This window comes from Xanthomonas sp. DAR 80977 (assembly GCF_041240605.1).
GTDB lineage: Bacteria > Pseudomonadota > Gammaproteobacteria > Xanthomonadales > Xanthomonadaceae > Xanthomonas_A > Xanthomonas_A bundabergensis.
This window is the reverse complement of sequence record NZ_CP162487.1, coordinates 1,310,192-1,424,914: the sequence shown is the minus strand read 5'-3', so window position 1 is coordinate 1,424,914 and position 114,723 is coordinate 1,310,192. Positions and strand designations below refer to the sequence as shown.

The following is a 114,723-nucleotide window of genomic DNA, read 5'->3' as shown; positions in this document are numbered from 1 at the left end:
ATGGCGGCGCCGGCAGGTGCCGTCATGGGCTTTCAACCGGCTCGCCAGCTCCCACTCGATCTCGTCCAGGCGCTTGCCTGCTGCGCTCCTGGCGACCAGCAGCGCCGGATCGGCGGCGATCGTCACCACCAGGCCACGCCGGCCGCGCGCTTTCCACACGCGCGCCGTGATGCGATGGCGGCTGCCGCTGGGCAGCACCTCCATCGCGTTGAGCACGCAGCGGTACGCCGCCAGCTGCAGGCCGATCGACAGCTGCCGGGATTCGCCGCGCAGCCGCGTCTCCACCTCGGTGTCGCAGGCATTGGCGAAGGCGATCGAGTTCAGCGCGCCGTACAGGCCGTGGGTCTCGATGTCCAGCGGGTACAGCGCGGCGACGTAGTCGTCCAGCAGCTGCGCCTGGATCACCCCGGTACGGTTCATCTCCATGGCCGCTGCGTAGTGGCCGCGCTCCTTCAGCGAGGAGGCGATGTCGCGGCGCAGCTTGTTGAGATGGGTATGGATGTCGGTGTATTCGATCACCCGGTTGCGCAGCGTGCGCTCGGCGGACATGTAGCTGGCCTGCGCGACCTGCAGCGCCTGCTGCTCGGCATAGCCGAAGTGCCGCGCCTGGCGGAACGCGCTGGAAATCTTCACGCCGAGCACGAACAGCAGGGTCGCCGCGAACGCGACCAGCATCTGCACGTCGAACGTCTGCTGGTCGTAGGCGCCCGCATAGTTCGAGCGCGGCAGCGACATCGCGACCGCCAGGTTGGCCAGGACCACACCAACCGCCGAGCCGCGCCAGCCGTACGACAGCGTGAGCCAGGCGCCCGGCACCAGCAACATCAGCAGGACGAACTGGTGCAGCAAGCCCGGCGTGCGCATCGCCAGGGCGAAGATCCCGGCCACTGCCAGGACCGCGATCGCCGAGTCGCGCAGCAATTTCCTGGGCAAGAATTTGTCGGCCTTGCGATGCAGCCATAGCAAGGTCGGCAGGAAGAACATCAGGATGCCCAGGTAGCTACCGATCCAGTACCTGACGCTGGTTTCCAGGGTGATGAAGGCGGCAGGCCCGTCCAACATCGCGTTGACCGCTTTGTTGACCAGCAAACCCCACAGCGCCAAGGCCAAGGTGAGCAACGGCAACCAGCGCTGCACCACCGACGAACCGGGAAAGCGGCTGCGGAAAGCCCACGGCAGCAACGCGAACAGGGGCGCCACCACGAACGGGCTCAAGTAGGCCCACACCTCGCTGACCCCGTCGTGGTTGGCCATCGGCACGCGCATCGTCAGCAACGCGGCGGCATCGCCCAGCAACACATAGGGCCAGAGCCGGTACGGCAGGAACAGCAACGCCGCCGCGCGCACGCCGGCGGGCAGGAACCATTGGTCCATCGACCAGTGCCAGACGAACACGTAGAGCGCGCAATACGCCGCACTCAGGAGGATGCCGCCAGCGAATTTTTTCAGTGTAGCCATGCCACCTTGATCCTTGGCAGGACGCCTAATTGGCGCAAACATACATCACGGCGCGAACCCGCACAGTAGACAGTTTGCGGCGCGCAAGAAGGCGGCAACGCCTTGCGCGGCGCGGGTTTGCGGGGATCGCAGGGATGCTGGGACAGGCTTCTCATTCGGCATGGTCCTGGACCCGCCGCATTTTGACGGTTTCGCGTATCACGCACCCGTGAGAGTGGCGCCGATATTGGGCTGGCGGCGTGCCACACCATCTCTCCACGCCCGCGCGGCACCGCATGTCGGCGTTTTGTCGGGGTGGCGCGGCTTTACCGCAATCGGACGGCACCGCCGTCGCTCGGCGGAGTGCGCCAGCGCGGGGCGATGGGAACGCGACGCATGTCCTGCCGCAGCGCCTCCGTTTCGGGTCTGGCACCGCGTCGCCGTGCGGACCGCAGGCGCCCGTTGCGGCGCAGACAGCTGCCGCTTGGCGAGGCCATAGGCCGGCGGCCGCTATGCGACACGCACCGACGCGTCGACGCGCCGTCCGCGACACCTGCTATCCGATACCACGGCCGACGCGCCGGATTTGCCGATAAAAGCCGCATCGGCCACACTCCAGGCATTCTTGTTCTGCGAATCTGCATGCATCACGACACCAGTCTCATCGACATCATCGCGGTCGGGCTCGCCCTCGCCTTCGTCCTCGGCACCCTCGCCCATCGCGTCAAGCTCTCGCCGCTGGTCGGCTATCTGGTGGCCGGCATCTGCGTCGGCCCGTTCACGCCCGGCTTCGTCGCCGACCAGGCGCTGGCCAACCAGCTGTCGGAACTGGGGGTGATGCTGCTGATGTTCGGCGTAGGCCTGCATTTCTCGCTCGAAGACCTGATGGAAGTGAAGTGGATCGCGATCCCCGGCGCACTGGCGCAGATCGCGGTGGCCACCCTGCTCGGCTGGGGCCTGGCCTGGAGCATGGGCTGGCCGACCCTGCACGGGCTGGTGTTCGGCCTGGCGCTGTCGGTGGCCAGCACCGTGGTGCTGCTGCGCGCGATGGAGGAACGGCGGCTGCTGGAAACGCTGCGCGGGCGCATCGCGGTGGGCTGGCTGATCGTCGAGGACCTGGTGATGGTGCTGGCGCTGGTGCTGCTGCCGGCGCTGGCCGACGCGCTCGGCGGGAAGGGCGCCGACACCGGTTCGATCCTCGGCGCGCTGGGCATCACCCTGCTGAAGATGGCCGCGTTCGTGGTGGTGATGCTGGTGGTCGGGCGCCGCGCGATCCCGTGGGCGCTGGAGAAGGTCGCCGCGACCGGCTCGCGCGAGCTGTTCACCCTGTCGGTGCTGGCGATCGCGCTGGGCGTGGCGTTCGGCTCGGCCACCCTGTTCGGGGTGTCGTTCGCGCTGGGCGCGTTCTTCGCCGGCATGCTGCTGAAGGAATCGGAGCTCAGCCACAAGGCCGCCAGCGATTCGCTGCCGTTGCGCGACGCGTTCGCGGTGCTGTTCTTCGTCTCGGTCGGCATGCTGTTCGACCCGCACATCCTGCTCGAGCATCCGTGGCAGGTGCTGGCCACGTTCCTGACCATCACCGTGGGCAAGTCGCTGGCCGCGTTCGTGATCGTGCGCGCGTTCGGCCACCCCACCGGCATCGCCCTGACCATCTCCACCAGCCTGGCGCAGATCGGCGAGTTCTCCTTCATCCTGGCCGGGCTCGGGGTGAGCCTGGCGATCCTGCCCGAGACCGGGCGCGACCTGATCCTGGCCGGCGCGCTGCTGTCGATCATCGCCAACCCGCTGCTGTTCACCTGGCTGGACCGCTGGCAGGCCAGGCAGGCGGTGGAGGCGCCGGTGACGGTGGAGGCGGAACTGCCGCCGGGGCCGTCGCTTGACCTGGTCGACCACGCCATCGTGATCGGCTACGGCCGGGTCGGCAGCACCCTGGCCGCGGTGCTGCGCGAGCGCGGGGTGCCGGTGCTGGTGATCGACGACAACCGCGAGCACGTGGAGCGCGCGCACGCCGACGGCATTCCCGGCATCCGCGGCAGCGCCGCCGCCGACCGGGTGCTGGCCGAGGCGCATCCGGAAAAGGCCAAGATCGCGATCCTGGCGATCCCGCAGCCGCTGGAGGCCGGCGAGGCCCTGGCCAAGCTGCGCGCGCTGAATCCCGGACTGACCCTGCTGGCCCGCGCGCACAGCGATGCCGAGGTCAAGCACCTGCTCGAGCACGGCGCCGACGGCACGGTGATGGCCGAACGCGAGCTGGCCTATTCGCTGGCCGAGATGGTGATGGCGACGCCGCCGTACCGCGCCATGCGCATCGCGCCGGGCTGAAGCGGACTCCGCGACCATTCTCGGAAGGGCCTGCACGGCAGGCCCGGGGCGCTGCACGCCCGCATAGGTGCCGCCGCGCACAAAAAGCGTCTACACGAATGCAGCGGCCGCCGCCGAAACCTACTTGATAATCATTATCGTTAGGGCCAGGATTGCAGCCCCTACCCCAGCCACGCTCGCCCCTCCCCCATGGCTTGCAAGATCGGGTTGCTCAATTCGGTACCCAGCCCGTTGCTGTGCGAGATGTTCGGCCATCTCGGCTACGACTTCGCGGTGCTCGACCTGGAGCACGTGCTGCGCTCGCCGGCCGAACTGGAACACGCGATCCGCGCCTGCGAGCTCGGCGGCTGCGAAGCCTGGGTACGCGTGCCCGAGGTCGATGCCAAGCTGATCGGCCGGGTGCTCGACGCCGGCGCGCGCGGCGTGGTGCTGGCCGGACTGGAAAGCGCCGAGCAGGCCGAACGCGCGGTCGCCGCCGCGCATTTCCCGCCGCGCGGCCGGCGCGGCATCAGCGGCGGCCGCGTCACCGGCTTCGGCAGCGTCGCCCTGGCCGACTACATCGAGCGCACCCGGCACACCTTGCGCGTGGTGCCGATGATCGAAAGCGCGGCCGGCGTGCGGGCGCTGCCGCAGATCCTGCAGGTGCCGGGCGTGTCGCTGGTGATGGAAGGCGCGCTCGACCTGGCGCTGGATCTGGGCGTCGGCCCGCAGCCGACCCATCCGCAGGTGTGGGCGCAGTTGCTGGCCATCGCCGCGGCCTGCGCCGACGCCGGCATCCCGTTCTGTCCCAATCCGCGCGACGCGGCGCAACGCCGGCATTGGCTGGCGCAGGCGGACCTGCAGTGGCTGTTCGCCGGCGAAGACCGCGCGCTGCTGCAATCCGCGCTGCGCCAGCACGCCGCCGAGCTGCGCGCGCATTGATCCTTCGTTCCCCGGAGTCTTCGCCTTGACCGTTTCGCTTCCCCCTTCGTTGCTGGCCCTCGCCGTCGGCGTCGCCCTGCTCGCCCCGTCCGCGGCCATCGCCCAGCAGGCGCAGGACCCGCAGGACCCGCAGGACGCGGCGGCGCGGATCCGCCAGCTCGACACCGTGCAGGTGCAGGGCAGCCTGCTCGGCCGCTCCACCGTGCAGGACGTGCAGCATTACGCTGGCAGCCGCCAGGTGATCGACAGCGCGCAGTTGCGCAACGGCGCCAACCGCTCGCTGGACGACGCGCTGCAGCGCGTGCCGGGGATCAAGGTGTTCGACGAGACCGGCACCGGCGCGCTGCCGCAGATCATGCTGCGCGGCCTGTACGAGAGCCGCAGCGGCCGCGTGCAGGTGCTCGAGGACGGCATTCCGCTGGCGCTGGCGCCGTACGGGCAGACCAGCCTGTCGCTGTTCCCGGTCGGCCTGAACCAAGTCGACCGCATCGACATCGTGCGCGGCGGCGCGGCGGTGCAGTACGGCCCCAACAACGTCGGCGGCGTGATCAACCTGATCAGCCCGGACATCCCCACGGCCTGGACCACCACCCTGGGGCAGAAGGTCACCGCCGGTGGCGCGGGGCACTACCTGGGCGACACCGCGATCAGCACCGGCGGCTACGCCAGCGATACGTTCGGCCTGCAACTGGACGCGAACTGGACCAAGGGCGAGTACTGGCGCGAGCACAGCGACACCGACATCAAGAACCTGCGCCTGCGCGCCGAATGGTGGCTGGCGCCGGACAAGCTGCTCAAGGCCAGCGTGCAGCGCTACGTGGCCGACATGGACATGGCCGGCGCCCTGTCGACCGCCGACTATCTGCGCGACACGCGCCAGTCGACGCGGCCGCTCGACGCATTCACCGGCCGCACCACGCGCGCGTCGCTGGTCTACCAGCAGGAGTTCGGCGACCTCGGCCCGCTGCAGGACCTGCGCCTGGACTGGAGCAACTTCAGCGCGCGCAGCAGCCGCAACTTCGTCGTCGGCATGCGCTCGGCGTCCAGCGAGACCTGGCGCCCCGACCTGCCGCCGCAGTTGCGGCAGAGCGCCCCGCGCGACTTCAAGGTCTACGGCAGCGAACCGCGGCTGAGCTGGAAGATGGGCTCCGGTGCGGTAAGCCAGCAATGGACCGTCGGCGCGCGCGCGATCAACGAAGACATCGACTTCCTGGTCGGCAACACCCGCCTGAGCGACGGGGTGTACACCCTGGTGCGCGACTGGCGCTTCAAGGACCGCGGCGCCGCCGCCTACGTCAGCGATGCGATCGGGCTGGCCGGCGACCGCGTCACCATCACCCCCGGACTGCGCTACGAACGGGTGGATTCGCGCTATTACAACCTCGCCAGCGGCGCCAGCACGCGCAACAAGACCAGCGACGTGCTGCCCGGCCTGACCCTGGGTTTCCAGGCCACGCCGCAGTGGTACCTGTACGCCGACGGGCAGCGCTCGCTGCGCGCGCCGCAGGTCACGCAGATCATCTACGGCGACAACCTCGACGCCGAGCTGGCCTGGAACTACGAGGCCGGCGCGCGCTACCAGCCCAACGAACGCACCCGCGTGCAGTTCGGCGGCTACCTGATCGACTTCGACCAGCAGATCCAGCTCGACAACACCACCCGCACCTACCGCAACCTCGGCAAGACCCGTCACCAGGGCGGCGAGGTGGAACTGCAGTGGAGCCCGGCGCAGCTGCGTGCACTGACCTTCAACGCCGGTTACGCCTACCTGGACGCGCGCCAGGAATCGGGCGTCTACGACGGCAAGCGGGTGCCTTACACCTCGCGCAACCAGTTCAGCCTCGGCGCCGCCTACCAGCCCGGTCACACCACGGTCGCAGTGTCGGGCTATTACTTCAGCCGCGCCTTCAGCGATGCGGCCAATACCGTGCAGGAAAACGCGATCGGCTCGGTCGGCGAACTGCCGGCGTACTGGGTCTGGAACGCGCAGCTGAGCCAGGTGCTGAGCGAGCGCGACAGCGGCAAGCTCAGCGCGTCGCTGGCGGTGAACAACCTGTTCGATCGCAACTACTGGTACCGCGGCATCGACACCAGTCCCTGGGGCCGGCAGCCGGCCCCGGGCCGCAGCGTCACCGTCGGCCTGGAATACCGCTTCTGATCGCCGCTGCCGCCGGACGACGGCGCTAGCGTTTGCAGCACCGCGCGCCACCCGGCGCGCCGCCGCCCGCGGGAGACGCGGGCCTTTACGGCGAACGCGGCCGCGTTCGCCGCGCACCCAGCGCGCGCCCGATGCGTGCGCCAGGCAACTCCTGGATCCGCCGCAGCCGCGGCTTGCTCTCCCGTGTCCGCCCGATCGCGGCCGCGCGCGGCGTCGCGCGCGTCCGTCCCCGTCTTCCGAACGAGAACCGATCATGACCCCGCATGACGCTCCCCTGCTGATCCTGAGCCACGTCTGCCATCCGGCGGTGACCGATGGCTTCGTCCCCGCCGCGCAGCGCCTGGGCGTGCCGGTGCTGCTGCTGACCGACCACGGCCACGCGCACCTGGCGCACTTCCGCCGGCATCCGCCGGCGGTGCCGGTGCAGGTGCTGGAGTGCGACGTGTTCAATCCGCTCGGCGTGCTCGACCTGCTCAGCACCGCGCAAGTACAGCCGCGCGCGGTGTTCAGCAACAGCGACCATCTGCAGACCAGCGCCGCGCTGGTCGCCGCCGCATTGGGACTGCCGGGCAAGGACTGGCAGGTCTGCTATGCGGCCAAGAACAAGGCCGCGATGCGCCAGCGGCTGCGCGCGCGCGGCCTGCCGGCGCCGTGGTTCTGCAGCCTGGCGCCGGGCGCGCCGCTGCCGGCGCAGGCGCCATGGCCACTGATCGCCAAGCCGCGCGAAGGCGTGGCCAGCCTGGACGTGCGCCATTGCGCCGACGCCGCCGCGCTGCAGGCCTATCTCGAAGACTTCTGGCAACGCCATCCGCAGCGCAGCGTGTTGCTGGAGAGCGTGCTGCAAGGCCCCTTGTTCACCCTGGAAACGCTCGGCGACGGGCAGCGCCTGCAGGCGCTGGGCGGCTTCGACGTGCGCCTGTCGCCGCCGCCGCATTTCGTCGAATGCGAGGCCAGCTGGCGCGGCGATCCCGACACCCCGGCGCTGCGCCAGGCGCTGGCGCAGCTGCAGGCGTTCGGCATCGGCTTCGGCGCCTGCCACAGCGAATTCATCCTCACCGCGGACGGACCGGTGCTGGTGGAGATCAACTACCGCAGCATCGGCGACGGCCGCGAATTCCTGCTCGACCGCATGTTCGGCGGACGCTGGTTCGACAGCGTGCTCGGCCTGCACCTGGGGCAGCCGTTGCCGACGCTGCGCGCGCAGCGCGAACACGCGCTGGTGCGCTACTACGTCGCCGATGCCGAAGGCACCCTGGCCACGGCCAGCGACGACCAGGCCTGCACCGGCACGCACTGGGAGGCGCGCTACCGGCGCCTGCGGCAACCCGGCGACAGCATCCGCCTCAGCCACTCCAACAAGGACTACCTGGGCGCGCTGGACGTGCTCGCCGACGCCGCGCCCGACCTGCAACGCGCGCTGGCCGCGGCCGAGGCGCCGTTGCACTGGCGGATCGAGGCCGGCGCGGGAGTGCGGCCATGACCCTGGACGACCGCCGCTACATCGACCTGCGCATCATCGACGCCTGCCTGCGCGAAGACCTGCGCGGCATCGTCAGCCGCGGCGCCGCGGCCACGCCGCCGCCGGCGCTGCTCGCGGCCTGGCCGGCGCCGCTGCCCAGCGCGATCTGGTGGCGCATCGCGCACCTGCCCGACGGCGAGCTGTGGCTGCCGCTGCAACGCCGCGGCTACCTGCAGGAACTCAGCGCCTGCAGCGACGGCTGGCTGCTGCGCGATGGCGAACGCATCGCCTTCGAATCCGGCGCCGACACCTGGCTGGCACGGATGAGCGCGGGGTTGGACGCGGACACGCAGCATCTGCACCGCGCCTATGCCGACGAAGCGGACTGCGCGGTGCGCCAGCGTGGGCTGGCGCGGCAGGCCTACGCGCAACAGCGCCCGCTGCTGGCCGCCGCGCTGGACGCGGCCGATGCGCACGAACGCGCCTACCGCTGCGAACAGCTGGCCAGCCATCGCGACCATCCGTTCTACCCGACCGCGCGCGCCAAGGCCGGGCTGGACGACGCGCAGCTGCCGCACTACGCGCCCGAGTTCGCGCCACGCTTCGCGCTGCGCTGGCTGGCGCTGCCGGCGACCGAGGCCACGCAGACCACGCCGCCGCCGGCATTCTGGCCGCGCCCGAGCATGCTCGGGCTGGCGCCGGCGCTGGACGCCAGCCACGTCGCCTGGCCGCTGCACCCGCTGACCTTCACGCGCCTGGGCGAAGACGGCTTCGCGCTGCCCGACGGCGCGATCGCCGCGCCGCAGCCATGGCTGCAGGTGCGTCCGTCGCTGTCGGTGCGCACGGTGATCCCGCTGGAGCATCCCGACCACCACCTCAAGCTGCCGCTGCCGATGCGCACCCTGGGCGCGCTCAACCTGCGCCTGATCAAGCCGTCCACGCTGTACGACGGGCACTGGTTCGAACGCGTGCTGCGCGCCATCGCCAGCGACGATCCGGCCTTGGCCACGCGCTACCTGCACGTGGACGAATCCCACGCCGGCCAGGTCGGCGAGGCGCGCCACCTGGCCTATCTGTTGCGCCGCTATCCGCCGTTGCCGGAGGCGACGCTGGTGCCGGTGGCCGGCCTGTGCGCGGCGATGCCGGACGGCCGCGCGCTGGCGCTGCACCTGGCCGAGCGCTTCCACGGCGGCGACCTGCACGCATGGTGGGACGCCTACCTCGGGTTGATGTGCCAGGTGCACCTGCGGCTGTGGCTGCGCTACGGCATCGCGCTGGAGGCCAACCAGCAGAACAGCGTGCTGATCTACGCCCCCGGCCGCGCGCCGCGGCTGCTGCTGAAGGACAACGACGCGGCGCGGGTGAAGCTGTCGCGGCTGTATGCGCAGCGGCCGCAGCTGGCGCAACTGGGGCCGCCGCGCGACGCGCGCATCGCGGTGGACGACGAGGCCGCGCTGGCGCGGATGTTCTGCACCATCATCCTGCAGCTCGACCTGCAGGCGGTGCTGGAAGGCCTGGCCGCAACGCAGCCCGCACTGCGCGCGCCGCTGTACGCGCGCCTGCGCGCGCGCCTGCACGGCACCTTGCGCGAGCTGCAAGCCGAAGGCATCGACACCGCGCCGGCGCAGGCGCTGCTGGCGGCGCCGCGGCTGCCGGTGAAGTACCTGCTCAGTGCCGGCAGCCTGCTCGGCAAGCAGATCACCGGCGCCGCCGACATCAACAAGTTCTACGGCGACAGCGCGCCCAATCTGCTGCGCGAGGACTTTGCCGCGACGGCGTCGCCGCTTGCCCCGTTGCCAGCGCAGGCCGCGGTACTGGCGCACGGAGCATCGCGATGAGGCGGATCCTCGGCCCGGTGCTGGCCGCGCACTACCTGGCCGCGTTCACCGCGCTGGGCATGCCGCTGTTCCTGCCGCGCGTGCTGGAGCAGCTGGCGCCGGGCGCGGCGATCGGCTGGAGCGGCGTGCTGTACGTGCTGCCGACGCTGTGCACCGCGCTCACCGCCAGCGCCTGGGGCCGGCTGGCCGACCGCTACGGGCGCAAGCGCTCGCTGCTGCGCGCGCAGCTCGGCCTGGCGCTGGGCTTCGCGATGGCCGGCTTCGCCCCGGACCTGGGCTGGCTGGTGGCCGGACTGGTCGTGCAGGGCGCCTGCGGCGGCTCGCTGGCGGCGACCAACGCCTATCTGACCACGCAGGCGCGCACCGGGCCGCTGGCGCGCGCGCTGGACTGGACCCAGTTCTCGGCGCGGCTGGCGATGGTCACCGCGCCGGCGCTGCTCGGCCTGGCCAGCACCTTGGGTCCGGCGCAATCGCTGTACCGCTACCTGGCGCTGCTGCCGCTGCTCGCCTTCGCGCTGAGTTGGCGGCTGCCGGCCGACCCGCCGCGGCCACGCCATGCCGCCGCGGCGGCGCATGCCGACGCGCACGACGACGCCAGCCGGCGCCGGCAGCGCTGGGCGCTGTGGAGCACGCAGTTCCTGTTCTGCTTCGCGATGGTGGTGACCTTCCCGTATTTCCTGCCGTACGCGCAGGCGCAGGGCATCGGCAGCGCCGCCGCCGCGGGCCTGCTGTACAGCCTGCCGCACCTGGTCTACCTGGTGCTGCTGCCGTGCTGGCGCGGCAGCGAGCAGCGCGCCTCGCCGCTGCCGGCCGGGCTGGCGCTGTTCGCGCTGGCCTGCCTGCTGCAGGCCACGCTGCACGCGCCGGGCTGGCTGATCGGCGCGCGCCTGCTGTTCGGCGTGGGCATGTGGATGGCGCTGCGCGGGCTCAACCGCAGCCTCGCCGGCGTGGCCGGCACGCACGCCGCCGGGCAGCTGTTCGGCCGCTTCGACGCGTTCGGCAAATACGCTGGCGTGGCCGGCGGCGCGCTCGCCGGCGCCCTGGTGCAAGGCCACGGCCTGGCCGTGCCGTTCCTCGCCGCGACCGCCGCGGCCCTGCTGGCGCTGGCGCCGGCCCTCTCGCTCACTTCCGTCCGGAGAACCGCGCATGTCCCAGCTCGCGATGCATGAACCGCTGCACGACCCGTGGTACGACAGCCTGGCGCAGGCGCAGGCGATCACCTGCTGGCTCAACTGTTACCTGCGCGAAGTGGCGATCGGCCGCGGCCAGGCCGAGTTCGACTACCGCGGCCTGGACCGTCCCGGCATCGCCACGGCCGGCGAGCGCTGGCTGCGCCTGCGCCTGCCCTCGGGCGCCATGCTGTGCATCCGCCTGGCCCAGGCCGACACGCTGGGCCGCTGCCGTTTCGACTCGGCACCCTACCTCAAGGCCAACGGACAGCCGTGGCACTGCCTGGACGCGGCCGCGCTGGTGCGCCTGCTGTTGCAGGAACTGGCCGACGGCGAGGCGTTCAATGCCGAGTTGCTGGCGCAGAGCGACAACAGCATCGCGGTGACCGCACAGCTGCTGCGCTGCGCCGAGGCCGCCGCGCCCAGCGGCGAGGCGATGATCGATGCCGAACAATCGATGCTGTGGGGGCACGCGCTGCACCCGACGCCGAAGAGCCGCGAAGGCGTGCCGCTGGCGCAGGTGCTGGCCTGCGCGCCGGAAGCGCGCAGCCAGTTTCCGCTGTTCTGGTTCCGCATCGACCCGCGCCTGTACCGCGCACAGGGCCTGGACGTGCGCGCCACGCTGGCGCAGGCCGGCGCCGGGCCGGACCTGTATCCGTGCCACCCGTGGGAAGCCGAGCGCGTGCTGGCGCATCCGCTGTTGCGCCAGGCGCAGGCGCACGGCTGGATCGAACCGCTGGGCGAACGCGGCCTGGCGCTGCGCCCGACCTCCTCGGTGCGCACGCTCCACCACGCCGAGCTGGACTATTTCCTCAAGCTGTCGGTGCATGTGCGCCTGACCAACTGCGTGCGCAAGAACGCCTGGTACGAACTGGAAAGCGCGGTCGCGCTGACCCGCCTGCTGGCGCCGGCCTGGCGCGAACTGGCGCAGCGCGTGCCGGGCTTCCAGGTGTTGCTGGAGCCGGCCGCCACCGATCTGGATTTCTCCGCGCTGGGCGGCGACGCGCAGGCCTGCCGCGAACTCGGCGAAAGCTTCGGCATGCTCTACCGGCAGGCGATCCCGGCACCGCAACGGCTACGCTTCCAGCCGCAGGTGGCCGGCGCGCTGTTCACCCTCGATGCGCGCGGCGATGCCGCCTGCGCGGCGCCGCTGCGGGCGCTGGCGGGCCGCTACGGCAGCCTGGATGCGGCCACCGCGTCCTGGTTCCATGCCTACGCGCGGCTGCTGCTGGACGGCGTGTGGAGCGCCTGGTTCGACTACGGCATCGTGCTCGAGCCGCACCTGCAGAACACCGTGATCGGCTGCGTGGACGGCCTGCCGGCGCGGGTCTGGATCCGCGACCTGGAAGGCACCAAGCTGCTGCCGGCACGCTGGCCGGCCGCGCGCCTGCACGGCATGTCGGAGACCGCGCGGCAGTCGCTGTACTACAGCGCCGAACAGGGCTGGAACCGGATCGCCTACTGCGCCCTGGTCAACAACCTGGCCGAGGCGATCTTCCACTTGGCCGACGGCCACGACCGCCGCGAACGGCAACTGTGGCGGATCGTCGGCGAGATCGCCCAGGCCTGGCAGCGGCGCCACGGCGCGCAGCCGGCGCTGCAGGCGCTGCTCGACGGCGCGCCGCTGCCGGCCAAGAACAACCTGCGCCTGCGCCTGCTGCAGCGCGCCGACCGCCATGCCGACTACACCCTGCTGCCCAACCCGATCGCGCCGCCGGCGCAGCGGCAGGCCGCGGCATGAGCCTGCACATCGATCCGGCGCCGCTGGCGGCGGCGCTGGCGCAATTGCGCGAACGCGGCGACGCGCCGGTGTGCGCCTACGTCTACGACCTGGCGGCGCTGCGCCGCCATGCCGCGGCGATGCGCGCGCAGCTGCCCGCGGACTGCGAGCTCTACTACGCGGCCAAGGCCAATGCCGAGCCGCCGCTGTTGCGCACGCTGGCGCCGTGGGTGGACGGCTTCGAGGCGGCGTCCGGCGGCGAGCTGCAGTGGCTGCGCGAACACCAGCCGGGACGGCCGCTGCTGTTCGGCGGCCCCGGCAAGCTCGACAGCGAACTGCAGCTGGCCGTCTCGATCGCCGAGTGCACGCTGCACGTGGAGAGCCTGGGCGAACTGCAGCGGCTGGCGCGCATCGCCGCGCTCGGCGGGCGCCGCGTGCCGCTGTTCCTGCGCATGAACATCGCCGTGCCGGGCATGCAGGACACGCGCCTGATGATGGGCGGGCGGCCGTCGCCGTTCGGGCTGGACGCGCTCGACCTGGACGCGGCCCTGCAGTCGCTGCGCGAGGCCCCGGCGCTGCAGCTGGCCGGCTTCCACTTCCATCTGCTGTCGCACCAGTGCGACGCGCAGGCGCAGCTGCATCTGCTCGGCGGCTACCTGCAGGCCGTCCAGGGCTGGCGCCAGGCCCATGCGCTGGGGCCGCTGACGGTGAACGCCGGCGGCGGCTTCGGCGTGAACTACGCCGATGCGGCCGCCTCGTTCGACTGGGCGACGTTCTGCGCCGGCCTGCCGGCGCTGCTGCGCGCGCATGGCGACGGCCTGCGCCTGCGCCTGGAGCCGGGCCGCTACGTCAGCGCGAACTGCGGCTGGTACCTGATGGAGGTGCTCGACATCAAGCGCAGCCATGGCGAATGGTTCGCCATCGGCCGCGGCGGCACCCACCACTTCCGCACCCCGGCCGCGCAAGGCCACGACCATCCGTTCCTGGTGCTGCGCGGCACGCAGCCGCCGCTGCTGCGCGATGCGCGCGTCACCCTGGTCGGCCAGCTGTGCACGCCCAAGGACGTGCTGGCGCGGGCGCAGCCGGTGGCGGCGCTGGCGCCGGGCGACTGCCTGGCGTTCCCGCTCGCCGGCGCCTATGCCTGGAACATCTCGCACCAGCGGTTCCTGATGCACCCGCCACCGCAGATGCTGTTCGTGGAGGACACCAACTAGGCGCGCTGCACCGGCACGCAGACGTCGGCGCGCAGTTCGGCGTCGGCCACCGTGTCCGGATCGTCCAGGTACAGGTAATGCAGCGGCGCATCGCGCAGCGCGTAGCCGCTGCCCGGCAGCCACTCGCCCAGCACCCGGTCCAGCGCGTCCTCCAGCTGCGCATAGCTGCCGACCTGGCGCAGCACCGCGTAGGCGCCGCCGCCCAGCGTGCGCAGCGCGAACGGCGGCGGCGGCGTCACCACCGCATCGAAACCCATCGCGCACTCGAATACATGCTCGCGCGCGGGCACGTCGCGGTGGTCGCTGAGCGGAATGCCGACCAGGGCCTGCAACCGCTCGGCCACGCCGGCGCGCTGCGCCCAGGCGAACAGGCGGCCGAAGCCGGCATCCAGCGCGTCGAAGGCGCCGCGCCGGCGCAGCACCACCACCTCGAACGGCGCCAGGGTCTGCACCGCCACCTGCAACGGCGCCGGCGGCGCGTCCGCGGCCTGCCGCGGCGGCTGCGCCAGCGCCTGCGAGCGCGCGGCCAGCGCCGCCGGATCGGCGCGCAACTGGCTGGGGCTGGCGCCGAGCGCATGGCGGAAACTGCGGGCCAGCGCCTGCGGCGTCTCGTAGCCCACGGCCAGCGCGATCTCGGTGATCGATGCGCTGCCGGCGAGCAGCTGCAAGGCGTACAGCAGGCGCAGCCGGGTCACGGTGCGGCCCACGGTCTCGCCGGTCATGGCCCGGTACACGCGGTGGAAATGGAACGGCGACTGGTGCGCCACCGCGGCCAGCTCGGCCAGGTCGGGCAAGGCCGCGCGCGCCTGCAGCCGCTGCTGCAGGTGCGCGAGCGCACGTTCGATGCCGCGCTGCCGGGAAGACACAGGTGCTGGACTCATCGCCGCTCTCCGCAAGGTCGGCGCAGTGTGCCGCGCCCACCGCGCGCGCGCGGTCCCGATCTTGCGCTGCTATGCCCCGAAAGGACGCACCGCGCTCAATGCGCCGGCGCCGGACGCCGGCTCGGCAGCAGCGCCGCCACGATGCCCAGCAGCGGCAGGTAGGACATCGCCTGGTACACGAACACGATGCCCTCGCGGTCGGCGAGCAGGCCGAGCACGGCCGCGCCCAGCCCGCCCATGCCGAAGGCGAAGCCGAAGAACAGCCCGGAGATGGTGCCGATGCGGCCGGGCATCATTTCCTGCGCGTACACCAGGATCGCCGAGAACGCCGAGGACAGCACGAAGCCGATCAGCACGGTCAGCGCGGTCGCCGCGTGCAGGCCGACATACGGCAGCGCCAGCGCGAACGGCGCCACGCCCAGGATCGACACCCAGATCACCGGCTTGCGCCCGATCCGGTCGCCGACCGGGCCGCCGATCAGCGTGCCCAGCGCCGAGGCCAGCAGGAACGCGAACAGATGCAGCTGCGCGCTCTGCACCGACACGCCGAAGCGCTGGATCAGATAGAACGTGTAGTAGCTGCTCAGCCCGGCGATGTAGAAATACTTGGAGAAGATCAGCAGCAGCAGGATCGCCACGATCCGCGCCACGGTCCTGCGCGGCAGCGCCGGCGCCACCGCGGCGGGCCGCGGCGCGGCGCGCACCGCCTGCAGGTGCAGCGCGTACCAGCGGCCGACGTAGGACAGCAGGGCGATGCCGAGCAGCGCCGCGGCGCCGAACCAGGCCACGGCGTGGCGGCCATTGGGCACGATCACCGCCGCGGCGATCAGCGGCCCCAGCGCGGTGCCGGTATTGCCGCCGACCTGGAACACCGATTGCGCCAGCCCATGCCGCCCGCCCGAGGCCAGCCGCGCGATGCGCGAGGATTCCGGATGGAAGATCGCCGAGCCGATCCCGACCAGCGCCGCGGCCAGCAGCACCATCGCGAAGCTCGGCGCATACGCCAGCAACAGCAGGCCGCACAGGGTGGAGCTCATGCCCAGCGGCAGCGAGTACGGCGCCGGCCGCCGGTCGGTGCGCAGCCCGATCAGCGGCTGGAACAGCGACGCGGTGAGCTGGTAGGTCAGCGTGATCAGCCCGACCTGGGCGAAGCTGAGCTGGAACTGGCCCTTCAGCACCGGGTACAGGGCCAGGATCAGCGACTGCATCATGTCGTTGATCAGGTGCGAGGAGGTGATCGCGGCGAGCACGCCGGCCACCACCGGGCGGGGTGCGGCGGCGGCGGGAACGGCGGCGGCGGCGGGACGCAGGCTGGACATGACGGACCGGGCAATGGGCGACGGCGCGCATGGTAGGCTGAGCCGCTTCGGTCTTCCTGCGCAACATGCCCACCACTCGTCGAGAAAAGGACAGTGCCAGCGCCACGGCGCCGCACGCGTGGAGCGTGGACGACGCCCCCGCCGACGTGGTGTGCAAGGCCACCGACTATCCCAGCGAGACCGCCATCGCCCCGCACCGGCACGCGCGCCACCAGTTGGTCTACGCGCTGTACGGGCTGATGGTGGTGCGTTCCGGCCAGGGCCACTGGGTGGTGCCGAGCACGCGCGCGCTGTGGATGCCGGCCGGCACCGTGCACAGCGTGCGCTGCGTCGGCACGCTGGGCATGCGCAGCCTGTACATCCGCCCCGGCGCGATCGCCGGCATGCCGGCGCAGCCGTCGGTGATGGCGGTGGAGCCGCTGCTGGAAGCGCTGATCCGCAGCGCCGCCAGCGTGCCCTGGGACTACCCTGCCGACTCGCGCGACGGGCGCCTGATGCGGCTGATCCTGGACGAGCTGCACGCGCTGCCGGCGCTGCCGCTGCACCTGCCGCAAGCGCAGGATCCGCGCCTGCTGCGCATCGCCGCCGCGCTCGATGCCGACCCGGCCGACGCCACCACCCTGCACGCCTGGGCGGCGCGGCTGGGCGTGGACGTCAAGACCATCCAGCGCCTGTGCCGGCGCGAGCTGCAGATGAGCTTCGGCCAATGGCGGCAGCAGCTGCGCCTGCTGCGCGGGCTGGAACGCCTCGCCGCCGGCGACCGCATCATCGACGTGGCGATCGAGCTCGGCTACGACAGCCCCAGCGCGTTCACCGCGATGTTCAAGCGCCAGTTCGGTCAGCCGCCAAGCCAGTTCTTCCGGTAGCCGCGCCGAGAGCGAGGCGCCTGCCGCGCACCGGCGCCGCAGTCGGCGCCGACGCTGCCGCCCTGCACCACCGGCCCGCACGGCCAGGCGCGGACCTCAAGACCCTCCAGCGCCGATGCCGGTCGCCGCACTGGAGATCAGGCAGCGGACTCGGATTTGCGGAGGGCGGACGCGCGGCGTTCGCTGATGCGTTCGACCGTCTGCATGTGTTCCGTGCCCCACATGCACAGCCCTCCCAGCGCAGTCGCCAGGGATTGCCCGAACGGCGTCAGCGAATACTCGACCTTGGGCGGTATTTCCTGGAAGTCGATGCGCGCCACGATTTCGTCGCGCTCCAGCTCCTTGAGTTGCTGGATCAGCACCTTGTCGGTCACCCCGCCGATCGCGCGCCGCAACTCGCCGTAGCGGTGGACATCCTTGGCCAGGTTGTACAGGACCAGGGGTTTCCATTTGCCGCCAAGCATGGCCAGGGCGGCCTCGAGCCCGCAGCTGAAACGGGTGGTGTTGGCCATGATGTCGATCGCTCCGAAGGCACTTACCTAATGGTGCATACTATTCAAAATAATAGCCCGGATCTACAGTTGCGCCTCACCATTCTCTGGAGTGCGTCATGGGCAGGCTCAACGGCAAGATTGCAGTGGTTACCGGCGGCAACAGCGGGATCGGCCTGGCGAGCGCGATTCGCTTCGCGGCCGAAGGCGCGCAGGTCGTCATCGTCGGGCGCCGGCAGGAGGAACTGGACAAGGCGCTGCGCCTGATCGGTGCCGACGCCATCGCCATTCAGGGCGACATTGCGAAGCTGGACGATCTGGACCGCGTCTTCGCCCAGGTCGAAGCCGCCAAGGGCCGGATCGACGTGCTGTTCGCCAATGCGGGCCTGGGCGAGTTCCAGCCGCTCGGCGCGATCACCGAAGAGTCCTTCGATCGCACCTTCGGCGTCAACGTCAAGGGCACGCTGTTCACCGTGCAAAAGGCGTTGCCGCTGATGCGCGCCGGCGCTTCGGTGATCCTCACCGGCTCCACCACCGGCAGCATGGGCACACCGGCATTCAGCGTGTACAGCGCCACCAAGGCTGCGCTGCGCAATTTCGCCAGGAGCTGGGCGTTGGACCTGAAAGGCACCGGCATTCGCGTCAACGTGCTGTCGCCGGGGCCGATCTCGACGCCGGGCCTGGACCTGGCGCTGTCCGGCACCGGCCAGCAGGAGGCGATCATCGAGGGCATGACCGCGCAGCTGCCGTTGGGCCGCATCGGCCGGGCGGAAGAAGTCGCGGCGACCGCGCTGTTCCTGGCGTCGGACGAGAGCAGCTTCATGACCGGTAGCGAAGTGTTCGTGGACGGCGGGTTCGCTCAGGTCTGAGTGCGGTGCGAGGTGCGGATGCGCGTCGGCCAGTGGCGGCAGCCGCTGCGCCCGCGCGCGGGCTGGAGCGGCCGGCGGCCCGCCTGTCGGCATGATGGTCGAACTGGCCGATGCCGACCCGGCGCGCGCGCCGCGACGTTCCAACGCGGCCAGCCACCGGACCGATTCTCACGCCGGTGCGCCGGTCAGCGAACCGAGTCACAGTTCGGTCAGATCCGCGGGCGCAGGATGCGCGCACCACCCGACCGGACCACTGCCATGACCCGTTCCATCTCCCTCGCCATGTGCCTGCTGCTGAGCCTGGGCGCCGCCCCGCTGTTGGCCGATGCCGCGGCCAAGCCGCAGACCGCCCAGCAGTCGTTGATGGCCAAGTGCTCGGCCCAGAACAAGGGCAAGAAAGGCGACGACTACAAGGCCGCGCAGAAGGCCTGCCTCAGCGGCGACAGTGCGGCGCCGGCGTCCGGCAACGCCTCGCAGCAGCGGATGAAGGACTGCAATGCCAAGGCGGCCACGCAGAAGCTGCAGGGCGATGCGCGCAAGACCTTCATGAGCGGCTGCCTGAAGAAGCAGTGATCGGCCGGCGGCGCGGCGCCGCACTGCAGCGGCGCCGCGCCGCCAGGAGCGGTCATCCGCTCCCGAGCAGACCGCTGGGGACGCGGGAACCGCCCTGCACCGTGGCCTCGGCGGCCGCACCGGCCACTGCCGCGGATTCGCTCGCCGCCGCATGCTCGACCGGAACGTGCGCGACCGGGATCGGCACATAGTCCTCGCTGAAGGCGACCTCGCCCGGCCTCCATCCGGCACGGCGCCGCACCGCGCCCCAGAACCGCTTCAACCCCTCCAGTTGCAGCGCGACCAGCCCGAGCTCGTTGTCGCGGTCCACCATCGGGTCGCCGACCCCGGTGGGACGCAGCGGCTCGCCGTACAGCGCGGTGCCGAACAGCACGTCCCAGAACGCGAACACCTGGCCGAAATTGCAGTTGTGCAGGTTCGGCCGCTGCGGATCCACGCGCATGTGGTGCAGGCGATGGAAACGCGGATCGACCAGGATCTTGTCCAGCACCGGCCCGAACCCGAAGCGCACGTTGGCATGCGACAGGTTCTGCACCAGTTCGCCGAGCAGCATCAGCCAGGCGAACTCGTCGGCGGCGATGCCGAACGCCACGCCCACCGCGGCCAGCACGAAGGACTGCAGCGCGCCGTCCAGGTAGTTGCTGCGGTCGTTGGCCCAGCAACTGAGCTGGCGCTGGCTGTGGTGCATGCTGTGCATCGCCCACCACCACGGCAGCCAGTGCTGCACCCGGTGCATCCAGTAGTAGGTGAAGTCGTAGGCCAGGTAGTACAGCGCGAACAAGGCCAGCGGATGCCGGTCCAGCCACGGCCACGCATGGCGCAGGCCGAACTCGGGTGCCGCCGCCGCGCTGGCATCGGCACCGCCCAGCGCATTGGCCAGCGGGGTCAGGATCAGGAACGAGAACAGCGGGAACACCCCGACCAGCATCAGCCAGGTGTAGTGGAAGTCGATCCTGGCCAGGCGCCGGTGCTCCCAGCGCTCGGCCGGCCACAGGCTCTCCAGCGGGCGGAACAGCACGCCGATGATGCACAGCTGCAAGGCCGCGATCAGCAACGCCGCGGCGATCTCGCGCGGATCGTCGCTGAGCCCGGTCAGGTGCAGCGCCGCCAGCAATGGCGCCACCGCATGGTCGGCCACCGCGGCGACCACGACCGACCAGGCATGCGGGATGGACGACATGGCGAGCGCTCCTGGCCTGCGGACACGGCAATGCCGGCACGGCGGCCGGGCACACGGGCGTGCCGTCCATCCCGGAGCAGGTCGCGCCGACAGCGGCCTGGCGGGCCGTGCCTGGCAGGCCGTCCGCCGGCGGCACGCGGCTCGGCCTGACCGCCCAGCCTGACGCGACGCCACGCACCGCCAGCCGACGGCACGCCAGACCCGGCGCGGCCTGCTCGGGATGGATGACACGCCCTAGCGTGGCGCGCCATCCTTTCGCCGAGCTGTCCGCTGCCGCCGCGCGGCCGATGGCGTGTTTCGCGGCAGCGGCGCCCAGGCGGCCACCGCGCGCGCCCCGGGCCGGGTCAGGCCTGCGCCAGCGCCTGGCGCAGGTCGGCGAGCAGGTCGTCGATGTGCTCGATGCCGACCGACAGCCGCACCGTGTCCTCGCTGACCCCGCTGCGCTCCAGTTCCTGCGGCGACAGCTGGCGGTGCGTGGTCGAGGCCGGATGCGTGGCCAGCGACTTGGCGTCGCCGATGTTCACCAGCCGGGTGAACAGCTGCAGCGCGTCGAGGAAGCGCGCGCCGGCGGCGCGGCCGCCGCGCAGGCCGAAGGTGAGCACGCCCGAGCCGTGCCCGCGCAGGTACTTCTGCGCCAGCGCATGCTCCGGATGCCCGGGCAGCCCCGCGTAGTTGACCCATTCCACCTTGGCCTCGGTCTGCAGGTGCCTGGCCACCGCCAGCGTGTTCTGGTTGATCCGGTCCATCCGCAGCGGCAGCGTCTCGATGCCCTGCAGGAGTTGGAACGCATTGAACGGCGACAGCGCCGCGCCGGTGTTGCGCAGCGGCACCACCCGCGCGCGGCCGATGTAGGCGGCCTCGCCCAGCGCCTCGGTATAGACCACGCCGTGGTAGCTGACGTCCGGTTCGTTGAGCCGGCGGAAACGCTGCGCATGCGCGGCCCACGGGAACTTGCCCGAATCCACGATCGCCCCGCCCAGGCTGGTGCCGTGCCCGCCCAGGTACTTGGTCAGCGAATGCACCACGATGTCGGCGCCGAAGTCGATCGGCCGCAGCAGGTACGGCGTGGGCACGGTGTTGTCGACGATCAGCGGCACGCCGTGCGCATGCGCCACCTTGGCGACCGCTTCCAGGTCGGTGACGTTGCCGCGCGGATTGCCGATCGACTCGACGAAGATCGCCTTGGTGCGCTCGTCGATCAGCCCGGCGAACGCGTCGGGCTCGCGGTAGTCGGCGAAGCGGGTCTCGATGCCCGACAGCGGCAGGGTATGCGCGAACAGGTTGTAGGTGCCGCCGTACAACGCGCTGGAGGAGACGATGTTGTCGCCGGCCTCGGCGATGGTCTGGATCGCATAGGTCACCGCCGCCTGCCCGGAGGCCACCGCCAGCGCGCCGATGCCGCCTTCCAGCGCGGCGATGCGCTGTTCCAGCACGTCGGTGGTGGGATTCATGATGCGGCTGTAGATGTTGCCCTGCACCTTCAGGTCGAACAGGTCGGCGCCGTGCTGGGTGTCGTCGAAGGCATAGGCCACGGTCTGGTAGATCGGCACCGCCACCGCGCGCGTGGTCGGGTCGGGGCGGTAGCCGCCATGCACGGCGATGGTTTCCAGCTTCCAGTTCGGGTCGGACATGGGCGGGTCTCGGCAAGAGGAGCCGAGACGATAGCGCCCTGCGCGGCGGGGCATGCAAACCTGCGGTTATGAGGCCATGCCGCCGGGTTGTCAGCGCGTTCGCAGTCCGGGAGCTTGCGCGGCTGGCAGTCGCACCGATGCGGCAGTGCGCAGGCGCCTCGTATGATGGGCCGGACCGCATGCAGGACGCTCGCCCCGATGAAACACGCCGCCATCCGCTCGCTCTCGCTGCTGGTGCTCGCCCTGCCGGCGTTCGCGCGGGCCGCGTCGCCGCCGTCCTACGCCATGGAGCAATGGCGCCAGCCAGGCGATTGCGATGCGCGGCAGCAGCGACATGCCGCAGAGCGCACGTCCGCCGACAGCGTGTCGGCGACGGTGCTGACGCAACGCTATCTCGGCGTGCTCGACGCGGTGATCGCCGGCGACGAGGCGGCCTTGAAGTTTGCCCACCTATGCGATCGGTTCGACGTCGATTTCGTTCCTGGCATGCTGCCGCCGCCACGCGCCGAGCCGTGGAATCCCTCGCCGCCGCAACCGGTCGGCAGCGTCTTCGTCGCCTACGTCGATGCACCGGGCACGGCACTCCAGCAACGGATCGAAGCGACGTACACGCCGGAAGAGGCATCGCTCTCGCTCTCCATCAGTTCGCACGCGGATCCCGCGGCGTCCGCGGATGGCGAGCAGGGCTACCGCTATCGCGACATGGGCGGGACGTGCCCGCTGCGGCTCGGCCAATTGGCGGACAGGCTGGCCGCCGCCGGATTCTCCAAGCAGTACGACTCGCTGGAGCCGCCCAGCCGGCAGTTCGCGGACTCCGACGATGGCGTCAGCGCCAGCTTCCGGCGCGACAAGCTTGCCGTCGGAGCCACGCTGCAGGGCCTGTTCGTCGAACAACGCGCCCACCCCGAGGCGGCATGCGTGGCGGAAATCTCGCTTTCCCTGGCGAAATAGGCGCCACGCGCCGCCGCGTGGCAGGAAAGAAGCCGGCGCCGTTGCAACGGCGCCGGCTACCGATCGGGCAATGGAATCGACCGGCGCTTCGGCGCGCCTCAGGCCTTGTGGAAGGTGAGGTGCCCGCCCTCGGCATCCACGCGGATGGTGTCGCCGCCGAGGAACTGCCCGGACAGGATCTGCTGCGCCAGCGGATTCTCCAGCTGCGACTGGATCGCGCGCTTCAGCGGCCGCGCCCCGTACACCGGATCGAAGCCGACGTTGCCGAGCAGTTCCAGCGCGCGGTCGCTGAGTTCGATCTTCAGGCCGCGCTCGGCCAGGCGCTTGTCCAGGCCGCCCAGCTGGATCCGCGCGATCGACTTGATCTGCGCCTTGTCCAGCGGGTGGAACACCACGATGTCGTCCAGCCGGTTGACGAATTCCGGGCGGAAATGCGCCTGCACCACGCCCATCACCGCCGCCTTCATCTGCGTGTAGGCCTCGGCCGAGCCGTCGCCGCTCAGTTCCTGGATCTGGTGCGAGCCCAGGTTCGAGGTCATCACGATGACGGTGTTGCGGAAGTCCACGGTGCGGCCCTGGCCGTCGGTGAGGCGGCCGTCGTCGAGCACCTGCAGCAGGATGTTGAACACGTCGCTGTGCGCCTTCTCCACCTCGTCGAGCAGGATCAGCGAATACGGCCGGCGCCGCACCGCCTCGGTGAGATAGCCGCCTTCCTCGTAGCCGACGTAGCCCGGAGGCGCGCCGATCAGCCGCGCCACCGAATGCTTCTCCATGAACTCGCTCATGTCGATGCGGATCATGGCGTCGGTGCTGTCGAACAGGAAATCGGCCAGCGCCTTGCACAGCTCGGTCTTGCCGACGCCGGTGGGGCCCAGGAACAGGAACGAGCCGCTGGGCCGGTTCGGATCGGACAGGCCGGCGCGCGAGCGCCGCACCGCGTCGGATACCACCTTGATCGCCTCTTCCTGGCCGACCACGCGCCGGTGCAGTTCGTCCTCCATGCGCAGCAGCTTGTCGCGCTCGCCCTCGAGCATCTTGCTGACCGGGATGCCGGTCCAGCGCGACACCACCTCGGCGATCTCCTCGGCGGTGACGCGGTCCTGCACCAGGGTGAAGTCGTGATGCTCGGCATCGCCGGCCGCGGCCAGCTGCTTCTCCAGGTTCGGCAGCAGGCCGTACTGGATCTCGCTCATCTTGGCGTAGTCCTGGCGCCGCTGCGCCGCCTCCAGCTCGACCCGCGCCTGCTCGATCTGCTCCTTGATCCTGGTCGCGCCCTGCAGCGCGGCCTTCTCCGACTTCCACACCTCGTCGAGGTCGGAGAACTCGCGCTCGAGCTTGTCGATGTCGCTCTCCAGGTCGGCCAGGCGCTGCCGCGAGGCCTCGTCCTTCTCCTTCTTCAGCATCTCGCGCTGGATCTTCAGCTGGATCAGGCGCCGCTCCAGGCGGTCCAGTTCCTCCGGCTTGGAGTCGATCTCCATGCGGATGCGGCTGGCGGCCTCGTCCATCAGGTCGATGGCCTTGTCCGGCAGCTGGCGGTCGGTGATGTAGCGGTTGGACAGCGTGGCCGCGGCGACGATCGCCGGGTCGGTGATCTCCACGCCGTGGTGCACCGCGTAGCGCTCCTTGAGCCCGCGCAGGATCGCGATGGTGTCCTCCACGGTCGGTTCGCCGACGAACACCTTCTGGAAGCGCCGCTCCAGCGCGGCGTCCTTCTCGATGTACTTGCGGTACTCGTCCAGCGTGGTGGCGCCGATGCAGTGCAGCTCGCCGCGCGCCAGCGCCGGCTTGAGCATGTTGCCCGCATCCATCGCGCCGTCGGCCTTGCCGGCGCCGACCATGGTGTGCAGTTCGTCGATGAACAGGATGACCTGGCCTTCGGTCTTGGACAGGTCGTTGAGCACGCCCTTGAGCCGCTCCTCGAACTCGCCGCGGAACTTGGCGCCGGCGATCAGCGCGCCCATGTCCAGCGACAGCACGCGGCGGCCGCGCAGGCCTTCCGGCACCTCGCCGTTGACGATGCGCTGGGCCAGGCCCTCGACGATGGCGGTCTTGCCGACGCCGGGTTCGCCGATCAGCACCGGGTTGTTCTTGGTGCGCCGCTGCAACACCTGGATGGTGCGGCGGATTTCCTCGTCGCGGCCGATCACCGGATCGAGCTTGCCGCTCTCGGCGCGCGCGGTGAGGTCGACGGTGTACTTCTCCAGCGCCTGGCGCTGGTCTTCGGCGTTCTCCGACTGCACGGTGTCGCCGCCGCGCAGCTTGTCGATGGCCGCTTCGATCTTCTTCTTGTCGGCGCCGGCGGCGCGCAGCGCCAGGCCCAGCGCGCCGGCATCGTCGGCCGCGGCCAGCACGAACCACTCGCTGGCGATGAACTGGTCGTTGTGCTGCTGCGCCAGCTTGTCGGTCTGGTTGAGCAGCCGGCTCAGGTCGTTGCCGATCGACAGGTTGCCGGGCTGGCCGCTGACCTTGGGCAGCTTTTCCAGCGCCTCGCCCAGCCGCTCGCGCAGCACCGGCACGTTGACGCCGGCCTGCGCCAGCAGCGGCCGGGTGCTGCCGCCGGACTGGTCGAGCAGCGCGGTGAACACGTGCACCGGCTCGACGATGGTGTGATCGCGGCCCACGGCCAGCGACTGGGCGTCGGCCAGCGCCTGCTGGAAACGCGACGTGAGCTTGTCCATCCGCATCGGGAAGTTCCTCTGAAAAGGGAGGCCGGCCTTGCCGGCATGCTAGTCAAATGCGGTTGGCGCGGCATGTTTCAAGGCCGCGGGGCCGGCTGTATACGCCTGCGCCGCCCGGCCACCGGGTCCGCGACCCGTGTCGCGCGGCGGCAACCGCGCCATGCGTCGCCTGCCGCCGCTGCATCCTGCCCTGGCTCCGGCCCGCCGCGCGGCGCCCCTGCACGGGTCGCGGCATGGTCACACGCCGCTACCCGTACAGCGCCTACCCTCGCGCTTCCGAACATTCCCGCACAGGAGCCGCAATGCACTACGAACTCTATTACTGGACCGGCATCCAGGGCCGTGGCGAGTTCGTGCGGCTGGCGCTGGAGGATGCCGGCGCGGCCTACCGCGACGTCGCCCGCGAGGAAGGCGATGCGGCCATGCAGCCGTTCCTCGACGGCGCGCAGCCGGGCGTGCGGCCGTTCGCGCCGCCGTTCCTGAAGGCCGGGCGGCTGGTGATCGCGCAGGTCGCCAACATCCTGCACTACCTGGGGCCGTCGCTGGGCCTGGTGCCGGACAGCGAGTCGCGGCGCACGCAGGCGCTGCAGTTGCAGCTGACGATCGCCGACCTGGTGACCGAGATCCACGACAGCCACCATCCCGTCGCCAGCACGCTGTACTACGAAGACCAGAAGCCCGAAGCCAAGCGCCGCGCCGAGGACCTGCGCACGCAGCGGCTGCCGAAGTTCCTGGGCTACTTCGAGCAGGTGCTGGGCCAGGGCGGCGGGCGCCATGCGCTGCGCGAACATTCCTACGTGGACCTGTCGCTGTTCCAGCTGATGAGCGGGCTGGACTACGCCTTCCCCAACGCGATGAAGAAACTCTCGCCGAAGCTGCCGCAGCTGCGCACCCTGCAGCAGCGCGTGTCCGAACGCCCCGGCGTCGCGGCCTACCTGGCCTCGGCGCGGCGCCTGCCGTTCAACGACAACGGGATTTTCCGGCGGTATCCGGAGCTGGATGGGTGAGGCCGCGCGGCATGCGCTGCGCATGGCCGATCGCGGGAGTCCCTGCGCCAGCCTGACCCGATTGCGCTTGCAGGAGCGGCTTCAGCCGCGACAGGCACCACTTTCGGATGGTTTCTGTCGCGGCTGAAGCCGCTCCTGCAGAGGAAGCGCGCGCCACATTTGTGGGAGCGATTGCAGTCGCTCCCACATGAGCCCTGCAACGCTGCGCAAGACGCTTCATAACGCCGGTACGGCAGCCAACCAGGATCGCCCTCAGGTCCGCACCAACGCCGCACGGATCGCCTGCAATTGCTTGCGCACCGCCTCGGCCTGCGCCGGCCCCAGGCGCAGCAGCGCCTTCTGCCCGACCGACAGCGACTCCAGCGCCGGATCGACGAAGCGGTACTTGCCGGTGCGCGCATCGACGACCACCGCTGCAGGCGCCGCCGGCAGCGGCGCCTGCAGCAGGTGGTCGATCACCTGCACCAGGCGGTCGTTGAAATAGCCCTGGGGATAGCCCAGCTCCACATACGCCTGCTGGAACAAGGGATAGAAGCGCCGGTACGCGGCCACCATGGCGCCGGCATCGGCCCGGCTGAAGGCCTGCACGTACGGGGCGTAGCGCTGCGCGTTGGTCTCGGCGATGGTGCTGGCGCCGGCCGCATCGGTGGCGACCTGCAATTGCCCGGGGACCGGCGTCAGCGCCAGGGTCCGCGCGGCGACGCGGCGCTGCGGCAGGTTGTCGATCATCGTCACCGCACGCTGGATCAGATGGTCGCGGAGCAACAGCGCCAGCGGCGCCTCGCTGCCGGCCAGCGTCGCCAGTTCGGCCCACGCCGCCGCGTCGCTGTCGGCCAGCGCCGGGATCGCCGCATCGGCCGCGGCGGCAGGATCGATCGGATGCTGGATCGGCGCCGGCGCTGCGGCCGCTGCCGCCGCGGGCGCGGGCGGCGCCGCGCCGGAAGCGGGTGCCGGCGCCACCGCGGCAGGTGCAGGCTCGGCCCCGCGCAGCAGCGCGCTCAGGTTGTCGCGGAACAGCCACGACGCGGCGGCGGCCACCAGCACCGCGACCAGGATCCAGGGCCAGAACGAATGACGCGGCTGCATGGTGTCCGGTTCTCCGTTGAACAGTGGCAGGTGTGACCACCACGCCCGTCGCCGGTTCCAATGCGGGACGGCCGGCGTTCAGCCTCCACGCGCGGCATCGCCGCCGCGCAATGGATGAGCGACGCTAGCCAGAAGCGCCCTCCCGAAGGCGATGCGCGCATCCACCCACGTCGCGACGATGGCCGCGGCGACCTGCTCGGCCTGCTGCGCCGGCATCGCCTTGTGTTCGATCAGCCAGCGCGCCGTCGCCGCACGCGCCGGGGACAAGGCCGCCAGCGCCGCGTAGCGCCGGGCCAGCCATTCGTCCGCGGCGTCCAGTCGCTGGTCCGTGCACAACAGCCGCTCGACCGCGCCGGACGCCTTGGCGCAGTCGAACGACATCGCCCCGGCCGTGGGCATCCACGCCAGCGCCAACGCCAGCACGCTCGCGCGCAGGCCAGTGCTCTTGTCCATGCCACTCTCCGCTCGCGCGCCGGCGCGATGCCGGCGCCGATTGTCGCGCAGTCAGTCCACCAGCACCGCGCGTGGCTTCTGCAGCGACAGCAGGCCGAGCAGCGCGGCCAGGGCCACGTAGCCGCCGGCGAATTGCCAGGCGATCAGCTTGGGCAGCCCGCTCAGCGTCCACGGCAGGTAGATGCCGCCGCGCGGATCCACCGAGTGGATCAGGCCGAACAGGGTCAACCCGGCCGCCACCAGCAGGACCACCGCGGCACGGCGCAGGCGCCCGTCCACCATCGCCGCCACCGCCGCGATCCACAGCATCGCGGTGATGATGAAGCCGTTGCCCAGGGTGAAGATCACCGCCAGTTCGGGCAGCCCGTGGCCGTCCAGGGTGGTGGTCAGCGCGGCCAGCTTGTCCGGCGGGATCCAGCCCGGCGCCTTGATCGCCAGCAGGTAGGCCACCGACGGCAGGAAGCCCAGCACCATGGCGCCGGCGTGGCGCTTGGGCGTGGCCTGGAACGCCTGGGTGGTGATGTCGATGGCCACGTACACGATGATCGGCGCCAGCACCGCCAGCGGCAGCCACTGCACCAGCCCGGCGACCAGGCCGAGCATGCCGCCCAGGCCGATGAACAAGCCGGTCAGCAGCGTGTAGCCGCTGCGCGCGCCCATGTGCTTGTAGGCCGGCTGGCCGATGTAGGGCGTGGTCTGGGCGACGCCGCCGCAGACGCCGGCGACCAGCGTCGAGCAGGCTTCGACCAGCAGGATGTCGCGGGTGCGGTAGTCGTCGCCGGCGGCGCGCGCACTCTCGCTGACGTTGATGCCGCCGACCACCATCAGCAGGCCGAACGGCAGCAGCAGCGGCAACAGCGGCACCGCGTCGGCCAGGCCGGCGACGAAGCCCAGGCTCGGCCACGGCAGCACCAGCTGCGGCGCCACCCACTGCGGCGCCTGGTAGCCGGGGATGCCGAACCCGGCCGCGTTCGACCAGTAGTACAGGCCGGTGCCGAGCACCAGCGCCAGCGGCACGCCGGGCACGCCGTACGGCAGGCGGCCCTTGGCGATCAGCACGTACAGCAGCAGGCCCAGCACGAGCAGGCCGACCAGCGGCGAACGCAGCGTCTCCAGCAACGGCAAGAAGCCCATCAGCACCAGCGCGATGCCGGCGATCGAGCCGAGCAGCGCCGCCCGCGGCAACGCGCGGGTGACCGCGTCGCCGAAGAACGACAGCACCGTCTTCAGCACGCCCATCACCACCAGCGCGGCCATGCCCAGGTGCCAGGTGGCGATCGCCGCGGCCTGCGGGTCCAGGCCCTGCTGCTTGTAGCGCACGAACGCCGGGCCGAGCACCAGCAGCGCCATGCCGATGCTGGTCGGCGCGTCCAGGCCCAGCGGCATCGCGGTGACGTCGCTGCGCCCGCTGCGCGCGGCCAGCCGGCGCGCCATCCACGTGTACAGCAGATTGCCGATCAGCACGCCGAACGCGGTGCCGGGAATCATCCGCGTGTAGATGACCTCGGCCGGGAACTGGAACAGGCCGATCAGGGCCGCGGTGATGAAGCCGAGGATCGACAGGTTGTCGAGCACCAGGCCGAAGAAGCCGTTGAGGTCGCCGGCGACGAACCAGCGCGGGCGCGACGAAACAGGAGCGGTGCTGGGCATGCGGGCGATGGCTGCGTGAGGGATCGATGGATGGTAATGGAAGCGGCGCTTGCGGATTGGCGCGCGGACAGGGATGCAGCATCCCGGCCTGCGCATCTGCCGCGGCTACAGGTCCAGGTGCAGGAACTGGTTGAACGCACTCGGCACGTAGTCGGCGAACGCCGGCCCGTTGCGGAAGCCGCGGCGCCGGTACATCGCCAGCGCCGCGTCGAACGCGGGGCCGCTGCCGGTCTCCAGGCTCAGCCGGCGCAGGCCGGCGGCGCGCGCGCTGGCCACGATGTGTTCCAGCAGGGCCGCGGCCGCGCCCTGGCGCAGGAAGTCCGGATGGGTCCGCATCGACTTCAGCTCGCCGCCGCCGTCGTCCAGCACGCGCAATGCGCCGACCGCGGCCAGCGCGTCGCCGCGCCAGACGCTCCACACGCTCACGTCGTCGCGCTGCAATCCGGACAGGTCCAGCGCATAGACGCTGCCCGGCGGCGACTGCGCATGCATCTGCTGCAGGTGGTACGCGAGCAAGGCACGCACCGCTTCACCGGACAGATCGTCCTGGCGGATCGAAAACGTCACCGCCCGCTCTTCCGAATCCCCAATCCCCAATCCCGGCTTCAAAACGACACCTCCACCGGCTGCCGCGACCACAGCACCGACTGGTGCCCGGTGGCCTGCTTCCACGCCAGCCGGATCGCCTCGATGTCGGCGCGGCGCTGCGGCGTGTCCTCGTGCAGGATCACCAGCACCTTGGTGTTGAGCCGGTTCGGTTCCTTGGCGCCGCGGAACAGCCACTGCCCGTAGGCGTCGAACACGGTCAGGCCGTCGGGGAAGCGCGGCGTGACCTGCTTGTCCAGGAACGCGCGCCATTGCGCCTCGCTGATCGGCTCGGCCTGCGGGCGGTCGGCCGGACCGCTCTCCTCGCCGACCCCGAAATACAGTTCGCTGCGCACCCAGCCGCTGGCCTGCGCCGGCCGCGCGGCATCGCCCTGCAGCGCGGCGCCGACGGTGGCCGGCGCGGTGGAAGCGGACGGCGCCACGCTGGCGCAGGCGGTCAGGGCCAGGAACACGGCAAGCAGGGGGGCACGCAGCAACATCGGCAGGTCTCGGAAGCGGAACGGAAGGACGGAATGGTAGGCGAGCGCGGCAGCGCGCGCCCGATAACCGCAGGGAATCAGCTCATGCCGAACGCGGCGGACCGGGCGGCTCGCGGCCGCGTTAACGATAAGATAATATATCGCTCCATCCGGATGGATGTACCCGAAATTCATTCCGCCTGCGCGGCACGGACCACCGCCGCAGCCGGGTTTTGCGTCACTGCAGGAGAGAGCCCCCATGTCGTACCCGTTCGCCCGGCCGCTGAGCCTGGCCATCGCCCTGGCCCTGTCGGCCCCCGCCCTGGCGCAGCAGGCCGATTCCGGCACCGCGACCAACCTGGACACGGTGATCGTCACCGGTACCCGCGCCAGCGGCCGCACCGTGCTCGAGTCCACCGCCCCGGTCGACGTGCTCAGCGCCGAGGACATCCGCAAGGCCGGCGTGGTCAACGGCGAGCTGGGCAGCGCGCTGCAGGCGCTGCTGCCGTCGTTCAACTTCCCGCGCCAGTCCAACTCCGGCGGCGCCGACCACATCCGCGCCGCGCAGCTGCGCGGGCTCTCGCCCGACCAGGTGCTGGTGCTGGTCAACGGCAAGCGCCGCCACACCTCGGCGCTGGTCAACACCGACAGCAAGATCGGCAAGGGCACCACCCCGGTGGACTTCAACTCGATCCCGATCAGCGCGATCAAGCGCATCGAAGTGCTGCGCGACGGCGCCGGCGCGCAATACGGCTCGGACGCGGTGGCCGGGGTGATCAACGTGATCCTCGACGACGATCCGGACAGCGGCGCGCTGGAAGCCAGCTTCGGCGCCAACCACACCGATGTGAAGCCGATCGACCGCACCGTCACCGATGGCCAGACCAGCTACGCCAGCGCCAAGGTCGGCACCCGCCTGGGCGAGGACGGCGGCTTCTTCAAGGTCGGCCTGGAGCTGAAGAACCGCGAGGGCACCAACCGCGCCGGCTACGACCAGATCCCGTTCTTCGAGGCGCAGACCCCGGCCAACCTGGCCCTGGCCGGCAAGCGCAACTACGTGCTCGGCGACGGCGCCAGCAAGGACCTCAACGCCTGGATCAACGGCAAGCTGCCGTTCGGCCAGACCAGCGAGTTCTACTTCTTCGGCACCTACAACCAGCGCGACACGCAGGGCGCCAACTACTTCCGCTATCCCGACAGCGACGCCAACTGGACCCAGGTCTATCCGAACGGCTACCGGCCGGTGTCGCTGGGCGAGAACCGCGACCTGCAGGGCGTGGCCGGCGCGCGCGGGCAGTGGGGCGACTGGGCCTACGACGCCAGCCTGGACTACGGCCGCAACGACTTCACCTACCGGCTGAAGAACTCGCTCAACGCCTCGCTCGGCCCGGACAGCCCGACCCGCTTCAAGACCGGCGACTACGCCTTCGAGCAGAGCGTGGCCAACCTGGACCTGAGCCGCAGCTTCGACGCCGCCGGCGCCACCCACACCGTCGGCAGCGGCGTGGAGTTCCGCCGCGAGCACTACCGCACCCGTCCCGGCGACCCGGCCAGCTACGCCGCCGGCGCCTACACCGACCGTCCCACCGGCGCCCAGGCCGGCGGCGGGCTGACCCCGCAGGACGCGGCCGACCTGTCGCGCAACGTCGCCAGCGTCTACACCAGCCTGTCCAGCCAGTTCGGCGACAAGTTCTCCACCGACCTGGCCGCGCGCTACGAGCACTACCAGGATTTCGGCGGCGAACTGACCGGCAAGCTGGCCGCGCGCTACGAGTTCGTGCCGGCGTTCGCGCTGCGCGGCGCGATCTCCAACAACTTCCATGCGCCGTCGCTGAGCCAGATCGGCTACGAAGCCACCTCCACCGGCTACGACGCCTCCGGCCAGCTGCTGCAGGGCCGGCTGCTGTCGGTCAACAACCCGATCGCGCAGGCGCTGGGCGCGAAAGAACTGAAGCCGGAGAAGTCGGTCAACTACAGCCTCGGCTTCACCAGCCGCATCGGTTCCCACTTCGACCTGTCGCTGGACCTGTTCCAGATCGACATCGACGACCGCATCGCGCTGTCGGAGGACATCAGCGGCGACGCGCTGACCGCGTTCGTGGCGCAGAACTTCGGCGTCACCGGCCTGCAGAGCGCCAGCTTCTTCGTCAACGCCGCCGACACCCGCACCCGCGGCGCCGAACTGGTCAGCAACTGGCGGCAGGCGCTGGGCGACGGCCAGCTGCAGCTGACCGGCACCTGGAGCTACGCCAAGACCGAGCTGAAGAACCTGGTCGCCACGCCGGCGCAGCTGCTGCCGCTGAACCCGGACTACGTGCTGTTCGGCGTAGAGGAGAGCAACACCCTGACCGACGCCGCACCGCGCACCCGCGCCCAGTTCGCGGCGAACTGGAGCAACGACCGCTGGGCGCTGCAGACCCGCCTCAGCCGCTACGGCAGCGCCACCCGCGTGTTCGACTTCGGCGACGGCTACGTGCCGCGGCAGACCTACGGCGCCGAGTGGCAGCTCGACGCCGAGGTCGAGTACCGCATCACCCCGCAGTGGAGCGTGGCGCTGGGCGGGCAGAACCTCACCGACAACTACTCCGACCGCTCCAACACCGACATCTACTACTTCGGCAACCTGCCCTACGACGTGCTGTCGCCGATCGGCAGCAATGGCGCTTACTACTACGGGCGGGTGCGGTACACCTTCTGAGGAAGGTGCGGGATTGGGGATTTGGGATTGGGGATTCGCAACAGCGGGGTTTGCCAATCCCGACTCCCCACTCCCGAATCCCGGCCCCCAATCCACCTGACCCTAACGCCGTCTCGTTCATCATGAACGGATGGCTGACGCGCTCCCCCTCCGACCGCCGCCGCCGCGCCTGGACGATGCCTGCGCATTGTTCCTGGACGTGGACGGCACCCTCATCGCCTTCGCCGACCGTCCCGACGGCGTGCACCTGCTGCCCGAGGTGCGCGAGGCGATCGGCCGCCTCAGCGCGCGCCTGGGCGGTGCGCTGGCGCTGGTCAGCGGCCGGCCGCTGGCGCAGCTGGACGCGCTGTTCGCGCCCTTGCGCCTGCCCGCCGCGGGCCTGCACGGCCACGAACTGCGCAGCGACAGCAACGCCCGCGCGGCGATGCCGGCCGATACCTCGCAGTGGCTGCATGGCCTGCACCAGCGCGCCGCGCACCTGCGCCAGGCGCATCCGGGCGTGCTGGTCGAAGACAAGGGCGCCAGCCTGGCGCTGCACTGGCGCGCCGCACCGGACGCTGGCCCGCAGGTCATCGCCTTCGCCCAGCAACAGATCGACGCGCTGCCCGGCTATCGCCTGCAGCCCGGCGACCACGTGGTCGAGTTCGTGCCAGAGGGCAGCGACAAGGGCCAGGCGCTGACCACGCTGCTGCAGCATCCGCCGTTCCGGGGCCGGCGCCCGGTGTTCGTCGGCGACGACCTCACCGACGAATTCGGCTTCGCCGCGGCCAACCGCCACGGCGGCTGGAGCGTGCTGGTCGGCACCCGCGCCGACAGCGCGGCGACCTTCGCGCTGCCCGATACACACGGCGTACACGCATGGTTGCGCGACAACGCCGCATGAGCGCGGCGCGTGCGACAGCGCGCGTCACGCGCGCCGCGGCCGCGCCTTTCGCCCCCTCCCCGACCTCGCACAAGGACCTGCTTTCTCCATGAGTTCCCCCAACCTCGACCTCGGCGTGATCGGCAACGGCAGTTTCGGCGCACTGGTCGACAAGCAGGCGCGCGTGGTGTGGAGCTGCCTGCCCGCCTTCGACGGCGACCCGGCGTTCTGCGCGCTGCTGTCGCCGCGCGACCACGCCGGCGGCGACTTCAGCATCGAACTGGAGGATTTCGCCGACAGCGAGCAGCACTACCTGGCCAACACCGCGATCCTGCGCACCGTGCTGCGCGACGCGCATGGCGGCGCGGTGGAAGTGATCGACTTCGCGCCGCGCTGGCGCAACCACGGCCGCTTCTACCGGCCGGTCAGCATCATCCGCCAGGTGCGTCCGCTGTCCGGCAACCCGCGCATCCGCGTGCTGGCGCGGCCGCTGGCCGACTGGGGCGCGCGCCAGCCGGAAAGCACCTGGGGCAGCAACCACGTGCGCTGGCTGCTGCCGGACTTCACCCTGCGCCTGACCACCGACGTGCCGGTGCGCTTCATCCGCGACGAGCTGCCGTTCGTGCTCAACCACCCGGTCAACCTGATGCTCGGCGTGGACGAATCGCTGACCCGCTCGCTGACCGGCTACATCCAGGAAGCGCAGGAACGCACCGAGGAATACTGGCGCGAATGGGTGCGCTACCTGTCGGTGCCGCTGGACTGGCAGGACGCGGTGATCCGCAGCGCGATCACCCTGAAGCTGTGCCAGTACGAGGACAGCGGCGCGATCATCGCGGCGATGACCACCTCGATTCCCGAAGCGCCGGACACCCCGCGCAACTGGGACTACCGCTATTGCTGGCTGCGCGATGCCGCCTTCGTGGTGCGCGCGCTGAACCGGCTCGGCGCCACCCGCACCATGGAGCAGTTCCTCGGCTACATCTTCAACATCGCCACCACCGACGGCAGCCTGCAGCCGCTGTACGGCATCGGCTTCGAGGCGGCCCTGGAGGAGCACGAGGTCGAATCGCTGGCCGGCTACCGCGGCATGGGCCCGGTGCGGCGCGGCAACCTGGCCTGGATCCAGAAGCAGCACGACGTGTACGGCAGCGTGGTGCTGGCCTCCACCCAGCTGTTCTTCGACCTGCGCCTGAAGGATCCGGGCGATGCCGACACCTTCCTGCGCCTGGAGCCGCTGGGCGAGCGCGCGTTCGCGCTGCACGACGTGCCCGACGCCGGGCTGTGGGAATTCCGCGGCCGCGCCGAGGTGCACACCTATACCAGCGCGATGTGCTGGGCGGCCTGCGACCGCCTGGCCAAGATCGCCGCGCGGCTGGGCCTGGACGCGCGCGTGGCCTACTGGCGCGAACGCGCCGACAGCATCCATGCGCGGGTGCTGGCCGAATCCTGGAGCGCCGAGCGCGGCCATTTCACCGACACCTTCAACGGCCACCGCCTGGACGCCTCGCTGCTGTTGCTGGCCGACATCGGCTTCATCGCCCCGGACGATGCGCGCTTCGTCGCCACGGTCGAGGCGATCGGCCGCGACCTCAAGCACGGCGACGCGCTGTACCGCTACGTGGCCCCGGACGATTTCGGCGAGCCGGAGACCAGCTTCACCATCTGCACGTTCTGGTACATCGACGCGCTCGCCGCGATCGGGCGCAAGGACGAGGCGCGCGAGCTGTTCGAGCGCATCCTCGCGCGCCGCAACCACCTGGGCCTGCTGTCGGAGGATCTGGCCTTCGACGGCGGCGAAGCCTGGGGCAATTTCCCGCAAACCTATTCGCACGTCGGCCTGATCATCGCCGCGATGCGATTGTCGCGCAGCTGGCAGGAGGCGTCATGAGCAGATTGGTGGTGGTATCCAACCGCGTGGCCTTGCCCGGCGAGAACCGCGCCGGCGGCCTGGCGGTGGGCTTGCTCGCCGCGTTGAAGGAACGCGGCGGGGTCTGGTTCGGCTGGAGCGGCAAGACCGTGCGCGGCGACAGCGGCGCGATGCACGAGCAGACCCAGGGCGACATCCGCTTCGTCACCATGGACCTCAACCGCGCCGACCTGGACGCGTACTACAACGGCTTCGCCAACCGCACGCTGTGGCCGCTGCTGCACTTCCGCCTGGACTTGGTCGACTACGACCGCGCCACCCGCGAAGGCTACCGCCGGGTCAACGCGATGTTCGCCGAGAAGCTGGCGCCGCTGCTGCGCGAAGACGACACGGTGTGGATCCACGACTACCACCTGATCCCGCTGGCCTCGCTGCTGCGCGAGCGCGGCATCGGCTGCCGCATCGGCTTCTTCCTGCACGTGCCGTTCCCCTCGGCCGACCTGATCCAGGCCCTGCCCGACCATGCGCGGCTGTTCTCCGGCTTCTACGCCTACGACCTGGTCGGCTTCCAGACCCAGCGCGACGTGGACCGCTTCCAGGCCTACGTGCGCCTGTTCGGCGGCGGCAAGGTGATCAAGGACGGCGTGCTGGAAGCGCCCGGCGGGCGCCGCTTCCGCGCCGAGAAATTCCCGATCGGCATCGACACCGAACTGATCGCGCAGCAGGCGCGCGCGGCGGTGGGCAAGCCGGCGGTGCGCGACCTGCGCAGCAGCCTGCGCGATCGCCAGCTGGCGATCGGCGTGGACCGGCTGGACTACTCCAAGGGCCTGCCCGAACGCTTCCTCGGTTTCGAGCGCTACCTGGAGCGGCACCCGGACCAGCGCGGCAGCCTCACCTACCTGCAGATCGCGCCGGTCTCGCGCGGCGACGTCACCGAGTACAAGCAGTTGCGCAACCAGCTCGAGCAGATCGCCGGGCACATCAACGGCGGCCACGCCGAGCCGGACTGGACGCCGCTGCGCTACGTCAACCGCAACTTCACCCATGCCACCCTGACCGGCTTCTACCGCGCCGCCCAGGTCGGGCTGGTGACGCCGCTGCGCGACGGCATGAACCTGGTGGCCAAGGAATACGTGGCCGCGCAGGACCCGGAGAATCCCGGCGTGCTAGTGCTGTCGCTGCTGGCCGGCGCCGCCGACGAACTGAAGGAAGCGCTGCTGGTCAATCCGCACGACCTGGACGGCGTCGCCGATGCGATCGCCACCGCCGCCTCGCTGCCCAAGGCCAAGCGCATCGAGCGCTGGCAGACCATGATGGAACACCTGCGCAAGAACGACATCGGCGTGTGGCGGCAGCGCTACCTGCAGGCGCTGGAGCGCCGCTGAGCCACGCCTGCCGCGGCCAACGCCGGCGCCGCGATGCGTGCGCCCCGGCACAACGCTCTCCGCAGACCCGGGCCTTTCGCGAACGACCCGGCCACGCGTCCCGTCGATCGCCGGCGCCTCGCACGAGCCGCGGTTCGACGGCGAGTGGCCGTGGCGGATGCGGGGCGTGGAGATTGCGAATCAGGTTTCGAAGCGATCCGGACGGGCTTGCGCGACTACTGCCCGCCGCCATCCGGCATCAACAGCACGAACGGCTCGCACGCAGCTTGCGAGCATCCCAGCATCCGCGCCTGGTCGCCGTTGCGCCAGGTGCTGGTGCCCGCGGCATTGATCTCGAACTCCCAGACGCGTCCCTGCGCCTGCACGCGGCCCTTGATCGAGCAGGGCAACCAGTCGAAGTCGTGCAGTTCTCCCTCGCGCAGTTCCCTGCTCAGGCCGAAGAAGGATTGCGCCTGCGTCCGGTCCAGCGACCAGGCGCTGCACATCGCCTCCTCCTTGGCCAGCCTGGCGGCGCCTGGCGCAGGCCGGTAGACCGCCTTCGAGATCTCGATGACGCTCAGCTCCGGCCTGCGGCTATCGGCTCGGGCCTGCGGGTGACACCCCAGGAGCATCGGCAGCAGGAGCAGCAGGCACGGCAGGCGTATAAAGGCCTGCGCCTTCGCCGGGGGTTTTGCGCGAAATGACATCGTGCTGATACACGTCATGGTCGTTTAGCCCGAAGTTGTTCTGCAACGTTCCCACCAGCCGTTGAATGGACGCCCTCTGCGCGGCGGTCGGCGGGTCCCATGCCTGCGTTGCCGCGTTGTAGCGGCCGACGACCTCGATCCCGACGCTGTCGCCGTTGGTCGGATAGCGCTCGGGATACGGCCGCGTGGATTCGACGCCGCTGACCGCCCGCACCGCCGGCGCCTGCCACTCGGGCGTCGTGCCCCTGGCGGCATCGAGTTCGCGCTGGTCGCCCGGCGTGATCGTCCCCTCCACTTCGCCGCGCGAGCGCACCGGGCCCACGTGCCAGGCCTGCCGGTCGACGCTGACGGTCTGGTGGATGGTGCCGTCGGTGTCGATCAGGAAGTGGGCACCCGTCGCGTCCGCACGCGTCCGCCAGGTATTCAGCGTGCCCGCCGCGGTATTCGAGTCGGTCCGGTGCAGCACGATGCCGTTCACCTGCGGCATGGCGCCATGTTCGATTCTTGCGACCGGCGTGCGGGTGATGCCCGGATCGGTCAGGAAGCCGTCCTGGCCGATGGTGGTTGCGCGTCCGAACGGCGCCAGCGATTGCGGCGCGGGCCGCGAGGCGGCTTCCAGCGGCGCGCCGAATCGCAATGCCGCTGGATCGGGATCGTGCGTGTGGTAACCGGCCCTGGGCAGTGCGAGCACGGACGGGTGTCGCGCACCCGGATCGCTTGCCACCACCTGGCCGATATCGCGCGCCGCCATATGCGGTTGCCGCGTGCGGACATCGGCGTACAGGGCAGCCGCCAGGTTGGCATTCTGCTCGGGCGTGCCGCGATGCAGATCCTGGACGCCGCTCAGCAGGCGCTGGTACATCTCGTGGTCGGGATGCAGCGGATCGCTGGGGAGTCGAACGCTCGGCGGATTGGCCATCGAAGATCCTTCTCGGGTCGGCGCAACGTGGCTGGAGCATAGAGCATGGGCGCAGCCACGCTGTAAACAGCTTGATCGCCCGCCCCTGCGAGGCGACGCGCGCGCACTGAACCGGCTTGGCGCTGCCCGCGCATGGAGCATCCTCCGGCCTCGGGCAGGCCACGCGGACGACGCACCGCACGGCGTACCGTCACGGCCCGGGTGACGCCGATCCCACTCCGACCGCATGCACCGCATCGCGCCGATCAGGACGAACGGTTCGGTCCGACCTCACCGCCCGGCGCCCCTCAGGACCTTGAAACTGCGCCCATGCAGCGCGCTCGCCCCGCTCAGCGCCGCGCCGAGCGGAGCCCGCCTGCCCACGCAGCGCGGCAGGCACCACAGCGCAAGCGCAGGACGCAAGGTTCTGTCAGGTCACGGACTGCGCACGCGGCTTGCTTTAAAATTGCGCCCCAATACGCCGCGCGTCGATACCCTGGGAGGGGAGCGCGGCGTGGTCGTTGTGCGCCAGGTCGCCGCCGATGCGGCCGAACCAGCGCCCAGTTCCCCTCCACGATCCCCACGCGCCAGCGCGGCGCCGCCGGATCTCCTGCAGACCCGATTCCATGACCGCTCATTCCCCGCAACACGGACCCGGCACCTGGCTGTTCGTCGCCTATGCCGTGGTCATCGCCCTGATCGGCGCCGCCCTGGCCGCCATGGGCGCGCAACTCGTCGCCGTCGGCGGCTCCTGGTACTACCTGCTGGCCGGCCTCGCCCTGGCCGCGTCCGGCGTGCTGCTGGCCCTGGGCCGGCGCGCCGGGCTGTGGCTGTTCGGCCTGACCCTGGCCGCGACCATCGCCTGGGCGCTGGCCGAAGTCGGCCTCGACGGCTGGGCGCTGATCCCGCGCCTGGCGATGATCTCGGTGCTCGGCCTGCTGCTGTTGCCGTTCTGGAAGGTGGCACGCCGGCGCCTGGCGCCGCTGTCCGGGCTGGGCTACGCGCTGGTCGCCGGCGTGCTGCCGGTGCTCGGCGCACTGCTGGTGTTCGGTCCGCTGCTGTTCCCGCGCACGATCGAGCTGGCCGACCCCGCGCTGGCCGCGCAGCGGCCGCAGGCCGCGTTCAGCCGCGCCACGGTGAACAGCCCCGACGGCAACGTCGCCGCCAACCACGACGCCGGCAACTGGACCGCCTATGCCGGCTCCAACCTGTCCAACCACTACAGCCCCGGCGCGCAGATCACCCCGGCCAACGTCAAGGACCTGAAGATCGCCTGGGAATTCCATACCGGCGACCTCAAGCCGGCCGGCTCCAAGCTCGGCTATGCGTTCCAGAACACGCCGCTGAAGGTCGGCGACCTGGTCTACATCTGCACGCCCACGCAGAAGGTGATCGCGGTCGAGGCCACGACCGGCAAGGAGCGCTGGCGCTTCGACCCCAAGACCAACCCCAAGGCGATGGCCGGCGTCGCCGCCACCACCTGCCGCGGCGTGTCCTACTTCGAGGCCACCACCCCGGTCGCCGAATGCGCCAAGCGCATCTTCTGGCCGATGGTCGATGGCCGCCTGGGCGCGCTCGACGCGGCCACCGGCAAGCTGTGCGAGAGCTTCGGCGACCACGGCTACGTCGACCTGAACAAGGACACCGGCAACACCAAGCCCGGCTTCGTCGGCCCGACCTCGCCGCCGGTGGTGATGCGCGGGGTGGTGATCCAGCCCACCGGCCAGGTCCGCGACGGCCAGGAACGCGATGCGCCGTCGGGCGTGGTGCGCGCCTTCGACGCGGTCAGCGGCCAGCTGCGCTGGGCCTGGGACCTGGGCAACCCGGCGATCGACGCCGCGCCGCCGGCCGGGCAGACCTATACCCGTTCCACCCCGAACGTGTGGTCGCTGATGGCCGCCGACGACGAGCTGGGCCTGGTCTACCTGCCCACCGGCAACGCCTCCGGCGACTTCTTCGGCAAGGGCCGCACCCCGCAGGAAGAGGAATACACCGCCTCGCTGGTCGCCGTGGACGCGGCCACCGGCAAGGAGCGCTGGCACTTCCGCACGGTCAACCACGACCTGTGGGACTACGACATCGGCCCGCAGCCGAACCTGGTGGATTTCCCGGTCCCCGGCGGCGGCACGCGCCCGGCGGTGATCCAGGCCACCAAGTCCGGCCAGGTGTTCGTGCTCGACCGCGAGACCGGCAAGCCGATCATGCCGGTGCAGCAACTGCCGGTGCCGCAGGGCACCGACCACGGCGACTGGACCGCCAAGACCCAGCCGGTGTCGCCGGGCATGCCCAACACCGTCGGCGCGCCGAGCAAGGGCTACGAGACCATCGTCGAATCCGACGCCTGGGGCATCACCCCGTTCGACCAGCTGGCCTGCCGCATCCAGTTCAAGCAGCTGCGCTACCAGGGCATGTTCACCCCGCCCAGCCTGGGCGGCTCGCTGTCGTTCACCGGCAACCACGGCGGCATCAACTGGGGCGGCGTGTCGGTGGACCTGCAGCGCGGCATCATGGTGATGAACAGCAACCGCCTGCCGTACACCGAGAACGTGTACCCGCGGCAGAAGATGGACGAGCTGGGCGTGGTCTCGGTGTTCAACGGCAAGAGCAAGACCCCCGGCTACATGGCGCAGGAAGGCCTGGCCTACGGCGCGCGCAAGGAACCGTGGATGTCGCCGCTGAACACGCCGTGCATCGCCCCGCCGTGGGGCTACATCTCCGGCGTGGACCTGCGCACCCAGCAGGTGATCTGGCGGCGTCCGCTGGGCACCGGCTACGACCAGGGCCCGATGGGCATCCCGTCGAAGATGAAGTTCGAGCTGGGCACGCCGAACAACAGCGGCTCGCTGGCCACCGCCGGCGGCGTCACCTTCATCGGCGCCGCGCTGGACAACTTCCTGCGCGGCTACGACACCCAGACCGGCAAGCTGCTGTGGGAAGTGCGGGTGCCGGCCGGCCCGCAGGCCGCGCCGCTGAGCTACACGGTCGACGGCAAGCAGTACATCGTCGCCGCGATCGGCGGCCACGACCGCATGGAAACCAAGCCCGGCGACAGCGTGATCGCCTGGACCCTGCCGGACGCCGCGGCGGCGAAATAACCGCCCGCGTTGCTGCTCCGCTCGCCCCCGGCCGGCCGTCGCAAGACGGCCGGTCCTGTGTCCGCCGGAAGCTGCCGCCGCCAACGGCGACGGGCGCGCGCGACCGCGCCGCTGGCGACAGCGGCCGCGGCCGGTGCCGGTGCCGCGCGGCTTATTGCACCGCAACAAAAAAATCAGGATTTTCAGCGACCTAGCTCGCCTATTCAGCTGCCTTTCCGACGAACGGTCGGCGCCGAGGTCAAGCCGGCGAGGCTGCGGGCCGATACTGGAGAGCACATTCACGAAGCATCGCCGACGTGAATGGACTGCTCTGATGCTTCCCAGCCGGTAGCCGCCATGACCTTGCCAGACGCCCCACCTCTCCGCCCGGCCGGCAGCACGCGCCTGCATCCGCGCGCGCTGCTGTTCGCCCTGGCCTATGCGTTGGGCCTGCTGGCGATGGCGCTGTACGCGTTGCATCTCGGCCGCCAGCTCGGGCCGAACGGACCGGCGCTGGCGCGCCTGGCGCCGGCGCTGGTCGCCGCGGCGCTGCTGGCGGCGGCGCTGTACTGGGCCCTCGCGCGGCACGCGGCGCCATCGCTGCAACGCGCCGTGCAGGCGGTACAGGCGCTGGGCGAAGGCCGCTTCGAACAACGCCTCGAGCCGGCCGGCAACGATGCCGAAGGCGCGCTGCTGCGCGCGCTGCAGACCGCACAGGCGCGGCTGGCCGCACGCCAGGCCGAGACCGAGGCCGAACTGCGCCACGGCCGCTTCGTGATCCAGGCGCTGGACGACCTGGACACCATGGTCCGCATCGCCGACGACGACGGCCGCGTGCACTTCGCCAACCGCAAGCTGCTGCAGATGCTGCGCGCGATCGAGCCGGACGTGCAGCGCTTCCGCCCCGAGTTCCGCGCCGAGCAGTTCGTCGGCGGCAGCATCGGCGACATCTACCCGGACAGCCAGGCCGCGATCGAGCGCATGCGCGCGCTGACCGGCTCCAAGCGCGTGCGCGCGCCGTTCTTCGGCCGCCAGATCGACTTCGTCTACAGCCCGATCGACAGCGCCGACGGCGTGCGCCTCGGCACCATCGCGCAGTGGGAAGAGGTGACCGCGCAGGTCAATGCCGAGCAGGCGCTGACCACGGTGATCGAGGCCGCCGCGCACGGCGACTTCAGCCGCCGCATCGACACCGCGGCGATGGACGGCGTGCTCAAGGCGCTGGCCGAGGGCGTCAACCGCATCTCCGATTCGGTGGAGAGCAACCTGGCGGCGCTGGCCAGCGCGCTGGCCGCGCTGGCCGAAGGCGACCTCACCCATCGCGTCGACGGCGACGCGCAGGGCGTGTTCGCGCGGCTGCGCGAGGACACCAACCGCACCGTGGCCAAGCTCACCGAGATCATCGTCGGCATCCAGGGCGCGGTCGAGACGATCCGCCGCGCCTCGATGGAAATCGCCGCCGGCAACACCGACCTGTCCGACCGCACCGAGCAGCAGGCGGCGAGCCTGGAGGAGACCGCCAGCTCGATGGAGGAACTGACCTCGGCGGTGAAACAGAACGCCGACAACGCGCAGCAGGCCAACGGCCTGGTGCACAGCACCGGCGAGATCGCCCAGTCCGGCGGCAAGGTGATGGACGAGGTGGTCGCCACGATGAGCGCGATCAGCGCCTCGTCGCGGCGCATCGGCGAGATCATCGGGGTCATCGACGGCATCGCCTTCCAGACCAACATCCTCGCGCTCAATGCCGCGGTGGAAGCCGCGCGCGCCGGCGAGCAGGGCCGCGGTTTCGCCGTGGTCGCCTCGGAAGTGCGCTCGCTGGCGCAGCGTTCGGCGGATGCGGCCAAGGAGATCAAGAGCCTGATCGAGGACGCCACGGACAAGGTGACGCAAGGCTCGGGACTGGTGAACCGCGCCGGCGCCACCATGCACGAGATCGTCGGCGCGGTGCAGCGCGTGACCGGCCTGATCGGCGAGATCAGCGCCGCCAGCGCCGAGCAGTCCAGCGGCATCGAACAGGTCAACCGCACGGTGATGCAGCTGGACGAGGTGACCCAGCGCAACGCCGCGCTGGTCGAGGAAGCCACCGCCGCCGCGCGCAGCATGGAAGAACAGGCCGGCGGCCTGGCCACCGCGGTGGCGGTGTTCCGGATCGAGCCGGGCCGCGGGCAGCCGGGTGGCGGCAAGGTCGCCCGGTTGGTGCGCGGCGCCGGCTGAGCCGGCGCGCATGCGCTGCCGCGGAGCGGCGAGCGGGCCGCGGCGCGAAGCCTGGCGCGATCGTCGCGGTGCGGCTCAGACGAAGCTCATGTACAGGTTGCGCAGAAAATCGAGCTGCTCGTCGCGGCTCTCGAACATGTCCTGCGCGAAGTACTGCAGGTCGCTATGGACGACGACCGGCAAGCGCCGCCCTTTCGGCGCAAGGTCGATCGCGAAGGACTGTTGCGACTGCCCCAGCAACATCAGTTGGCCGAGCACGCCGGGATAGTGGTCGGCATAGAACTGTTGCACCGCGTCGCGCGTGGCGAACGGATGGCCCGTATGCGCGTTGGTGCCCGCATTGCGGGCATCGACCACCCTGAGCGGCGCATAGCGGTTGGCGGTCTTCTGCGCGTCGCCGCCCCAGATCGTGCCCGCCAGCGGGCCGGCGTCGACGAACACGACGGCATCGTTGAGGGCGGGAGGATTCTGCGCGGTGTTCTGGTTGATGATCTGCGCCGTGCTCAAGGTGACCTGCTGCAACTGCGCGAGATTGTTGGCGATGTCGCCCGCCGAAGTGCCCAGCTCCCGGTACAGGATGCCCGCATTGTTCTGCACGTTCTGACCGAAGTTCATTTGCGCGTTCCAGCGGCCGGCATACAGTCCGACGATGCGCGTGTCCTTCTCGAAGATGCCGAACCCGGACTTGTGCAACGGCCGCAGGCGGATGAAGGGTCCATTGCCGAGCATGTAGTAGGTGCTGGGCAGCTGCACCGCCGAGAACGCATAGGCGGCAGTATCGATATCGATGCTGGAGAACAGCCAATTGGCCGGCTTGATCAGCGGCAAGGGCGTGGCGTTGGGCATGGGAGCGTTCCTCTGCGGTGATGGTGGGCCGGGCGGCGTCTCCATGGCGCTGACCACCGCAGGCGGCCGGCGCCACTGCGTGAGCAACAACAACAGGAAAAGAAGATCCATGAGCTGATGGTTCCGCGCACTGCATGCGCGCCGCTCCGACAAGAACGCGGCAAGCATCGGCTTGTGAATCGGCGCAGTCGCGCCCCTGCATGCACCGGATGTGGAAGCCCAGCCACCTGCGTGCGGCCAGGCAAGCGGTCAGCGCGCGTTTGGACGCCTTGTTCGCGGCACGCCGGGCGATTCGACCGCGCGGCCATCGCCCGCCGCGCTCACTCCAGAAAGCGCGACCGCTGCTGCGGATCGGGCAGGAAGCACTGCGTGGAGGTGCCGAACCAGCGGTAGCGGTTGCGCGCCAGTACCCGGTAGCCGGCATCGCGCCAGCGCCGCGGCAGCAGGCGCAGCACGGCGGCGATGCGCCATGCGCCGCCGAGGCCGGCGATCACGCCGATCGCCGCGTCCGAATCGGTCAACGCACGCTGCGGCGTCAGCAACAGGAACGACAGCGGGTCGTCCGGATCCAGCCCATTGCGGACCAGCAAGGCGCGGCCGCTGGCCGATTGGATCGAGGCGAACCGGTAGCGGCCACGGCGGTCGAACCGCAGCAGGAAGCGCACCCAGCGGCTGCACAGCAGGCACACGCCGTCGAACACGACGATCGCGCTGTCGGCGTCCGCCGCCGGAGCGGCGGCATCAGGGCGATCAGGCCGGCTCAAGCCAGCCCTCGTAGCGGATGAACGGGCCGATCCACGGCAGCGCCACATCGACCAGGAACGCATAGCGGCCATCGCGTTCGCTTTCGCGGCACTGCACGCCGGCCAGCCAGCGCCGCGGCAACGGCAGCACGCCGAACGCCCAGGCGCGGGTGGCGCGCCAGACGATCGCCGCATCGTCCACGCGCAGCGCGAATTCGAACTCGAGCGCGCCCAGCCGCTCGCGCAGCCGCCCGTCCTGCAGCCACAGCCGCGACGGCATCGCATGCGCGCCGAAACGGCGCTGCCAGCGCTCGCCGCGCGCATCGGCGCTGAAGGTCACCTCGACCGGCAGGGTGGCGCTGGCCGGCGGCAGGCGCGCCAGCCATGCGCACAGCGGCAGCAGCGGATGCCGGCCGCGGCGGACCGCGGCCTGGCCGACGTAGCGCTGCCGCCGTGGTACCGAATGCAGCGTGCGCAGCGCCGGCGGCAGCCGCGCGAACGCCGGCCCCAGCAGTCGCGCGAACAGCGGTGCGCTCAGTCCTGGATCCACGCCAGCGTCGCCATGCGCCCGCTGCGGCGGTCGCGGCGATAGGAAAAGAAGCGCTGCGCATCCGTGATCGTGCACAGGCCGTCGCCGTGCACGTGCCGCGGGTCGATCCCCGCTGCGGCCAGGCGTTGCCGCGCCAGCGCATACAGGTCCACCCGCCAGTGCCCTGGGCGGGTGGCGGCGAAGGCGCTGGCCGCGGCCGGATCGTGACCGAGAAAGGCATCGCGCACGTTTGCGCCGATCTCGTAGGCCTGCGGCCCGGCCGCCGGCCCCAGCCAGGCCTGCAGCTGCGCCGGCGGCGTGCGCAAGGCGGCCACGGTGGCTTCCAGCACGCCGCCGGCCAGGCCCTGCCAGCCGGCATGCGCGGCGCCGACCTCGCTGCCGTCGCGGGCGGCGAACACCACCGGCAGGCAGTCGGCGGTCAGGATCGCCAGCACCACGCCGGGCACCGCGGTGACCGCGGCATCGGCGGTCGGCTCGGCGTCGATGCCGACCGCGACAGGCGGCCGCTCGAAGCGCAGCACCTGCACCCCGTGCACCTGCCGCAGCCAGTGCGGCGGCGACGGCAGCGCCAGGCGCGCGGCGAGTTCGTCGCGGTTGCGCTGCACCGTGGCCGGGTCGTCGCCGTCGGCGGCGCTGCGGTTGCCCAGGTTGAAGCGGTCGAACGGCGCCGCCGAGGCGCCGGCGCCGTGGCGCAGCGTGGTCAGCGCCTGCACCCGCGGCGGTGCCGGCCAGTCGGCGACGAGCGCGAAGTCGCTCATGCGCGTGCGCCCCGTGGCAATCCAGCGACGTCCGCGCAGGCGAACGGTGCCGCCGAACGCAGCGCAGCGCCACCGGCCGGGCGCGCTGCGCCCACCGCGCAAGTGGGATGGAATCCGGGCAGGCAGCGCGCGCGCGCCGCCGCCAAGGCGCCAGCCCTGCCGGCGCGCGTCGCGGTCTGGCCCGACAGCGCCGCCATGCTCAGCGCCGCGCCTGCTCGGCGGCCAGCCGCGAATCGGTGCGCAGCGCGGCCAGCAGGCGCTGCAGGTCGGCCGGCACCGCGGCGGTGGCGCGCACCGGCTCGCCATGGGTGGGGTGCTTGAACTCCAGGGTCTCGGCATGCAGCGCCTGGCGCTTGAAGCCGCGCAGTTCGGCGATCAGTTCCTCGGTCGCGCCCTTGGGCAGCTTGAGCGGGCCGCCGTACAGCGGGTCGCCGATGATCGGGTGCTTCAGGTGCGCCATGTGCACGCGGATCTGGTGGGTGCGCCCGGTCTCCAGCCGGCACTCCAGCGCGGTATGCGCGCGGAAGCGCTCGCGCAGCCGGTAGTGGGTGACCGCGTCGCGGCCGTCCTCGCGCACCGCCATGCGCAGGCGGTCGCGCGGGTGGCGGTCGATCGGCGCATTGGCGGTGCCGCCGGAGACCAGCGGCCCGGCCACCACCGCCAGGTACTGGCGGTGCACGTCGCGCGCCGACAGCTGCGCCACCAGCGAGGTGTGCGCCGGCAGGGTCCGCGCCACCACCATCGCGCCGCTGGTGTCCTTGTCCAGGCGGTGCACGATGCCGGCGCGCGGCAGCGCCGCCAGCGACGGATCGCGGTACAGCAGCGCGTTGACCAGGGTGCCGCTGGGGTTGCCGGCGCCCGGATGCACCACCAGCCCGGCCGGCTTGTTCAGCACGATGACCTGGTCGTCCTCGTACAGCACCTCCAGCGGGATGTCCTCCGGCAGCGCATGGGTCTGGGTCTCCAGCACCGCGTGCAGGCTGGCGATCTCGCCGCCGCGCAGGGCGTCGCGCGGCCGCGCCTGGGCCCCGTCCAGCAGCGCATCGCCGGACTTGATCCATTCGGCCAGGCGCGAACGCGAGAATTCGGGAAACAGCTCGGCCAGCACCGCGTCGAAGCGGCGGCCGGCGGCCTGGTCGGGCACGCGCGCCTGGCGCGGGCCGTCGGAAGCGTCGTCCTCGGGGGTGTCCGGGAGGGTATTGGGCATGGAAAAGGCACGGCTACGTCGGAAAGGGAGGGTCGCGGCGGCCGTAGTCAGTCGCCGGACAGGCCACTAGGCTATCATCGCCCCTTCGTATTCCTGACGTGTCCTGCCCGAACCCATGATCCGACGCTCCGTCCCGCTCTCCGCGCACGTCCGTTTCATCGCCCTGATGCTGGTCATGGTCGTCGTGGCAACGGGTTGCCACCGCCAGAAGAACAAGAATCCCGAGGAAGGGATGCCGGTGGAGCAGCTGTACCAGAAGGCGCACACGCAGATGGAGACCGGCAACTGGGCCGGCGCCGAGGGCAGCTTCAAGCGCCTGATCGCGCAGTACCCCTACGGCCAGTACACCGAGCAGGCGATGATCGAGAGCGCCTACGCCCAGTACAAGGCCGGCAAGCACGACGACGCGGTGTCCAGCATCGACCGCTTCATCCGCACCTACCCGACCCACCGCAACATCGCCTACATGTACTACCTGCGCGGGCTGTCCAACGGCAACCGCGACACGGTGTTCCTGCGCCGGGTGTGGTCGCTGGACCCGAGCCGCCGCGACCTGTCCACGCCGCAGCAGGCCTATGCCGACTTCAGCATCGTCGCCGAGCGCTATCCGAACAGCCGCTACGCCCCCGACGCGCGCCAGCGCATGATCGCGCTGCGCAACGTGTTCGCCCAGCACGAACTGGACAACGCGCTGTACTACCTGCGCCGCGACGCCTGGGTGTCGGCCGCCGGCCGCGCCACCTACCTGCTGGAGACCTACCCGCAGAGCGCCTACCAGTACGACGCGGTGGCGGTCCTGGCCGAGGCCTATACCCATCTGGGCAACAAGCCGCTGGCCGACGACGCGCGCCGGGTGCTGGAACTCAACGATCCCAAGCACCCGTGGCTGACCGGCCACTGGCCGAAGTACCCGTGGATGATCCGCAAGCTCAACCCGTTCGCCGGCGAGAAGTCCGCCTCCACCGGGCAGGCCAACTCGCAGATGGCGCGCTGAGCCACGCTGACGGATGCAAGCAGACAGGGGCCGCAAGGCCCCTGTTGCGTTTGGCGGCGACCGTCTCCGCACGCGGGTTCGCCTGGCTGGACCGGCGCCGCGCTCGCGCCCGGCCCGGTCGGCCTGCAGGCGACGCCGCGATCCGTTGCCATGCTGCGCTCCGCTTGCGATGGGCGGCCCCGCCGCCGGCGGCATGCGCCAGTTCCGCGATCTGTGGTGCAGCGCTCGGCCGGCATGCGCCTGCCGCAGCGGCCGCTTGCTAGGCTCGGCCGACCCGCCCCCGCGCTCCACGCGTGCCGGCCAGTCAGGAGACCTGCCATGCCGAAGCTCCCCCTGCTCCCGCTGTCCCGGCTCCTGGCCTGCGCCCTCGTCGCCGGCGCCCTGCCCGCCGGCGCCGCCGAGCGCAGCGCCGCGGCGCCGGCCATCGTGTTCGGCGTCAACGGCCACGACGACCGCCCTGCCTATCCGCTCAGCCAGGCCAAGGCCGTGTTCCGGCTGCTCGACCAGCGCAACCTGCGCAGCTACCGCTTCGACGTGGACCCGCGCAACTTCGCCGTGCTCGACCGGCTGGTGGCGCTGTCGCGCCAGTACCGCATCGCGCTGCGGCCGATGGTGTACCCGATGTCGCGCGAGATCGGCTACCAGCTGGCGCGGCGCTACGCCGCCGACATCAAGCTGTGGGAAATCGGCAACGAGCAGGACTACAGCCGCGATGGCGCGCAGGCGCGCATCGATGCGATGACCGCGATGTACCGCGGCATGAAGCAGGCCTCGGACGAACTCGGCGCCGGCCTGGAATTCACCATCAACATCACCGCCTGCAACAGCGACGACCAGTCGGCGAACGCGCGCTGCCCCGGCGATCGCCGCGGCTCGCTGTGGTTCCTGGACATGGCCAAGGCCTCCGGCTTCGATTTCGACCACATCAGCTTCCACTACTACCCGTTCCACCACGACCGCGGCTACTGGATGGACCTGTACCTGGGGCAGATGCGCGGCGCGGCGCAGAAATACGGCGGCAAGGTGTTCTTCAACGAGGTCAACTGCGCCGAGGTCTACGCCGGCAACACCGACGGCGGCCATGCCGGCGACGGCGCCTGCTACGACAGCGTGGCGCAGATCGTGCGCACGCTGCAGAGCGACTACGCCGACGTGGTCGCCGAGATCAACCTCTACGAGTTGCTCGACCAGACCGACCTGCAGGGCGTGGAAGGCCACTTCGGCCTGATGTACGACCTGGCGCGGCCGAAGCCGACGCTGGAGCTGCTGACCGGTTTCGCCGACTGAGCCGGCGACCGCGCCGACGCCTGCCTTCGCGCACCGCACGGCGCGGCCCGGCTATGCTGGCCGCATGTTCGAACTGCATCAGGTCACCCGCCGCTACGGCGACGCACTCGCACTGGACAGGGTCGATCTGCGCATCGCCCCCGGCCGCAGCACCGCGCTGATCGGCCCCAGCGGCGCCGGCAAGTCCAGCGTGCTGCGCATGCTGCTCGGGCTGGAATGGCCGGACGCCGGCGAGGTGCGCTTCCAGGGCGAACCGCTGCGTCGCGCCACCCTGCTGGCGCAGCGCCGCCGCATCGGCTACGTGATCCAGGAAGGCGGGCTGTTCCCGCACCTGAGCGCGCGCGACAACGCCGCCCTGCTGGCGCAGACCCTGGGCTGGGCGCAGCCGCGGATCGACGCGCGGCTGCACGAACTGGCCGCGCTGTGCCGCCTGCCCGACGCGCTGCTGGCGCGCTATCCGGCCGAACTGTCCGGCGGCCAGCGCCAGCGTGTCGGCCTGATCCGCGCGCTGCTGCTGGACCCGCCGGTGCTGCTGCTGGACGAACCGCTGGGCGCGCTCGACCCGGTCGTGCGCCACGAACTGCAGACGCAGATGCGCGAGCTGTTCGCGCTGCTCGGCAAGACCGTGGTGCTGGTGACCCACGACGTCGCCGAGGCCGCCTACCTGGGCGACACCCTGGTGCTGATGCGCAGCGGCCGCATCGTGCAGCAAGGCAGCGCGCGCGACCTGCTGGATGCGCCGGCCGAGCCGTTCGTCGGCCAGTTCCTGCACGCGCAGCGCACGCTGCAGGACGCGCGGTGATGGCCGCGACGCGCCGCCGCGCGGGCGCGCGCCTCGTGCTCGCGGCGTTGCTCGCCCTGCTCTGCGGCCTGGCGATGGCGGCGCCGGCGAAGGTGGTGGTCGGCTCGAAGAACTTCACCGAGGCGGTGGTGCTCGGCGAGATCGCCGCCGGCGCCGGGCGCCAGGCCGGCGTGCAGGTCGAACACCGGCGCCAGCTCGGCGGCACCCGCATCCTGTGGCGCGCGCTGCAGCAGGGTTCGATCGACGCCTACGCCGAATACACCGGCACCCTGGCCACGGAACTGCTGCAGCTGCCCGACGCCGACGATGCCGCGTTGCGCCGCGCCCTGGCCGCGCACGGCCTGGCGATGAGCGCACCGCTGGGCTTCGACAACACCTATGCGTTCGGCATGCGCCGGCAGCGCGCGCAGGCGCTGGGCATCGCCCGCATCTCCGACCTGGCCGCGCATCCGTCGCTGAAGCTCGGGCTCAGCAACGAGTTCGTGTCGCGCGCCGACGGCTGGCCCGGGGTGCGCGCGGCCTACCGGCTGCCGCAGACCCCGACCGGGCTGGACCACGACCTGGCCTATCGCGCGCTGGACAGCGGCACGATCGACATCACCGACCTGTACAGCACCGACGCCGAGATCCCGGCGCACGACCTGCTGGTGCTGCAGGACGACCGCCGCTACTTTCCGCGCTACGCCGCGGTGTTCCTGTATCGCAGCGACCTGGCGCAGCGCGCGCCGCGCTTCGTGCAGGCGCTGGATGGCCTGGGCGGGCGCATCGACGCGGCGACCATGCAACGGCTCAACGCCGAGGCGAAACTGGACAAGCGCGCCGAAAGCGCGATCGCCGCGCAGTGGCTGGGCGTCGCGGAACCGGCGCAGGACAGCCGGCTGGCGCGCCTGCTGCAACGCAGCCGCGAACACCTCGCGCTGGTCGGCCTGTCGCTGGGCCTGGCCCTGCTGGTGGCGCTGCCGCTGGGCATCGTCGCCGCCTACCGGCCGCGGCTCGGCCAGGTGGTGCTGTCGCTGACCGGCGTGCTGCAGACGCTGCCCTCGCTGGCGGTGTTCGTGTTCATGATCCCGCTGTTCGGCATCGGCGCCAAGCCGGCGATCGCCGCGCTGTTCCTGTACAGCCTGCTGCCGATCGTGCGCAACACCCATGCCGGCCTGACCGGCATCGCCCGCGAACTGCGCGAAACCGCCGCGGCGATCGGCCTGCCGCCCGGCACGCGGCTGTGGCGGATCGAACTGCCGCTGGCCTTGCGCACCATCCTGGCCGGGATCAAGACCGCGGCGGTGATCAACGTCGGCACCGCCACGCTGGGCGCGCTGATCGGCGCCGGCGGCTACGGCCAGCCGATCCTGACCGGCATCCGCCTGGACGACATCGGCCTGATCCTGGAAGGCGCGGTTCCGGCGGCGGCGCTCGCGCTGCTGGTGCAGGCGCTGTTCGAGGGACTGGAGCGCTGGCTGACCCCGCGCGGCCTGCGCCTGGCGGCGCGCCGCTGAGGCGGACGCGGCGCGGGCACCCGGAACGCCTGCCACTGTGGAAGCGTCTCAGGCTGGCTTCGGACCGTTGGCCGCAAGACGGCATCGATCGCCGAGCGGCTCGGATCCTGTCGGGGCTGAAGCCCCTCCTACAGTGCACCCAGCCGGCGTGCCGCAAGCCCTGTAGGAGCGGCTTCAGCCGCGACGAACGAAGCGGCCAACCTCCCAGGCTCCGGCCACAGTCGGGACTGAAGCCCCTCCCACAACGCACCCAGCAAGCTCCCCGCAAGCCCCTGTGGGAGCGACTTCAGTCGCGACGAACGAAGCGGCGGACCTCCCCCTCCAGTCACCGTCGGGGCTGACGGCCCGAGGCCACCCAGAGCCTCTCCTCCATGCAAGCACCGCGAACGCGTTTCGCGAATGCAGCGCTCACCCCCGCGCCGCTGCCACCATCTCCCGCGCCAGCCCGCGCATCGCCTCCGGCGTCAGCTGCAGGTATGGCGCGATGCGCAACGCGCCATGGCGATGCGTGCAGATCACCTGCGCGCGCTGCAGCCACGGCAGCAAGGCCTGCATGGCCGGTGCCGGCGGGCGCAGCGCGCTCAGGTGCGGCGCATGCCCGGGCACGGTCCAGTCGCCGGCGCCCTGCGCCTGCAGCTCATCCTCGAACGCCGCACCGAGCTCGCCCAGCCGCGCCGCGATCCGCGCCGGCTGCCAATGCTGCAGCTGACGCAGCGCCGCGGTGGCCATCGCCAGCCGCAGCGGCTCGGCGACACCGCCGGCATCGAAGCGGCGCGCGCCGGCGCGGAACGGCGGCGGTGCCTCGACCGGGAAATGCCAGTCGGCGCCGGGATCGCGGGCCTGCCAGTGATGCTCGATCGGCACGCCGTGCGCACGCCAATGCGGCGCCGCCCACAGCCAGGCCAGCCCCATCGGCCCGAGCAGCCACTTGTGCCCGACCGCGACCACGAAGTCCGGCCGCCACGCCGCCAGCCGCGCCGGCAGCACGCCCAGGCTCTGGCTCAGGTCCAGCACCAGCGCCGCGCCGGCCGCATGCACGCGCGCGGCGATGCGGTCCAGGTCCAGCAGCGCGCCGTCGCGCCAGTAGGCATTGGGCAGCGTCGCGATGCGCACCCGCGGCTGCGCGTCCAGCGCCGCCAGCACCGCCTCGGTCCAGTCCTGCCCGGGTCCGCGCCGCACCACCGCCAACTGCGCGCCGGTCTCGGCGCAGCGCTGCTGCCACAGCAACAGGTTCGACGGGAACTGGCCGTCGAGCAGCAACACCGCCTCGCCGGCCGCCAGCGGCAATTGCCGCGCCGCGGTGGCCAGGCCGTAGGCGGCCGACGGCAGCATCGCCACGCCGTCGACGTCGTCTTCGAACAGCGTCGCCGCGGCCAGGCCGCGCAAGGTCTCGATCTGCGCGCGCCAGGCGTCGAAGGACAGCGTCCATGGCGCGATCGAATCGGCCAGCGCCGCCTGTCCCGCGGCAAGCACGCTGGCCAGCCGCGGCCCCTTGCTGGCGGTGTCCAGATAGCGCACCCCGTCGGGCAGGACGAAGGCCTGCGCCGCCTCGGCGAGGTCGAGCGGGGCCGTCGCTCCCGCGGATGCTGACATGAATGCGTTGCGAGGGACTGCTGGAGACATGCGCGTTGCGGCCGGTTGGCGCGAGCGGGGCGAGGCCTGCCCCATTCGCATGAACAGGCACTAGCGTAACGCGACGTTCCATTGCGCATGACGGCATGTTCACGGTCTTCCCCTAAGCTTGCCGGATGCAAGCGACCTCTCCGGCGGCATCCCCCACGCCCGCAGCGTCCGCCGTGCCGCTGGCGGCGCGTTTCCGCAGCGTCCGCCAGCGCACCGGCCACCTCGCCGCGCCGCTGAGCGAGGAGGACGCGATGGTGCAGAGCATGGACGACGCCAGTCCTGCGAAATGGCACCTGGCGCATACCACCTGGTTCTTCGAACGCTTCGTGCTGGGCGCGGACGCCGGCTACCGCGCGGTCGATCCGCAGTGGGACTACCTGTTCAACAGCTACTACCAGAGCGTCGGCCCGATGCATGCGCGGCCGCGCCGCGGCCTGCTGTCGCGCCCGTCCATGGCGCAGGTGCGCGACTACCGCGCCGAGGTCGAGGCGCGGGTGCTGGCGCGGCTGCAGGCCGGCGACCTGTCGGCGCAGACGCTGCAGGTGCTGGAACTGGGCCTGCACCACGAGCAGCAGCACCAGGAACTGCTGCTGACCGACATCAAGCACGCGTTCTGGAGCAATCCGCTGGCCCCGGCCTATCGCCACGACCTGGCAATGGCGCATGCACCGGCCACCGCGCTGCGCTGGATCCACCGCGACGAGCAGCTGTGCGAGATCGGCGCCCCCGGCTGGCCGGCGCACGCCGGGTTCGCCTACGACAACGAATCGCCGCGGCACCGCGTGCTGGTGCCGGCGCATGCGCTGGCCAGCCGCCCGGTGAGCAATGCCGAGTACGCCGCGTTCGTCGCCGACGGCGGCTACCGCAACGTCGCCCTGTGGCTCAGCGACGGCTGGGCGCGGCGCAACGCCGAGGATTGGCAACGGCCGCTGTACTGGCATGCCGACGGCGCGCGCGAGTTCACCCTGGGCGGCTGGCGCGAGCGCGATCCGCATGCGCCGGTCTGCCACATCAGCCTGTTCGAGGCCGACGCCTATGCGCGCTGGGCCGGCGCGCGGCTGCCGACCGAAGCCGAATGGGAACAGGCCGCCACCGGCGTGGCCATCGCCGGCAACTTCGTCGACGCCGATGCGCTGCACCCGCAGTCCGCCGCGCCGGCCGAGGCCGGCCTGCAGCAGTTGTTCGGCGATGTCTGGGAATGGACCGGCAGCGCCTACCTGGCCTACCCCGGCTTCCGCCCGTGGGCGGGCGCGCTGGGCGAATACAACGGCAAGTTCATGAACGCGCAGTGGGTGTTGCGCGGCGGCAGCTGCGCCACGCCGCACGACCACATCCGCGCCAGCTACCGCAATTTCTTCCCCTCCGATGCGCGCTGGCAATTCGCCGGCGTGCGCCTGGCCAAGGATCCCGCATGAACGCCGCCACCGCCCGCGCCCTGACCGAAGCCGCGCTCACCGACCTGCATCCGCAGCCGGACGACATCGCCGCCGATGCGATCGCCGGCCTGTCGCGCAGCCCCAAGCAATTGCCGTCCAAGTATTTCTACGATGCCGAGGGCTCGCGCCTGTTCGAGGCGATCACCCGCCAGCCCGAGTACTACCTGACCCGCACCGAGCTGAGCCTGCTGGAAGCGCGGATGCCGTCGATCGCGCAGGCGGTGGGTCTCGGTGCGCACGTGGTGGAACTGGGCAGCGGCAGCGGACGCAAGACCGAACTGCTGCTGGAAGGCCTGCGCGAGCCGGTGGCCTACACCCCGATCGAGATCTCGCGCGACATGCTGATGTCCAGCACCGCGCGCCTGGCCGAACGCTTTCCGCGCATCCAGATGCTGCCGGTCTGCGCCGACTTCACCGCCCCGGTGGCGCTGCCGGCGCCGCAGCGCAGCGCGCGCCGCACCCTGGTGTTCTTCCCCGGCTCCACCCTGGGCAACTTCACCCGCGACGACGGCATCAGGCTGCTGGCGTCGATGCGCGAGACCATGCGCCACGACGGCTGCGCCCTGATCGGCATCGACCTGATCAAGGACGTGTCGGTGCTGGAAGCGGCCTACAACGACGCGGCCGGCATCACCGCCGAGTTCACCGTGAACCTGCTGCGCCGGCTCAATCGCGAGATCGGCAGCGACTTCGCCCTCGACCAGTTCCGCCATCGCGCGGTGTATTCGCGCGAACGCCAGCGCATCGAGACCTTCCTGGTCAGCCAGCGCGCGCAGCAGGTGCACGTGGCCGGGCAGCGCTTCGACTTCGCCGCCGGTGAAGCCATGCAGGTCGAATACAGCCACAAGTACAGCGACCAGAGTTTCGGCGAGATGGCCGCGGCCGCCGGGCTGCGGGTCAGCCACGGCTGGAATGCGCAGGGCGATGCGTTCGGGTTGCGGCTGCTGCAGCCGCTGTAACGGCGGGCGGACCGGAAACCGCTCCCTGTAGGAGCGGCTTCAGCCGCGACCTCCACCCGACAGAACACAACCAGAGGGCTCGCTACGCAGCGAACGCCGCGAGACCGCGACGCCGTGCTCCCGCCTACGCCTGATACCCGTTGGTGATCGGATAACGCCGCTCGCGGCCGAACGCGCGGCGCGACACCTTCGGTCCCGGCGCGGCCTGGTGCCGCTTCCATTCGGTGATGCGCACCAGCCGCACCACGTGATCGACCACCTCGGCGGCGTAGCCGGCGGCGACGATCTCGTCGCGCGATTCCTCCTGGTCGACGTAGCGGTACAGGATGCCGTCGAGCACGTCGTAGGGCGGCAGCGAATCCTGGTCGGTCTGGTTGGCGCGCAGCTCTGCCGACGGCGGCCGCGCGATCACCGCCGGCGGGATCACCGGCGCGCCGCCCACCGTGTTGCGCCACTTCGCCAGGCCGAACACCTCGGTCTTGTACAGGTCCTTCAGCGGCGCATAGCCGCCGCACATGTCGCCGTAGATGGTGGCGTAGCCGACCGCGTACTCGCTCTTGTTGCCGGTGGTCAGCAGCAGCCCGCCGAACTTGTTGGCCAGCGCCATCAGGATCACGCCACGGCTGCGCGACTGCAGGTTCTCTTCGGTGACGTCGGGCTGGGTGCCTTCGAACAGGGGGCTGAGCGCCTGCAGCAGGCCCTCGAACGCCGGCTCGATCGCCACCGTCTCCAGCTTCACCCCCAGCGCGCGGCACTGCTCGTCGGCCAGGTCGTTGGACATCTCGGCCGTGTAGCGCGACGGCAGCCGTACCGCGGTGACGTTGTCCGCGCCCAGCGCGTCCACCGCCATCGCCAGCACCAGCGCCGAGTCGATGCCGCCGGACAGGCCCAGCCATACCTTGGAAAAGCGGTTCTTGCCGCAATAGTCGCGCAGCCCGCGCACCACCGCGCGCCAGGCCAGCGCATCCATGCTCTCGTCGCCGTCGTCGATCCAGCGCAACGGGGTGAACGCACGCGCCTGCGTGGCGTAGTCCACCACCAGCCATTGGTCGGTGAATGCCGCCGCGGCCGGATGCACGCTGCCGTCGCCGTCGGCGACCACCGAGGCGCCGTCGAACACCAGCGCATCCTGGCCGCCGACCACGTTGAGATAGGCCAGCGCCACGCCGGTCTCGCGGGTGCGCTCGGCCAGCAGCGCATCGCGCTGCGCGTGCTTGCCGCGCTCGTACGGCGAGGCGTTAGGGACCAGCACCAGTTCGGCGCCATGGCGCGCGGTATCGGCCAGCGGCTCGGGGAACCACAGGTCCTCGCAGATCACCAGCCCGACCGGCGTGCCCTTGACCTCGAACACGCAGCTGCCGCCGTCCGGATCGACGTCGAAGTAGCGGCGCTCGTCGAACACCGCGTAGTTGGGCAGTTCGCGCTTGCGGTAGGTGGTTTCGATCTGCCCGCCGCGCAGCACGCTGGCCGCGTTGTAGACCACGCTGCCGGCGCTCTGCGGCCAGCCGACCACCGCGACGATGCCGTGCACGCGCACCGCGATGCGCTGCACCGCCAGTTCGCAATCGGCGAGGAAGCCGGGCCGCAGCAGCAGGTCCTCCGGCGGATAGCCGCTGACCGCCAGCTCCGGGAACAGCACGATGTCGGCGCCGTATTCGTCGCGCGCCTCCTCGATCATCGCGACGATCCGGTCGGTGTTCTGGGCGACGGCGCCGACCGGGAAATCGAACTGGGCCATGGCGATGCGAAGGGAAGAAGACGAAGACATGGACAACCTTGCAGGGGCGGGAGGAAGAAGCCGCGTCGCGGTCGCGCGGAGGCCCGGCCGCGCCGAGCAGACAGCGCCGGCAGCAACGGATCCGACGCATCAGTACACCGGCACTGCGCAGTGTAGCGCCGCACCGTACCGCGGCCGACGCCTGAGTCATGCTCGCGCCATGCCGCGCGAGGGGATGCACGGCGGCAAGGATTCCGGTCCCGACCCGAAGCCGGCGCGCTGACCGGCCCCGCGTCGCGACTGAAGTCGCTCCCACAACGCGCAGCGTGCCGGCTGGGTGCACCGCAGGAGGGACTTCATCTCGACAGTATCCGAAAGCGGCCGTCGGCCGGCTTCGTGTCGCGGCTGAAGCCGCTCCTACAACGGGTGGTGTGCCCGGGGCCGACTGGGTGCACTGTGGGAGGGACTTCAGTCCCGACGGTGTCCGAAGCCGGCCGCCGGCCGGCTCCGTGTCGCGGCTGAAGCCTCTCCTACAACGGGTGGTGTGCCGGGAGCCGGCGGGGTGCACTGTGGGAGGGACTTCAGTCCCGACTGGCTCCGAAGCCAGTCGCTGACAGACCGCGCGTCGCGACTGAAGTCGCTCCCACAAGAAAGGAGCGACCTGTCGCGCATCGCCTCATCCGTTGCCGCGACTCCCAGCCCCCGCACGACGCAGCCGATGCCAGCGCCGCCATAGCGCCACCACGCCCGCGAGCAGCACCAGCGCGACGAGGCCCAGCGTCGCCATGCGCGCGGCCACGCCGTGCTGGAACACCACCTCTTTGCCCTCGCCATCGAGCGTATAGGCGACCACGTAGTCGCCCATCGTGCCCATGCCCTCGCGGCCGCCGGCGGCGATCACCACGTATTGTTTCCCGCCGACCGCATAGACCGAGGGCGTGGCCTGGCCGCCGGCGGGCAGCTTGGCGTCCCACAGGGTCTTGCCGCTGGCGCTGTCGAGCGCGCGCAGGCGCGAATCGGCGGCCGCGGCGATGAACGTCAGGCCGCTGGCGGTGGTCACCGCGCCGCCGAGCAGCGGCGTGCCCACGTCCAGCGGCAGCCACGGCAGCCGCTCTTCCAGCGTGCCGAGCGGGCGTTCCCAGGCGATCTTGCGCGTGCGCAGGTCCACCGCCACCAGCCGTCCCCACGGCGGCTTGACGCAGGGAACGCCGCCGGACGAGCCCAGCATGCCGCGGCGCATGTAGTACGGCGTGCCCTGCATGTCGTTGAACTGCTGGTCGGGATAACGCGCGTGGTCGCTGTCGCGGAACTGCGCGCGCGGGATCAGCGCCACCTGCATCGGCAGGTCCGACACCGGCAGGATCGCCAGCTGGCGCTGCGGGTCCACCGCGATGCCGCCCCAGTTCACCCCGCCGGCCCAGCCCGGCAGCGCGATCGTGCCGCGCACGCTGGGTGGGGTGAACAGGCCTTCCGAACGCAACCCGGCGATCAGCGCGGCGCATTCGCGGCGCGCGCCCGGGGTCGCCCCCCAGGCATCGGCGGCGGTCAGCGGCGTATGCCGCGCCAGCCGCAGCGCCGGCTCGGGCATCGGCTGGGTCGGCGAGACGCGCTCGCCGGGTACGTCCGTCGCCGGCACCGGCACTTCGCTGATCGGGAACACCGGGCTGCCGTCGCGGCGGTCGAAGGCGAACAGGAAGCCGGTCTTGGTCGCCTGCAGCACCGCCTCGCGTGGACCCTGCGCGGTCTGCACCGTGGCCAGCACCGGCTGCGAGGCCAGGTCGTAGTCCCACAGGTCGTGATGCACAAGTTGCTGCGCCCACACCCGGCGCCCGCTGTGCAGGTCCAGCGCCACCAGCGAATTCGCGTCGCGGTTGTCGCCGAGCCGCTCGCCGCCGTAGTAGTCGGGACTGGCCGAGCCGGTCGGCACGTACACTAGCCCCAGCGCCGGATCCACCGCCAGCGGCGCCCAGGCGTTGCCGCCGCCGACCGTGGCGGCCTGCGCCGGTTGCCAGCCGGCCGCGGCCGTGGCGGCCGGGTCGCGCGGCACCGGGTCCCAGCGCCACAGCTCGCGGCCGCTGCGCGCGTCGTAGCCGCGCACCACACCCTGCTCCAGCGCATGCCCGCGGTTGTCGCCGATCGAACTGCCCACCACCAGCACGTCGCCGGCCACCAGCGGCGGCGAGGTCACCGCATAGTTGGCCCAGGCGTCGCCGGGCCTGTCCTGCACGTCGATCCCGGCCCGCAGGTCGATGCTGCCGGCAGTGCCGAACCCGGCGCAGGGCCGACCGTCGGCGGCGTCCAGCGCGACCAGTCGCGCGTCCAGGGTGCCGAACACGATGCGCTCGCGGCAGGCGCCGTCCACGGCCTGCGCGTCGCGCCAGAAACTCACCCCGCGCGAGGCCGGGTCGCTGTAGTGCTTGCCGCGCGCGACCTTGGCGTCGAACGACCACAGTTCGCGGCCGCTGGCCGCGTCCAGCGCGAAGGCGATGCCGGTGCCGGTGACCAGGTACATGCGCCCGCCCAGCACCAGCGGGTTGGCCTCGAAGCGGCGCCGCTCCGGATCGGGCAGGCCCGCGCCGAGTTCACCGGTGCGGAACGACCAGGCGATGCGCAGCCGTCCCACGTTGTCCGGGGTGATCTGGGTCAGCGGCGAATGCTGGCCGCCACCGGGCGCGCCGGCATAGCTGGACCAGTCGCCCGGGGCCGCCGCGCAGATCCCGCCGACGCCCAGCGCCAGTCCCGCACCGCATACCGCTGCCCGCCATCTGCTGCCCACCGGTGCCGCTCCTGTCATTGCCTGAAGTGGCGGCGAGTATGCGCAGCGCCCTCGCCGCCCACGTCGCCCAAGGGATGGCGGTGGCCGCGGCAGTGACCAGTGGCGGCGAGCCAGGGACGAATGGAACCCGGAAGGCATATCCGATCGGGCCTGCGACTGCGCCAGGGCGCATCGGAGCACCAGGAGCGATGTGGGAGCGACTTCAGTCGCGACGGGCTCTACCGGCAACGCCCGTCGCGACTGAAGTCGCTCCCACCTTCGGATACTGGCTGGCGTCGGCGCCCATGACGGTGCGCACGCCCGCTGCGCCGCCTGCCGAGCGGAGGCGATGGCGCCACGAAAAAGGCCCCGCTTGCGCGGGGCCCGATTCGACGCGCGTCGGCGGCAACCATCGCCGCCACCGGCGCACGGTCCCCGCATGCGGCACAGGCGCGCCGCACACCGGACCGCTGCGTTGCTTACTTCACCAGCGACGCGATCGCCGCGCCCAGGTCGCCCGGCGAGCGGACGGTCTTGACGCCGGCGGCTTCCATCGCCGCGAACTTGCCGGCCGCGGTGCCCGCACCGCCCGAGGCGATCGCACCGGCGTGGCCCATGCGCTTGCCCGGAGGGGCCGAGGCGCCGGCGATGAAGCCGACCACCGGCTTCTTGACGTGGGCCTTGATGTACTCGGCGCCGGCTTCCTCGGCGTCGCCGCCGATCTCGCCGACCATGATGATGCCCAGGGTCTGCGGGTCTTCGTTGAACAGCTTGAGGCAGTCGACGAAGTTCAGGCCGTTGATCGGGTCGCCGCCGATGCCGATGACGGTGGACTGGCCCAGGCCGGCCGCGGTGGTCTGCTTGACCGCTTCATAGGTCAGCGTGCCCGAACGCGACACGATGCCGATCTTGCCCGGCATGTGGATGTGGCCCGGCATGATGCCGATCTTGCACTCGCCCGGAGTGATCACGCCGGGGCAGTTCGGGCCGACCAGGGTCACGTCCGGGTGCGCCTTCAGCACGTTCTTGACGCGCAGCATGTCCAGCACCGGGATGCCCTCGGTGATGCAGATGATGACCTTGATGCCGGCCGCCGCCGCTTCCAGGATCGCATCGGCCGCGAACGGCGGCGGCACGTAGATCACCGACGCGTCGGCGCCGGTGGCGTCGACCGCTTCGCGCACGGTGTTGAACACCGGCAGGTCGATGTGCTTGGTGCCGCCCTTGCCCGGGGTCACGCCGCCGACCACCTGGGTGCCGTACTCGACCATCTGGGTCGCGTGGAAAGTCCCCTGCTGGCCGGTGAAGCCCTGCACGATGACTTTCGTATTCTTGTTGATCAAAACAGACATGAATTCTTCCTAGTCTCGTGGGTTCAGGCAGCGACGGCCGCGACGGCCTTCTTGGCGCCGTCGTTGATGTCGTCGGCGGGGGTGATGGCCAGGCCGGATTCGGCCAGCAGCTTCTTGCCCGCTTCGACGTTGGTGCCTTCCAGACGCACCACCACCGGCACCTTGACGTCCACTTCCTTGACCGCGGCGATGATGCCCTCGGCGATCATGTCGCAGCGGACGATGCCGCCGAAGATGTTGACGAAGATCGCCTTGACCTTGTCCGAGGACAGGATCAGCTTGAACGCCTCGGTCACGCGCTCCTTGGTGGCGCCGCCGCCGACGTCCAGGAAGTTGGCAGGCGACCCGCCGTTGAGCGCGATCACGTCCATGGTGGCCATGGCCAGGCCGGCGCCGTTGACCATGCAGCCGATGTTGCCGTCCATGGTCACGTAGTTCAGGTCGTACTCGCTGGCGCGCACTTCGGCCTCGTCTTCCTGGGTCTTGTCGCGCATGGCGGCCAGATCCTTGTGGCGGAAGGTGGCGTTGTCGTCGGAGTTGACCTTGCCGTCGAGCGCGTACAGGTCGCCGCTGTCCAGGATCGCCAGCGGGTTCAGTTCGACCAGCGCCAGGTCCTTCTCGTTGAACAGGGTGTACAGGCCGCCCATGATCTTGGCCAGCTGGTTGGCCTGCTTGGCGGTGAGGCCGAGCTTGAAGCCGATCTCGCGCGCCTGGTAGGGCTGCAGGCCTTCGACGAAGCTGACGTTGAGGGTCTGGATCTTCTCGGGGGTCTCGGCTGCGACCTGCTCGATGTCCACGCCGCCTTCCGACGAGGCGATGTAGGTGATGGACTGGGTGCCGCGGTCGACCAGCACCGACAGGTACAGCTCCTTGGCGATCTCGCCGGCCTCGGTGACCAGCACCAGGCTGATCGGCAGGGCCACGCCAGCGGACTGGTAGGTCTCCATCGAGGTACCGAGCATCTTGGCCGCAGCGGCCTTGACGTCGTCGGTGGTCTTGCAGAACTTCACGCCGCCGGCTTTGCCGCGGCCGCCCGCATGGATCTGGGCCTTGACCATCCAGGGGCCATTGCCCAGGGCATTGGCCGCTTCGACGGCTTCTTCGGGCGTGGACGCGACGCGTCCGGCCGGGACCGGGATGCCGTAGTCGGCAAACAGTTGTTTCGCCTGGTATTCGTGGAAATTCATGCGTCACCGTGGGAAGAGGAACGACCGTCCCGCAGCGATCCGGGCCCTTGGATGGCGGCCGGAATGGTACGGACGGGCCGCATATTGTCGCCGACCCTGGGCGGCGGCGCAAAAGCACCGGTCCGGCGCGAGCGGGAAGCCGGCCCGCGACCGGCCCGGCGCCTCGGATCGGGCCGCGGCGGGCCGCTTGCCGCGGCCATGCCGTGACCGTTCCGGCCCCACCCCGATCGCGCCCTGCCATCGCATTCCCCGGCACCACGCCTATACTCGCGCCGTCTGCCGCCTGGCTGGAGTTCGGCTTGCCCGCAAGCACCTCGCTCATCGACCGCTTCGAGTCCATCCCCCGCCGCGAGCTGTATTTCTTCGCGCTGTACCGCGTGCTGGTGGCCGGGCTGATCGCAGCGCTGGTGTTCAGCCCGTTGAGCACGCTGGTCGGCGAGCCGCGCTTCCCGCGCCTGGCGGTGGGACTGGCGAGCGCCTACCTGACCGTGGCGCTGCTGCTGCTGTTGTGGGGCCGCAACGAACGTCACCTGACCCCGATCGTGTTCTGCAGCGCGACGGCGGACATCGCCGCGGCCACCCTCGCCGCGCACGCGCTGCCCGCGGCCAGCGCCGGCATCGCGATGATGCTGCTGTTCAACGTCGCCGCCGCGGCGATGCTGCTGCCGCTGCGCTACGGCTTCGGCATCGCCCTGACCGCGGCGGCGGCGACCTTGCTGGAATACCTGTGGACCTCGCTGGACGGCGGCGAGAGCACCCGCAGCCTGGCCGAGCTGGCCATGTTCGCCACCAGCTACCTGGCGGTGGCCTACATCTGCTACCAGATCGGGCAACGCGCGCGCAGCAGCCAGACGCTGGCCGATCGGCGTGGCGCCGAAGTCGCGAATCTCTACGAAATCAACGAGTTGATCATCCGCCGCATGCGTACCGGGGTGCTGGTGGTGGACGCGCAGAACCGCGTCACCCTGGCCAACGAGGCGGCCTCGGCGCTGCTCGGCGACGCCGACGGCAACAGCGCCAGCGGCCGCCTGGAGCTGCTCAGCGCCGCGCCGGAGCTGTGCAAGCGGCTGCAACGCTGGCGCAACGGCTGGAACCAGGAGGAGACGCCGCTGCAGCTGTCGCCGGACCAGCCGGAGGTGCAACCGCGCTTCGCCCGGCTGCTGATGGAAGACGACCTGACCCTGGTGTTCCTGGACGATGCGACGGTGGTGTCGCGGCGCGCCGAGTCGCTGACCCTGTCGGCGCTGGGCCGCTTCTCGGCCAGCCTGGCGCACGAGATCCGCAACCCGCTGGCCGCGATCAGCTATGCCTCGCAGCTGCTCGAGGAGTCGCCGGCGATCGGCGATGCCGACCGCCGCCTGCTGCAGATCATCCATCTGCAGTGCCAGCGCACCAACGGCATCGTCGAGAGCGTGCTGGGCCTGGCCCGGCGCGAGCGCTCCAATCCGGAGAACCTGGACCTGGGCGTGTTCGTGCGCCGCTTCGTGCTGGAATACCGGCAGACCCTGTCGATCGAGACCGACAGCCTGGAGGCGATCCTCGCCCCGCAGCCGGTGCACGCGCTGGTCGATCCCAAGCACCTGCACCAGATCCTCAGCGCGCTGGTGCACAACGCGCTCAAGTACGGCCGGGTGATGGAGGAGCCGGCGCGGGTGCGGCTGCGCGTGGCGGTGCAGGAGCGCAACGCGATCGTCGACGTGATGGACCGCGGCCCCGGCATTCCCGAGGCGGTGGCCGCGCAGTTGTTCCGCCCGTTCTTCACCACCTCCGAGCACGGCACCGGGCTGGGCCTGTACATCGCCCGCGAACTGTGCCGGGCCAACCAGGCGCGGCTGGAGTACGTGCCGGTGCCGGCCGGCGGCGCCTGTTTCCGGGTGCTCCTGCCCGGCCCGCACACCATGCTCTCGGGTTGAGACGCGCATCACCAAAACCCTTGCCGCGTCGATAATTTGGCGCTCCCCCCGGACCTGGGCTATCTTTTCCGCACATGAACGAAACCCGAAGCGCCCTTGTCGTCGATGACGAGCGCGACATCCGCGAGCTGCTGGTGCTGACCCTGGGCAGGATGGGGCTGCGCATCAGCACCGCCGCCAACCTCGCCGAAGCCCGCGAACTGTTGGCGAGCAATCCCTACGACCTGTGCATCACCGACATGCGCCTGCCCGACGGCAACGGCATCGAGCTGGTCAGCGAGATCGCGCGCCACTACCCGCGCACGCCGGTGGCGATGATCACCGCGTTCGGCAGCATGGACCTGGCGGTGGAAGCGCTGAAGGCCGGCGCCTTCGACTTCGTCAGCAAGCCGGTGGACATCCACGTGCTGCGCGGCCTGGTCAAGCATGCGCTGGAACTCAACAACAGCGAGCGCGCCGCGCCGCCGCCGGCGCCGCCGGAACAGGCCAGCCGCCTGCTCGGCGCCTCGGCCACGATGGACGTGCTGCGCGCCACCATCGCCAAGGTCGCGCGCAGCCAGGCGCCGGTCTACATCCTCGGCGAGTCCGGCGTCGGCAAGGAACTGGTCGCGCGCACCATCCACGAGCAGGGCGCGCGCGCGGCCGGGCCGTTCGTGCCGGTCAACTGCGGCGCGATCCCGGCCGAGCTGATGGAAAGCGAGTTCTTCGGCCACAAGAAGGGCAGCTTCACCGGCGCCCACGCCGACCAGGCCGGCCTGTTCCAGGCCGCGCACGGCGGCACCCTGTTCCTGGACGAAGTCGCCGAACTGCCGCTGCCGATGCAGGTCAAGCTGCTGCGCGCGATCCAGGAAAAGTCGGTGCGCCCGGTCGGCGCCTCGACCGAAGTGCCGACCGACGTGCGCATCCTCTCGGCCACGCACAAGGACCTGGCCGACCTGGTCGCCGACGGCCGTTTCCGCCACGACCTGTACTACCGCATCAACGTGATCGAACTGCGCGTGCCGCCGCTGCGCGACCGCGGCGGCGACCTGCCGCAACTGGCCGCGGCGATCCTGGCGCGACTGGCCAAGAGCCATGGCCGGATCACCCCGCTGCTGTCGCCGTCGGCGCTGGACGCGCTGAACCGCTACGCCTTCCCCGGCAACGTGCGCGAACTGGAGAACATCCTCGAACGCGCCCTGGCGATGGCCGAAGACGACCAGATCAGCGCCGCCGACCTGCGCCTGCCGCAACCCGGCAACAGTGCGCGCGCCGCGGCCGAAGCCGCCCCCGCGCTGCCGCCCGGCGTGGTGGACATCGACCCGACCTCCGCCGCCCTGCCCTCCTACATCGAGCAGCTCGAGCGCGCCGCGATCCAGAAGGCGCTGGAAGAGAACCGCTGGAACAAGACCCGCACCGCCGCGCAGCTAGGCATCACCTTCCGCGCGCTGCGCTACAAGCTCAAGAAGTTGGGGATGGAGTAGAGGGGCCGGGAGTGGGGAATCGGGATTAGGGATTCGTAAAAGCAATGCGTTTCCCTGCCCTGCGCCTCGTTCGGCCCAGGCAGAAAAGCCGGATCCAGGCTTGAACGAAGAGCCGCTGCCCGGCTCTTACGAATCCCCAATCCCGACTGCCGAATCCCGGCCTTTCAGTCCTTGGTGACGCGATTGATCTCGGCCAGGCTGGTGATGCCGTTGCGCGCCTTGAGCAGCGCCGACTGGCGCAGGTCCTTGACCCCGATCTTCTGCGCCGCCTCGGCGATATCCATCGCGTTGCCGCCCTGCAGCACGATCGCTCCGATATCGTCGTTCATCGGCATCACCTGATAGATGCCGGTGCGGCCCTTGTAGCCCTCGGTGCACTCGTCGCAGCCAACCGCTTCGTACAGTTGGATGCCGGCGGCGACTTCGGCCTCGGTGAAGCCTTCGGCCAGCAGCGCATTGTTCGGCAGCTGGGTGGGGCGCTTGCAGTTGTTGCACAGCCGCCGAGCCAGGCGCTGCGCGATCACCAGCGTCACCGAGCTGGTGATGTTGTACGGCGCGATGCCCATGTTCATCAGGCGCGCGATGGTCTGCGGCGCATCGTTGGTATGCAGCGTGGACAGCACCATGTGGCCGGTCTGCGCCGCCTTGATCGCGATCTCGGCCGTCTCCAGGTCGCGGATTTCGCCGACCATGATGATGTCCGGATCCTGGCGCAGGAACGAGCGCAAGGCGGCGGCGAAGGTCATGCCGCGCTTGTTGTTCTGCTGCACCTGGTTGACGCCGGGCAAGCGGATTTCGACCGGGTCCTCGGCCGTGGAGATGTTGCGGGTATCGTCGTTGAGGATGCCCAGCGCGGTGTACAGCGACACCGTCTTGCCCGAGCCGGTCGGGCCGGTCACCAGCACCATGCCGTAGGGTTTGTGGATCGCGTCCAGGAACAGCTTCTGCTGCTCCGGCTCGTAGCCGAGCTTGTCGATGCCCAGCTTGGCCGCGCTGCCGTCGAGGATACGCAGCACGATCTTCTCGCCGAACAGCGTCGGCAGCGTGCTGACGCGGAAATCGATCTGCTTGCTCTTGGACAGGTTGAGCTTGATGCGCCCATCCTGCGGCACCCGCTTCTCGGCGATGTCCAGCTGCGACATCACCTTCAACCGCGCCGCGATGCGCTGGTTGAGCTTGACCGGCGCCTTGGCCACGCTCTTGAGTAGGCCGTCGATGCGCAGGCGCACCCGGTAGTCGTCCTCGTACGGCTCGAAATGGATGTCCGAGGCGCCGCGGCGGATCGCATCGACCAGCACCTTGTTCACGAACTTGACCACGGGCGTGTCGTCGCCCTTGGCATCGACACCGGTATCGCCGCCGCTGCCCATGTCCTCGTCGCCGGCCCCGACCTCGAGGTTGTCCATGCCCTCGTCGTCGCCGCCCAGGCTGTTGCCGATCGCATCGTTGCTGGCCTGCCACTGCTCCAGCGTGCGCCGGATCTGGTCCTCGTCGACCAGGATCGGCTCCACCGTCAGATTGGTATGGAACTTGATGTCGTCCAGCGCCCGGGTCTGGGTCGGATTGCTGACCCCCACGAACAGCCGGTTGCCGCGCTTGAACAACGGCAGCACCTGGTGCTTCTGCAGCAGCTCCTCGCTGACCAGCTTGATTGCGCTCTGGTTGGCATCGAACACCGACACGTCCAGCAGCGGCATCCCGAACTCCACCGCATTGGCGGCAGCCAGCTGCGCCGCGGTGACCAGCTTCTTCTCGGAAAACCATTGCGGCAGCGGGATCTTGGCCTCGGCGGCATGCGCCATGGCGGTGCGCGCGAGACTTTCGTCCAGCACGCCATCCTGAACCAGGCGGCGCGCGATGCCGGTGATGCCGACCAGGTTGGCGGATGTCAGAGCATTCATATGGCCCCCGTAGGCTAACCTAGAAAGAATAACGCATCTGTTGGCCGCGGCGGGCGGACCCTAGCGTTGTTGGAGAAGATATCCCGCAACGGGAACCAGCCTCTCCGAATGTAAAACGCCTCAAAAAATTAGTGTTACCCAAGCACAGACATCCAACATTTGGAAGCTGTGGTGTCGAAATGCGGAAGGCCAAATGGCAGAGGATCAATCGCTTGCCATCGCTCCAAGTCAAGCCTCTCGAGATGCCCGCCAAGGACGACCCGTGTCGCGCGCTCTGTACGCGCACTACAGCGGCTAGACCACGAGGACCACGTTCATGGAGAGAGCACCGCCTCAGCCGCAACGAAGCAGCATGTCAACCGGAGGCCGGACTCTGGTGTTACTGGTCTACAGGGAGATAACCGAGGGCAACGCAGAGCAGGCGGCAGCGGCGATCATCATCGGCAAGTACAAATCAAGGCGGGGTTCCGCAGATCCGAAATTGCATCGTTACGGCCAGAGCTTTCGAGGGCAGCCTGACGCAAGTTAGCGGATGGAGACTCTAGTACCGCTACACGCGTTTGCGATGCTCGATCATGACTGGCAGGCTTGCGGACTAAACGGTTGACGCAAAGTTGGAGTTCAATCTCTGCCCAGCCGAATGTCGCACTGCCTTACTACACAACACAACATCTGGCCTACCAGATGGCAGGCCAGATGTCGGTTGAAATGAAGCCGCTTGGATCGGGAGACATTCTTCAGTGAAGGCTTATCTCTTGAATAGATACCTAACCGAGACATCCAGATCCGAGCCCATTCCCTGCCGCCTTTACATCCAAAGGCTTAACGACAAGCCTGCGGACGGTACTTGGAGAGAGCGGTGCCGGTATTGCAGGTCCAGGTAGCGCCGCCATCCGGGGTTACAAACAGGATCGTAGTACCATTTGCGCGGCCGCTAGTCATAGTAGCGGTAATGGTTCCTGCCGGATACGTGCCAGTGATCGCATTGGAGATCGTGGCGTACTTGCCGGTGAGAGTAGCTGGAATCTGCGTCGACGTTGCGGTTGCCGTAGGCGCTACCAGAGTCGGCCAAGCATTGGCATTGGCACCATACTCGGCAAGCGGAGCCTTGAGTCCACCGGCAAGCGAAACTGCCTCAGACACTTGCGCCCTGGTTACATAGTCGTTGTACGCCGGAATAGCGATAGCGGCCAGAATGGCGATGATCGCGACCACGATCATAAGTTCAATCAGCGTGAAGCCCTGCTGCTTTTTCATAGCGAATCCCCTAGAGATGGCATGTAATGTGGTGGACACCCTGCTCACGGAGTGTTGCGGTCCGGTGAGCGCCGCGCGGCAGAGCGCCACGTGCAGGTGTTACAAGCATACTGCGTGCCAACTTCTTCGCGCGTATCCCGGGTCTTCAAGGACGCATGAGTTCCCATTGCATTCCAGCTTGCACAGGCATTGCAAAGAATTGCGATAGGATCTACCTAAGGCCGGACCGGGTCACAAAGTGACGCCAGGCGTCACTTTGGTGAGACCTTGGCCGACCACCCCTGGAGTGCCCCTGGCAAGACACGGATGCTAGATGTTGCGTAAACCGATACCATGCCAAGCATGTCCGCCTGGGGATGGCTGGACGGGGAGTCCACCTTATGTCCGCAACTCGTAGCGCAGTCAAGAAAGAGCCAATGACCCGCACTGTCGTCAGCCAGCAGGTCCCGTTTGTCTGGGAGGGGGTGGACAAACGCGGCGTCAAGATGAAGGGTGAGCAGACCGCCAAGAACGCCAACCTGTTGCGTGCGGAATTGCGCCGCCAGGGCATCACGCCGTCGGTGGTCAAGCCGAAACCCAAGCCCCTGTTCGGCTCTGCCGGCAGCAAGATCACCCCGAAGGACATCGCCTTTTTCAGCCGCCAGATGGCGACCATGATGAAATCGGGCGTTCCGATCGTGGGATCACTGGAGATCATCGCCAGCGGTCATAAGAACCCGCGCATGAAGAAAATGGTCGACCAGATCCGCACTGACATCGAGGGAGGCTCATCGCTCTATGAGGCAATAAGCAAGCATCCAGTCCAGTTCGATGAACTTTATCGCAACCTGGTCAAGGCCGGAGAAGGTGCCGGCGTGCTCGAAACCGTGCTTGAGACGGTCGCGACCTACAAGGAAAACATCGAAGCACTGAAGGGCAAGATCAAAAAGGCGTTGTTTTACCCGGCCATGGTTATGGCGGTCGCGTTGCTGGTCAGCTCGATCCTGCTGGTGTGGGTGGTGCCGCAGTTCGAGGATGTATTCAAGGGCTTTGGCGCCGAGTTGCCAGCCTTTACACAGATGATCGTATCCGCTTCACGCTTCATGGTTGCCTATTGGTGGATCGTGTTGTTCATCTTGATTGGCAGCATCGGCAGCTTGGTCTTCGCCTACAAGCGTTCCCCTTCGATGCAGCACGGCATGGACCGGCTGATACTGAAGGTCCCGATCATCGGCCAGATCATGCACAACAGCTCGGTGGCGCGCTTCTCGCGAACGCTAGGCGTGACCTTCCGTGCCGGCGTCCCGCTGGTAGAGGCCCTCGACATCGTCGCCGGCGCCACCGGCAACAGCGTCTACGAGAAAGCCGTGCTGCGCATGCGCGACGACGTCTCGGTGGGCTATCCGGTCAACGTGGCGATGAAGCAGGCCAACCTGTTTCCGCACATGGTCATCCAGATGACCGCCATCGGCGAAGAGGCCGGTGCGCTGGATGCGATGCTGTTCAAGGTGGCCGAGTACTTCGAGCAGGAAGTGAACAATGCGGTCGATGCGTTGAGCAGCCTGCTCGAGCCGCTGATCATGGTGTTCATCGGCACCATCGTCGGCGGCATGGTCATCGGCATGTACCTGCCCATCTTCAAGCTGGCAGCAGTCGTTGGATAAGCATTAATGGCATTTCTCGATCAACACCCCGGCCTCGGCTATCCCGCCGCGGCGGGGCTGGGCTTGCTGGTAGGCAGTTTCCTCAATGTGGTGATCCTGCGCCTGCCCAAGCGCATGGAGTGGCAGTGGAAGCGCGACTCGCGCGAGATCCTGGAGCTGCCGGACATCTACGATCCGCCGCCGCCCGGGATCGTGGTCGAACCGTCGCACTGCCCGCACTGCAAGCACAAGCTGTCCTGGTACGAAAACATCCCGCTGTTCAGCTGGCTGGCCCTGCGCGGCAAGTGCCGGCATTGCCATGCGCCGATCTCGATCCAGTACCCGCTGGTGGAGATGCTGACCAGCCTGCTGGTGGTCGCCAGCGTCTGGCGCTTCGGTTTCGGTTGGCAGGGGTTCGGCGCGATCGTGTTCAGCTGCTTCCTGGTCGCGATGTCGGGGATCGACCTGCGTACCCGGCTGCTGCCGGACCAGCTGACCTTGCCGCTGATGTGGCTGGGACTGGTCGGCAGCATGGACAACCTCTACATGCCAGCCAAGCCGGCGCTGCTCGGCGCGGCGGTCGGCTATGTGTCGCTGTGGTCGGTGTGGTGGCTGTTCAAGCAGATCACCGGCAAGGAAGGCATGGGCCATGGCGACTTCAAGCTGCTGGCGGCGATCGGCGCGTGGTGCGGGTTGAAAGGCATCCTGCCGACCATCCTGATTTCCTCGCTGGTCGGCGCGGTGCTCGGCTCGATCTGGCTGGCGGCCAAGGGCCGCGACCGGGCCACGCCCATCCCGTTCGGCCCGTATCTGGCCATCGCCGGCTGGATCACGTTTTTCTGGGGCACGGAAATCATCGACACCTATATGCGCTGGTCCGGGCTGCGCTAGCGGAGCGGCGCCTTGAGCGATTTCATCGTCGGCCTCACCGGCGGCGTCGCCTCCGGCAAGAGCGAACTGAGCCGCCGCTTCGAGGCCAAGAGCATCGTGGTGGCCGATGCCGACGTGGCCGCACGCGCGGTGGTCGCACCCGGGCATCCGGCGCTTGCGCAGATCGTGGCGCGTTTCGGAACGCAGATCCTGCGCGAGGACGGCAATCTGGACCGGGCCGCACTGCGCCAGCGCATCTTCGAGGACCCGGTGGCGCGCCGCGACCTGGAGGCGATCACCCATCCGGCGATCCGCGCCTTGCTGCAGCAGGCCTGCCGCGAGGCAGCCAGTCCCTATGCCGTCGCCGCGATCCCGTTGCTGACCGAAGTCGGCGCGCGCACGGCATATCCATGGCTGGACCGGATCCTTGTGGTCGACGCGCCCGAGGCGACGCAGCATGCCCGGCTGATGCAGCGCGACGGCATCACCGCCGAGCTGGCGCAGCGGATGATCGCGGCGCAGGCCACGCGCGCTGCGCGATTGGGCATCGCCGACGACGTCGTGGTCAACGATGGCGATGCGTCGCAGCTGCAGGACGCGGTGGATGCGCTGGATCGGCGGTACCGTGCATTGGCGGCGGCGAAGACCGCATAAGCCGTTCCGATCCGGCGGTGCGCTCTCCTGCAGGAGCGGCTTCAGCCGCGACCAGGTGACCGGTAAAGCCCGTCGCGGCTGAAGCCGCTCCTGCAACGGCCCATTGGAACCGTCACGCCGGCCTGAACCACAGCGTCGCCACCACGCCTTTGGTCGCGCCCGGGCGTACGTTGACCTGCCAGCCATACAGGTCGCACAGGCGACTGACGATCGACAGGCCGATGCCGCCGCCCTGCGAGTGTCCGGCGTGGGTGCCGCGGTAGCCGCGCTGGAACAGCTTGGCGGCGTCCTCCTCGCTGAGGCCGGGGCCGGAGTCGATCACCTGCACCGCATCGCTCAGCACCCGCACCACCACCTGGCCTTCCTGGGTGTACTTGACCGCGTTGCCGATCAGGTTGCCCAGCGCCACCGACAGCGCCGATTCCGGCGCGTCGATGGTCAGGTTGCGCTCGCCCTCCAGCAACAGCTTCAGCGGCTTGCCGCCCAGCTGCGCACGGTGCGATTCGATCAGTTGCTCGGCGACCTTGGCCACGTTGCTGTTGCCCTGCCCGCGCTCGTTGCGCGACAGCAGCAGCAACGAGCCGATCAGGTCGCTGCACTGCTGTTCGGCGCGCTGGATGCGCTGCAGGCGCTGCAGCACCTTCTCGTCCAGGTTGGGACGGGTCAGCAGCAGTTCGGTGGCGCCGCGGATCACCGCCAGCGGCGTGCGCAGCTCGTGGCTGACGTCGGCGTTGAACTCGCGGTCGCGCTGCACCACTTCGGTGAGCCGGGCCGAGTAGTCGTCCAGGGCCTCGGCCAACTGGCCGACTTCGTCGTCTGGGAAATGCGGCGCCAACGGCTTGGGGTCGCTGCTGCCGCGATAGGCGCGCAGCCGCGCGGCCAGATCGGAGACCGGGCGCATCACCCGCGACGCCGACCACCAGCCGATCACCAGCGACAACGCACTGAACACCAGCACCGACAGGATCAGGGTGCGATTGAGCTGCACCTCGCCCTGGATGGTCTGGGTCATGTCGTAGGCGAGGAAGAACCACACGTCCGGCGTCTTGCGCACCGCGACCTTGTAGGAGAACGGCTTGCCGGATTCATCGCTCCCGGACACGGTGTGGATGCCGTCGGAGAAGTTGTACCACTCCGGCTGCTCGCGCTTGAGCGCCTCGAAGCGGTCGCTCTTGACCACCCGGCCGACCATCTGCTGCACCGGCAGATCGGGATTCTTCGACGGCTCGGAAAAATATCGGCGCGAGTATTCGTCGATGTTGCGGTTCATCACCACTTCGACGAGCTGGTTTTCCACCCGCGCCCGCGCCCAATTGGTGGCGAACGCGAACAGTGCGGTCAGGCCGAAGCCCAACAGCACGAAGGACAGGATGATGCGGCTGCGCAGGCGGCGACGGTAGCGTCCGCGCCGCCGCACCGCCCGCGGCAACTCCCCAGCTTCAGGCATCGGGAGCGGCGATGCGGTAGCCGATGCCGTGGCGGGTCTGGATCATCGGCACGTCGAACGGCTTGTCCACCACCGCGCGCAGGCCATGGATGTGCACGCGCAGCGAGTCCGAGTCCGGCAGCTCCTCGCCCCAGACGCGGGTTTCCAGCTCCTGCCGGGTCACCACCGCCGGCGAGGCTTCCATCAGCGCCTGCAGGATCTTCAGCGCGGTCGGGTTGAGCTGCAGCAGCTTGCCCTGGCGCCGCACTTCCAGCGTGTCCAGGTTGTATTCCAGGTCGCCGGTCTCCAGCACCCGGGTATGCACGCCCTTGCCGCGGCGCGACAGCGCGTTGAGCCGCACTTCCACTTCCTGCAGCGCGAACGGCTTGATCAGGTAGTCGTCGGCGCCGGAATCGAAGCCCGCCAGCTTGTTGTCCAGCGAGTCGCGCGCGGTGAGCATCAGCACCGGGGTCTGCTTGCGCGCTTCGTTGCGCAGCTTGCGGCACACTTCGATGCCGTCCATGCCCGGCAGGTTGAGGTCGAGCACGATCGCATCGAATTCGTGCACGACCGCCAGGTGCAGGCCGGTGACGCCGTCGGCGGCGAAATCCACCGTGTGCCCGCGGTCCTCGAGGTAGTCGCCCAAGTTGGCAGCGATATCGCTATTGTCTTCGATCACTAGAATTCGCACCAACATTTACCCCGTCAGTCGTACTTGCCAGTTGGATTGCGCCGCATCAGTTCCTGCGCATCCTCGTTGTCGCGGCGGCGTTCCGCCACGGTCTTGCATTGCGTCGTGGTGCGCAGCGATCCGAGGATCGCTTCGCGCCTGCAGATCAGCCGGCTGTCCGCCGATGCCTTGGACAGCAGCGAGTTGACCGTTTCCTGATCGTTGAACAACGCGACCTTGTCTTCCTCGCGCAGCGTGTCGACGTCAGGGTGGGCATTGAGCACCGTCGCCATGCGCGACAGCGCCGCTTCCACCTTGCTGCGATTTTCTGCGCTCAGTTCGGAATAGGTCTTGCCGTCGTCCAACTGCTGGCGAATTGTACTGAGTTGCTGTGCGAACGATTTCTTCACGTTCATGGGCGCCTCACCTTTCGGCGCCGCCGCCGCGCTGCACGCCAGCGCCATCCCCAGCATCAAACCGATCACCTTCTTCATCCCTGCCCCCTACGCGATTGGTGGTGTAAATCACAATGTAGCCGTCCAGCGAACGGCGCCGCAAGCTGCGCACAGCGCCGGTTCTGGGCTGCACCGAGGCCAGCGCCGCGCGCAAACAAAAAGGCCCAAGCGGCAAGGCCGCTTGGGCCGAAAGATATATCCCGATTACCGTTCCTGCTGAGGAGGGCAGAGCTGCGGTCCGACGAAGCATACGCAGGCGGGAATTAAACCCTCGTTAAGCCAGAATGCAGGGGCGAACATCGCCCTAAGTGACTGATTTCTTTCGAATCAAGCTGGCTTCCAGGTGTTCGATGACCTTGCCGGCGATGTCCAGCCCGCACACCGCCTCGATTCCTTCCAGGCCGGGGGTGGAGTTGACCTCCAGCACCAGCGGACCGCGCCGCGAGCGGATCAGGTCGACCCCGGCCACACCCAGGCCCAGGGCCTTGGCCGAGCGCACCGCCACGTCCTGCTCGCTGCGGCTGGCGGTGGCCAACTGCGCACTGCCGCCGAGATGCAGATTGGAGCGGAAGTCGCCTTCCGGCGCCTGCCGGCGCATCGCCGCGACCACCTGGTTGCCGACCACGAAGCAGCGCAGGTCGGCGCCCTCGGCCTCGCCGATGAACTCCTGCACCAGGAAGTTGGCGTACAAGCCGCGCAGCGCCTCGACCACGCCGCGCGAGGCGCTGGTCTTCTCGGTCAGGATCACCCCGGTGCCCTGGGTGCCTTCGTTCAACTTCACTACGTGCGGCGGCGGCCCCAGCATCGACAGCAGATCGCCGGTGTCGTCGGGGTTGTCGCCGAACACGGTCATCGGCATGTCGATGCCCTTGGCCGCCAGCAACTGGTGGGCGCGCAGCTTGTCGCGCGCGCGCAGGATCGCATCGGACGGATTGGGCGTGCGCACGCCCATCATCTCCAGCTGGCGCAGCACCGCGGTGCCGTAGCGGGTGACGGAATTGCCGATGCGCGGGATCACCGCGTCGTAGCCGGTGATCGGCTTGCCCTTGTAGTGCATGGTGAAGGCGCCGGCCGCGATGCGCATGTAGCAGCGCAACGGATCCAGTACGCGCACCGTATGCCCGCGCTCGCGGCCGGCCTCGACCAGGCGCCGCGTCGAATACAGCTTGGTGTTGCGGGACAGGATGGCGAGCTTCATCGAGGCGCGACGGCGGTGGCTGGCCCGGCATCATACGTTGCGCCATCGGCGCTGCGTCACTGGCGCCGCGCCCGATCGCCCGTCCGCGTACGCGGCCGCGGCGCGTGACCGGTCCCGGCATGCCCACGCGGCGGCCGGCATCCGCAGACACGCTGTCCCACAGACGACACGGAACCGCCCCGAAACGTTCACAAAACCGTTGCATGGTGGCGAGCGGGCCGCCTTGGCCGTGTGCTGGCTGTCACGCACCACGCGGCAGGTCCCGACGCCTCCCCCATCTTATCCTGGTGAATTCCGATGACCCCCACCTCCCGATCCTTGCGCCTGCATGCGCTGGTGCTCGCCGTCGCGTCCGCGCTGCCGGCCTTCGCCGCGCTGGCCGAGACCGCGCCGGCCGACGCCGACGCCACGGCCGCCACCGGCAGCAGCGACGCGACGATGCTCGATGCGATCACCGTGGTGTCCACCGGCACCACCCGCCAGGTGCAGCGCATCACCCGCGAGGACATCGGCACCGCCGCCCCCGGCACCAGCGCCCTGAAGGTGCTGGACAAGCTGCCCGGCGTGCAGTTCCAGTCGGCCGATGCATGGGGCGCGTACGAGTGGTCGACCGCGATCAGCCTGCACGGCTTCGACCAGAGCCGCCTCGGCTTCACCCTGGACGGCGTGCCGCTGGGCAACATGAGCTACGGCGTCACCGACGGCCTGCAGGTGACCCGCGCGATCATCTCCGAGAACGTCGGCTCGGTGGAGCTGGCGCAGGGCGCCGGCGCGCTGGGCACCGCCTCGAGCAGCAACCTCGGCGGCACCGTGCGCTACTACTCCGACGATCCGGATTCCACCCCGGGCATCCGCTTCAGCCAGACCTTCGGCTCCGATTCCACCCGCCGCACCTACCTGCGCGGGGACACCGGCGACATCAACGGCTTCTCGATGTACACCTCGCTGGTGCACGGCGAGGCGGACAAGTGGAAAGGCTATGGCAACAACGAGTACAACCAGGCCAACGTCAAGGCGCTGTACCAGTGGGGCGATGGCAACCGGGTCAGCCTGTTCCTGGACAGCTCCAAGCGCAAGGAATACGACATCATGGACCTGTCGCTGACCTCGCAGAAAGTGCTGGGCTGGGACTGGGACTACCTGATGCCCGACTGGAACAGCGCGGTGCAGATCGCCAACGCGCTCAACGGCAACGGCAGCTACCCGGCCTCCCTGAACGGCCTGCCCGCCGACTACAGCAAGGCCGATGCCTCCTACTACTCCGGTGCCGGCCTGCGCCGCGACAACCTGGCCGCGCTCAGCGGCGCGTTCAACCTGGGCGGCAGCGCCACGCTGAACCTGACCGGCTATTACCACGACAACAACGGCGAAGGCCAATGGACCACGCCTTACGTGGCGTCCTCGGCCACGGTGCCGCTGTCGATGCGCACCACCGACTACCGCCTTAACCGGCACGGCGTCACCGCGTCGCTGAACTTCACCGTCGCCGGCAACGAGATCGAGATCGGCGGCTGGTACCAGAACGCCAAGACCGTGCAGGAGCGCAACTACTTCCTGCTCGACGGCCCGTTCACCGACCTGTACTACTTCAACAAGTCCGGCACCCTGTTCGCGCGCCAGTTCGACCAGCACTACGACACCGACACGCGCATGTTCTATGCGCAGGACACGCTGCGCCTGCTCGACGAACGCCTGACCGTGAACTTCGGCGCCAAGAAGCTGCAGGTGGACACCACCGCGCAGTCGCTGGTGCCGACCACCTCCAACGCGGCCGGCGAGATCAAGGCCGATTCGGATCTGCTGCCGCAGGTGGGCGTGAACTACAAGCTCGACGAGCACCAGGAAATCTACGCGTCCTACAACAAGAACATGGCCGGCTTCGGCTTCACCCCGTTCCAGGAATCGCAGGCGGCGTTCAACGCGATCAAGAACTCGCTGGAGCCGGAGACCGCGCAGACCTACGAACTGGGCTATCGCGTGCGCGGCGACGGCATCGAGGCGTCGCTGGCGCTGTACCACACCACCTTCGACGACCGCCTGCTGGTGACCTCGCCGTGCAGCGCGATCCAGACCTGCTCGGCCACGCTCAACAACGTCGGCTCGGTGCGTAGCCAGGGCGCCGACCTGGCGGTGATGTGGCGCCCGATCGCGCAGCTGCGCTGGCTGAACTCACTGTCCTACGACGACTCCACCTACCAGGACGACTACCTCAACGGCGGCGTGGTGGCCACCTCCGGCAAGCGCGTGGTCGGCATCCCGGAGTGGATGTTCTCCAGCAGCCTGGCCTACGAGAACGCCGGCTGGCACGCGGCGCTGGACGGCAAGTACACCGGCCGCCGCTACATCAGCTACCTCAACGACTCGTCGGTGCCGAGCTACTGGCGCTTCGACCTGAGCGCCGGCTACGACTTCGGCGAAGTCGGCATGTTCCAGAACCTGGGCCTGAGCGCGAACGTGACCAACCTGTTCGACAAGCGCTACTTCGCCACCGTCGGCACCAACGGCTACGTGGTCTCCGATCCGAACGGCTACAACCAGACGCTGATGGCCGGCGCGCCGCGGCAGTTCTTCGTCACCTTCAGCGGCAAGTTCTGACCTGAGGCAACGCCAGGGAAGGCGCCGGCGCCGTCGTTGCGGAAGCAGCGGCGGCGCCTTGCGTTTGAGGGGGGTGACGCCGCGCGGATGAAGCCGCCGCCTGGCGGCTTTTTCGGTGTGTGCCTGGCATTGCTGCAGGCCGGCTGGTCGCGGCTTCAGCCGCGACACACGGCTACGGATGCCGCCGCAAATGATCGACGGCTAACCGGCGACCGCACGACCGATCGCCGGATCGCTCATGCTCGGGCGGCCGGTCTCGACATGCCCTGCCAGGCGGCGCCGCCATTGCGGCATGGCCTCGCTCGCGATCTCCAGGTCGTACCAATGATGCTGCGCCGCCAACGGAAAGCGCAGCACCTCGCGTGCGCCCGCCGCGAGTTGAAGCTCCTGCTCGGCGCCGCCGCGGTAACCGTCGCGGATCCGCACCCGGTACGCCTGCACACCGGCATTGCGCAGCTCCAGCAGCAGGGATTGGCTGACCGCATCGTAGTCGGCCTCGGCCTGCAGCCCGGCGTCGGCCACACCGTCGCCGTGGAACTCGCGCAGGAAGCCATTGGGGCCATGCACGCGCAACGCATAGCCGGCATCGGCCGCAGCGCCGCGCCAGGCGCGCGCGTCGTGCAGTTCGCTGCCAGCCGCCAGCGTGTAGAACCACGGGCCGGCGCCGCCGCCATCGGCATAGGCGTTCAGCGCGACGCCGACCGTGCTGCGGTTGACCATGCGCAACGCAGCCCCCTGCGGCCCCGCCTGCAGGCGCACGTCGAAATCGTAGGGCAGCGCGCGCGCCGGGCGCTGGCCCGGCTCCTGCGCCGGCAATGCCTGCTGCGCGGGTCGTTGCGGCGGCGGCAAGGCGGCGGTCGCGTCGACGCGGGCAATGAAATCGCGCGTGTCCGGCAAGGCGACGCGGGCGTCGTCGTGGCCGGCGAAATCCAGCGCCGAGGTCAGGTCGCCGGCGATCGCGCGGCGCCATGGGCTGATGTTGGGTTCGGCGACGCCGAAGCGGCGCTCCAGGAAACGGATCACCGAGGTGTGGTCGAACACCTGCGAATCGACCCAGCCGCCGCGGCTCCACGGCGACACCACCAGCATCGGCACGCGCGGGCCGAGGCCGACTGGAACGCCGTGGTAGTCCTCCCCGCGCAGGTCGACGTTGCTGGCGCCGATGGCCGGATCGGTCGCCGGCAATGCCGGCGGCACGTGGTCGAAGAAACCGTCGTTCTCGTCGTAGTTGATCAGGAACACGGTCTTGGACCAGACCTCCGGCGAGGCCGCCAGCACCTCCAGCAGGCGTGCGCTCAGCGACTCGCCATAGGCCGGGGTCGCCTCGGGGTGCTCGCTGAGCAGGTACGGCGCCACGATCCACGACACCTGCGGCAGGGTGCCGCTGCGCACGTCGCGCTCGAACGCGGCGACCAGGTGCTCGCCGCGCGAGGCCTTGGCGTTGTCGGCGGTGGAACCCGGCACGATCGCGCGGCCGCGCCGGTACAGCGGCGAGGCGCGATCGAGATTGCGGAAATTGGCGAAATACGGATGGCTGTTGTCGCCGTAGTTGTCGAACTCCTGGTACACCTGCCAACTGACCCCGGCCTGCTGCAGGCGCTCGGAGTAGGTGGTCCACGCGTAGCCGGGGAACTTGGCGTTGTCGCGCGCCATGTCGGCGGTCCAGTTGCCGTCGTCGCGATTGTTCACCGCCTGCTCGCCGTCGTTGCCCACGCTCAGGCCGCTGGTGCCGGTGAACATGTACATGCGGTTGGGATTGGTCGGGCCGAACAGCGAGGCGTGGTAGCCGTCGCAGATGGTGAAGGCGTCGGCCAGCGCGTAGTAGAACGGCAGGTCCTCGCGCTGGAAGTGGCCCATGGTCATCGCGCTCTTCTGCGCGATCCAGGCATCGTGGTGCTTCCAGGTCTCGTGCGAGCCCTTCCAGTCGTGGTTGAGGTCCTTCATCCACTGCGCGCTGCTGGTCTGGCTGTTCAGGCGGAACGGCAACACGTAGCGATCGCCGTCGCCGGCTTCGGGCTGGTACCAGACCGGGCGGCCGCCGGGCAGGCGCAACGGCCGCGGGTCGCCGAAGCCGCGCACGCCGCGCAGGCAGCCGAAGTAGTGGTCGAACGAGCGGTTCTCCTGCATCAGGATCACCACGTGCTGCACGTCCTGCACGGTGCCGGTGACCCGCGCCGGCGGCACCGCCAGCGCGCTGCGGATGGCGCCCGGCAGCAGCGGCATGACCGCCCCGGCACCGAGGGCCAGGGACGCGCGGGCGAGAAAACGGCGACGACTGTGTTCGACCACGGGGAGAGACCGGCGACGAGCATGCGCTCACTGACCGGCCAGCGTAGGCGCCGCAGATGAAGCGGGTTTGACAGGCCGTGTCGCGGCGGGCGCGCAGGGCAACGACGCGCCACGGTCCGGTTATGCTCGTGCCCATCGGCGCAGCGTCGGCATCTTGCGCTGGACCGAGACCATACGAGGGGAACCGAATGGAAGTGGGTGTCCGTATTGCCATCATGTTTGGCACCATCGCCTGGCCGACAGCGCCGCTCGCAGCAGCGCGATTGGCACGCTGGACGCCAGCAACGGTCGCGTCCGGCGCCTCGCGCTTCGCCGGCGCGGATCATCCGGAGACAGCGCCATGATCGAAGCCCCCATCCCTGCGCCGATGTCGCGCCGATCGCTTCTGGCAGCGTTCGGCGCGACGCTGCTGCTGGCCGCGTTGCCTCGCCGCGCGTCGGCGGCCGCGCAGGAAGCGCCAGCCATCATCGACACCTGGGCGAAGGCGAACGCCTTCCAGGGCGTAGTCCTGCTCGCCCGCGACGGCAAGGTCGCCTACGCGCAGCCCTTCGGCATCGTGGACGTGGAAGCGCGGCGGCCGGCAAAGATCGACGACGTCTACGGGATCGCCTCGATCTCCAAATGGCTCACGACGCTGGCGGTGCTGCGCCTGGTCGAACGGCGCAGGCTCGACCTCGACCGGCCGATCACCGCCTGGCTACCGGACTATCGCGCCGACACCGGCGCCCGCATCACCCTGCGCCGCCTGCTGTCCAACAGCAGCGGCCTGACCGAGCAGTTCAGCCCGGCCGTCAAGGCCGATCCATCGCTGGCGACGCTCGACCTGCCGGCCGCCGAGGCGGTACGCCGATTCGCCAGCGCCGACCTCGCGTTCGAGCCGGGCGCGAAGTTCGACTACATCTTCGCCAACTGGATCATTGTCTACGCGATCGTCGAAGCGGTCGCCGACATGCGCTTCACGGACGCGATCCGCACCCTGGTCCTGGACCCGCTGGAGCTGCGCCATACCGGCACCGGCGCGGCGATCGCGACCGCCCCGACCACGGTTCCCTCCTACCGGACGCTGTCGCCGCCCGAGCGGCGCGCCTACGACCGCCCGGGCTTCATAGCCGCGGCCGGCGGGTACTTCAGCAATGCCCAGGACCTGATGCAGGCCGCGCACCGCGTCTACGACAAGGGCTTTCTGTCGCCAGCGTCGCTGCGGCAGCTCAACACGGTGGAAATGCCGGAAGAATATGCGCTCGGCGGCCGCGTGAAGACACTGACGCTGCACGGCAAGCGCCGCACCTACGCCTGGGAAACCGGCAACACCGCCGGCTATCGCTCGCTGCTCGCGCACCGCCTGGACACGCGCGAAACGGTGGTGATCCTCAACAACAGCAGCATGGCGCAACGCCAGCTGGACGAATTCGCGATCGCCACGCAGTCCTGAGCGACGACAACCGGTCATAAGCCTGGTTCTGCTGCAGGCTCGGAGAACACGTATTCCTCTACAAACCTGGAATTTTTTCTGATTCAACGGATGCAGCCATCCAACTTTGGCGCAAAGTCCCACTATCGCAAGGGAGCTGCGAGGGAAACGCAGAGCGATGCAGGGCTTCAAGATCATGCTTGAACGGCGCTTGTTCAGCGACGAAGTCGTCGCGCGGGCAGCACATCGCTGCACGCATTTTTTTGGCATCGAGTTGCTGAGCAGCGACATCGAAATCGGCATCGTGCTGACACCGCATGACGGCGTGCCGACCTGAAATCTCGCTTCCTCAACGATGCGCTCGACTTCGCGAATCGGCGCGTATCGAGACTGCCGACATCCATCGGAAACTCATCTATGACCTGATAGCCGACTTGAGTGTAGACACCAGCGACCTCTAAATTACCCCTCTACGCCGCCCGGAATGGTTCAAAGTTCTGATAACGTCAACAATCCTTCTTGGGCGGGCCACCGAAAAATCCCAGTTCGATCCATAACGCCAAAGCGCGCACAGCAACCTCTAACGAGTGACTGTCCTCGTATTTACCTAGACGCAGCGCTGCCAGTGACTGGACGTCGGGCGGCATCATGAACGCCGCCTTCTTCTCGCCCTTAACCCTCTTCTTGACGACGAAGCTAAACTGCATCAAAGGCCAGTATCGAATTGTCGGCCATGTATGAGTTACATATATTCTAGTGAGAGATGAAGGCTCCATCTGTGCTGAGATCTTAGCACCATCGTTTCCTACCCCAGAGAAGCGAAGTAACCCATCCTTTTCGCCTGCAACAGCTAGCCCAACTCTCGGAAAAGCGCCCCTCGCCACTTCATTGAATATTTGCTTCCGCGCAACAATCGATTCCGCTCCTTTCAAATCGATGGCGGATCCGCGTGTGACGACACAGAGATTCTCAATCTCTTGCTCGACGCTGTCTTGATAGCCCCGCAGATGCGCAGATAGCATCTGTCCGCATTGTTCAGGAAAGAACCGCACGAGCAAATTGCGCTTTCGCAAGAAATCGAGAATAGGATCATCCAAGATAAGCCCGACGGCCTTATTCACCTCATCCCGAGAGTTGGCTTTCCACTCCCCAAGTCGAACGCCAAGCTCATTATCCCGCTCCTTGGCGGCAACAAAAAGCTCCGGAGAAGACTGATTTTCAATAAACTTATGGTAACTATCAGGCCCAAAGACCGCCGTCGCGAGAGCCATCTCCCCTTTAATACTAGAAAATCCCCGATCGACGAAAGTCTCATCGATCGGGGCGAGGTTCAGCTTTTCGCTTGAAATTTGCAAATGAAGATCGCTCTTACTTTGCCGGAGATAACCGGTTTGCGAGTGTGGGCAAAACGTACCAAGGAGCGACGCCTTTCATGTCCCTTAAGACACGATCCACTTCTCGACCCACGGGGTAATCGACTAAGTCCACACTATAAAAAACCAAGCCAGTATTACCGGGGTGCGTGTCGTGATAGAGCGTTATGTCGTAGACTTGACGCAAAAAGCCTCCGCCAACCTGGATGGCTCCAAGATACTCGCCTTGGCTGAAAAGATTGTCAGTCGACTGACCGGCAGTCCAGCCTGTGCACATTTTACTCTGTTCGTCAGTGACAGGCCTGTTCGCAGATTTCAAGTAACGAGCTATCTGAGGCTTTGCTATCCGGAGGTACAGCTCTTCGTTATCGCGATTCGAGATTGGCTTCAACTCAAAGACAGTCTTCCTTGGCTTGGGCAAGCGCCACCACCTCCATGACAGCAAGGCGCTTGTAGGGCGCGCGCTTGGTCGCATTCGACGGCCACTACCTCACGACATCGAAAAATGCGCGCACATGGTCTGCCGTCAACTCGGACACCGCGAGGTCTTGTCCTACGGCACCATCAAACAAGCGCAGCGAATGGCAGCTTTCAAGCACTGTCTTGCTGTGGAGCTTGGCGCGACCCAAGTCCCCCAAGTGATCCGCAATCGCTTTGGACAACAGCGGGCCAGTCGCCTTCTTTCCGGTGCGCCAGCCACTTGGTTTGGCAGGCTCGGTATTTCCAGCGGCAGGTTCGCGCAACAACTCAGCAAATAGCGCTGCGTCTTCGGGCGTGTCGATCTGGGCCTTGCCCAGATGCGTGCCGTTGGGCAGCGTCACATCGGTCAATGTGAGTTCGCGCAGTCCTTGCTCTCGAATGCGGCGCAGCACTTCGTCCAGATCCACCAGCTTCCCCTGCCTCAATGCTTGGAACGCGTTCGATAGTGCCATCCCCATGTAGGCAGACACCAGACGCGCAGCATCGCCGGGGCGAAGATGAAGAGAACGAACCAGAAAACGCGAGCCGACTTGCCCCGCAAATCAGCAGGAACCAAGAAGCGCACGTAGAGGCCTGATGGCCGATGCAGCAAGAGGGCTTTTGACAAAAACGATACCTCAAACGATACCTTGGGAGGTCGTTCGAGACGGTCCTCAGTCGGTAGAAATAGCCAGCGCGGTCAACAACTTGGCACTGGAATTCGCGGGACTGGAGCGGGCGAAGGGAATCGAACCCTCGTCAGTAGCTTGGGAAGCTACAGCTCTACCATTGAGCTACGCCCGCGTTGCCGGTGTGCAGTCTATGCGGTGGGCCGGCGGTTGCGCAAGAAATCGGCGCGACCAGGCTGCAGCGACGGGGCGCCGGCACCCGAGCGATCGCCATGCCGACACTTGCAGTTGGGATGTCTGCGGGAGGGCTTCGGCGGCGCCCGTCCAGACACTCCCTCGTGCCCGGCGCGCGGCCGGGCACGAGGGACAACCTTGAGACCGCGCTTAGAAGCTGCCGCCGAAGTTCACGAACAGCGAGGTGTCGTGCGCGCGGCTCTGGCCGGTGGTGGCGGCGATGCCGACATTGCTTTCCAGGCCCCACAGCCTGGTCCGCGCGCCCAGCACCACCGAGGCGTAGTTGCGGTCGATGGCCAGGCCCGGCACCGCATAGGCGCCCAGGTCGGGCATGGTCTGCAGCCATGCGGTGGCCTGCTCGCCCTTCTTGAACTCGTGGTCGTAGGTCGCCTGCAGGTACGGCTTCACCGCGCCGAGATCCAGGCCGGCCTTCCAGCCGACGCGGCCGACCAGCGACTCGACGTCCTGGTCGTAATAGCCCAGCGCGCTGGAGTTCGGGTTGCTCTCGGTGTAGCCGTCGAGCTTGACCTTCTGCCAGATCGCCGCGGCCACCGGGCCGTGCTTGAACGTGCCCTCGCCGAACTCGTAGCCGCCCTGCAGCGCCGCGGTCAGGTTGCTGCCGTCCGGCGAGCCGTTGTGCTCGATGGTGGCCGGGCCGAGGTTGACCTTGCGCTTGACGTCGTAGCTCAGCCAGCTGTAGCTGACCTGGGCGTTGACCCAGGCGTGCTCGCCATACCAGCCGGCGAAGCCGCCCAGGGTGCTGTCGTCCTGGGTGTAGTCGCCGCCGCGGTTACCGAAGTCGGCATCCACGCGGCCGAAGCCGCCGAAGCCGCCGAACACCCACTCGCCGCGCGACCAGTCCACGCCGAACAGGCCGGCCGGGGCCAGGCCGTCGTACAGGTCGCCGTGCGAGTAGCGCTGCATGTCGCCGCGCAGGTTGCCCCACCAGCGCATGCCGTCCGCTTCCGGGCGGCCGTCGACGTGCCAGGCGACCTGGTCGGCGCGCGAGCGGCCGGTGACCTCGGCCGAGTGGCTCAGCACCTGCTGCAGGCGCGGGCCTTCCAGGATCGACAGCGCGTACTGCGCCAGGATTTCGTGGGTGCGGCCGGTGGGATGGATGCCGTCGGCGAACACGTAGCTGTCGGCGGCGTCGGCGCTGACGTAGCTGGTCGGGTTGCAGGTCAGCGACTGCGAGGTGATCTGCGGCTGGCAGGCGGTGCCGGTGTAGTTGCTGAAACCGTAGGTGGACGGGCTGGCGATCACTTCCTGCAGCAGGTGGAAGGTATCCACCGGGATCACCTGCAGCCCGGCGCTCTTGAGCCCGGCGAACAGCGCGCTGTTGTAGCTGCTGGCCAGCGCGGTGCCCTGCGCCATCGCCGTGGCGCCGCCGGCGCGGAAGCGCGGGGTGAGGCCGACATCGGGGATGGTGGTGACCATGACGTAGCGCGCGCCGGCGTTCTGCAGGCTGGCGACGATGCCCACTTCCGAGGTCACCGCGCTGGCGATGGTGCTCTGCGCCGGTGCGCCGCCCGCCACCGCGAGCAGGTCGTTGGCGCCGCCCCACACGCTGTACAGCGCGTTCGGGTCGGCCTTGCCGCCGTTGGCGGCCAGGTAGTTGCTGGCCTGCGTCGCCAGCGACGGCGCCACGCCCAGCGCGCTGGGGTTGGCCACGCCGACGCGGGCGTTGCCGGCGGCGTAGTTGTCGCCGATCTGGCCGTTGCCGTTGGCGTGGCCGTTGACGTGGTAGTAGTCGGCGATGTACTGCGCCCAGACCCAGTCCGGATTGGTCGTGAACTGGCCGGTCACCGCCTGCGCCGAGGCCGGCAGCAGCGGCCGGTAGTAGCCGGCGTCGGTCAGGCTGTCGCCGAAGAACACGGTGCGGCTATAGGTTTGCTGCGCGAACGCGGGCGCGGCGGCGAGCACGATCGCGGCAGCCAGCAACGAACGGAGTGGACGGATGGACGAAGTCATGGATGCCCTCCCGGGCGATAATGAAGGTGACTCGGGGCACGGCCAGAACATACGCAGCCGCATGGCGACATGATTTCACCTCTGCCCCTCACGCTCACGTTGCACTGCCGCAATAAATCGCGCACCCGGCGGCACGCATTGCACAATGATGACATGAACATCGAATTGAACGGCCAGGCCCGCCCCTTGCAACCCCACACCACCGTCGCCGCCCTGCTGCTCGAGGAAGGGCTGGCGCAGCGCCGCGTCGCGGTCGAGGTCAACGGCGCGATCGTGCCGCGCGGCGCGCACGCCGCGCACGCGCTGCACGACGGCGACCGGGTCGAGATCGTGCACGCGCTGGGCGGCGGCTGAATCCCGCGCGGCGCGATGCGCCTTTCCCGACTCGGCAGCGCCGGGTGCGATGGGCGATAATCCGGCGATGAACGCTCCCGCCCCCCACGACGCGCTGGTGATCGCCGGCAAGCCCTACCGTTCCCGCCTGCTCACCGGCACCGGCAAGTTCGCCGATCTCGCACAGACCCGGCAGGCCACCGAGGCCGCCGGCGCCGAAATCGTCACCGTCGCGATCCGCCGCTCCAACATCGGCCAGACCCCCGGCGAGCCCAACCTGCTCGACGTGCTGCCGCCGGAGCGCTACACCATCCTGCCCAACACCGCCGGCTGCTACAGCGCCGAGGACGCGGTGCGCACCTGCCGCCTGGCGCGCGAACTGCTCGACGGCCACAACCTGACCAAGCTGGAAGTGCTGGGCGACCAGCGCACCCTGTTCCCGGACGTGGTGCAGACCCTGAAGGCCGCCGAGATCCTGGTCGCCGACGGGTTCGAGGTGATGGTCTATACCAGCGACGACCCGATCCTGGCCAAGCGCCTGGAGGAGATCGGCTGCGTGGCGGTGATGCCGCTGGCCGCGCCGATCGGCTCCGGGCTGGGCATCCAGAACCGCTACAACCTGCTGGAGATCATCGACAACGCCAAGGTGCCGATCATCGTCGATGCCGGCGTCGGCACCGCCTCGGACGCGGCGATCGCGATGGAACTGGGCTGCGACGGCGTGCTGATGAACACCGCCATCGCCGGCGCGCGCAACCCGGTGCTGATGGCCAGCGCGATGCGCAAGGCGGTCGAGGCCGGACGCGAGGCGTTCCTGGCCGGGCGCATCCCGCGCAAGCGCTACGCCAGCGCCTCCTCGCCGGTCGACGGGCTGATCGGTTGAGGCCGCGCGCATGACCGATCCGTTCTCCAGCGCCGGCGCCAAGACCCCGCCCAAGCCCTTCACCGTCGAGGAAGGCCGCCGCCAGGTGCGCAGCTTCGTGCTGCGCCAGGGCCGCTTCACCCCCGCCCAACAGCGCGCGTTCGACGAGCTGTGGCCGCGCTTCGGCCTGGACTACAGCGGCCAGCCGCGCGATCTCGACGCCACCTTCGGCCGCACCGCGCCCAAGGTGCTGGAGATCGGCTTCGGCAACGGCGAGGCGCTGCGCTTCGCCGCGCGCCACGACCCGGCCCGCGACTACATCGGCATCGAGGTGCACGCGCCCGGCGTGGGCCGCGTGTTGAACGCGCTGGCCGCCGACGCCAGCGCACACGTGCGCCTGTACCACCACGACGCGGTGGAGGTGCTGGAACACGAGATCGCCGACGGCGCGCTCGACGAGGTCCGCATCTACTTCCCCGACCCGTGGCACAAGAAGCGCCACAACAAGCGCCGCCTGCTGCAGCCGGCGTTCGCCGCGCTGCTGGTGCGCAAGCTGCGCGCCGGCGGCCGCCTGCACGCGGCCACCGACTGGGCCGACTACGCCGAGCAGATGTGGGACGTGCTCGATGCCACCGAAGGCCTGGTCAACCGTGCCGGCCCGCGCGGCCACGTCCCGCGCCCGGACTGGCGCCCGCAGACCCATTTCGAGACCCGCGGCCAGAATCTGGGCCATGGGGTGTGGGATTTGCTGTACGACAAGCCGGGATTGGGGATTCGGGAGTAGGGATTGAACAGCCAATCTGCCACCATCCGGACGGGGCGTGTCCGCAGTGCGCCATTACCGCGGAGTGCCCTGCTTCGCGCTGTTAACTAATCCCGAATCCCCACTCCCCAATCCCGGCCCCCAATGGACACCGCGCTGACGCTGACCACCGATATGAAGCTCGTGCTCGGGCTGGTCGGCTTCACGATGGCGATGTTCGTGTTCGAGCGCATCCGCGCCGACGTGGTCGCGCTGGTGGTGCTGGTGGTGCTCGGGGTGACCGGCCTGATCGCGCCGGAAGAGCTGTTCAGCGGCTTCTCCGGCAACGCGGTGATGAGCATCATCGCCACCACCATCCTCGGCGCCGGGCTGGAGCGCACCGGCGCGCTGAACCGGCTGGCGTCGTGGCTGCTGCGCCGCGCGCACGGCGTGGAAGAGCGGCTGATGCTGCTGACCACCGGCATCGCCGGGCTCAATTCCTCGTTCATGCAGAACCCCTCGGTGATGGCGCTGTACCTGCCGGTGGCCTCGCGCCTGGCCGCGCGCACCGGGCTGACCCTGCAGCGGCTACTGCTGCCGATCGCCGCGGCGATCGTGATGGGCGGCGCACTGACCATGGTCGGCAACTCGCCGCTGATCCTGCTCAACGACCTGCTGCAGTCGGCCAACAACAACCTGCCCTCGGGCATGGCCACGATCGAGCCGCTGCGCATGTTCGCGCCGCTGCCGATCGGCGTGGCGCTGCTGCTGGCCTCGCTGGTCTACTTCCGCGTGCGTGGCGACCGCACGCTGATGGAAGAGGAACAGCTGATCAACAACGGGGTCACCCCGGCGCGCACGGAAAGCTATTTCGCGCGCACCTACGGCATCGAGGGCGACGTGTTCGAGCTGGTCGTCAGCGCCGACAGCCCGCTGGTCGGCATGACCCTGGGCGAAGCGGAGACGGTGCACGACGCGCCGCTGCTGCTGGCCCTGAAGACCGGCAACGACACCCGCCTGGCGCCGCCGGCGGACATGCGCATCTGGGTCGGCAGCGTGCTCGGGGTGATGGGCGCGCGGCAGCAGGTGGCCGATTTCGCGCAGAACCAGTTCCTGCGCCTGTCCTCGCGGCTGCGCAACCTCGGCGACCTGTTCAATCCCAGCCGCGCCGGCATCTCCGAGGCGGTGATCCCGCCCACCTCGCGCTTCATCGGCAAGAGCGCGGCCGAGCTGCGCCTGCGCAAGCAGGCCGGGATCAGCCTGCTGGCGATCAACCGCGACAAGCAGGTGATCCGCGAGGACGTGCGCAAGGTGCCGCTGCGCGCCGGCGACATGCTGGTGTTCCACAGCATCTGGCAGGACCTGGCGCAGGCCTCGGAGAGCCGCGACTTCGTCGTGGTCACCGACTATCCGAAGGGCGAGCACCGCCCGCACAAGTTCAAGATCGCGATGACCATCTTCGCGCTGACCATCCTGATCGCGCTGACCTCCAAGCTGCCGGTGGCGCTGACCCTGATGACCGGCGTGGCCGGCATGCTGCTGACCGGCGTGCTGCGCATGGACGAGGCCTACGCCTCGATCAACTGGAAGACCATCTTCATGATGGCCGGGCTGATCCCGCTGGGCTGGGCGATGGACAGCAGCGGCGCGGCGGCCTGGGTCGCCGGCCACACCATCGCGCGGCTGCCCGAAGGCGTGCCGGTGTGGGCGCTGGAGATCGCGCTGGCGCTGCTGACCACCGCGTTCTCGCTGGTGATCAGCCACGTCGGCGCCACCATCGTGATGGTGCCGATCGCGGTCAACCTGGCCCTGGCCGCCGGCGGCAACCCCACCGCGTTCGCATTGATCGTGGCGCTGTCGGCGTCCAACAACCTGATGACCGCCTCCAATCCGGTGATCTCGATGATCACCGGCCCGGCCAACTACCAGCCGCGCGAGCTGTGGCGCGTCGGCGCGCCGCTGTCGCTGATCTATACCGCGGTGGTGGTGCTGATGGTCAACCTGATGTCGATGGCGTGGTGGGGCGCGTTCTAGCGCTGCGGCCGCGCCGGCCTCAGGCCAGCACGACCAGGCCCTCGCGCACCGCCACCGGCACCGCGAGCAGGCGCTCGCCGCGGCACGGACCGGACACGCAGCTGCCGTGCTGCAGTTCGAACGCGGCGCCATGCGCGGCGCAGACCACGTGGCCCTCGCGGCTCTTCAGGAATTGCCCGGGCGCCCAGTCGAGCCGGCGTCCGGCATGCGGGCACACGTTCAACCAGGCGCGCACGCCATCGCCATCGCGGTACAGCAGCAGCGATTCGAGCGCGTCGCCGATGGTGGCCTCGGCTTCGACCAGGGCGCCGGGTTCGATCTGCTGCAGTTGCGCCAGCACGGCGGAAGATGACTCGGTCATGGAAGACGGCGGCAACGCGGAAAGGGCCGCCATTCTTGCATGTCCGCGCGTCGCACCCGCGCCGCGCTTCACCCGGCGACGACATGCAAGACCTTGAACGGACAAGTGTTAATTTTCCGCTTAACGAACTTTTCACTCCGTCACATAAAACAGCGTCGATACTGCGCCATCGGTTCCAACTGACACAGACTTCTGCCATGCGTGCACGCGTCTTCAATTTCGACCAGTTCCGGCATGTCTTCGCGCCGCGCAAGCCGCGCCATCCGCTGGTGAAGCTGGCGGTCGGGCTGCTCGGCCTGGCGATCCTCGCCGGGCTGGTGTTCGTCAGCGTCTTCGTCGGCGCGGCGATGATCCTTGGCGGCATCGCGGTGAAGCTGCTGAGCCAGCGCGGCAAGCGGCCGTCCACGGCGCGCCAGCATGTGGTCGATGGCGAGTACCGCGTGGTGCGCAAGCCGGCGTTGCCGTTGTAAGGCCGGGATTGGGGAGTCGGGATTGGGGATTCGTGAAAGCGGCGTCCGCATGCCTGACGGAGTCGGGTCGAACCTGACGCGCTAAACTGCCGCATCCCGTTCCTGCTGGATGCGTGCCCATGAAAGACCTGTTTGCTGCTGCCGAAGCGCCGCGCGTCCCCGTGCGCGGACTGGGACTGTTCCCGGTGCACCGCATCTACTGCGTGGGCCGCAACTTCGCCGACCATGCGCGCGAGATGGGCGCCAGCGCTCCCGCCTCCAGGGCCGAGCGCGGCCAGCCGACGTTCTTCATGAAGCCGGCCGATGCGCTGGTGATCGGCGACGACGCCATCCCCTACCCGAGTGCGACCCAGGACCTGCACCACGAAGTGGAACTGGTGGTGGCGCTCGGCCAGGATGCGCCGGCCGGCGTGCTCGGCGTCGAGGATGCCGCCGCCCTGGTGCTCGCCTACGGCGTCGGCCTGGACCTGACCCGTCGCGACCTGCAGGCCGCGGCCAAGGCCAAGGGCCTGCCGTGGGACATCGCCAAGGGCTTCGACCATTCCGCGCCGATCAGCGAACTGATCCCGGCCGGCGAAGTCGGCGCGCTGGAGGCGTTGAACCTGTCGCTGGAAGTCAACGGCCAGGTGCGCCAGCAATCGCTGCTCGACCAGATGATCTGGAACGTGCCGGAGATCCTGCACGAGCTGTCCAGGCTGTTCGCGTTGCGTGCCGGCGATCTGGTGTTCATGGGCACGCCGGCCGGCGTGGCCGCGCTGCAGCCCGGCGATCGCTTCAGCGCGCGCCTGGAGAACGTCGCCGAGCGCCACGGCACCATCGTCGGCTGAGCGCTGCCGCGTCGCCGCCGCCGCTCGTCGATGCGCGGCTTGATCCGCGGACGACGACGACTGCGCTAGGCTTGCGCAGCGGCGACAGGCCCGCGCAACCATGAAGGAACCCCCGATGGGCATGATCCGCGAGTTCAAGGAATTCGCCATGCGCGGCAACGTGCTGGACCTGGCGGTCGGCGTGGTGCTCGGCGCCGCGTTCGGCAAGATCGTCACCGCGCTGGTGGAGAAGATCATCATGCCGCCGATCGGCGTGCTCGCCGGCGGCGTGGATTTCTCGCGCTGGGCGTGGACGCTGAAGGCGGCGACGGTGGATGCGGCGGGCAAGGAAGTGCCGGCGGTGGTGATCGGCGTCGGCGACTTCCTCAACACCATCATCCAGTTCGTGATCGTGGCCTTCGCCATCTTCATGCTGGTCAAGGCGATCAACCGCATCGCGCGCAAGGAACCGCCGGCGCCCAAGGCCCCGAGCGAGGAAGTGCTGCTGCTGCGCGAGATCCGCGATGCGCTGAAGACCGACGCCGCGCCGACCAAGTAAACGCGAACCGCGGCGCGCGCAGGCGCGCCACGCGCTGCTAAGCTCGGGGCTTCCCTGTTCGCGGAGTCCCCCATGCGCCGTCTTGCCGTCGTCACCGCCGTCGTGCTCGCCACCTCGTCCGCCGCGGCGGCCGAGACCACCCGCATCCCGCAGGCGGCGCTGTCCACCGCCGCCACGCTGCGCGAGCAGGCGCTGGCCGACGACACCGGCTGGAAGGTGGTCGAATCGCTGACCACCGAAGTCGGCCCGCGCATGGCCGGCAGCGAGGCCGATGCGCGCGCGGTCGCGTGGGCCAAGGCCAAGTTCAAGGCGCTGGGCTTCGACAAGGTGTGGACCGAGCCGGTGACGTTTCCGAAATGGGAACGCCGCAGCGAGCACGCGCAGGTGCTCGGCGCGAACGCGCAGCCGCTGACCGTCACCGCGCTGGGCGGCAGCCCCGCCGGCACGGTCGAGGCCGAGGTGGTGCGTTTCGCCGACCTGGCCGCGCTGCAGGCCGCACCCGCCGATTCGCTGCGCGGCAAGATCGCCTTCGTCGATTACCAGATGCTCAGGGCGCGCGACGGCAAGGATTACGGCAACGGCGGCGCGGTGCGCAGCAAGGGGCCGTCGGAAGCGATCCGCAAGGGCGCGATCGGCTTCGTGATGCGCTCGGCCGGTACCGATTCGCACCGCGTGCCGCACACCGGCATCACCCGCTTCGACGAGGGCCTGACCCCGGTGCCGGCGGCGGCGCTGTCGGTGCCCGACGCCAACCAGCTGGCGCGGCTGGTCGCGCGCGGCCCGGTGCGGCTGCGCCTGGCGCTGGACTGCGGCTGGGACGGCCAGGCCACCTCGTACAACGTGATCGGCGAGATCACGGGGCGCAGCAAGCCCAAGGAAGTGGTGGTGATCGGCGGCCACCTGGATTCGTGGGACCTGGGCACCGGCGCGATCGACGATGGCGCCGGGGTCGGCATCAGCATGGCCGCCGGGCACCTGATCGGCCAGCTCAAGCGCGCGCCCAAGCGCAGCATCCGCGTGGTCGCCTTCGCCAACGAGGAGCAGGGGCTGTACGGCGGCAAGGCCTATGCGCAGGCGCATGCCAAGGACGTGGCGCTGCACCAGATCGCCGCCGAAAGCGACTTCGGCGCCGGCCGCGTCTATGCGTTCAACACCGGCTCCGGCAATGCCGCCGCCTCGCGCGACGCGACCAGGCAGATCGCCGAGGCGCTGGCGCCGCTGGGCATCGCCTACGCGCCGGACGCCGGCGGCCCCGGCCCGGACGTGGGCCCGCTCGCGGCCAAGGGCGGCGCCTGGGCCTGGCTGGCGCAGGATGGTACGGACTACTTCGACCTGCACCACACCGCCGACGACACCCTGGACAAGATCGACCCCAAGGCGCTGGCGCAGAACGTCGCCGCCTACGCGGTGTTCGCCTACCTGGCCGCGGAAGCCGACGGCGGCTTCGGCAGCCAGGCCAAGACAGTGCAACCGCCCAAGGAGTAAGCTGGCGGGCCTGCCGCGGGGATGCGTGCAGGCCCTTCCTTCTTCGCAACGCCAGGCCCCCTGATGGTCAAACGGCAAAGTCGTGCAGGCTCCGCGGTGACGCTACTGGATGTGGCGCGGCACGCAGGCGTCTCGCCGATGACCGCCTCGCGCGTGATCAACCGCCACCCGCGCGTGGGCGCGGCGATGCGCGAGCGCGTGGAGGCCTCGATCAAGGCGCTCGGCTACCGCCCCAACCTCGCCGGGCGCTCCCTGCGCACCGCCAGCCTGGCGCGGATCGGCGTGCTGTACAGCAATCCCAGTGCCGCATACCTCAACCAGTTCATGCTCGGCGTCCTCGAGCAGAGCAGCCTGGACGGCAGCCAGGTGCTGGTGGAAAAGAGCGACGACATGGGCAGCCAGCGCGCCGCCACCGAGCGCCTGCTCGACGCCGGCGTGGACGGGGTGATCCTGCCGCCGCCGCTGTGCGACTCGCGGCAGACCATCGAGGAACTGGACGCGCGCGGCATTCCGGTCGTCGCGGTGGCCACCGGCACGCCGATGCAGGGCGTCAGCTCGGTGCGCATCGACGACTACCAGGCCGCCTGCGCGATCACCCGCCACCTGATCGAACTCGGCCACCGCGACATCGGCTTCATCAGCGGTGATCCCAAGCACACCCCGAGCGCGCTGCGCAGCCGCGCGTTCTTCGACACGATGGCCGCCGCCGGGTTGCCGGTCGCCGAATCGCGCGTGGCCGAAGGCCTGTTCACCTACCGCTCCGGCCTGCTCGCCGCGACCGCGCTGCTGCACGCCGCGCCGCGCCCGAGCGCGATCCTGTGCAGCAACGACGACATGGCCGCCGCCGCGGTGGCGATCGCCCACGGCCTGCGCCTGCGCGTGCCCGAGGACCTGTCGATCGCCGGCTTCGACGACACGCCGGTGGCGACCACGATCTGGCCGGAACTGACCACCATCCACCAGCCGGTCACCGCGATGGGCCGCGCCGCGGTCGCGCTGTTGCTCGCCGAGATCCGCCAGCGCCGCGACGGCCTGCCCAGCCGCGGCGTGCACCAGGTGATGAAGTACACGCTGGTGACGCGCGGTTCGACCGCGCGGCCTGCGCCCGCGCAACCGCGGGCGACCGACGCGCCCTAGGTCCGAGAAGGTTGCCGCGCGCGACACTGCCAATCCGGACCAATCGAGCAGGCGCGCGATGCTCAGACCTGACCTGACCTGACTTGGCCAGGCTAGGCCTGCAGCAGTCAAAAAACGTTCTATTGCGCGCAAGCTGAATCTTGCAGCTCCACCCGCACGGACGCGGAAGCGGGGCGACCGTGGAATCGGGTCAAGCGAAATACAGGATGCTGTCCCGCACCCTTTGATGAAGGGACCTGAGGTCCACCGATTCGATCATCGCGTTGTTTCTGCGTATCACCTTGCTCGAGAAAGGAAGATTGCCGGTCTTGGCGAAGCGTACCGCTCCCCGACCGTCGCGGATGGGAATGACGTTGCCCTTCGCCTCGGGATTGGAAGGAAACGGGATATCGAGCAAGCCTCTTGAGAAGCGCTCGGGGATAAGGTCCGCCAGACGGTCGCTATCGATGATGTCGTCCAACAGTTCCCGCGTCTCGCGCTCGATCCAGTAAGCTTCCTCGTTCACGGCGGACTCGTCCAACGTAAGCGCCGAAAAATAACTGGACAGCGTCAATTGGGTCTGCTTTATGCCTGCCGCATTGGCTTGAGCCGTGGGAACTCCAATCGCTTCCTGATACGTCTTGGTAATGACCTTTGTCGCCCTCCCCAATCTCGCAGTGAGGCCGCCGAGAAAAATGATGGACTCGGCTTTTTGGCGGTCCCTCGGAAAAACCCCCATGAACTGATGCAGTGCCGGATAGGCTTTCGAAGACGCCGGAAGGTACCGCTCGGCCAGTTTCCGGATCACGGCCAATGCCGCGACATCCTGGACGATGCTGCCGCTCTGGGGGTAGGCCAGCGTCAGCACCGGACAGCCCGCATTGGCTGCCAGCCGCGCCTCCAGAAACAGCACGGAGAGAGATACGGCGGGAGGCACCAGCACCGCACTCAGCGTTCCGAAGAATTCCCTCTCGATCTCTATCCCGAACCGCTGGTACAGGCATCCTGCGAACTCATCCACCTCGCGCCATGCATCAAGCGAGGTCTTCAGCGGAACCCTTTTGCAGTACGGCAGGTTGTAGCCGATTCCAGCTCCCTCGTAGCTGGTGATGCCCCCTGCGACACTGACGGCAAAGAGCGCACGCCCATCCGGTGAGCCATGACGCACTTGGATCGGCTTCGGGAACATCTCATTGAGCTCCCTTATTCTGAGATAGCCATGTGCGATCACAGGATAGCCGTTGAGCCGCGTCGGCTGCTCTCTGAGCACGCGCTCCGCGTCCTGCAATTTGAGCAACCGCGTATAACTGTCGACGGTGAGCGTCAATATATCCGGCTCCGCCATCAGATCGATGCTGTTCAGAAGCTCGATCATCGCTGCGTGACCACCGACGCCACAGCGCGGCTGGGACAGGAATGCGCCCTTGCCTTCAGCATTCCGGAGCAAGGCCGAAGCCGTCACCTTGTTTTTTCCCTGAATGTACTCGACCGTTTCGTCCAGCCCTGGCAGTCCTGGTACCAACTGCAACAGAGACGTCACGATACGCCCTCAGCGGCGGAGACGTGTTGGTAGACCGTACTGAATCGACTCCGGGACTTGGTGAGTTCGCGGCTGGGCGCAGTGGAGTCGATGCGTTGGACCAATTCCGCGTGAACGGCGTTTGCGTGCTCTTCGAGATGCCGCTCCGGAACGAGATGAACGACCGTCTCTCCGGTTCTCTCGAACGCCAGGAGCAGTCGTTGATCGGGACCGTTCGCCTGGCCGGGCGCCTCCCAATCGAGCTGGGACAAAGCGTTGCCGGCGAGCACGATACGGTGGATGCCGCGGCTGTCCTCGAACCAGGTCACGCCCTGCCGCCTGCAAGCGCGCTTCCACGACTCGAAAAGCGTGCGATCTGGCGTTTCCCAAAGAACGTGGTCGTTCGGCAAGATGACCAGTTGGACGCTCTCTCCACCGTCCGCCGCGATCAGCGAGCCAAGATAGACACGATCGCTGCGCTGACAGTAGTGCGCGCACTCGATTTCGATCGAATGCGATTTCGCGAAAGCCAGGCAGCCTGGATGCAGAACCTTCGCACCGGCATTCGCGTATTTCCCTGCCAGATCGTAGCCCAACCGCGGAATGAGCCGTGCGCCGCTTACCTTGAATGGATCGGCGGTGTAGATGCCCTCCACATCGGAGTAGATCCTGACGGAGGAAACCTGGAGGATTTTCGCACACACCAGCGCGGTAAGATCCGAACTGTTGCGACCGAGCATGGTGATTTCGCCACGTGCAGTCATGGCCTGACCGCCTGGAACGACCACGACGTCAGCCTCTTCGAACGCGGACAACAAGGCGGACGAGGGATAGGCCAGCAATTCGGCCCGGGTGAAGTCCGCCGTACTCAACCAACCCAGTTGATAGGCATTCACTTGCCTCGACGATACCCCAGCTTTCGCCAGCGCGGCGCACAGCAACGCGGCAGACACCAATTCGCCGGTAGTCAAAACGGCATCCACGTCTTGCGGCCTAGCTGCCGGGCATATGGACTGCAGCAATTCGGCAAGCGCGCCGGTCGTCCCGGACATGGCGGACACGACAACACAGATTTTGCTCCCTGTGCGCGCATGTTGCTGAAGATGAGCAGCGATGCGCCGGTACGAATGATCCGTATTGAAGGAGGATCCACCAAATTTGAATACCAGAAATCCCGACATTATTCGCCTCTGCACAGTGTGGATTCCTGCTGGCGCGACGGGATTCCTGCACGCGAAGCGGCGTCACCGAACCCTTGGAATCCAGCCGAAGACCTGGAACGGCTACATGCCGGGAACAAACGCAACTGCCAGATCGGCATCCTCGCAAGCGGCGCGCCGCGCATTGCCCTCCACGATGTCCCTCAGCAGCGGGGCCAGTTCGTCGATCGCACAGAGCTGATGGTCGACCCCGCATTCCTTCACCTGATCGACGTAGGAATCCGACCTGTCGCATCCAATCCAATAGTGTCCGCCCAGAATGATAGGAACTCTTCGCGGCATCAGGGCCTTATACGCCCTCAATTCGCGCAGATCGTCCAGGGCCAGTCCATTCTGGTTGACGATGACGACAGCGAGCAGATCGTCACAATCCCGATCCAGCCCTAGCAGTTCTTCGACGGAGTTCTGGCAGGAGTTGTTTATCACGCGATATCCATGTTCTTTCAAGAAAAGCTCGGCGAGATAGATCGAGACCACGTGCGAATCGCTGCTCGTGCCGCCGATAAGAACAACGTTGCGACTCATGCTTGCGGCCCCTCCCTGAGATCGAGTCAACTTGCCGAAAAGCCATGCCAGGCCTGCGACCCGAATCGAAAAGCCCGAAGGGTCGCATTCCACGCTCCACCGACGATCATGCCCACCGCAGGCATGGCGGCTCGATTGATGGCCACTCCAAAGCAGGCAAGATCGGCGAGCCCGGCAAGTCCGCCCGCTTCCCGGTGATCGAAAGCAGATTCTTGCGGGAAACGAATCAGACCGGCCATGTGAGACGAGAGGAAGCGAACCGTCACCGGGCTCAGAATGCCAAGCGGCCTTGGCATTGCGCTCGCATGGAGAAATCCCGCAAGAATTCCCCGAACCTGGTTCGACTGCCGATACCCTGAGACCGATGCTAGTGGCGAAGTATTGACATGAGCAATAGGAAAAACCCTATAGGAAATTCGGAGTTTCCCTATAGCAGCATCCAATTTTTCCGTTGAATTGAGATACGCATTCTATTTTATTGGCGATAGTTTCCATCGCCTTGCAGCACGACCCGCTTACGCCTCTCATCGAAGCCACCATTGTCTACCGAAAGGACGCAGCAGTTGCACACGACCGAGGCGACTTGGTGCGTTCGCGGTCGGTTGCGATGGGCTGTGGAATCAATCCGGTCGCGGCGAGCACGGTCCATGACGCTGTCGCGGCCGAGGCCGCTCCTGCAGGTGAACCCCACTGTCCGCGCCGCCGACATGCGGGCGCCGACAGTGCCTGCAATGCGTGACGGCTACGGCAGATCGAGCAGCGCGCAAGCCTCGCGACGCAAGCCGCTCACCACCTGCGCACCATCCTGGTCGAAGCGCAGCGAGGTCTGGTCGGGCGCGAATGCCGGCCAACGCGGCATGCCGTCGCCATTGGGATCGCCGTTGCGCGCGAATGCCGCCCAGTAGCGCTGCAGGTTCAGCGGCGGCTGGCCGATCGGCAGGCCCTTGAACACGAACGGCAGTTCGGCGCTGTGGGTCACGCTGCCGCCGGGCGCGGCCAGATCGAATTCGTAGTGCCAGACCGGCACGCCCTGCCGCACCTGCGCGCGCGCCACCGCCAGCGCCGGGCAGCGGAAGGTCAGATCGGTGGCCAACTGCATCGGCTCGGCGCCGTAGCGCGGATCGGGCGTTGCCGCCGCGTCGCGATACGGCGCCAGCACCTGCGCGGCGCGGGCAGGATAATCGCGACGCAGGCGTGCCTCGGCGCCACCGGCGCCGCCATAGGTCAGTTCCTGCGCCACGCTGCCCAGCAGCAGCGGCACCCGCTGCTGCGCGCCGTCGGCGAGCAGCGCCGCCGGCGCGCGTGGCAACACCTCGCCATCGACGATCGCCTGCAGCCAGATGTAGCCGTCGTCGTCCAATGCCGGCACGTCGATGCCCTGCGCCGCCTTCAACAGCTGCGCCACCGGCAAGCGCCGCAATGCCGGCAAGCGCTGCGCCGCACCGATCCCGGCGCGTTGCGCGATCGCCGCGCCGAGCGCCTCGTTCTCGCCCAGGCTGCGCGCCGGCAAACCGAAACCGGCGGTGCCGCTCTGTTCGATCGCCGCGCGGAACAGCTCTTTCGCCAGCGGCGACAGTTGCAGCAGGCCGACATCCTGGGCGCCGGCCGATTGCCCGAAGATGGTCACCTGCGCCGGATCGCCGCCGAAACGGGCGATGTTGTCGCGCACCCAGCGCAGCGCCGCGATCTGGTCGAGCAAGGCGTAGTTGCCCGACGCGTGCCGCCCGGATTCGGCGCTCAGCTCGGGCAGCGACAGGAAGCCGAACACGCCCAGCCGGTACTGCACGGTGACCAGCACCACGCCCTGCTGGGCCAGCGACGACGGCAGCACGTCGGCGCCGCCGGCCACGTTGGCGCCGCCGTGGATCCACACCATCACCGGTTGCTTCGCCGCCGGATCCAGGCGCGGCGTCTGCACCTCCACGTACAGGCAGTCTTCGCTGGAGCGCTGCGCCAGCGCATCGTTCCAGCCGATCGCCGGCTGCGCGCAGGTGGGCGCCGGCTGGCTGGCGTCGCGCACGCCATGCCAGCGCGCCGGCGGCTGCGGCGCCCGCCAGCGCCTGGCGCCGGTCGGCGGCGCGGCGAACGGGATCGCCCGGAACAGCGCGCTGCCGTCGGCCTGCAATTGGCCGCGTACCGTGCCGGCGGCCAGCGTCACCTGCGGCGCAGGCGCGACCGCAGGCACCGCTGCCCCCGCCAGCGGCGCGCTCCCCAGCAGCAGGCACAGCAACGGCAGGCATCGGCGCAGTGCCGGCCTCATGACGCGGCCACGCGGCTGCGCCAGGCGCCGAGCAGCACCGCCGTGGCGGCGGCGACGTTGAGGCTTTCCACTGCGCCGCTGCCCGGAATCGACAGGCGCCGTTCGCAGGCCTGCGCGAATTCCCGGTCCATGCCCTCGCTCTCGGCGCCCATCACGTAGACCAGGCGCGGCGGCAGCGCGGCGGCGAACACGTCCTCGCCGCCGTCCACCAGCGTCGCCGCCAGCGCGAAGCCGGCCGCGCGCAATTGCGCCAGCGCGTGTCCGGTCGGCGGCAGCCGCACCAGCGGCACCGCCTCGGCGCCGCCTTCGGCCACCCGCGCCGCGGCGCCGGACAGGGCCAGCGTCGCCGTGTCCGGCAGCAGGATCGCCGCGGCGCCGAAATGCGCGGCCGAGCGCAGGATCGCGCCGAAGTTGTGCGGATTGCCGACCCCGTCCAGCCACAACGCCAGCGCCGGACCCGGCGCCAATCCCTGCAGCCACGCCGCCAGCGGCAACGGTTCGGCGCGCACCACGTCGGCGACCACGCCTTCGTGGTGCGCGCTGGCGGCGAGCTTGTTCAGATCGGCCTCCTCCACCACGCGGTAGCCGACGCGATTGGCCGCGCACCACTTCAGCAGGGGCTGCAGCGCCGGGATCCGCGCCTCGGCCAGGTACAGCTTGCGGATCGCCTCGGGCCGGCGCGCGAACACCGCGCGCACCGCGTTGAGTCCGTACAGGCGCAGTTCGCCGCGGTTGGCGTCGGCCGCGCGCGGTGCGGCGGCGGCGCGTTCGGGCGGCGCGGGCGGGCGCGGGCCGCGCGGGCGGTTGCCCCAGGGATTGTTCATCGCGGCACGCTCGGCAGCGCCGCGCGCGCGACGGCGGCAGCGCACGGGAAGGAAAGGACATGAGGCATGAGCAAGGTCTCCTGGACCGCAATGGCAACGCGCCGCACCGGCGCGACCCGGCGATTTTCGCTCATCCCCGCCCCGCAGGTGCGGCTGGCGTCGTTCCCGCGACAGAACCTGCGCACCTGCGCCAGGTCGGCGGGGCCGGCACCGGCATTTCCGCCCGCCGCGGCGGCGGCGTCCGGCGGCGGCGCACCGATTGTCTACCCAGCGCACCGGGAAGGCGAACCCCGGCCCGATTGCGAGCGTGAAGCAGTTCGCCATCCCTCGGCACCATGCCGCATTCGCGGCGACAGGCGACGAATTCTCACAATCGGGCCGCTGCGTGATCGCACATCGTCGCCGCTCCTCGGCACGGCAACGGACGACGCTATCGACGACAACCACGACCGCACCACCCGGCTTCGCGATGCGGGACCGCATCGCCTCGACACCGAGACGCCGCTCCAGTCGCAGCGGATGCGGCGTCGAGCCGAGCAGGTCCCACCGCAATCATCCCTGCCTCATCACCACAAGGCGATCCCAATGAAATCCTCTGTCTGCATCGCACGATCGACACTGCGTCGTTGTTCCAGCGCCGCATTGATGCTGCTCACCCTGCTCGGTACGGCCGGCGCCGCGTCGGCGGCGGCCCGGGATGGCGCGCCCGATGCCCGGCTCGCGCGGGTCGGCAGCCTGCACGCCGGGCACACGCCGGCCGGCGTCCCGGACGATTACGTGGTCACTCCGTTCGGCTACTTCGCGCCCGCCTGCGTGCAGCACATCGGCAACGGCGACCAGCTGCTGGCCGATGGCGCGATCCAGCGCGTCGACGGCAGGCGCGAACCGGCCCTGGCCTGCGCGCAGGACAATTTCACCGCCGACGGCACCCGGGTGCACCCGGATGGGCGCGGCAACGCAGGCCAACCGGTGCGCAGCGCCACCATGCCCTCGGCCGCGCGCGCGCACGCGGTCGCCAAGCCCATCGACTGGGGCTGGATCCAGGCCTCCGGCTACACCACCGGCGTGCCGATCGGACGCATCGTGGCCAGCTGGAAAGTCCCGCCCAGCCCGCGCAATGCGGCCGACCAGACCATCTACTTCTTCCCCGGCCTGCAAGGCGACACCATCCTGCAACCGGTTCTGGGCTATCGCGGCTACAACAACAGTTGGGACCTGAGCAGCTGGAACTGCTGCAAGGACGGCACCGTGCAGTACAGCGACTTCATTGCCGCCAAGCCCGGCGACCAGATCGTGGGAGACACTTACTCGACGTGCGCCGCAGGCGTGGCCTGCTCCAAATGGAACATCGACACCCGCAATGTCACCAGCGGGCAAAGCGTCAGGTTGACCAGCGTGCCCTACGGCAATCCGGACCTGGTGGTGGGAGGCGCGCTGGAGGTGTATTCGGTGGACAGCTGCGACCAGTATCCGAGCAGCGGCACGATCACCTTCAGCGGCATCGCGGTCTACGACCGCAACTTCAACCGGGTGACCTCGCCGCCGTGGGAGTCGATCAGCGACAGCTCCCAGGTCGACCCGCAATGCAACTACGCCCTGGACATCACCGCGACCTCGACGCGGATCTCGTACTGATCGCGCATTGCCGCACGGGACACGCCGCCACCGGCTTCCTGCCGGCGGCGGCATCGCGGCGTTTGCCCAGCGCAACGCGGCAGGGCGATCGTGCCGCCGTCAGTCGCCGCGCGGCGGCGCCTGCAACAACCGCTCGCGCCACAGATCGGCGTTCTTGATGCCCAGCGGCAGCGGATCGAACACCGGGTCCAGGCCGGCCTTCTTCTGCCGCTCGTAGTCGCGCAGCGCCAGCAGCGCCGGCTTCTGCAGGATCAGGATGGCGATGATGTTGAGCCAGGCCATCAGGCCCACGCCGATGTCGCCCAGCGACCACGCCAGCTTGGCGTCGTGGAACGCGCCGAACACCACCATGCCGAGGATGCCCAGGCGCAGCACCAGCACGCTGAGCGGGCGGCGACGGTTGCCGTTGACGTAGCTGAGGTTGGTCTCGGCCATGTAGTAATAGGCCATGATCGTGGTGAAGGCGAAGAAGAACAGCGCCAGCGCCACGAAGCCGGCGCCCCAGCCGGGCAGGATCGCGTCCACCGCGGCCTGCGCGTAGCCCGGGCCTTCCTGCACGCCGCGCAGGCCGGCGAACAGGTGCTCGCCGCCGTCCGGCGCATACACGTTGTACTTGCCGGTGGCCAGGATCAGGAACGCGGTCGCGGTGCACACCATCATCGTGTCGAAGTAGATCGCGAAGGCCTGCACGTAGCCCTGCTTGGCCGGATGCGAGACCTCGGCCGCGGCCGCGGCGTGCGGGCCGGTGCCCTGCCCGGCCTCGTTGGCGTAGATGCCGCGCTTGACCCCCCACTCCACCGCCAGGCCGAGCAGCGCGCCGAACGCGGCGTGCGCGCCGAACGCGCTGCGGAAGATGATCGCGAACATCTCCGGCACCCGTTCGGCGTTGAGCACCATCACCACCACCGCCATCAGGATGTAGCCCAGCGCCATGAACGGCACCACGATCTCGGCGAAGTTGGCGATGCGCTTGACCCCGCCGAAGATGATCACCGCCAGCAGCAGCGCCACCGCCACGCCGATGCCCAGCTTCAGCGCCTGCACCGCCGGCAGGCCCATCCACACCCCGTCGAGCGGGCCGCACAACGGGCCGCCGCGGCAAGCGTTGACCACGCTGTCGGCGATCGCATTGGCCTGCACGCCGGGCATCAGGAAGCCGGTGGCGACGATGGTGGCGATGGCGAACAGCAGCGCGTACCACTTCAGCCCCATCGCCTTTTCGATGTAGTAGGCCGGGCCGCCGCGGTAGCGGCCGTCGGCGTCCTTGACCTTGTAGATCTGCGCCAGGGTCGATTCGATGTACGAGGTGGAGGCGCCGAAGAAGCCCATCACCCACATCCAGAAGATCGCGCCCGGCCCGCCGAAGGCGATGGCGGTGGCCACGCCGGCGATGTTGCCGATGCCGATGCGCCCGGCCATCGACATCGCCAGCGCCTGGAACGAGGACACGCCGGCATCGGATTTCTGCCCGCCGATGGTCAGCCGCAGCATCTCGACGAAGCCGCGCACCTGCATGAAGCGGGTGCGGATGGTGAAGTACAGGCCGGCCGCCAGGCACATGAAGATCAGCGCCTTGCTCCAGATCAAGCCGTTCAATGCAGTGATGATCGATTCCACGCAGTTCCCCGAGACCCAAGAAGGAGGCCCCGCGAACGGGGGCTGGCTCGATTGTGCATGAATCGGCGCTGACTGCCGAACCCAGGTCTCACTCTGGCGCGTGCAGGCGCCCGAACAGGTGCAGGTCGTGCAGGCGCCCCTGCTTGCGCAGCGCGCCGCGGCGGATGCCCTCGCGCACGAAGCCGTTCTTCTCCAGCACCCGCGCCGAGGCCGGGTTGCTGTCCAGGACGCTGGTCTCGATGCGCAGCAGCCCGAGCGCAGGGATCGCCCAGTCCAGATAGGCGGCGACGATCCGCGTCATGCGGCCCTGGCCCCAGTAGCGGCGCCCCAGCCAATAGCCCAGTTCGGCCACATGCGCGCGCTCGCCGCGGCCGGGACGCAGGGCGATGCTGCCGCAGGCCTCGCCGTCGATCTCGATCGCCAGCACGGGATGCTGCAGGTCGACCACGCGCCCGCCCAGGAACGCCTCGCCGTCGGCGCGGGTGTAGGGATGCGGGAAGCGCTCGCTGAGGCCGCGCACCACCTGCGCATCGTCGGCATGGCGCAACAGCGCGTCGAGATCGTCGCCGCGCCAACGGCGCAGCTGCATCGCGTCGACGCGCAGGCGCAGGTCGCGCCACGCCGTGGCGCAGGGGTCATCGGGCATCGGCCGTCCTCGTGCAGGCGGGCATCGGAGCATAACCGCGGCGGCGCGCACCCGCAGCGCCGCCTGCCGCGTGCGTGCGCCGCGCAGCAACGCGCGGCGGCACGGCGGCGCCACGACATCCGTCACCGCGCCGCTGCGCGCGACAGGCCGCCGAAAGGTTTGCGCGCGCTAATGCAGCGCGCCCTCCCTTCCGCGACCGTCCCGAGCCGTCCCGATGCATTCCGCGACCTCCTCCGCTGCGGCACGTATTCCGATCTTCATGTACCACAACATCGCGCCGGCGCCGCGGCAACTGCAGGTGTACCGCAGCCTGTACGTCGCGCCGGCGCGCTTCGCGCGGCAGATGCGCCTGCTGCGGCGGCTGGGCTACCGCGGCGTGTCCATGACCGATGCCATGCCCTACCTGCGCGGCGAACGCCGCGGGCGGGTCGCGGTGGTGACCCTGGACGACGGCTACCTCGACAACCTGCACGCGGCGCTGCCGGTGCTGCAGGGCCTGGGCTTCAGCGCCACCGTGTACGCGGTCAGCGGCAGCATCGGCCGCCACAACACCTGGGATGCGCGCAAGCTCGGCATCGAGAAGCCGTTGATGAGCCTGGCCGAACTGCGCCAATGGCGCCGCGGCGGCATGGAGATCGGCGCGCACACCCGCTCGCATCCGCGCCTGACCGCGTGCAGCGATGCCGAGCTGCACGAAGAGATCGGCGGCTGCAAGCGCGAGCTGGAGGACCTGCTCGGCGAACCGGTCACCCAGTTCTGCTATCCGTACGGCGACGTGGACGCACGCGTCGCCGCGGCGGTGCGCGACGCCGGCTACGTCGCCGCCACCACCACCCGGCGCGGCCGCGCCGTGCCCGGCTCCGATCCGTGGCGCTATCCGCGCATCCAGGTGGCGCGTCACCACCTGCTGCCGCAGTTCGCGCTGCGCGCGCTGACCGGCTACGAGGATCGGCGCGCATGAAATTCCTGTTCGTCGGCACCAATCCCGAGAACACCGGCGCGGCGACCCACTTCGTGGCGCTGGCGCAGGCCCTGGCCGGCGCCGGCCATCGCGTCGAGGTGATCGCCTGCCAGGGCGGGCTGATCGCCGAGGAACTCGGCCGCAGCGGCATCACCGTGCATTTCGGCCATTTCCGCAACGCGCTGGATCCGGGCGGCTACGCGCCGCTGCTGCGCGTGGCGCGGCGCCTGCAGCCCGACTGGCTGGTCGGCAATTTCGGCAAGGAATACTGGCCGTTGCTGCTGGCCGGCCGCGCGCTCGGCATCCGCGTGGCCTTGTTCCGGCACCGCGCGCCGGCGATGCGCGCGTTCTCCGGCTACGCGATCCCGCGCCTGGCCTCGCGCTTCTTCGCCGTGTCGCGCTATGCGCGGCAGGCCTACCTGGACCGCGGCGTGCCGGAGGCGCTGGTGCAGGTGCTGTACAACCCGGTGAACATGGACAGCCTGCGTCCGGATCCGCGGCGCGGCCGCGAGATGCGCGCCCTGCTCGGCCTGCCCGAGGACGCGATCGTGGTCGGCTACAGCGGCCGCCTACAGACCGGCAAGGGCATCTTTCCGCTGCTGGAGGCGGTGTCCGCGGCGATGGCGATCGAACCGGCGCTGCACTGCCTGTGGCTGGGCGACGGCCCGGATGCGGCGCGCCTGCAGGCGCAGGCCAGCGCCCAGGCCACGGCCGCACGGCACCGCTTCGTCGGCTGGGTCAACGACACCACGCCGTACTACAACGCGATGTCGATGCTGGCGTTTCCCTCGCTGGCGCCGGAAACCTTCGGCCGGGTCTCGGTGGAAGCGCAGGCCAGCGAAGTGCCGGTGCTGGCCAGCCATGTCGGCGGCGTGGCGGAGACGCTGGATGCGGACGCCAGCGGCGAACTGCTGGCGCCGGGCGACGTGGCGGCCTGGCGCGATGCGATCCTGCGCCTGTGCGATGCGCCGCGGCGCCAGCGCATGGGCCAGGCCGGCCGCCAGTTCGTGCAGCGCCACTTCGGCGGCGCGGTGATCGCCGCACAGTTCGTGCAGGTGCTGGAGGCGCCACGCCGCGCGCCGCAGCGGCTGACCCAGGCGCAGCCCGGGGCGCATTGAGGCCGACCGGCGACCAGCGAGGTCACCGCGCCGGGCCGCACCTCAGCCGGCGTGCCCTGCCTTGCTACCCGCAGCGATAGCGACGCGCCGGCGCATGCGCGCCGCATGCCTCAGCCGGCGGTGGCCCCCCGGCGGCGAGTGAAATACGGGTACGCCACGATGAAGGCCAACGCAGAAGCGGTCCCGACCAGCGTGCGCAGCGCGCCGCCGACGGTGTGCGGGATCTTCCATGCATGCAGCGCAGCGTCGTACCAGACCAGCTGCAACAGCATCAGCCCGAACAGCGCCATCGGCACCCCGAACACCAGCCAGCCGAACGCCCGCACTGCCGGCTTGGTCGTGCGCTCCTGCAGCTTGCCGACGATTTCGGTCGTGGCCAGGTGGTATTGGAACGGATCGGCCGTGGAATACAGCGGCCGCTGCGCTGGCGGCGGCTCGGGCCGCACCGGCTGGTGAGTCACCTGTTCCACCGCCGCCGGCGCGACCAGCTCGGTGACATTGGTCTTGGCCAGCAAGGCCTGCATCTTCTGATCCACGCGTTCCCCCTGAACGTTGCCGCAAGGATCCGGCTCCGGGGTGCTCCTGGATCCACACCGCCTCCCTGCATGCACAGGATGCGCACCGGCGCGGCCGCCGGCAACTCGCGCTGCGCGCCGGCCAGCGTTGGGCAGCATGCATGGCCGGCGCCGCCGGGGGCAGCGCCACCGCTCAGTCGTGCGCGTCCAGCCAGGCCAGCACCTGCGCCGCCAGCGCCTCGGCGTTGTCGCCGTCGGCGCGCAGGTGCAGCTCCGGCTGCTCCGGCGCCTCGTACGGCGAATCGATGCCGGTGAAGTTGGGGATCTGCCCGGCGCGCGCCTTGGCGTACAACCCCTTCACGTCGCGCGCCTCGGCCACGTGCAGTGGCACGTCGACGAACACCTCGACGAAGTCGCCCTCGGCGAAGCGCTCGCGGGCCATGCGCCGCTCGGCGCGGAACGGCGAGATGAAGCTGACCAGCACGATCAGCCCGGCATCGGTCATCAGGCGCGCCACCTCGGCGACGCGGCGGATGTTCTCGACCCGGTCCTCGTCGGTGAAGCCCAGATCGCGGTTCAGCCCGTGGCGCACGTTGTCGCCATCGAGGATGAAGGTGTGGTAGCCGAGCGCATGCAGGCGCTTCTCCACCAGGTTGGCCACGGTGGACTTGCCGGCGCCGGACAGGCCAGTGAACCACAGCACCTTCGGCGCCTGGCCCTTGATCCGCGCGCGCGCCGCGCGGTCCACGTCCAGGTGCTGCCAGTGCACGTTGCCGGCGCGGCGCAGCGCGAAGTCCAGGGTGCCGGCGGCGACGGTGGCGTTGCTCTGCCGGTCGATCAGGATGAAGCCGCCGAGCGCGCGGTTGCGCGCGTACGGCTCGAACGCGATCGCCTCGTCCAGCGCCAGGTTGCAGTAGCCGACCTCGTTCAACTCCAGGCGCTTGGCCGCCAGCCGCTCCTGTGTGTTCACGTCGATGCGGTGCTTGATCTCGCTGACGCTGGCAGACACCGTGCGGGTGCCGATCTTCAGCCAGTACGGGCGCCCCGGCAGCAGCGCGGCATCGTCCATCCACAGCAGGTGCGCGGCGAACTGGTCGGCCACTTCCGGCGGGTCGCCGGCGGCGGCGATCACGTCGCCGCGGCTGATGTCGATCTCGTCGGCCAAGGTCAGCGTCACCGCCTGCCCGGCCACGGCCTGGTCCACGTCGCCGTTGCCGTCCAGCACCCGCGCCACGGTGGAACGGCGCGCCGACGGCAGCACCACCACCGCATCGCCGGGACGCACCTGGCCGGCCGCGAGCGTGCCGGCGAAGCCGCGGAACTGCTGGTTCGGGCGGTTGACCCACTGCACCGGCAGGCGCAGGCCGCTGTCGGCATCGCGCGCGGCCAGGTCCAGGCCTTCCAGGTGTTCGAGCAAGGCCGGGCCGGCGTACCACGGCGTGCGCGCGGAGCGCTGCGACAGGTTGTCGCCGTCCAGCGCCGACAGCGGGATGCACTGCACCTGGGCGATGCCCAGCTGCGCGGCCAGCGCCCCATAACTGGCGGCGATCGCATCGAAGGTGGCCTGGTCGAAGCCGACCAGGTCCATCTTGTTGACCGCCAGCACCACGTGGCGGATGCCGAGCAGCGAGACGATGTAGCTGTGGCGACGGGTCTGGGTCAGCAGGCCCTTGCGCGCATCGACCAGCACCACCGCCACGTCGGCGGTGGACGCACCGGTGGCCATGTTGCGGGTGTACTGCTCGTGGCCCGGGCAGTCGGCGACGATGAACTTGCGCCGGTCGGTGTCGAAGTAGCGGTAGGCCACGTCGATGGTGATGCCCTGCTCGCGCTCGGCGGCCAGGCCGTCGAGCAGCAGCGCGTAGTCGATCTCGCCGCCGCGGGTGCCGTGGCGCTTGCTGTCGGCGCTGAGCGCGGCGAGCTGGTCGTCGAACAGGCGCTTGCTGTCGTACAGCAGGCGCCCGATCAGCGTGCTCTTGCCGTCGTCGACGCTGCCGCAGGTGATGAAGCGCAGCAGCGGCTTCTGTTCGTGTTGCTGCAGGTAGGCGGCGATGGCGTCGCCGCCGGGATTCGGGATTCGGGATTCGGGATTCGTAACAGCGTCCCCACCCCTTCCTGCGTCCACGGCGGAGAACTGCCTTTCCGAATCCCCAATCCCGAATCCCAAATCCCGGCTCATCAGAAATACCCTTCCAGCTTCTTCTTCTCCATCGACGCGCCCGGATCCTGGTCGATCACCCGCCCCTGCCGCTCCGAGGTGGTGGTCAGCAGCATCTCGGCGATGATCTTCTCCAGCGTGTCGGCCTGCGACTCGACCGCGCCGGTCAGCGGATAGCAGCCCAGGGTGCGGAAGCGCACCTGCCGCAGCTGCGGCACTTCGCCTGCGCGCAGCGGCAGCCGCGCGTCGTCCACCAGGATCAGCGCGCCGTCGCGCTCCACCACCGGGCGTTCGGCCGCGAAATACAGCGGCACCACCGGAATCGCTTCGCGGTAGATGTACAGCCAGATGTCCAGCTCGGTCCAGTTGGACAGCGGGAACACGCGTACGCTCTCGCCGGCATGGACGCGGGCGTTGTACAGATTCCACAGCTCCGGGCGCTGGTTCTTCGGGTCCCAGCGGTGCTTGTCGTTGCGGAACGAGAACACCCGCTCCTTGGCCCGTGCCTTCTCCTCGTCGCGGCGCGCGCCGCCGATCGCCGCGTCGAACCTGCCCTGGTCCAGCGCCTGCTTCAGGCCCTGGGTCTTCATCACGTCGGTGTGCACGGTGGCGCCGTGCGTGAACGGGCCGATGTCCTGGGCGATGCCGTCGGGGTTGATGTGCACGCGCAGGTCCACCCCGGTCTCGGAGGCGCGGCGGTCGCGGAACGCGATCATCTCGCGGAACTTCCAGCGCGTGTCCACGTGCAGCAGCGGGATCGGCGGCGGCGCCGGCGCGAACGCCTTCAGCAGCAGGTGCAGCAGCACCGAACTGTCCTTGCCCACCGAATACAGCAGCACCGGATTGCGGAACTCGGCGGCCACCTCGCGCAGGATGTGGATGCTTTCGGCCTCGAGCCGGTCGAGGTGGGACAGGGCGGAAGAACGCATCGGGGACAACGCAAGACTCGTCGGGAAGGGGGTGTGCCGAGGGTAGCAGCGCCCGCGGCGCCTGGGGCGACCGGGGGCCGGCAGTGTGTGATGCGCCTGGCAGGCACTGAAATAAGCGGGGGGCATAAGCCGATAACCCCTGCTCCTTTCTGCGCCGCGCAACGAATCCCTAACATCGGTCATCCCTATCTCCCACCCGGACCGGTCATGACCGCCGCCTCGCCCGCGTTGCCGCCCAGCCCCTTGCCCGACGAGCGCAAGGTGCTGCTGGCGCGGACGGTGGAGGGGCTGGATGCGGCCAGCCTGTGGTGGCTGTCCGGCTATGCCGCCGGCCTGGCCCAGGGCCAGGGCCATGCGCCGCCGTCGCTGGCGGTGCTGCCGGGCGGCGCCGCGGCCAGCCACAGCCCGCAGCGGCTGAGCGTGGTCTACGGCAGCCAGACCGGCAATGCCCGCCGCGCCGCCGAACAGCTGGCCGCCGAGGCCGAGGCCGCCGGGCTGAGCGTGCGCCTGCTGCGCGCCGATGCCTACCCGGCCCGCGAGTTGACCAGCGAGCGCCTGTTGTACGTGGTCATCAGCACCCAGGGCGAAGGCGATCCGCCGGACGATGCGATCGGCCTGGTCGAGTTCCTGCAGGGCCGGCGCGCACCCAAGCTGCCGGAACTGAAGTACGCGGTGCTCGGCCTGGGCGATTCCAGCTACGCCGACTTCTGCGGCATCGGCAAGCGCATCGACGCGCGCCTGGCCGAACTCGGCGCGCAGCGGGTGCTGCCGCCGGGCGAGGCCGACCTGGACATCGACACCGTGGCGGCGCCGTGGCGCGCGCAGGCGCTGGCGCAGGCACGCGAGCTGCTGAAGGGCCCGGCCGTGCCGTCGGCGACGGTGACCCCGTTGCGCGGCGCCGCCACCGCCAGCTGGAGCCACGAGCGCCCGTTCGCCGCCGAGGTGCTGGCCAACCAGCGCATCAGCGGCCGCGACTTCAAGGGTCCGCGCTATGCCGCGCATGGCGAGGCCGACAAGGACGTGCGCCACCTGGAGCTGTCGCTGGCCGGCAGCGGCCTGCACTACGAGCCCGGCGACGCGCTGGGCATCCGCCACCGCAATCCGCCGGCGCTGGTCGAGGCGGTGTTGACGGCGACGCGACTGGACGGTCATGCCGACGTCACCGTCGGCGCGGAGACTCTGCCCCTGCACGAGTGGCTCGCCACGCACCGCGAACTGACCCGGGCATCGCGGCCATTCCTGGCCGCGGTCGCCCGCCGCGCAGCCGCGCCGGCGCTGGAACAGCTGCTCGACCCCACC

At 69.4% G+C, this 114,723-nt stretch carries 91 protein-coding genes and 1 tRNA gene (2 of these 92 only partly in view); 46 read left to right on the top strand and 46 right to left on the bottom strand.

What is annotated here, in order from left to right:
• Positions 1-1,458 carry the 5' portion of an MASE1 domain-containing protein gene (locus AB3X10_RS06020; RefSeq protein WP_369979924.1) on the bottom strand. The gene continues 60 nt to the left of window position 1, outside the view, so the window shows 1,458 of its 1,518 coding nt (coding positions 1-1,458); the start codon lies at positions 1,456-1,458; its stop codon lies beyond the left edge, outside the window.
• A 621-nt stretch (positions 1,459-2,079) separates the two neighbouring features.
• Here AB3X10_RS06020 and ybaL point away from each other — a divergent pair.
• The 8 genes from ybaL to AB3X10_RS05980 all read left to right on the top strand — a co-directional run bounded on the left by ybaL (position 2,080) and on the right by AB3X10_RS05980 (position 14,238).
• Positions 2,080-3,759 carry a YbaL family putative K(+) efflux transporter gene (gene ybaL, locus AB3X10_RS06015; protein ID WP_369979922.1) on the top strand — a complete coding sequence of 560 codons (1,680 nt, stop codon included), beginning with the start codon at positions 2,080-2,082 and terminating at the stop codon, positions 3,757-3,759.
• Positions 3,760-3,948: 189 nt separating this feature from the next.
• Positions 3,949-4,680, top strand: a complete 732-nt coding sequence (locus tag AB3X10_RS06010; protein WP_369979920.1) for an HpcH/HpaI aldolase family protein — start codon at positions 3,949-3,951, stop codon at positions 4,678-4,680.
• A 97-nt stretch (positions 4,681-4,777) separates the two neighbouring features.
• A complete protein-coding gene (locus AB3X10_RS06005) occupies positions 4,778-6,838 on the top strand; it encodes a TonB-dependent receptor family protein (RefSeq protein WP_369981678.1) in 2,061 nt (686 codons plus the stop codon).
• Between the two features lie 253 nt (positions 6,839-7,091).
• On the top strand, positions 7,092-8,318 hold the full coding sequence (locus AB3X10_RS06000; RefSeq protein ID WP_369979919.1) for an ATP-grasp domain-containing protein: 1,227 nt from the start codon (positions 7,092-7,094) through the stop codon (positions 8,316-8,318).
• A complete protein-coding gene (locus AB3X10_RS05995) occupies positions 8,315-10,135 on the top strand; it encodes an IucA/IucC family protein (RefSeq protein WP_369979917.1) in 1,821 nt (606 codons plus the stop codon). The genes AB3X10_RS06000 and AB3X10_RS05995 overlap by 4 nt, the downstream gene beginning before the upstream one ends.
• A complete protein-coding gene (locus AB3X10_RS05990; RefSeq protein ID WP_369979915.1) occupies positions 10,132-11,304 on the top strand; it encodes an MFS transporter in 1,173 nt (390 codons plus the stop codon). Before AB3X10_RS05995 ends, AB3X10_RS05990 begins: the two co-directional genes overlap by 4 nt.
• On the top strand, positions 11,297-13,045 hold the full coding sequence (locus AB3X10_RS05985) for an IucA/IucC family siderophore biosynthesis protein (RefSeq protein ID WP_369981676.1): 1,749 nt from the start codon (positions 11,297-11,299) through the stop codon (positions 13,043-13,045). The genes AB3X10_RS05990 and AB3X10_RS05985 overlap by 8 nt, the downstream gene beginning before the upstream one ends.
• Positions 13,042-14,238 carry a type III PLP-dependent enzyme gene (locus AB3X10_RS05980; protein ID WP_369979913.1) on the top strand — a complete coding sequence of 399 codons (1,197 nt, stop codon included), beginning with the start codon at positions 13,042-13,044 and terminating at the stop codon, positions 14,236-14,238. Before AB3X10_RS05985 ends, AB3X10_RS05980 begins: the two co-directional genes overlap by 4 nt.
• On the opposite strand, the gene AB3X10_RS05975 is transcribed toward AB3X10_RS05980, so the two are convergent.
• Positions 14,235-15,119, bottom strand: a complete 885-nt coding sequence (locus AB3X10_RS05975) for an AraC family transcriptional regulator (protein WP_369979911.1) — start codon at positions 15,117-15,119, stop codon at positions 14,235-14,237. The two genes, AB3X10_RS05980 and AB3X10_RS05975, sit on opposite strands and share 4 nt — an antisense overlap.
• 95 nt (positions 15,120-15,214) lie before the next feature.
• Positions 15,215-16,438: an MFS transporter gene (locus AB3X10_RS05970; protein ID WP_369979909.1), complete on the bottom strand. Its 1,224-nt coding sequence runs from the start codon at positions 16,436-16,438 to the stop codon at positions 15,215-15,217.
• 65 nt (positions 16,439-16,503) lie between these two features.
• Between AB3X10_RS05970 and AB3X10_RS05965 the strand changes: the two genes are divergently transcribed.
• Entirely contained in the window at positions 16,504-17,304 is an 801-nt protein-coding gene (locus tag AB3X10_RS05965) for a helix-turn-helix transcriptional regulator (RefSeq protein ID WP_369979907.1), read from the top strand.
• A gap of 137 nt (positions 17,305-17,441) precedes the next feature.
• Here AB3X10_RS05965 and AB3X10_RS05960 read toward each other — a convergent pair whose 3' ends face one another.
• Positions 17,442-17,816 (bottom strand): winged helix-turn-helix transcriptional regulator, encoded by a 375-nt coding sequence (locus AB3X10_RS05960; protein ID WP_369979905.1) that lies wholly within the window; start codon positions 17,814-17,816, stop codon positions 17,442-17,444.
• Between the two features lie 98 nt (positions 17,817-17,914).
• On the opposite strand from AB3X10_RS05960, the gene AB3X10_RS05955 reads away from it, so the two are divergent.
• Both AB3X10_RS05955 and AB3X10_RS05950 read left to right on the top strand, forming a co-directional pair.
• Positions 17,915-18,664, top strand: coding sequence for an SDR family NAD(P)-dependent oxidoreductase (locus AB3X10_RS05955; RefSeq protein ID WP_369979904.1), 750 nt, complete (start codon positions 17,915-17,917; stop codon positions 18,662-18,664).
• Positions 18,665-18,922: 258 nt separating this feature from the next.
• On the top strand, positions 18,923-19,237 hold the full coding sequence (locus AB3X10_RS05950) for a PsiF family protein (protein ID WP_369979901.1): 315 nt from the start codon (positions 18,923-18,925) through the stop codon (positions 19,235-19,237).
• A 52-nt stretch (positions 19,238-19,289) separates the two neighbouring features.
• On the opposite strand, the gene AB3X10_RS05945 is transcribed toward AB3X10_RS05950, so the two are convergent.
• Entirely contained in the window at positions 19,290-20,417 is a 1,128-nt protein-coding gene (locus tag AB3X10_RS05945; protein ID WP_369979899.1) for a sterol desaturase family protein, read from the bottom strand.
• Positions 20,418-20,761: 344 nt separating this feature from the next.
• Positions 20,762-22,048, bottom strand: a complete 1,287-nt coding sequence (locus AB3X10_RS05940) for an O-acetylhomoserine aminocarboxypropyltransferase/cysteine synthase family protein (RefSeq protein ID WP_369979897.1) — start codon at positions 22,046-22,048, stop codon at positions 20,762-20,764.
• A gap of 198 nt (positions 22,049-22,246) precedes the next feature.
• Between AB3X10_RS05940 and AB3X10_RS05935 the strand changes: the two genes are divergently transcribed.
• Positions 22,247-22,999, top strand: coding sequence for a hypothetical protein (locus AB3X10_RS05935; protein ID WP_369979895.1), 753 nt, complete (start codon positions 22,247-22,249; stop codon positions 22,997-22,999).
• Between the two features lie 98 nt (positions 23,000-23,097).
• Here AB3X10_RS05935 and clpB read toward each other — a convergent pair whose 3' ends face one another.
• The gene (clpB, locus tag AB3X10_RS05930) at positions 23,098-25,683 is read right to left on the bottom strand and encodes an ATP-dependent chaperone ClpB (RefSeq protein ID WP_369979893.1); all 2,586 of its coding nucleotides are present in this window, start codon (positions 25,681-25,683) and stop codon (positions 23,098-23,100) included.
• Between the two features lie 296 nt (positions 25,684-25,979).
• Between clpB and AB3X10_RS05925 the strand changes: the two genes are divergently transcribed.
• Positions 25,980-26,684 carry a glutathione S-transferase gene (locus tag AB3X10_RS05925; RefSeq protein ID WP_369979892.1) on the top strand — a complete coding sequence of 235 codons (705 nt, stop codon included), beginning with the start codon at positions 25,980-25,982 and terminating at the stop codon, positions 26,682-26,684.
• 252 nt (positions 26,685-26,936) lie between these two features.
• Here AB3X10_RS05925 and AB3X10_RS05920 read toward each other — a convergent pair whose 3' ends face one another.
• From AB3X10_RS05920 to AB3X10_RS05900, 5 genes are all read right to left on the bottom strand, one after another.
• On the bottom strand, positions 26,937-27,770 hold the full coding sequence (locus AB3X10_RS05920; RefSeq protein ID WP_369979891.1) for a DUF3014 domain-containing protein: 834 nt from the start codon (positions 27,768-27,770) through the stop codon (positions 26,937-26,939).
• 78 nt (positions 27,771-27,848) lie between these two features.
• Positions 27,849-28,223: a hypothetical protein gene (locus AB3X10_RS05915; protein WP_369979889.1), complete on the bottom strand. Its 375-nt coding sequence runs from the start codon at positions 28,221-28,223 to the stop codon at positions 27,849-27,851.
• Positions 28,224-28,274: 51 nt separating this feature from the next.
• Complete coding sequence (locus AB3X10_RS05910) at positions 28,275-29,873, bottom strand: hypothetical protein (RefSeq protein ID WP_369979887.1); 1,599 nt, start codon at positions 29,871-29,873, stop codon at positions 28,275-28,277.
• 105 nt (positions 29,874-29,978) lie between these two features.
• The gene (locus AB3X10_RS05905; protein ID WP_369979885.1) at positions 29,979-30,440 is read right to left on the bottom strand and encodes a GNAT family N-acetyltransferase; all 462 of its coding nucleotides are present in this window, start codon (positions 30,438-30,440) and stop codon (positions 29,979-29,981) included.
• 38 nt (positions 30,441-30,478) lie between these two features.
• Positions 30,479-30,958: a DUF3574 domain-containing protein gene (locus AB3X10_RS05900; protein ID WP_369979883.1), complete on the bottom strand. Its 480-nt coding sequence runs from the start codon at positions 30,956-30,958 to the stop codon at positions 30,479-30,481.
• 238 nt (positions 30,959-31,196) lie between these two features.
• On the opposite strand from AB3X10_RS05900, the gene AB3X10_RS05895 reads away from it, so the two are divergent.
• The 4 genes from AB3X10_RS05895 (at position 31,197) to otsA (ending at position 37,752) form a co-directional block, all read left to right on the top strand.
• Entirely contained in the window at positions 31,197-33,635 is a 2,439-nt protein-coding gene (locus AB3X10_RS05895) for a TonB-dependent receptor plug domain-containing protein (RefSeq protein ID WP_369979881.1), read from the top strand.
• A 130-nt stretch (positions 33,636-33,765) separates the two neighbouring features.
• Positions 33,766-34,518 carry a trehalose-phosphatase gene (gene otsB, locus AB3X10_RS05890; protein ID WP_369979880.1) on the top strand — a complete coding sequence of 251 codons (753 nt, stop codon included), beginning with the start codon at positions 33,766-33,768 and terminating at the stop codon, positions 34,516-34,518.
• A gap of 88 nt (positions 34,519-34,606) precedes the next feature.
• Positions 34,607-36,388 carry a glycoside hydrolase family 15 protein gene (locus AB3X10_RS05885; RefSeq protein ID WP_369979879.1) on the top strand — a complete coding sequence of 594 codons (1,782 nt, stop codon included), beginning with the start codon at positions 34,607-34,609 and terminating at the stop codon, positions 36,386-36,388.
• Positions 36,385-37,752: an alpha,alpha-trehalose-phosphate synthase (UDP-forming) gene (gene otsA / locus AB3X10_RS05880; protein WP_145702328.1), complete on the top strand. Its 1,368-nt coding sequence runs from the start codon at positions 36,385-36,387 to the stop codon at positions 37,750-37,752. Before AB3X10_RS05885 ends, otsA begins: the two co-directional genes overlap by 4 nt.
• Before the next feature lie 215 nt (positions 37,753-37,967).
• Here otsA and AB3X10_RS05875 read toward each other — a convergent pair whose 3' ends face one another.
• Both AB3X10_RS05875 and AB3X10_RS05870 read right to left on the bottom strand, forming a co-directional pair.
• Complete coding sequence (locus tag AB3X10_RS05875) at positions 37,968-38,237, bottom strand: hypothetical protein (protein ID WP_369979877.1); 270 nt, start codon at positions 38,235-38,237, stop codon at positions 37,968-37,970.
• Between the two features lie 88 nt (positions 38,238-38,325).
• The gene (locus AB3X10_RS05870; protein WP_369979875.1) at positions 38,326-39,357 is read right to left on the bottom strand and encodes a peptidoglycan recognition family protein; all 1,032 of its coding nucleotides are present in this window, start codon (positions 39,355-39,357) and stop codon (positions 38,326-38,328) included.
• Positions 39,358-40,001: 644 nt separating this feature from the next.
• On the opposite strand from AB3X10_RS05870, the gene AB3X10_RS05865 reads away from it, so the two are divergent.
• A complete protein-coding gene (locus tag AB3X10_RS05865; RefSeq protein ID WP_369981674.1) occupies positions 40,002-42,431 on the top strand; it encodes a membrane-bound PQQ-dependent dehydrogenase, glucose/quinate/shikimate family in 2,430 nt (809 codons plus the stop codon).
• Between the two features lie 336 nt (positions 42,432-42,767).
• On the top strand, positions 42,768-44,627 hold the full coding sequence (locus AB3X10_RS05860; protein ID WP_369979874.1) for a methyl-accepting chemotaxis protein: 1,860 nt from the start codon (positions 42,768-42,770) through the stop codon (positions 44,625-44,627).
• Positions 44,628-44,702: 75 nt separating this feature from the next.
• Here the strand turns inward: AB3X10_RS05860 and AB3X10_RS05855 are convergent, their stop codons facing one another.
• From AB3X10_RS05855 to rluD, 5 genes are all read right to left on the bottom strand, one after another.
• Positions 44,703-45,641 (bottom strand): hypothetical protein, encoded by a 939-nt coding sequence (locus AB3X10_RS05855; RefSeq protein ID WP_369979873.1) that lies wholly within the window; start codon positions 45,639-45,641, stop codon positions 44,703-44,705.
• A gap of 152 nt (positions 45,642-45,793) precedes the next feature.
• Positions 45,794-46,237 carry a thiol-disulfide oxidoreductase DCC family protein gene (locus AB3X10_RS05850; protein WP_369979871.1) on the bottom strand — a complete coding sequence of 148 codons (444 nt, stop codon included), beginning with the start codon at positions 46,235-46,237 and terminating at the stop codon, positions 45,794-45,796.
• On the bottom strand, positions 46,224-46,766 hold the full coding sequence (locus AB3X10_RS05845) for a DUF4166 domain-containing protein (protein ID WP_369979869.1): 543 nt from the start codon (positions 46,764-46,766) through the stop codon (positions 46,224-46,226). Before AB3X10_RS05845 ends, AB3X10_RS05850 begins: the two co-directional genes overlap by 14 nt.
• A complete protein-coding gene (gene pgeF, locus AB3X10_RS05840) occupies positions 46,751-47,524 on the bottom strand; it encodes a peptidoglycan editing factor PgeF (RefSeq protein ID WP_369979867.1) in 774 nt (257 codons plus the stop codon). The genes AB3X10_RS05845 and pgeF overlap by 16 nt, the downstream gene beginning before the upstream one ends.
• A 199-nt stretch (positions 47,525-47,723) precedes the next feature.
• On the bottom strand, positions 47,724-48,731 hold the full coding sequence (gene rluD / locus AB3X10_RS05835; protein WP_369979865.1) for a 23S rRNA pseudouridine(1911/1915/1917) synthase RluD: 1,008 nt from the start codon (positions 48,729-48,731) through the stop codon (positions 47,724-47,726).
• 115 nt (positions 48,732-48,846) lie between these two features.
• Between rluD and AB3X10_RS05830 the strand changes: the two genes are divergently transcribed.
• The 4 genes from AB3X10_RS05830 to AB3X10_RS05815 all read left to right on the top strand — a co-directional run bounded on the left by AB3X10_RS05830 (position 48,847) and on the right by AB3X10_RS05815 (position 53,310).
• Entirely contained in the window at positions 48,847-49,725 is an 879-nt protein-coding gene (locus AB3X10_RS05830) for an outer membrane protein assembly factor BamD (RefSeq protein WP_369979863.1), read from the top strand.
• A gap of 318 nt (positions 49,726-50,043) precedes the next feature.
• Positions 50,044-51,012 (top strand): hypothetical protein, encoded by a 969-nt coding sequence (locus AB3X10_RS05825; RefSeq protein ID WP_369979861.1) that lies wholly within the window; start codon positions 50,044-50,046, stop codon positions 51,010-51,012.
• A gap of 64 nt (positions 51,013-51,076) precedes the next feature.
• Positions 51,077-51,814, top strand: a complete 738-nt coding sequence (locus AB3X10_RS05820) for an ATP-binding cassette domain-containing protein (RefSeq protein WP_369979859.1) — start codon at positions 51,077-51,079, stop codon at positions 51,812-51,814.
• 74 nt (positions 51,815-51,888) lie between these two features.
• Positions 51,889-53,310 carry a glycine betaine ABC transporter substrate-binding protein gene (locus AB3X10_RS05815; protein WP_369981672.1) on the top strand — a complete coding sequence of 474 codons (1,422 nt, stop codon included), beginning with the start codon at positions 51,889-51,891 and terminating at the stop codon, positions 53,308-53,310.
• Positions 53,311-53,718: 408 nt separating this feature from the next.
• On the opposite strand, the gene AB3X10_RS05810 is transcribed toward AB3X10_RS05815, so the two are convergent.
• Positions 53,719-54,903, bottom strand: a complete 1,185-nt coding sequence (locus AB3X10_RS05810) for an aminotransferase class V-fold PLP-dependent enzyme (protein WP_369979858.1) — start codon at positions 54,901-54,903, stop codon at positions 53,719-53,721.
• A gap of 155 nt (positions 54,904-55,058) precedes the next feature.
• Between AB3X10_RS05810 and egtB the strand changes: the two genes are divergently transcribed.
• A complete protein-coding gene (gene egtB, locus AB3X10_RS05805) occupies positions 55,059-56,348 on the top strand; it encodes an ergothioneine biosynthesis protein EgtB (RefSeq protein ID WP_369979856.1) in 1,290 nt (429 codons plus the stop codon).
• On the top strand, positions 56,345-57,328 hold the full coding sequence (egtD, locus tag AB3X10_RS05800) for an L-histidine N(alpha)-methyltransferase (protein ID WP_369979854.1): 984 nt from the start codon (positions 56,345-56,347) through the stop codon (positions 57,326-57,328). Before egtB ends, egtD begins: the two co-directional genes overlap by 4 nt.
• A gap of 124 nt (positions 57,329-57,452) precedes the next feature.
• Here egtD and AB3X10_RS05795 read toward each other — a convergent pair whose 3' ends face one another.
• The 4 genes from AB3X10_RS05795 to sucC all read right to left on the bottom strand — a co-directional run bounded on the left by AB3X10_RS05795 (position 57,453) and on the right by sucC (position 64,339).
• The gene (locus AB3X10_RS05795) at positions 57,453-59,096 is read right to left on the bottom strand and encodes an NAD+ synthase (RefSeq protein WP_369979852.1); all 1,644 of its coding nucleotides are present in this window, start codon (positions 59,094-59,096) and stop codon (positions 57,453-57,455) included.
• Between the two features lie 625 nt (positions 59,097-59,721).
• Positions 59,722-61,821, bottom strand: coding sequence for a pyrroloquinoline quinone-dependent dehydrogenase (locus tag AB3X10_RS05790; RefSeq protein WP_369979850.1), 2,100 nt, complete (start codon positions 61,819-61,821; stop codon positions 59,722-59,724).
• A 458-nt stretch (positions 61,822-62,279) separates the two neighbouring features.
• Complete coding sequence (gene sucD, locus AB3X10_RS05785) at positions 62,280-63,152, bottom strand: succinate--CoA ligase subunit alpha (RefSeq protein WP_369979848.1); 873 nt, start codon at positions 63,150-63,152, stop codon at positions 62,280-62,282.
• Between the two features lie 23 nt (positions 63,153-63,175).
• Positions 63,176-64,339 carry an ADP-forming succinate--CoA ligase subunit beta gene (gene sucC / locus AB3X10_RS05780; protein ID WP_369979846.1) on the bottom strand — a complete coding sequence of 388 codons (1,164 nt, stop codon included), beginning with the start codon at positions 64,337-64,339 and terminating at the stop codon, positions 63,176-63,178.
• A gap of 299 nt (positions 64,340-64,638) precedes the next feature.
• Here sucC and AB3X10_RS05775 point away from each other — a divergent pair, with 299 nt between their 5' ends.
• Entirely contained in the window at positions 64,639-66,252 is a 1,614-nt protein-coding gene (locus AB3X10_RS05775) for a sensor histidine kinase (protein ID WP_369979844.1), read from the top strand.
• Positions 66,253-66,326: 74 nt separating this feature from the next.
• Positions 66,327-67,715, top strand: a complete 1,389-nt coding sequence (locus AB3X10_RS05770) for a sigma-54-dependent transcriptional regulator (protein WP_369979842.1) — start codon at positions 66,327-66,329, stop codon at positions 67,713-67,715.
• 164 nt (positions 67,716-67,879) lie between these two features.
• Here the strand turns inward: AB3X10_RS05770 and pilB are convergent, their stop codons facing one another.
• Together pilB and AB3X10_RS05760 are read right to left on the bottom strand one after the other, a co-directional pair.
• Positions 67,880-69,616: a type IV-A pilus assembly ATPase PilB gene (gene pilB, locus AB3X10_RS05765; protein ID WP_369979840.1), complete on the bottom strand. Its 1,737-nt coding sequence runs from the start codon at positions 69,614-69,616 to the stop codon at positions 67,880-67,882.
• A gap of 822 nt (positions 69,617-70,438) precedes the next feature.
• Complete coding sequence (locus AB3X10_RS05760) at positions 70,439-70,873, bottom strand: pilin (RefSeq protein WP_369979839.1); 435 nt, start codon at positions 70,871-70,873, stop codon at positions 70,439-70,441.
• Between the two features lie 380 nt (positions 70,874-71,253).
• Between AB3X10_RS05760 and AB3X10_RS05755 the strand changes: the two genes are divergently transcribed.
• Genes AB3X10_RS05755 through coaE form a run of 3 tightly spaced genes read left to right on the top strand, consistent with a single transcriptional unit; the run spans position 71,254 to position 74,019 of the window.
• Positions 71,254-72,516, top strand: coding sequence for a type II secretion system F family protein (locus AB3X10_RS05755; protein WP_369979837.1), 1,263 nt, complete (start codon positions 71,254-71,256; stop codon positions 72,514-72,516).
• Between the two features lie 6 nt (positions 72,517-72,522).
• On the top strand, positions 72,523-73,386 hold the full coding sequence (locus AB3X10_RS05750) for a prepilin peptidase (protein ID WP_179566660.1): 864 nt from the start codon (positions 72,523-72,525) through the stop codon (positions 73,384-73,386).
• A 12-nt stretch (positions 73,387-73,398) separates the two neighbouring features.
• On the top strand, positions 73,399-74,019 hold the full coding sequence (coaE, locus tag AB3X10_RS05745; RefSeq protein WP_369979834.1) for a dephospho-CoA kinase: 621 nt from the start codon (positions 73,399-73,401) through the stop codon (positions 74,017-74,019).
• 112 nt (positions 74,020-74,131) lie between these two features.
• Here coaE and AB3X10_RS05740 read toward each other — a convergent pair whose 3' ends face one another.
• From AB3X10_RS05740 to rimK, 4 genes are all read right to left on the bottom strand, one after another.
• Positions 74,132-75,466, bottom strand: a complete 1,335-nt coding sequence (locus AB3X10_RS05740; RefSeq protein WP_369979833.1) for a sensor histidine kinase — start codon at positions 75,464-75,466, stop codon at positions 74,132-74,134.
• A complete protein-coding gene (locus AB3X10_RS05735; protein WP_145703507.1) occupies positions 75,459-76,136 on the bottom strand; it encodes a response regulator transcription factor in 678 nt (225 codons plus the stop codon). The genes AB3X10_RS05740 and AB3X10_RS05735 overlap by 8 nt, the downstream gene beginning before the upstream one ends.
• A 14-nt stretch (positions 76,137-76,150) precedes the next feature.
• A complete protein-coding gene (locus tag AB3X10_RS05730; protein WP_369979832.1) occupies positions 76,151-76,609 on the bottom strand; it encodes a hypothetical protein in 459 nt (152 codons plus the stop codon).
• 265 nt (positions 76,610-76,874) lie between these two features.
• The gene (gene rimK / locus AB3X10_RS05725; RefSeq protein WP_369979831.1) at positions 76,875-77,768 is read right to left on the bottom strand and encodes a 30S ribosomal protein S6--L-glutamate ligase; all 894 of its coding nucleotides are present in this window, start codon (positions 77,766-77,768) and stop codon (positions 76,875-76,877) included.
• Between the two features lie 297 nt (positions 77,769-78,065).
• Here rimK and AB3X10_RS05720 point away from each other — a divergent pair, with 297 nt between their 5' ends.
• Entirely contained in the window at positions 78,066-80,363 is a 2,298-nt protein-coding gene (locus tag AB3X10_RS05720; RefSeq protein ID WP_369979829.1) for a TonB-dependent receptor family protein, read from the top strand.
• Positions 80,364-80,564: 201 nt separating this feature from the next.
• On the opposite strand, the gene AB3X10_RS05715 is transcribed toward AB3X10_RS05720, so the two are convergent.
• On the bottom strand, positions 80,565-82,652 hold the full coding sequence (locus tag AB3X10_RS05715; RefSeq protein WP_369979827.1) for a phosphocholine-specific phospholipase C: 2,088 nt from the start codon (positions 82,650-82,652) through the stop codon (positions 80,565-80,567).
• Positions 82,653-82,719: 67 nt separating this feature from the next.
• Here AB3X10_RS05715 and AB3X10_RS05710 point away from each other — a divergent pair, with 67 nt between their 5' ends.
• Entirely contained in the window at positions 82,720-84,084 is a 1,365-nt protein-coding gene (locus AB3X10_RS05710; RefSeq protein WP_369979825.1) for a serine hydrolase domain-containing protein, read from the top strand.
• Between the two features lie 157 nt (positions 84,085-84,241).
• A complete protein-coding gene (locus AB3X10_RS05705) occupies positions 84,242-84,400 on the top strand; it encodes a hypothetical protein (protein ID WP_369979823.1) in 159 nt (52 codons plus the stop codon).
• Positions 84,401-84,569: 169 nt separating this feature from the next.
• Here AB3X10_RS05705 and AB3X10_RS05700 read toward each other — a convergent pair whose 3' ends face one another.
• The 4 genes from AB3X10_RS05700 to AB3X10_RS05685 all read right to left on the bottom strand — a co-directional run bounded on the left by AB3X10_RS05700 (position 84,570) and on the right by AB3X10_RS05685 (position 88,729).
• Positions 84,570-85,418, bottom strand: a complete 849-nt coding sequence (locus tag AB3X10_RS05700; protein ID WP_369979821.1) for a hypothetical protein — start codon at positions 85,416-85,418, stop codon at positions 84,570-84,572.
• Between the two features lie 503 nt (positions 85,419-85,921).
• Complete coding sequence (locus AB3X10_RS05695) at positions 85,922-86,323, bottom strand: hypothetical protein (RefSeq protein WP_369979819.1); 402 nt, start codon at positions 86,321-86,323, stop codon at positions 85,922-85,924.
• Positions 86,324-86,625: 302 nt separating this feature from the next.
• Positions 86,626-86,699: transfer RNA gene (locus AB3X10_RS05690), tRNA-Gly, on the bottom strand.
• Between the two features lie 209 nt (positions 86,700-86,908).
• Entirely contained in the window at positions 86,909-88,729 is a 1,821-nt protein-coding gene (locus AB3X10_RS05685) for an autotransporter outer membrane beta-barrel domain-containing protein (protein WP_369979817.1), read from the bottom strand.
• Between the two features lie 153 nt (positions 88,730-88,882).
• Between AB3X10_RS05685 and thiS the strand changes: the two genes are divergently transcribed.
• From thiS to AB3X10_RS05665, 4 genes are all read left to right on the top strand, one after another.
• Positions 88,883-89,083 (top strand): sulfur carrier protein ThiS, encoded by a 201-nt coding sequence (gene thiS, locus AB3X10_RS05680; RefSeq protein ID WP_369979816.1) that lies wholly within the window; start codon positions 88,883-88,885, stop codon positions 89,081-89,083.
• Positions 89,084-89,150: 67 nt separating this feature from the next.
• A complete protein-coding gene (locus tag AB3X10_RS05675) occupies positions 89,151-89,945 on the top strand; it encodes a thiazole synthase (RefSeq protein WP_369979814.1) in 795 nt (264 codons plus the stop codon).
• Between the two features lie 10 nt (positions 89,946-89,955).
• Entirely contained in the window at positions 89,956-90,708 is a 753-nt protein-coding gene (gene trmB, locus AB3X10_RS05670; RefSeq protein WP_369979812.1) for a tRNA (guanosine(46)-N7)-methyltransferase TrmB, read from the top strand.
• A 123-nt stretch (positions 90,709-90,831) separates the two neighbouring features.
• Entirely contained in the window at positions 90,832-92,700 is a 1,869-nt protein-coding gene (locus AB3X10_RS05665) for an SLC13 family permease (RefSeq protein WP_369979810.1), read from the top strand.
• A 19-nt stretch (positions 92,701-92,719) separates the two neighbouring features.
• Here AB3X10_RS05665 and AB3X10_RS05660 read toward each other — a convergent pair whose 3' ends face one another.
• Positions 92,720-93,061, bottom strand: a complete 342-nt coding sequence (locus AB3X10_RS05660) for a Rieske (2Fe-2S) protein (protein WP_369979809.1) — start codon at positions 93,059-93,061, stop codon at positions 92,720-92,722.
• A gap of 197 nt (positions 93,062-93,258) precedes the next feature.
• Between AB3X10_RS05660 and AB3X10_RS05655 the strand changes: the two genes are divergently transcribed.
• The 5 genes from AB3X10_RS05655 (at position 93,259) to AB3X10_RS05635 (ending at position 97,518) form a co-directional block, all read left to right on the top strand.
• Positions 93,259-93,531, top strand: coding sequence for a hypothetical protein (locus AB3X10_RS05655; RefSeq protein WP_369979807.1), 273 nt, complete (start codon positions 93,259-93,261; stop codon positions 93,529-93,531).
• Positions 93,532-93,650: 119 nt separating this feature from the next.
• The gene (locus AB3X10_RS05650; RefSeq protein ID WP_369979805.1) at positions 93,651-94,358 is read left to right on the top strand and encodes a fumarylacetoacetate hydrolase family protein; all 708 of its coding nucleotides are present in this window, start codon (positions 93,651-93,653) and stop codon (positions 94,356-94,358) included.
• A 115-nt stretch (positions 94,359-94,473) separates the two neighbouring features.
• Positions 94,474-94,896, top strand: a complete 423-nt coding sequence (mscL, locus tag AB3X10_RS05645) for a large-conductance mechanosensitive channel protein MscL (RefSeq protein ID WP_369981669.1) — start codon at positions 94,474-94,476, stop codon at positions 94,894-94,896.
• A 72-nt stretch (positions 94,897-94,968) separates the two neighbouring features.
• Positions 94,969-96,381, top strand: coding sequence for a M28 family peptidase (locus tag AB3X10_RS05640; RefSeq protein ID WP_369979803.1), 1,413 nt, complete (start codon positions 94,969-94,971; stop codon positions 96,379-96,381).
• Between the two features lie 60 nt (positions 96,382-96,441).
• Positions 96,442-97,518, top strand: a complete 1,077-nt coding sequence (locus tag AB3X10_RS05635; protein ID WP_369981667.1) for a LacI family DNA-binding transcriptional regulator — start codon at positions 96,442-96,444, stop codon at positions 97,516-97,518.
• 190 nt (positions 97,519-97,708) lie between these two features.
• Here the strand turns inward: AB3X10_RS05635 and AB3X10_RS05630 are convergent, their stop codons facing one another.
• The 5 genes from AB3X10_RS05630 to AB3X10_RS05610 all read right to left on the bottom strand — a co-directional run bounded on the left by AB3X10_RS05630 (position 97,709) and on the right by AB3X10_RS05610 (position 103,845).
• Positions 97,709-99,037: a hypothetical protein gene (locus AB3X10_RS05630; RefSeq protein WP_369979801.1), complete on the bottom strand. Its 1,329-nt coding sequence runs from the start codon at positions 99,035-99,037 to the stop codon at positions 97,709-97,711.
• Positions 99,034-100,197: a hypothetical protein gene (locus AB3X10_RS05625; RefSeq protein ID WP_369979799.1), complete on the bottom strand. Its 1,164-nt coding sequence runs from the start codon at positions 100,195-100,197 to the stop codon at positions 99,034-99,036. The genes AB3X10_RS05630 and AB3X10_RS05625 overlap by 4 nt, the downstream gene beginning before the upstream one ends.
• Positions 100,198-100,299: 102 nt before the next feature.
• Complete coding sequence (locus AB3X10_RS05620; protein WP_369979798.1) at positions 100,300-100,761, bottom strand: hypothetical protein; 462 nt, start codon at positions 100,759-100,761, stop codon at positions 100,300-100,302.
• Positions 100,762-101,503: 742 nt separating this feature from the next.
• The gene (locus tag AB3X10_RS05615; protein WP_369979797.1) at positions 101,504-103,021 is read right to left on the bottom strand and encodes a carboxylesterase/lipase family protein; all 1,518 of its coding nucleotides are present in this window, start codon (positions 103,019-103,021) and stop codon (positions 101,504-101,506) included.
• Positions 103,018-103,845 (bottom strand): TrmH family RNA methyltransferase, encoded by an 828-nt coding sequence (locus AB3X10_RS05610; RefSeq protein WP_369979795.1) that lies wholly within the window; start codon positions 103,843-103,845, stop codon positions 103,018-103,020. The genes AB3X10_RS05615 and AB3X10_RS05610 overlap by 4 nt, the downstream gene beginning before the upstream one ends.
• A 66-nt stretch (positions 103,846-103,911) precedes the next feature.
• Between AB3X10_RS05610 and AB3X10_RS05605 the strand changes: the two genes are divergently transcribed.
• On the top strand, positions 103,912-105,480 hold the full coding sequence (locus tag AB3X10_RS05605; RefSeq protein WP_369979793.1) for a hypothetical protein: 1,569 nt from the start codon (positions 103,912-103,914) through the stop codon (positions 105,478-105,480).
• A 99-nt stretch (positions 105,481-105,579) separates the two neighbouring features.
• Here AB3X10_RS05605 and AB3X10_RS05600 read toward each other — a convergent pair whose 3' ends face one another.
• Complete coding sequence (locus AB3X10_RS05600) at positions 105,580-107,040, bottom strand: alanine/glycine:cation symporter family protein (RefSeq protein WP_369981665.1); 1,461 nt, start codon at positions 107,038-107,040, stop codon at positions 105,580-105,582.
• A 145-nt stretch (positions 107,041-107,185) separates the two neighbouring features.
• The gene (locus AB3X10_RS05595) at positions 107,186-107,743 is read right to left on the bottom strand and encodes a GNAT family N-acetyltransferase (protein ID WP_369979791.1); all 558 of its coding nucleotides are present in this window, start codon (positions 107,741-107,743) and stop codon (positions 107,186-107,188) included.
• A gap of 214 nt (positions 107,744-107,957) precedes the next feature.
• Between AB3X10_RS05595 and AB3X10_RS05590 the strand changes: the two genes are divergently transcribed.
• Together AB3X10_RS05590 and AB3X10_RS05585 are read left to right on the top strand one after the other, a co-directional pair.
• A complete protein-coding gene (locus AB3X10_RS05590) occupies positions 107,958-108,704 on the top strand; it encodes a polysaccharide deacetylase family protein (protein WP_369979789.1) in 747 nt (248 codons plus the stop codon).
• Complete coding sequence (locus tag AB3X10_RS05585) at positions 108,701-109,822, top strand: glycosyltransferase family 4 protein (RefSeq protein ID WP_369979787.1); 1,122 nt, start codon at positions 108,701-108,703, stop codon at positions 109,820-109,822. Before AB3X10_RS05590 ends, AB3X10_RS05585 begins: the two co-directional genes overlap by 4 nt.
• A 110-nt stretch (positions 109,823-109,932) precedes the next feature.
• Here AB3X10_RS05585 and AB3X10_RS05580 read toward each other — a convergent pair whose 3' ends face one another.
• The 3 genes from AB3X10_RS05580 to cysD all read right to left on the bottom strand — a co-directional run bounded on the left by AB3X10_RS05580 (position 109,933) and on the right by cysD (position 113,424).
• On the bottom strand, positions 109,933-110,358 hold the full coding sequence (locus tag AB3X10_RS05580; RefSeq protein WP_369979785.1) for a hypothetical protein: 426 nt from the start codon (positions 110,356-110,358) through the stop codon (positions 109,933-109,935).
• A 172-nt stretch (positions 110,359-110,530) separates the two neighbouring features.
• On the bottom strand, positions 110,531-112,516 hold the full coding sequence (gene cysN / locus AB3X10_RS05575; RefSeq protein WP_369979783.1) for a sulfate adenylyltransferase subunit CysN: 1,986 nt from the start codon (positions 112,514-112,516) through the stop codon (positions 110,531-110,533).
• Positions 112,516-113,424, bottom strand: coding sequence for a sulfate adenylyltransferase subunit CysD (cysD, locus tag AB3X10_RS05570; protein ID WP_369979781.1), 909 nt, complete (start codon positions 113,422-113,424; stop codon positions 112,516-112,518). The genes cysN and cysD overlap by 1 nt, the downstream gene beginning before the upstream one ends.
• Positions 113,425-113,631: 207 nt before the next feature.
• On the opposite strand from cysD, the gene AB3X10_RS05565 reads away from it, so the two are divergent.
• A protein-coding gene (locus tag AB3X10_RS05565) for an assimilatory sulfite reductase (NADPH) flavoprotein subunit (protein ID WP_369979778.1) crosses the window boundary here: on the top strand, positions 113,632-114,723 show its 5' portion. 780 nt of this gene lie beyond the right edge of the window; the window shows 1,092 of its 1,872 coding nt (coding positions 1-1,092); its start codon is at positions 113,632-113,634; the stop codon falls past the right edge of the window.

What these genes read in the sequence shown, in the direction of transcription:
- AB3X10_RS05740 (WP_369979833.1), bottom strand. Translation starts at nt 75,466, where the DNA reads ATGCCTGAAGCTGGGGAGTTGCCGCGGGCGGTGCGGCGGCGCGGACGC.
- rimK (WP_369979831.1), bottom strand. Translation starts at nt 77,768, where the DNA reads ATGAAGCTCGCCATCCTGTCCCGCAACACCAAGCTGTATTCGACGCGG.
- AB3X10_RS05625 (WP_369979799.1), bottom strand. Translation starts at nt 100,197, where the DNA reads ATGTCGGGATTTCTGGTATTCAAATTTGGTGGATCCTCCTTCAATACG.
- cysN (WP_369979783.1), bottom strand. Translation starts at nt 112,516, where the DNA reads ATGAGCCGGGATTTGGGATTCGGGATTGGGGATTCGGAAAGGCAGTTC.
- AB3X10_RS05830 (WP_369979863.1), top strand. Translation starts at nt 48,847, where the DNA reads ATGATCCGACGCTCCGTCCCGCTCTCCGCGCACGTCCGTTTCATCGCC.
- rluD (WP_369979865.1), bottom strand. Translation starts at nt 48,731, where the DNA reads ATGCCCAATACCCTCCCGGACACCCCCGAGGACGACGCTTCCGACGGC.
- AB3X10_RS05910 (WP_369979887.1), bottom strand. Translation starts at nt 29,873, where the DNA reads ATGCCCAGCACCGCTCCTGTTTCGTCGCGCCCGCGCTGGTTCGTCGCC.
- AB3X10_RS05640 (WP_369979803.1), top strand. Translation starts at nt 94,969, where the DNA reads ATGCGCCGTCTTGCCGTCGTCACCGCCGTCGTGCTCGCCACCTCGTCC.
- trmB (WP_369979812.1), top strand. Translation starts at nt 89,956, where the DNA reads ATGACCGATCCGTTCTCCAGCGCCGGCGCCAAGACCCCGCCCAAGCCC.
- AB3X10_RS05970 (WP_369979909.1), bottom strand. Translation starts at nt 16,438, where the DNA reads ATGTCCAGCCTGCGTCCCGCCGCCGCCGCCGTTCCCGCCGCCGCCGCA.
- AB3X10_RS05950 (WP_369979901.1), top strand. Translation starts at nt 18,923, where the DNA reads ATGACCCGTTCCATCTCCCTCGCCATGTGCCTGCTGCTGAGCCTGGGC.
- AB3X10_RS05755 (WP_369979837.1), top strand. Translation starts at nt 71,254, where the DNA reads ATGTCCGCAACTCGTAGCGCAGTCAAGAAAGAGCCAATGACCCGCACT.
- AB3X10_RS05705 (WP_369979823.1), top strand. Translation starts at nt 84,242, where the DNA reads ATGCAGGGCTTCAAGATCATGCTTGAACGGCGCTTGTTCAGCGACGAA.
- AB3X10_RS05620 (WP_369979798.1), bottom strand. Translation starts at nt 100,761, where the DNA reads ATGAGTCGCAACGTTGTTCTTATCGGCGGCACGAGCAGCGATTCGCAC.
- AB3X10_RS05990 (WP_369979915.1), top strand. Translation starts at nt 10,132, where the DNA reads ATGAGGCGGATCCTCGGCCCGGTGCTGGCCGCGCACTACCTGGCCGCG.
- AB3X10_RS05955 (WP_369979904.1), top strand. Translation starts at nt 17,915, where the DNA reads ATGGGCAGGCTCAACGGCAAGATTGCAGTGGTTACCGGCGGCAACAGC.
- AB3X10_RS05665 (WP_369979810.1), top strand. Translation starts at nt 90,832, where the DNA reads ATGGACACCGCGCTGACGCTGACCACCGATATGAAGCTCGTGCTCGGG.
- AB3X10_RS05875 (WP_369979877.1), bottom strand. Translation starts at nt 38,237, where the DNA reads ATGTGCAGCGCCTGGTCGCTGGACCGGACGCAGGCGCAATCCTTCTTC.
- AB3X10_RS05980 (WP_369979913.1), top strand. Translation starts at nt 13,042, where the DNA reads ATGAGCCTGCACATCGATCCGGCGCCGCTGGCGGCGGCGCTGGCGCAA.
- AB3X10_RS05760 (WP_369979839.1), bottom strand. Translation starts at nt 70,873, where the DNA reads ATGAAAAAGCAGCAGGGCTTCACGCTGATTGAACTTATGATCGTGGTC.
- AB3X10_RS05885 (WP_369979879.1), top strand. Translation starts at nt 34,607, where the DNA reads ATGAGTTCCCCCAACCTCGACCTCGGCGTGATCGGCAACGGCAGTTTC.
- AB3X10_RS05820 (WP_369979859.1), top strand. Translation starts at nt 51,077, where the DNA reads ATGTTCGAACTGCATCAGGTCACCCGCCGCTACGGCGACGCACTCGCA.
- AB3X10_RS05925 (WP_369979892.1), top strand. Translation starts at nt 25,980, where the DNA reads ATGCACTACGAACTCTATTACTGGACCGGCATCCAGGGCCGTGGCGAG.
- ybaL (WP_369979922.1), top strand. Translation starts at nt 2,080, where the DNA reads ATGCATCACGACACCAGTCTCATCGACATCATCGCGGTCGGGCTCGCC.
- AB3X10_RS05945 (WP_369979899.1), bottom strand. Translation starts at nt 20,417, where the DNA reads ATGTCGTCCATCCCGCATGCCTGGTCGGTCGTGGTCGCCGCGGTGGCC.
- AB3X10_RS05590 (WP_369979789.1), top strand. Translation starts at nt 107,958, where the DNA reads ATGCATTCCGCGACCTCCTCCGCTGCGGCACGTATTCCGATCTTCATG.
- AB3X10_RS05900 (WP_369979883.1), bottom strand. Translation starts at nt 30,958, where the DNA reads ATGTTGCTGCGTGCCCCCCTGCTTGCCGTGTTCCTGGCCCTGACCGCC.
- AB3X10_RS05995 (WP_369979917.1), top strand. Translation starts at nt 8,315, where the DNA reads ATGACCCTGGACGACCGCCGCTACATCGACCTGCGCATCATCGACGCC.
- pilB (WP_369979840.1), bottom strand. Translation starts at nt 69,616, where the DNA reads ATGAATGCTCTGACATCCGCCAACCTGGTCGGCATCACCGGCATCGCG.
- AB3X10_RS05915 (WP_369979889.1), bottom strand. Translation starts at nt 28,223, where the DNA reads ATGGACAAGAGCACTGGCCTGCGCGCGAGCGTGCTGGCGTTGGCGCTG.
- AB3X10_RS05650 (WP_369979805.1), top strand. Translation starts at nt 93,651, where the DNA reads ATGAAAGACCTGTTTGCTGCTGCCGAAGCGCCGCGCGTCCCCGTGCGC.
- AB3X10_RS05870 (WP_369979875.1), bottom strand. Translation starts at nt 39,357, where the DNA reads ATGGCCAATCCGCCGAGCGTTCGACTCCCCAGCGATCCGCTGCATCCC.
- AB3X10_RS05660 (WP_369979809.1), bottom strand. Translation starts at nt 93,061, where the DNA reads ATGACCGAGTCATCTTCCGCCGTGCTGGCGCAACTGCAGCAGATCGAA.
- AB3X10_RS05720 (WP_369979829.1), top strand. Translation starts at nt 78,066, where the DNA reads ATGACCCCCACCTCCCGATCCTTGCGCCTGCATGCGCTGGTGCTCGCC.
- AB3X10_RS05795 (WP_369979852.1), bottom strand. Translation starts at nt 59,096, where the DNA reads ATGTCTTCGTCTTCTTCCCTTCGCATCGCCATGGCCCAGTTCGATTTC.
- AB3X10_RS05810 (WP_369979858.1), bottom strand. Translation starts at nt 54,903, where the DNA reads ATGTCAGCATCCGCGGGAGCGACGGCCCCGCTCGACCTCGCCGAGGCG.
- AB3X10_RS05960 (WP_369979905.1), bottom strand. Translation starts at nt 17,816, where the DNA reads ATGGCCAACACCACCCGTTTCAGCTGCGGGCTCGAGGCCGCCCTGGCC.
- cysD (WP_369979781.1), bottom strand. Translation starts at nt 113,424, where the DNA reads ATGCGTTCTTCCGCCCTGTCCCACCTCGACCGGCTCGAGGCCGAAAGC.
- AB3X10_RS05585 (WP_369979787.1), top strand. Translation starts at nt 108,701, where the DNA reads ATGAAATTCCTGTTCGTCGGCACCAATCCCGAGAACACCGGCGCGGCG.
- AB3X10_RS05610 (WP_369979795.1), bottom strand. Translation starts at nt 103,845, where the DNA reads ATGAACAATCCCTGGGGCAACCGCCCGCGCGGCCCGCGCCCGCCCGCG.
- sucC (WP_369979846.1), bottom strand. Translation starts at nt 64,339, where the DNA reads ATGAATTTCCACGAATACCAGGCGAAACAACTGTTTGCCGACTACGGC.
- thiS (WP_369979816.1), top strand. Translation starts at nt 88,883, where the DNA reads ATGAACATCGAATTGAACGGCCAGGCCCGCCCCTTGCAACCCCACACC.
- AB3X10_RS05600 (WP_369981665.1), bottom strand. Translation starts at nt 107,040, where the DNA reads ATGTGCCTGGCGGCCGGCCTGTACTTCACCATCCGCACCCGCTTCATG.
- AB3X10_RS05685 (WP_369979817.1), bottom strand. Translation starts at nt 88,729, where the DNA reads ATGACTTCGTCCATCCGTCCACTCCGTTCGTTGCTGGCTGCCGCGATC.
- AB3X10_RS05855 (WP_369979873.1), bottom strand. Translation starts at nt 45,641, where the DNA reads ATGCTTGCCGCGTTCTTGTCGGAGCGGCGCGCATGCAGTGCGCGGAAC.
- otsA (WP_145702328.1), top strand. Translation starts at nt 36,385, where the DNA reads ATGAGCAGATTGGTGGTGGTATCCAACCGCGTGGCCTTGCCCGGCGAG.
- AB3X10_RS05750 (WP_179566660.1), top strand. Translation starts at nt 72,523, where the DNA reads ATGGCATTTCTCGATCAACACCCCGGCCTCGGCTATCCCGCCGCGGCG.
- AB3X10_RS05965 (WP_369979907.1), top strand. Translation starts at nt 16,504, where the DNA reads ATGCCCACCACTCGTCGAGAAAAGGACAGTGCCAGCGCCACGGCGCCG.
- AB3X10_RS05770 (WP_369979842.1), top strand. Translation starts at nt 66,327, where the DNA reads ATGAACGAAACCCGAAGCGCCCTTGTCGTCGATGACGAGCGCGACATC.
- pgeF (WP_369979867.1), bottom strand. Translation starts at nt 47,524, where the DNA reads ATGAGCGACTTCGCGCTCGTCGCCGACTGGCCGGCACCGCCGCGGGTG.
- AB3X10_RS05935 (WP_369979895.1), top strand. Translation starts at nt 22,247, where the DNA reads ATGAAACACGCCGCCATCCGCTCGCTCTCGCTGCTGGTGCTCGCCCTG.
- AB3X10_RS05985 (WP_369981676.1), top strand. Translation starts at nt 11,297, where the DNA reads ATGCATGAACCGCTGCACGACCCGTGGTACGACAGCCTGGCGCAGGCG.
- AB3X10_RS05615 (WP_369979797.1), bottom strand. Translation starts at nt 103,021, where the DNA reads ATGAGGCCGGCACTGCGCCGATGCCTGCCGTTGCTGTGCCTGCTGCTG.
- AB3X10_RS05975 (WP_369979911.1), bottom strand. Translation starts at nt 15,119, where the DNA reads ATGAGTCCAGCACCTGTGTCTTCCCGGCAGCGCGGCATCGAACGTGCG.
- AB3X10_RS06000 (WP_369979919.1), top strand. Translation starts at nt 7,092, where the DNA reads ATGACCCCGCATGACGCTCCCCTGCTGATCCTGAGCCACGTCTGCCAT.
- AB3X10_RS05920 (WP_369979891.1), bottom strand. Translation starts at nt 27,770, where the DNA reads ATGCAGCCGCGTCATTCGTTCTGGCCCTGGATCCTGGTCGCGGTGCTG.
- AB3X10_RS05825 (WP_369979861.1), top strand. Translation starts at nt 50,044, where the DNA reads ATGCCGAAGCTCCCCCTGCTCCCGCTGTCCCGGCTCCTGGCCTGCGCC.
- AB3X10_RS05655 (WP_369979807.1), top strand. Translation starts at nt 93,259, where the DNA reads ATGCGTGCACGCGTCTTCAATTTCGACCAGTTCCGGCATGTCTTCGCG.
- AB3X10_RS05940 (WP_369979897.1), bottom strand. Translation starts at nt 22,048, where the DNA reads ATGTCCGACCCGAACTGGAAGCTGGAAACCATCGCCGTGCATGGCGGC.
- AB3X10_RS05815 (WP_369981672.1), top strand. Translation starts at nt 51,889, where the DNA reads ATGGCGGCGCCGGCGAAGGTGGTGGTCGGCTCGAAGAACTTCACCGAG.
- egtD (WP_369979854.1), top strand. Translation starts at nt 56,345, where the DNA reads ATGAACGCCGCCACCGCCCGCGCCCTGACCGAAGCCGCGCTCACCGAC.
- AB3X10_RS05730 (WP_369979832.1), bottom strand. Translation starts at nt 76,609, where the DNA reads ATGAAGAAGGTGATCGGTTTGATGCTGGGGATGGCGCTGGCGTGCAGC.
- sucD (WP_369979848.1), bottom strand. Translation starts at nt 63,152, where the DNA reads ATGTCTGTTTTGATCAACAAGAATACGAAAGTCATCGTGCAGGGCTTC.
- clpB (WP_369979893.1), bottom strand. Translation starts at nt 25,683, where the DNA reads ATGCGGATGGACAAGCTCACGTCGCGTTTCCAGCAGGCGCTGGCCGAC.
- AB3X10_RS05860 (WP_369979874.1), top strand. Translation starts at nt 42,768, where the DNA reads ATGACCTTGCCAGACGCCCCACCTCTCCGCCCGGCCGGCAGCACGCGC.
- mscL (WP_369981669.1), top strand. Translation starts at nt 94,474, where the DNA reads ATGGGCATGATCCGCGAGTTCAAGGAATTCGCCATGCGCGGCAACGTG.
- egtB (WP_369979856.1), top strand. Translation starts at nt 55,059, where the DNA reads ATGCAAGCGACCTCTCCGGCGGCATCCCCCACGCCCGCAGCGTCCGCC.
- AB3X10_RS05675 (WP_369979814.1), top strand. Translation starts at nt 89,151, where the DNA reads ATGAACGCTCCCGCCCCCCACGACGCGCTGGTGATCGCCGGCAAGCCC.
- AB3X10_RS05605 (WP_369979793.1), top strand. Translation starts at nt 103,912, where the DNA reads ATGAGCAAGGTCTCCTGGACCGCAATGGCAACGCGCCGCACCGGCGCG.
- AB3X10_RS06010 (WP_369979920.1), top strand. Translation starts at nt 3,949, where the DNA reads ATGGCTTGCAAGATCGGGTTGCTCAATTCGGTACCCAGCCCGTTGCTG.
- otsB (WP_369979880.1), top strand. Translation starts at nt 33,766, where the DNA reads ATGGCTGACGCGCTCCCCCTCCGACCGCCGCCGCCGCGCCTGGACGAT.
- AB3X10_RS05595 (WP_369979791.1), bottom strand. Translation starts at nt 107,743, where the DNA reads ATGCCCGATGACCCCTGCGCCACGGCGTGGCGCGACCTGCGCCTGCGC.
- AB3X10_RS05895 (WP_369979881.1), top strand. Translation starts at nt 31,197, where the DNA reads ATGTCGTACCCGTTCGCCCGGCCGCTGAGCCTGGCCATCGCCCTGGCC.